Raw genomic sequence first — 115,343 nt, forward strand, 5'->3', positions numbered from 1 at the left:
CCACCACCGCCGCCGCCGCCGCCGACCATGGCGGTTCCGCCGCCGCCGTATATTCCGCCGCCGAAGATTCAGCTGCCGCCGCCGCCGAACCCGCCGATCAAGCATGTTTCGCGTACGCCGCCCAAGCATCCTTCGCCGCCGCAGACCACTACGTCGCCGGCTCCGCCTGTAACCGAACCTGCATCTAAGGCGGCACCGTCTGATTCACCGGATACGACGGCAGGTACGTCGCCGTTGAACAATGCCCGGCCGGTTTATCCGCCGGATATGGAAGAAGAGAACATTGAAGGCCGTGTGACCGTTGCGTGTGATGTGGAAACCACGGGTATGACAAGCAACTGTTCCGTTCAGTCCGTGCAGGGGGGCCAGTCTTTTGCTCAGGCCGCTCTCGATTACGTGCACAAAGCACGTTATCGCCCGGCAACAAAGAACGGCCAGCCCGTCAAGGAGCTTCACAAGGTGTATGTGATCAGGTTCAGACTGGATGACTGATCCCGGCATTTAGCCGAATTACTGGAGATAACTGCCTGGCGCCGGAAGGGTGCCGACGCCAGGCCGCATAAGATAAGGATTTTAAGGTACATGATCAGACTGTCTCGTCTTCCAGTGTCGGGTCTCGCAGTTCCGGCTCTTGCGATCATGCTGGGCACGGCGACACCGGTTCTGGCGCTGGCTCAGGATGCTTCTGCTCCTTCCGCAACAGATTCCACGACAACCCCTGCTGCACCTGCTCCGGAAGCGGCTTCTCCTGCCGCCCCGACCGACAGTGCAGCTCCTGCTGCTCCTACGCCTGATGCCTCTGCGCCTGCAGAAGGTCCTGCTGCGCCGTCAGCTGAGGCACCGGCTCCGGCCCCTGCAACAGATACGCCTGCTGCACCGCCGGCGGCTGACACCAAAGAAGAAGCCAACCCCTACGGTCTGGGTGCTCTTTGGTCCAACGGTGACATCATTGCCCGTGGTGTTCTGCTGATCATGCTGTTCATGTCCCTGGGCACCTGGTTTATCATGATCACCAAGTTTATCGAACAGGCTCGTCTGTTTGGCGCTGCCAAGGAAGCTACCAAAAACTTCTGGACCAAAAGCTCCATTCAGGAAGGTGCTGCCGCTCTGAGTGCAACGTCTCCGTTCCGCTACATTGCTGACACCGGCATTGTTGCTGCTGAACACCATGAAGGGACGATGCAGGAATCCATCGATCTGAACAGCTGGACCTCCATGTCCATCCAGCGTTCCGTGAACAACATCCAGAACAGCCTGCAGAAAGGCCTTGCCTTCCTGGGGACGGTTGGTTCCACCTCTCCGTTCATTGGTCTGTTTGGTACGGTTTGGGGTATCTATCACGCTCTGACAGCCATCGGCATTGCCGGTCAGGCTTCCATCGACAAGGTTGCTGGTCCGGTTGGTGAATCCCTGATCATGACGGCTATCGGTCTGGCTACCGCTGTTCCGGCCGTGCTGGGTTACAACCTTCTGGTGCGTCGTAACAAAGGGGCCATGGACAGCGTGCGTGACTTCGCGGCTGATCTTCAGTCCATCCTCATCGGCGGTGTGCGTCATGGCTCCGCAGTAGAACCGATTGCTGTGCGTCCTGATAACTCCCCCACGACTTCCACCGTCTCTAACCGGGTAGGCTAATCATGGGTATGTCTGTCGGAGACAGCGGGGGCGAAGACGACGTCGTATCTGCGATCAACACGACGCCCCTCGTTGATGTCATGCTGGTGTTGCTGATCATCTTTCTGATCACAATTCCGGTTGCAACCCACACGGTAAAAGTCAATTTGCCGAAGGATCTTAACCAGCCGACACAGACCAAAAACGGGAATGTCGTGCTTGCAGTGACGGATAACGGACAGGCATACTGGGACGAAACGCCACTTAAAGGACGGGCCGATCTTATGGCCCGTCTGGAAAAGATTGCCGTCATGCAGCCCCAGCCGCAGATCCAGATCCGTGGGGATATGAAGTCCCGTTACGAATCTGTGGGCAAGCTGATAGCTGCCTGTCAGGAAGCCGGTATTGCGCATATCGACTTTATTACCGAGAAGCCGAAAGACGGCTGATCACACCAGAAAATTCCGTTACCTCTTTATTGGGAGGTAACGGAGCATCTGCCCTTTTATTCTGCGTCCGTCTGGGTTCGGACCGTGTCGCGGAACCAGAGTTTGTAAGAGAGTGACAGCCCATGGGCATGAATGTCGGATCGGAAAGCACGACGGAAGACGAAGGCATTGTCGATATCAACACCACGCCGTTGATCGACGTGATGCTGGTTCTGCTGATCATGCTTATCATTACAATCCCGTTGCAGACCCAGGCCGTTTCCATCGATCTGCCGCAAGGTAACCCGCCGCCTTCAACGCAGGAAACGCCGGTGGTGACGCTTGCCGTTGATTTCGACAACACGATTACATGGAATGGCCAGCCCCTTTCCGGGGAAGATGATCTTCAGGCCCATCTGCGTGAAGCCGCAAGTGGTCCAGCTGATCAGCAGCCAGAAGTCCATCTGCAGCCAAACCGTCTGGCGGATTACAAAACGGTGGTGCATGTTATGGCTGATGCCCAGCGGCTTGGCGTAACCAAGCTTGGTATTGTCGGGCAAGAGCAGTTTGCAGAAGGACAGTAATTTAATGTCTTCCCATCTTTTACGCATCTCGCTGTTTGCCAGCGTGGCATTCGCGTTTGCCCAGCCCTTGGCTCATGCAGCCGACACACTGGGACCGGATGTAGGCAAGGCACTCATGCAGGCGCAAAGCGCGCTTGCGGCCCACAACTACCCCAAGGCCATGGCGGCGGTAGATGCGGCGGATGCTGTAAAAAGCAAGAGTGACTATGACTCCTACACCATTAACCAGATGCGGGCCGCAGTGGCCACGCAGGCTGGGAATGTGGATGCCGCAACGGCAGCGTATGACAAGCTGATTGCCTCCCCCCGTACGCCCAAGGACACCAAGCATCAGATGCTGATGTCTGAGGCCACCATGGCGTATAATGCCAAGGATTACCCGCGTGCGGTAAAGGCCATTGAACGCTACCAGAAGGAAGCTGGCCCCAACGCTACCATGGGCACGCTTCTGGCACAGTCCTATTACCTTCAGAAAGATTACCCGAACACGGTACGGGTGCTGAAGGAACAGATTGACGCGGAAGTCAAAGCCAAGAAGGCCCCGGCCGAATCCCAGTTGCAGATGCTGGCTGCCAGTGCCTCTGCCATGAAGGATTCCACCACCAGCACGCATGCTTATGTCCTGCTGGCCACGTATTACCCCAAAAAGGAATACTGGGATCTTCTGCTGCACGAACTGATCGTGAATGCAAAAATTCCGCCCACTCTTCAGCTTGATGTGTATCGCATCCGTCTGGCCGCAGGGAATGTTACCCAGTCCCGTGATTTCATGGAAATGACGGAAATTGCCATGCAGAATGGCATGCCGCAGTTGGCGCTGGACCTGATGAATGACGGTTACAAAGCCAATGTGCTGGGGCAGGGTGCAGAAGCACCGCGTCAGGCTCGCCTGAAAGCTCTGGTTGAAAAGACGGTAGCGGACAAGAAAGCCTCTATCGCTGCGGATGAAGCCGCGGCCCTCAAGGCCAAGACCGGTGATGATCTGCTGAACGTTGGATACAACTACGTCACCTTCGGGCAGGCCGATAAAGGCTTGGATCTGATGCAGCAGGCTATTACCAAAGGTGTTTCAGATGTGAATATTGCACGTCTGCACCTTGGTCTGGCTCAGATGCAGGCTGGCAAGAAAGATGCTGCTATTGCCACGTTGAAAACCGTGGAGGGTGAAACCGGTGCCCATGATATTGCGCAGCTTTGGGTGCTGAAACTTTCTCCGGCTCCGGTTGCCGCTAAAAAGTAAAAGCGCAGGTGCATAAGTTGCAGGAAAAGGTCGTCTCAGACGGCCTTTTTTTGTGTCTGCATTTTCTCGGGGTTTAGAAAAATATGGAGGTTACTGTTTTTACGGTTAGGCTGGCTCGGCAGGATGATGCGCCGAAATTACCCGCTATTGAACGGTCCGCAGCGCAGGTTTTTCGGCGTATCCCGGCCCTCGCTTTTCTGGCGGAAGATGAGCCGAGCCTGTCAGAGGCTGATCACCAAGCCCATATTGAACAAGAGCTTTGTTGGGTTGCGGTAGATAGCGCAGATACACCCTGTGGCTTTTTAAGCGCAGAACTGAATGAGCGGGACCTTCATATTGTTGAGGTGTCGGTAGAAGCGCGGGCACAGGGGGCCGGGCTTGGGCGCGCTTTGCTTCGGGAAGCGTGTGATTACGCACGGGCGCATGGCATGGCTCGCGTTACGCTCACCACATTTCGCTCCGTTCCGTGGAACGCACCATTTTATGAGAGGCTTGGGTTCAGAGAAGTGCTGCCCGAGCACGAAAGCCATCTGGCCGGAAAAATGCGGCAGGAAGAAGCCTCTGGCCTCCCTCCCGGTTCACGGTGCGCAATGGTCATGGTGCTGTAAAAATAGCCGAAAAAGGTTTCGCCGCCCGTTGTTTCGGCTGTTTCCGGGTTGTTTTGGCAGACAGGCACGAGCACTTTATCCACGGCTCCACGGCTCCACGGCTCCACGGCTCCACGGCTCCACAGGACCTGCAGAACTGACATTTTAACAGGGCTTCACGATGCCGCCTGATTTTCCGTTCCTCCCATGATCCTTGAACGGGATCACTGATGAGAGGAACGGGTTACTTCCTCTGTGTAGATACTCAGCCTGTCTGAGAGACAGGCTGGCGCGCAACAGGGACAGGGGATTTTGGAGGAAGGGTGTGTTCCTTCCATCCTCCACCTAACGCCCGGTAGATGGTAATCAGATTCTGGTAGTTGGAGACGGCAACCATGATCTGGACCTGCTGGGCCTGCAGGTAGGAACGCTGAGAGTCCAGTGTGGTGAGGTAGGAGTCCGTTCCCGCATCATAGCGCATCTTGGCCAGCCGGAAGGCATCAGCAGAGGATGTGACCAGATCATCCACCTGTTTTTTCTCATCCAGATAGGCTTCTCGGGCAGCGAGAGCATCTGCCACTTCCCTGAAGGCAGACTGCACGGTTTTCTCATAGGAGGCGATTTTCCCATCCCGCCGCGCCTTGGACGCTTTCAGGTTTCCGCTGTTCATGCCCCATGTCCAGAGCGGGATCTGAAGTTGCGGATTAAGGCCCCATGTTGTGGCGGCAGATGTGAAAAGCTGATGGAACTGAAGGCTGGAAATACCATCATTGGCGGTAAGCGTCAGGCGCGGGAAGAAGGCAGCCCGTGCCGCGCCAATATCCGCCTGCGCCGCCAGCAGATCGTGCTCTGCTCCCACAATGTCCGGCCGACGAGTCAGCAGATCAGACGGCACACCTGCGGGCAGATCGGCCAGAATGGTTTGCTGCCCCAAAGGTTGTGGAGGTGGCAGGTTGGCGGGAATAGGGGCGCCAATCAGTAGCGTGATCAGGTTTTCATCCTGCGCCACCTTGCGGCGGGAATCAGCGCGCAGCGCAGCGCTCTGCTGCACCTGTGTTTCCGCTTGCCGCACGGTCAGCAGGTTGGCTTCACCATGGTTGTATTTTTCGCGCGTCAGGTTGAGCGTTTCCTGCTGCGTGGTCAGCGTATTGTCCGCCACGGCCAGCGTTTCCTTGTCTCCCAGCCAGGTGACATAGGCTGTTGCCACCTGCGAGACGATACTGATCAACATGCCCCGCAGGTTGGCCTGTTCGGACAATGCTTTTTCAGCAGATTCCCGCGTCAGGCTGCGGATACGGCCGAACAGGTCAATCTCGTAGGAAGAAAACCCGATTCCACCCTGATAATAACGGAACGGATCACGCGCCAGACTCATGCCGGATTTTTCAGAACTTTCTGACCCCAGCCCCGGCGCAAAGCTCAGCCCTGCGGCATCGGATGGAGCCTGATACATCGGCCCGCCGGATGCGCTGATGGTAGGGAACAGGCCAGCGTGCTGAACGTCGTACTGGCCCTGTGCTTCGGCAATATTGGCGGCAGCTACACGCAGATCGCGGTTTTCACGAATGGCGATTGCAATGAGCGCCTTCAGGCGTGGGTCGGTGAAGAAATCATTCCAACCGATATCATACGCCGCCTGTTGCAGCTTGGGGTTGCCCGTATTCTGGTAAGCAGGCCAGGTGGTGGCCAGCGGGGGGGCTGGCCGTTTGTATTTGGGGATCATGGTGCACCCCGAAAGCACGCCTGTCGCCAAAGCGAGGGACAGGGCGCGGAAGCGGAGCGGACGCGGAGAGGAAGAAAATGCGGACATGCGTTTATTCGCTTCCGATAGCGTTGGAGGCGGGTGAGGGCTGTTCCTGTCGTTCGCTGATGCGTCTGACACGGAAGAGGCGCAGAACCCCGACAAAAAAGACCGGCACAAAATAGACAGCCAGCAGGGTTGCCGTGCCCATACCGCCCACCACGGCCGTGCCGATGGCAATACGGGAGGCCGAGCCAGCGCCAGAGGCAATGGCCAGCGGGAACACACCCACCACAAAGGCGATGGAGGTCATCAGAATGGGACGCAGGCGTTCCCGTGCGGCGGTCAGAACAGCTTCTTCAAGAGTATGACCCTGTTCAAAGCCAGCCTTTGCAAATTCCACAATCAGGATGGCGTTTTTCACGGCCAGCCCCACAGTGGTCAGCAGCCCGACCTGGAAGTAGACGTCGTTATCCATACCGCGCAGCAGGGTGGCGGCAATGGCCCCCAGCACGCCCAGAGGCACCACCAGAATAACCGCCAGCGGAATGGCCCAGCTTTCATACAGGGCCGCAAGGCACAGCAGAATGACCACGGCCGCCAGAGCATAGAGCGGGCCGGTGGAGGAACCGGACGCAATCTGTTCAAAAGAAAGGCCGGTCCATTCATACCCGATGCCGGTGGGCAGCTTTTTCAGGATGTCCTGAATGGCCGCAATGGAATCCCCCGAACTGTAACCGGCAGCGGGCTGGCCGAGAATTTCAAAGGCGTTCAGGCCGTTGTAGTTCTCAACCTTCTGCGGTCCCACAATCCAGTGGCCACTGATAAAGGCGTTCAGCGGGGTAAGCGTGTTCAGCGCGTTACGAATATACCATTTATTCAGGTCATCAGGCAGCATGCGGGCTTCGGGCACGCCCTGAATATAGACCTGTTTTACACGGTCATTCCGCGTGAACTGGTTGACGTAGATGGACCCCAGAGCCCCTTCAATGGTGCTGTTGATATCATCAATGGTAATGCCCAGCGCATTGGCTTTTTCACGGTCAATGTCCAGATGATACTGGGAGGCATCTTCCATGCCGTTCGGGCGCACGGCCATCAGGCGCTTGTCCTGAGCCGCCAGGCCCAACACCATGTTCCGGGCGTCCAGCAGTTTCTGGTGGCCCAGATGTCCACGGTCTTCCAGTTCAAGGTCAAAGCCGGTGGCATTGCCCAGTTCCAGCACCGCAGGCGGGTTGATGGCAAAGATCTGCGCTTTCGGGTTGAACCAGAAATGCATCATGATGCGGTTGGCAATGGCGGCAGACGTCTGCCCGGCGCCCGTGCGCAGCTTCCAGTCTTTCAGGCGGATGAAGAACGCCCCTGAGTTCTGGCCCTGCCCGGCAAAGTTGAAGCCGTTCATAGAATAGACGGATTCAACCAGATTGCCTTCAGTCTTGAGGATGTAATCCGCAATTTCATGGTTCATGGCCGCCGTCTGTTCCATGGGCGTATTGGGCGGCATGGTGACCTGACCAAAAATAAGCCCCTGATCTTCATCCGGCAGGAACCCTGATGGCAGCTTCATGAACAGGAAGACCGCCAGACCGGTGATCAGCGCAAACCCGATGAGGGAAAGTGCCATCCGGCTGATCAGGAACTGCACCCCGCGCAGATAGCCATTGGTCAGCTTATGGAAATAGCGATTGAACCATCCCGCCGGGCCTTTGGTTTTTTCATGCGTGCCGGGTTTGAGCATGGTGGCGCACAGGGCTGGCGTGAGCACCATGGCCACCAGAACAGAAAGCCACATGGCTGCAACAATGGTGACAGAGAACTGCCGGTAGATCACACCCACGGAACCGGAGAAGGCCGCCATGGGCAGGAAGACGGCGCTGAGCACCAGAACGATGCCCACCAGAGCGCCCGAGATTTCATCCATGGAGACGCGGGAGGCTTCAACCGGAGAAAGGTTTTTCTCCGTCATCACACGTTCCACGTTTTCCACCACCACAATGGCGTCATCCACCAGCAGGCCAACGGCCAGCACCATGGCCAGCATGGTCAGGGTGTTGATGGAATAGCCAAACAGTTCCAGCAGACCGAACGTACCCAGCAGCACAACAGGCACCGCAATGGTGGGAATAAGCGTGGCCCGGAAATTCTGCAGGAAGATCAGCATCACCAGGAACACAAGCCCAATGGCTTCCAGCAGCGTGATGACCACTTCTTCAATGGAAAGCGTAATAAAGGGCTGCGTATCCAGCGGGTAAACGGTTTTCAGACCCGGCGGGAAAAACTTTTCCAACTGGGTGATCTGCGCGCGCACTGCGGCTTCGGTTGAAATCTGGTTTGCGCCGGGGGCGAGCTTCAGCGCCATGCCGGAGGCCGGCATGTTGTTGTAGAAGGAGTTGGTGTTGTAGGTCTGTGGGCCCAGTTCAACCTTCGCAATATCACTGATACGCACCTGAGAGCCGTCTGGCTGAACTTTCAGGATGATCTTGCGAAACTCTTCCGGTGAGGTCAGTCGCGTCGGGCCGATAATGGTGGCATCCAGCCGGATACCCTTGCTGGCCGGAAGACCGCCCAGTTCACCAGAGGAAATCTGGATGTTCTGGTTCTGAATGGCTGCCTGAACATCCCTCACCGTCAGCCCGTAGCTGAACAGTTTGCCGGGGTCCATCCAGATGCGCATGGCGTATTCGGACCCGAACAGCGTGTGATCACCCACGCCCGTTACACGGCTGAGGGGGTCAGAAATGTTGGAGGCCACATAATCGGCAATATCCGCGCCGCTCATGCTGCCATCAGTGGAAATGAAGGCCAGAACCATCATGAAGTTCTTGACGGCTTTGGTGATGCTGAGGCCCTGAGCCGTGACTTCCGTTGGCAGTTTGGGCTGAGCAAGCTGGAGCTTGTTCTGCACCTGCACCTGCGCAATGTCCGGGTTGGTACCCTGTGCGAAGGTCAGGTCAATTTCCATCTGGCCAGAGGCGTAAGACTGCGCGGAAATATATTCCAGATGGTCCAGCCCGAACATCTGCTGAAGGATGGGGCGCACAACCGTATCGTTCACCGTATCCGCTGAGGCACCAGGGTAGGTGACGGAAATGGCGATCTGGGGTGGCGCGATGCTGGGATACTGGGCAATGGGCAGCCGGAAGATGGACAGCCCGCCAACCAGCATGATGATGAGACTGATGACCCACGCAAAAATGGGTCTATCAATGAAAAAGCGCGACAGGGACATGAGTCTTACTGGCCCTTGTTCTGGCTGGCGGCGTCTGGGGAGGACGCTGCCGGAGGCGTGGTGGCTTCTTCAGGCTTGACCTTGGCGCCCGGCTTCACTTTCTGCACGCCAACAGTCACCACACGCTCACCATCTTTCAGGCCACCGGTTACAAGCCAGTTGTCGCCAACTGCCTGACCAATCTGGATCTGTCGCAGTTCAGCGGTGTCATCGGGCTTGATGACCCATACCTGCGCATCGCCGTGGGTGTTGTGGCTTACGGCCTGCTGGGGCACCAGAAGACTGTTGGGGTCAGAACCTTCTTCCAGTTGCGCATGAACATACATGCCCGGCAGCAGCATTTTATCCGGGTTGGGCATGATGGCACGGACCACAACAGAGGCCGTGGAGGTGTCCACGTTTACTTCAGAAAGAGCCATGCGGCCCACGTGTTCGTAGGTGGAGCCATCTTCCAGCGTGAGGGTCACGGGCACTTCACCATTCGGCTGGCGCTCGATACGGCCCTGTGCCATCTCCCGCTTCAACCGCAAAAGGGTGATGGCAGGCAGGTTAACGTCCACATAAATGGGGTCCAGACGCGTGACAATGGCAGTGTTGTCTGTCTGATTGGCGGTAACAAGCGCACCAACCGTGATGAGCGTACGGCTGATCCGGCCGGAAATGGGTGCGTACATCTTGGTATAACCAAGATTGACCTCGGCACTTTCCACCTGCCCTTTGGCGCTGAGAATCTGACCCTGTGCCTGCTTTTCCGCAGCAAGAGCATCATCATATTCCTGGCTGCTGACCGCATGCGCCTTCACCAGAGAGCGGTAGCGTTCAAGTTTGGCGCGTGCTGTGACTTCAGCCGCTTCGGCTTCAGCCAACTGGCCGCGTGCCGTGTCATACGCGGCCTGATAACGGGAGGGATCAATCTGATAGAGCTGCTGGCCTGCTTTTACATCAGCCCCTTCCGTGAACAGGCGTTTCTGGATAACGCCTGTTACCTGCGGGCGCACCTGAGCAATTTCAAATGCATCCGTGCGGCCCGGCAGGCTGGTATGGATGGTCACAGCCTGTGGGTGAAGGGTTATAACACTGACCGTCTGGGGAGGGAGCTTTGGCGCGGGGGCTTTGCGGTTACAGCCTGCCAGGGCCAGCAGAGCGACAGCCGATACCAGAAAACGGCGTAAGGGAATGGAGTGCATTGTCACGCTGGCGTATCCTGCCTTTGAAAAAACCAACAAGAAAGAAGCACGCCGACACCCTTCTTTAAGCAGAAGCACAGGCGGAAGGGATGACCGCCTGTGGGGAAGATACGGGAGAGTGTCAGCGTGCGAACCGGATAATGGGAGAGAAGATGGGAAAAACAGTACTGTTTGTTACCTTTTCCCGCGTAGGCTAAAAGCCACCCCATATCTAGTCAAGAGAGCAAGTGTGTCTGGCGGTGTGCGGTAGCGGGTAAAATCCGCTTACCGCCCGATTTCTCTCAGTTTTTTTCCGGCCATGAGATTCTGTTCAATCACTTCCAGAGAAATGCCTTTGGTTTCGGGCACGAACACTTTTGTCAGAACAAGGAACAGGCCGTTCAGCAAGGCAATCAGGCCAAAGGTTTTTGCGCCGCCCAGCCACCCAAGAAGGCTGAGGAAGGATGCCCCCACAATCATGTTGGAAATCCAGTTGGTCAGGGTGGAAAGGGTAATCCCCAGGTCACGCCCTTTGATCGGCTGAATTTCAGAACACAGAACCCACATGAGCGGCCCGGCGGACATGGCGTGTGCCACGATAAAGATCATGATGAGGAAAACACACAGAATTTTTGCGCCATCGCTTTCCATGCCCACATGGTTGAGCACGGCCAGCGCTGCCATGGAGACAGTCATGATGGAAAACCCGCAATACAGAATCGGTTTGCGACCCCAGCGGTCCACCAGCCCGATGGCGGCAAGAGTGGCCAGCACGTTTACAAAGCCGATCATGGCTGTGCACCACATCTGGGCGGTGCCCACAAACCCTGCCATGGCAAAGATTTTGGGGGCGTAATACATCACCACGTTAATACCGGCGAACTGCTGCATGGCCTGAAGCATGACGCCAAGCAGAATGGAGCGCCGAAAATTGGCGTTTTCCCATAAGAGGCCAAACCCGCCCTGCCGCTGTTTGAGTTGTTCATCAATGGCGCGGATTTCGGCATGGGCTTCATGCGCAGTGGGGCGCAGGTCTTTCAGAACAGCCAGCGCTTCTTCCCGGCGGCCCTGCATCATCAGCCAGCGGGGGCTGTAGGGCAGGAACAGCACACCCACCACAAACAACACACCGGGGATGGCAATCATCCCGAACATCCAACGCCACTGGGCATGGTAGCTGAGAAGCGTATCGCTGATGAACGCCATGAAAATGCCAACGGTAATCATGAGCTGGTAGGTGGAGATCATGGCTCCACGGGTGTTCTCACTGGCAATTTCAGACAGGTAGAGAGGGGAGGTAAAGGCCGCAATGCCAATGGCCAGTCCCATCATGGCGCGCCCCCAGATCATGCTGGCCACAGACCATGCCAAAGCGCAGCCCAGCGAGCCGATAATGAAAATCACGCCCCCCATTACCAAAGCCCATTTGCGGCCCGTAATCTTGGCCAGCCATCCGGCAAGCACAGCCCCAACAGCAGCCCCAGCCATCATGGCGCTGACAATCCATTCCTGCGCAAAGGTGGAGGCATGGAAGGCGTCAGACACAAAATCCAGCGCACCGGAGATCACACCGATATCAAGCCCGGACATAAGACCGCCCGTAGCGGCAAGTATTCCTATGATAATGGTGCGGAATTGAGAGGATGTATCAGTATTTTCTGAAGGGTTACTGATCTGTGGCATGATATATGAAAAAGCCCTTTGATAATTTTGTTTTTTATTTGAAGAGGCTATGGACCGTAAAATCCGGGGGTAAACTGGAAATGGCGGTTTTCTGCTTCATTTTCGTTTTCATGCCACATCATGTAGCGGAAATATATTACTTCCTGACCCAGCGTGAGGAGAAAATGGCAAACTGGATACAAATCAGAGCGGCTGCTTAAAAAGCCGTGAGAATGCGCTGGCGGGTTTGCTGTGTCTGAAGGTTGGGCGTCAGGCTTTTCGCTCTTCACATCAGGCTTTTAACGCCGCTGTTTCAGGTCGTTTCCTCGTCTTCGCTTTCGCCAAAGCGGGAATCGCGGTGCACCCAGGTGGAAAGCAGCAGGCCAAACCCCAGCATCACGTTCAGCATGGCGGACCCACCATAAGACACTAGTGGCAGAGGCACGCCCCCAACCGGAATGGCCCCCATGACCATGGAAAGGTTTACAAGGCAGTAGAGGAAGAAGTTCATGCTGATACCCAGCGCAACCAGCCGCCCGAAACGGTTGCGGCTGCGGATGGCCATCAGCATGCCCCCCAGAATGAGCACCAGCAGCAGACCAATGACCGTAATGGCCCCCACATACCCCCATTCTTCGGCAATCATGGTGAAAATGAAGTCGGTCTGTTTTTCGGGCAGGAAGTTGAGCTGCCCTTGTGATCCATGCAGATAGCCCTGGCCCCACATACCACCTGAACCAAGCGCAATCTTGGACTGGATGATGTTGTATCCGGCACCCAGCGGGTCGCTTTCCGGGTTCAGGAAGGTGGTTATGCGGGCGCGCTGATAATCATGCAGGTGTGCGTAGGCAAATTTGGCCATGTAGGGCACGGGCAGAAGCAGCAGCACAATCAGCCACAGGCGCATTCCGGCGGCAAAGAACATGGCCGCGCCAATGCCGCCAATAATGGTGGCTGTGCCCAGATTGGGCTCTTTCAGAACCAGCACAACTGGCAACAACACCATGAAGGCAGGCGGTAACAGCCACAGGGGGTTGCCCATGCGGGCGTAACTGATGCGGTAAAACCACGAGGCCAAAGCCAGTACCAACGCCACTTTGGCGTATTCAGAAGGCTGCACCTGCAAACCGCCGATCATCAGCCAGCGCTCGGCCCCTTTGCCCACATGGCCCATATGCAACACGGCCACCAGCAGCGTGATGGAGAGCAGGTAAAGCGGCCATGATATGCGCACCAGTATTTTGGGTGGCAGCATGGCAACCGTGATCATGAGCACAAGCCCAACGGCAAAGCGGGCAGCTTGCGGGGCGGCGAAGGGGTAAGGGGTACCACCGCCTGCCGAATACAGAGTAATATAACCCACACCCGCCAGAGTGCAGATCAGCAGCACATATAGCCAACTGATGCGCCATAGCTTGGAGAGGAGCCGAAAACTCGGTTCTGCCCGCAAAAGGCGTTTGTGGAACTTCATGGCTTATTCGATATCGCCCGCATCTGCCACGCTTTCGGGCGGAGGGGTGACATGGTTGACCGGGTCACGCATCAGGGTGTCGGTCATGATGTCTCGCGCCAGAGGTGCTGCTGCATCAGCCCCGGCGTTTCCGTGCTCGATCACCACAGAAACTGCATATTGAGGGTTATCGTACGGCGCAAAGCAGATGAACAGCGCGTGCGGCCGATATTCCCAGGGCAGGTTGGCGGAATTGAAGTGACCACTTTCGCGCAGGGCGCGAGACACCCGCCGCACCTGCGCGGAACCCGTCTTGCCCGCCATGGTCACGCCGGGCAGGGAAAGCCGCGCCTTGGGGGCCGTGCCGTGCTGTTCATTCACAACAGCAAACATGCCACTGCGCAGGGCCGTGAGGTATTTCTCCGGCATGTTCAGCTCTGGCCAATGGTCTGCCGTGGCTTGCGGCCCGACTTCACTGTTCAAGGCGCGCACCAGATGGGGCTGCACACTGCGCCCCGTTGCCAGTCGGGAGGTGTAGGTGGCCAGTTGCAGCGGTGTAACCTGCACAAACCCCTGCCCGATGCCACTGACAATGGTATCCCCGCCATTCCAGTGGTGGTGGTGTGCCTGCCGCCACGTGGGGGTGGGAATAAGGCCGGTGCGGGTGTGGGGCAGTTCAATGTCCAGCGTTGTGCCAAGCCCGAACTGGTGGGCTGTATCAGCAATCCGGTCCATGCCTATGCGGCGGGCCATTTCATAGAAATAGACGTCACAGGAATATTTCAGGGCCTGATGCAGGTCTATGGACCCATGCCCCCAGCGCGACCAGCAGTGAAAGCGGGTTCCGCCAACATCCAGATGACCGGGGCAGAATATCCGGTCGGATGGAGAAAACAGGCCGGACTGCAAACCGGCCATGGCGACGGCGGGCTTGAAGGTGGAGCCGGGAGGATACACGCCCGCCACGGTCTTGTTGATCAGGGGCGTGCGTTCGTTATTGGTCCATTCAATCCACTGCGCATGGCTGACGCCGCTATCAAACAGGGAAGGATCAAAGGAGGGTGTGCTGACCATGGCCAGCACCTCGCCATTGCGGCAGTCCATCACCACGGCAGACGCCGTCTGTTCTCCAATGCGGCCCAGCACTTTCTGTTGCAGGCCGCGGTCAATGGTCAGCCCGATCTCCGTGCCGGGCGCGCCTTCTATCCGGTTGAGTTCGGACATGACGCGGCCAACTGAGTTGACCTCCATTTCTACGGACCCTGCCGTGCCACGCAGCTTTTCGTCCTGACTTTGCTCAATGCCAGAGCGCCCAACCCGCATACCGGGAAGGGCCAGCAGGGCAGAGTGAGCCACATCGCGCTCATTGGGGGGCGCGACATAACCGATGATGTGGGCCAGCAGTTCCCCTTCCGGATAAACGCGGCGGGTGCCCACATCAATCAGAACGCCGGGCAGAGAGGGCGCATTCAGCTCAATCCGCGCCATTTCATCCCAGGAGAGGAAGTCCCGCAGCATGACGGGCACAAACCGCCGCTGATGGCGCATTTCACGGGCTATGCGGGCGCGGTCCCGTTCATCCAGCGGAATAATGGTGGAGAACCGTTCTATGGTGCCTGCCACATCTGTGGTTTCTTCCGGCAGGATCAGGGCGCGCCAGTTTTCTTTGTTGTTGGCCAGCGCAATGCCATAGCGGTCCACAATACGGCCACGCGGTGGTGCCAGATACCGCTTGCTGACCCGGTTGCTGGCGGCCATGCGGGCGTAGCGGTCTCCATCCTTGACCTGAAGCTGGTAGAGTTTGTGAGCCAGAACCCCCAGCGTACCCGTTTGCACAGCCATGAACAGCAGCGCACGGCGTGTAAAAACGCCGCGTGCCGGGTCCTTCTGGTTCTTGATGGGCATCAGGCGCTGGTTTTCCCGCCTGCGACGCCTCAACCGCATGATGGTTCTCCTGCTGGCATCAGGCGTCTTCCTCATCATCAAGCATACGGAAAACCCAGGAGAACAGGGCGGAAAGAGGGGGATAAACCCCTATGCACAGGAAAGATTCAAACAAAGCGGGGGCCATGTCCAGCATATGAAGCCTGAACAGGCAGGCCAGCCCCCATTGCAGCATGCAGGCGGCCGTGGCCAGAAGGCTGAACACAGCCCACACCAGCAGAAAATGCAGCCGCATGAGACCAAAGCGCGCATAGAACGCGACTCCGTGCACCAGCAGCAGAATAAAGGCGCTGACCCCTAACGGCGCAAACCCCACCAGATCCATGAACAGGCCCAGCACAAACACCGCCAGACTCGGCATGCCGGAGGGCCGCCAGAAGGACCAGAAAAATACGGTGGCGATCACGATGGCGGGCAGCAGTTCAGCCGATCCCGGCAAGGGGATGGGGGCTGAGAAGACAATAATGGCCAGCGCAATGAACAGTGAGGGCAGCAGGTGCCGCAAGCCGCTATCAAGCCGCTGCCACAGGGTCTGCCGGGGCTGGATTTCCGGTTCCCATGAAGACATGGAAGGATCAGGCATCATGGCGTGCGCTGTCCTTAACCCTGACCCAGCAGGCTTTTGAGCGGCAGTTCCAGTGATTTTTTCTGTGGAGTCAGGGGAACGTGGCCCGGTGCTTCCGGGGGTTCAATCTGCGCACGCCCGAAGTTGAAGACCCGCAGCAGCGTGAGATGATCCAGTTGGGCAAAGGGAGCAACAACAGGCCTGCCGGGGCTGACGTAATGTACCGTGCCAATGGGCAACCCCGCAGGAAAGGCCCCGGCCTGATCGCTGGTGACAACACGTTCGCCTTCAATGGGTCGGGTGTCCTGCGCGTAATACATCAATCTCGGCATAGGTGAGTTATCACCTACCATTATAGCAGGAGCATGGCTGGCTTCCAGCATAACCGGCAGGCGGCTGGCAATATCTGTAATCAACAGGATTCGGGCGGAATGCGCCCCTGTTTCCGTTACGCGGCCCGCAAGCCCGTTGGCGGCCAGCGCCACATTGCCAACCTGCACGCCACTTTCGGTGCCCGCCACCAGCAGCACGGCACGGGCATAAATTCCTCCGCTATCCGCCACTACGCGTCCGGTCACAAAAGCGGGAGCAGGTTCGGGAATCCAATGCAGGGCGGTCTTGAGGGAGTCATTTTCCCGCGTGAGGGAGACGGCCACATCATACCACCGGCGCAGATTTTCATTTTCTGTTTTCAGGCGGGCGTTTTCTCTGGCAAGGCGTCCGGCTTCGCGCAGGTTTTCCGTCATGGTCAGCACATGCTCCTGTGTGCCGCTCATCAGGGACCACAGGGGGGCCAGCGCATCAGCCACATACATGCGTGCCCTGTCTGCCAGGGGTTTGTCCGCCTGTGCGCCAATAATCACGCCAATGGACAGCAGCAGCAGCAGCGGCAGCACCAGCTTGCCAAGAGCCTGCCGAACCTGAATGGAAACCGGAATCATGCGTGTACGGCCTCACGCAGGGGTTTCGCCCCGCCTTGTCCGTTCAGGGCGTGTGTGAACTGACCCCACATGAACCGTGATGCATCCTCTTCTGTCAGTCAGGCTGACGGGTGATCGCCATTCCTTTTCCGTGAGGATGGCGTGGTGGTCTGCGTGATGAAACCGGATACCATCAATACATGGTGGTCAGCACATTGCGCAGGCGTTTCATTTCCTCCAGCGCCCGGCCCGTGCCCAGCGCCACGCAGGAAAGAGGATCTTCCCCAACCGTGACCGGCAGGCCGGTGGAAAGACGCAGCACATCGCTCAGGCGGTAAAGCAGCGCACCGCCGCCTGTCAGCACAATGCCCTTGTCCACAATATCAGCCGCCAGTTCGGGCGGTGTGTTTTCCAGCGCGGTGGTGACAGCGTCCACAATCTGGCTGACAGGTTCAATCAGGCTTTCGGCAATCTGGGCCTGGGAAACCTGCACTTCACGCGGCACCCCATTGATCAGATCCCGGCCTTTCACATCCAGCCACGGGCCGGGGTCTTCCGGATCATCCGGCATCATGGCGGAGCCCAGCTTGATCTTGATACGTTCTGCCGAGCTTTCCCCAATCAGCAGATTATGGGCGCGGCGAATGTAGGAGATGATGGCTTCATCCATCTTGTCCCCGCCAACGCGCACGGAGCGGGCATAGACAATGCCACCCAGAGAGATCACGGCTACCTCGGTCGTGCCACCGCCAATATCCACAATCATGCTGCCAGAAGGCTCGGTTACTGGCAGACCCGCGCCAATGGCGGCGGCCATAGGTTCCTCAATCAGGAAGACCCGGCGAGCACCGGCACTTTCAGCGCTTTCCTGAATGGCGCGGCGTTCAACGGCGGTGGAGCCGGAGGGCACGCACACAATAATCTGCGGGCTGGTAAAGGCGCGGCGGTTATGAACCTTGCGAATGAAATGCTTGATCATTTCTTCCGCAACATCAAAATCTGCAATGACCCCGTCCCGCATGGGGCGGATGGCCGTAATGTTGCCGGGGGTTCGGCCAACCATCAGTTTGGCTTCCTCCCCTACCGCCAGAAGCTGTTTTTTGCCTCGTACCTCGGCAATGGCCACAACAGATGGCTCATTGAGAACAATCCCGCGTCCTTTGACATAGACAAGGGTGTTGGCAGTACCCAGGTCAATTGCCATGTCAGCAGACATGAGACCGAGCAGACGAGAAAACATCCAGGACTCCTGGCTTGAAGGCGGCGCCGAGCGATCTCTCTGAGTGTGAGCCGTTACAAATTACCCGGAAAGATCGCGTTGATATGTGGGGCAGGGATTACCCATGCGCAACCAGCCAGACAAGACCTTTGCGCGAGAAACTATGAGGAAAGAGTCTTCTGCTGGTCTGAGATGCCGTTTGAAAACTCTTTCACGTCAGGCTGATAGACCTCTTGGTCGCTGAATACGTTTGTTTCTGGTTCCGATTGACAGCACCGGATCTCAGTATCAATCGTTTCAGCTCCAAGAAAAACGGCCAGTCCATTCCAGTTGATCCCTTCTGACTGGCCTTGCAAAACTTCTCTCCGCGAAAAGCAATGCGGATAAAGCATCCCCCTCTTTTCCGTTTCCTGAATCCGGGCACGAAAAAGAGGGAAGGAAATATCAGGCCGTCAGAGCTTCGGGTTCAGCGCGGGTACGCTTGACCAGCAGCTTGTTCAGCGCATGCACATAGGCGCGCACGGCAGAAACAACGGTATCGGCATCCGCGCCCTGACCATCCACCATCTTGCCGTCTTCTTCCAGCCGTACGGTGGTGCGGGCCTGTGCGTCTGTGCCTTCCGTTACTGCACCGACGGAGAACAGGGCCAGCCGAGCTTCATGCGGGAAAGCGGTGCGCAGGGCGTTGAAGGCGGCATCCACCGGCCCGTTGCCAGAAGCCTGTGCGGCCACTGTCTTGCCATCCACATGCAGGGTCAGTTCCGCTTCAGAAGGCTTGCCGGACTGGGAGGCCAGGCTCAGCGCGCCAAAGCGGATGTGGTCGTGATCGCGCACTTCATCATCTACCAGCGCAACGATGTCTTCGTCGTACACAACCTTCTTACGGTCAGCCAGATCCTTGAAGCGGGAGAAAGCATCGTTCAGCTTGCTGTCTTCCAGATCGCCATAACCCAGCGCTTTCAGCTTGTCGCGGAACGCGGCGCGGCCGGAATGTTTGCCCATGACCAGAGAAGACCGACTCCAGCCCACGCTTTCGGGGGTCATGATTTCATAGGTGGCGGCGTTTTTCAGCACGCCATCCTGATGGATACCACTTTCATGCGCAAAGGCGTTGCGGCCGACAATGGCCTTGTTGGGCTGCACGTCAAAGCTGGTGATGGTGGCCAGCATGCGAGAGACCTTCAGCAGACCGGGCGTGTTAATGCCGGTGGTGAAGGGGTACTGGTCATGCCGGGTGCGCATGGCCATGACAATTTCTTCCAGCGCAGCGTTACCGGCACGTTCGCCAATACCGTTGATGGTGCATTCAATCTGGCGTGCTCCACCCCGGACAGAAGCCAGCGTGTTGGCGACGGCCAGCCCCAGATCATTATGGTTATGGGCGGAGAAAATTACGCGCTCAGCACCCGGCACCCGCTCCCGCAGCATGGAGAAGATGCGTTCCATGTCTTCCGGCGTGGCATAGCCTACGGTGTCTGGAATGTTGATGGTGGTGGCACCGGCCTTAATGGCGGCTTCCACGCAGCGGCACAGGAAGTCTGGCTCGGTGCGGGAGCCATCTTCGGCTGACCATTCCACATCATCCGTCAGGTTGCGGGCTGCCGTGTTACCGGTGGTGATCAGGTCCAGAACCGTTTCAGGTTCCATCCGCAGCTTGTATTTCATGTGCAGCGGAGACGTGGAAATGAAGTTATGGATACGCTTGCGTTTCGCAGGGGCCAGCGCCTCACCTGCCGCGGCAATGTCCTTGGCGCCGCCTGTGCGGGCCAGAGCACAGATTACCGGGCCGTTGGTGTTTTTTGCAATCTGGTGAACGGATTCAAAATCCCCTTTGGACGCAACGGGAAAACCCGCTTCAATCACGTCCACGCCCAGAGTGGCCAGAGCCTCGGCCATCCGCAGTTTTTCCGTCAGGTTCATGGAAAAACCTGGGGACTGCTCGCCATCGCGCAGGGTGGTATCAAAAATGATAACCCGGTCGGCGCTCATCTGGCCAAAGGAGGGATGGGTAATGGTGTGGCTGGCTGACATGGAGAATGTCCTTAAGATATCAGTCTGGTCTGGTTTCTGGCGCGGGTCAGCGCCGCTTGTGCCGCACTTATGCGGAAACTCGTTCACTCGCCCCCTAAGCGTGACGGCACGGAGCCGCCGGGATCGCTCAGGGGCTGATTAGTCGAAGGAGAAGGTCCAGACGCAGGGCCACGCCGCCCGCTCGCGCCATTTCGGCGCGCCGCAGAGACTCGGACGTGAACCAGACGGAATTCATGGCGCGCACCATACAGTTTCAGAGCCTAAAAGCAACCATTCTGTGGCGAGAAGATGGGAGAGAGCATCCGGTTTTCCCTCCGGCCTCAGCGGGTGCTGACACCCCGAAGGTTGTGCAGCACATACAGCATCACACCCAGCAGCACGGCGGCAAAGGTCTGGTGCACTGCCCCGGCCCAGACCGGCACAACCAGCAGCAGGGTGGTAACCCCCAGCGCGTACTGAATAAGCACGGCCCAGCCCAGCAGCATCAGTGCATTATGGGCCTTGGCGCCAAGGCCGCGGGTGCGTAGGCCAACCAGCAGCACGCATCCAATGGTCAGGGCTGTCAGGGTTGCCAGTAGGCGGTGGTCAAACTGAATGGCGGCCTTGTTGTCCACCCAGTTCAGCCAGAAGGGAGTCAGACGCGCATAATCCTGTGGAATAAGGTGGCCGTCCATCAGCGGGAAGGTGTTGAACACGAACCCGGCGTGGGTGCCTGCCGTAAAGCCCCCCGCTATAATGGTGATGCAGATCAGGCACAGAGCCGCCCAGACCAGCCTTTTGGTGCGGTGTGCAACCGGTGTGGCGGGAACGGTCTGCGGCTGGGGCCAGCGGATGGAAAACGCGGTCCATAGAACAGCCAGATAAAGGGCCAAAGCCGCGCTTAGATGGAGCACCAGCCGCACAGGTTCCACGGCTGTGCTGTCTGGCCGGAAGCCGGAAGCGACCATGAACCAGCCAATGGCCCCCTGTAGCGCACCGAGAATAAAGAAAAGGAACAGTCGCAGCGCCAGTTTGCGGGTAATCATGCCGCGAATGGTGAACCATACCAGCGGCACAAATAGCACCAGGCCCATCAGGCGGCCCCAGAAGCGGTGAATCCACTCAGCCCAGAAAATTTTCTGGAACCCTTCCAGCCCGAATCCTTCATGTTGAAGATGATATTGCGGAATGGTTTTATACAGCGCGAACAGCCGCTCCCATTCAGCGTGGGAGAGAGGGGGAATAATGCCGCTGACAGGCTGCCAGTCCATGATGGACAGACCAGAGCCTGTCAGGCGCGTGACACCGCCAATGGCGATCATGCCCAGCAGCATGAAGCACAGGACAAACAGCCAGTTGGAAATCAGACGACGGTGATGAGGCGCCATGTCGGCATGACGCGGAAGGGAAGAGGACATGGCGGCCTTTTGCGCGCTGTTGCATCAGATGCCAAGGATTTAGACTGTGCTTGCGGCCATGGGCAAGAAGATGGTACCGCCGCACGGATGGACCAGCCTGATCGCTCCACTTCCTCTTCGGCCTCCAGCTCTGCCGCGCGGTTTCTGCGGCCCTTGCTGATGTTGGGGCTGTTGGTGGCGGGAGCGTTGCTTCTTCGCAACATACCTGCCCTGCGGCATATGCTGGATAGCACTGCCTTACTGCAGGACGGCGTGTGGGGGCGTATGGTGTTTGTGGGCGGAGCGTCCCTGTGGTGTGCCTTTGGCCTGCCCCGGCAGGTTGCGGGCTTTGCCGCCGGGCTTGCCTACGGCGTGGGAGAAGGCACGGTGATGATAACACTTGCTTCCACCCTTGGATGTGTGGCCGGATTCCTCTGGGCGCGCTGGGGCGGTCAGGCCTGGGCGCGCGCCAGACTGGGGGCGCGGTTTGCGCGGATGGACGCCATGCTCAGCCAGCAGCCATTTTTGAGCATTCTTACCTTACGGCTGCTTCCGGTTGGGTCTGCGTTACTGCTGAACCTTCTGGGGGGTGTTTCGGGCATGAAGCTTCTGCCTTTTGTGGCCGCTACGGTGCTGGGGGGGCTGCCGCAGAACCTTGTGGCGGTGCTGTTGGGGTCTGGCATCCGGGTTGACGCTGTGTGGCAAGGTGTGCTTGGCGGGGGGCTGTTTGGCGTTTCCGCCCTGTTTGGCATGTGGTTATGGCGCAAGGCCCGTATTGCACGGCTGATGCCTGATAAGCAGGACCCTTCGGAAGGGAACGCCTGAGGGCGTTTTTCCTGTCCGGTAAGGCGTCATCCAGCGTGACGCAGCTCTGTGTTTCGTTTTTCTGCCTGTTTCTTTTGGGCTGGTTCCTTTTCTTTCTTTCCATCCTTTCTGTTTGTTTTCTGGAGCGCCGCAGATGGCTTCTGCCTCCGTCTCGCGAGAATCTGTTTCCCAATCGGCTGTCTTTCCGCAGGGGGTGCCTGGCTGGGTGCCATTGCTGCTGGGGTTTCTAACAGCCGTCGGCCCGATCTCCACAGATATCTATCTGCCCGCTTTCCCGGCGATGGAGGATACCTTCCATACCGATGCCGGCAATGTGCAGATGACATTGTCCATCTGGTTTGTGGGGCTGGCCATCGGGCAGTTGAGTGTTGGACCTTTGTCTGACCGCTACGGCCGCCGCATGCCCATGCTGATTGGCAATCTGATCTATACGGTCGCATCTGCTGTGTGTGCCTTCGCGCCGGATATCCTGACATTCTCCATCGCGCGGTTTGTGGCCTCTCTCGGTGCGTCTGCCAGTCTGGTTATCCCCACGGCGTGCGTGCGGGATATGGTGCCAGACCGGAATGCAGGCGCCAAAATGCTCTCCCGGCTGGTGATGGTGATGGGTGTGGTACCCATTCTTGCCCCCATGCTTGGGGGGCTGGTGGTTGCCGTGGCGTCCTGGCGGGTGATTTTCTGGGCGTCTGCTGCCTATGGGGCCATCTGCGTGCTGTGCGTTCTGTTCCTGCTGCCGGAAACGCTGCCGTTCCAGAAACGGGTTGCGCTCTCTCCCGTCACGCTGGTCACACGGTACCTCACGCTGTTGCGGGATCGGGGATTTACCTCCCATGCCATGGTGACGGGTTTTTCCACGTTCATGCAGTTCAGCTACCTCACGGCGGCGTCTTTCGTGTTCATCAAGATTTTCGGGTTCTCGCCGCTGCATTTTTCCATGCTGTTTGGGGTGTTCTCCGTGTTCATGATCGGCGCGTCCCAGGTGAACGGTATTCTGGTGGGGCGGATCGATTCGGCACGTCTGCTGCAAGGGGCCGTTATTGTTTCCCTGCTGGGGGGAGCCCTGCTGGTGGCGGTTGTAGCGTGGGGGAAATGGTATGCAGGCCCTGCATGGCGGCATGATCAGGTGTGGCTGATGATCGGGGCCATGCTGCTGACACTGGCCCCCACAGGCATTATTTTCCCTAACGCCATGATGGGCGCGCTGGCGGACCATCCCAGTCTTGCAGGTGCGGCTGCGGCACTGGCGGGCACTATGCAATATGTTATGGGCGCGTTGGCCGGGGCGCTGCTGGGCATGTTTCCAACCACATCCGCTCTTCCCATGGCGGGGTGCATGTTCTTTGGCACGGTCATGATGTTGTTTGTCTGTGCACTGCGGCCCAAGGCATTAGAGCCACAATCACAGGAGAGCGGGGCAGGCTGACGCACTTTTTTCGCCTTGTGGACAGGCGTTATGCGGCTTAGGCGCTTGACGGATGGCGTCAGGCTTGCACAGTCCTGATTTTCCGCAGCGGAAGAGGGAGCTTGTCGGTTCCATGGCACGGCATCCAGCAAGACGGGCCCATGTTCTGGCACTTATTGGTGCCGGCCTATTGATTGTAACGTTTGGTACAATGGGCATTGAACTGGGTAATGAAATGGCCCGCCATGGGGATCTGGACCGGCAGAGTACTGCCGCCGGCAGCTATCTGCGCAATCTCCATCACGCCACCAGTGAAGCGCGTATCTGTTATTATAGCTGGCTGGCACGCAAGCAGGAGCAGGATGCAGCCTGCTACACTCGTGCCCTCAGCCAGCTTGCTGCCGCCCGCAGCGGGTATGATGGGTTCAAGGCTGTGCAACTGCGCGAAGGCGCGGGAAGAGCCGAACCCCTGACAGCCGTGGCGCACGAACTGGACGAAGTGGCAGGCTGGAAGCCAGAGGCAGCAGCCATGCCAGCGGGCGGTGAACAGGCTCTGACGGCGCTGGACAATAATCTCTCTGTTCTCAGTCATGTCAGCACCATGGATCAGGCTGACCGCGTGGCGAATATGCTGCGTAATACAAGCTGGCAGCGCAGGCTGGGGCTGTTGGGTATTCTGACGGGTGTGCTCAGTCTGATTTCCGCAGGCTGGGTGTTGGATCGTTCCTCTCTTGCCGCCGCACGGGCGGAAGCCTCATCGCGTGATCTGGCGCTGCGGCTGCGCGCCACGCTGGATAGCCTGAGCCTTGGCGTGGCGGTATTCGGTGCCGATGGCCGCCTCTGGCACTGGAATGAACAGCTTGGCACGGTGCTGGGGCTGGAGAGGGATTTCCTGAAATTCGGTCTGCCGTACGACACATTGAGTGCGGCGCTGGTGGTCGGTGGTGTTCCGCTGCTGGAACCTTTTGAACATATTGAGGCCAGTCTTTCCCTCGGCCAGTCTGTTCCGCCCGTGATGGTGGAATGTAAGGGGATAAACGGGGCGGATCTGGAATTGTGCCGCACCCTGTTTTTTGCGCCGGATGGTGCGGCAGCCCGCCGTGGGTTTGTGCTGACAGCGGCGGATATCAGCATGCGCCTGCGTAGTGAGCGCGCCTTGGGGGAAGCCCAGAAATTGCGCGCGCTGGGGCAGCTTACGGCAGGCATCGCACATGATTTCAAAAATCTGCTGACGGTTATTCTGGGCAATCTTGAACTGGCGGCAGATCATGACCAGCCAGACCATGTGGAGCAAAGGCAGGAATATCTTTCCGCCGCAACACATGCCGGAAGACGATCAGAGGCACTGACTGGCCAGTTGCTGTCTTTCATGCGGCGGCAGAGCAGCACGCCCGATTCGCTCTCTCTGTCTGATCTCTTCTCCTTCCTCGGTGGGTTGCTGGGGCGCATCATCGGGCCGCGTATTGTGGTGGAATGCGGCAATGGGTCTGATATCTGGCCGGTCAGGGCGGACCCCGCCCAGCTTGAGAGCGCAGTGCTCAATCTGGCCATCAATGCGCGGGATGCCATGCCTACGGGAGGGCGGCTGCGGATTGTGGCCCGTAACGTGACGTTCTCTGTCAATGCCGATCTGATGAGCCTGCCCGTGGAAGACGGACGGAATCGTCGTGTTGTATCAGACCCCACACCTCTGCCTGCCGGAGACTGGGTGCGGCTGGACGTGATTGATAGTGGATGCGGCATGACGGACGAGGTGCTGCATCATCTGTTTGAGCCGTTCTTTACCACCAAGGAGGAAGGTGCTGGCACCGGGCTGGGGATGGCCATGGTTCTGGCCTTTTCCCAGCAGGTTAAAGGCCGGGTGGTTGTGGCAACAGGTGAGCGACGCGGCACGGAGGTGTCTCTGTGGTTGCCGCGTGCCGTGGCGGTTGATGAGGTGACCGGGGTGCAGCAAACGCTTCTGCCGCGTGCCACACCACCTGCGGTCAAACCACAGGTACGGCCCATTCAGGTGCTGGTGGTGGAAGATGATGCCGCGATTCGGGATATTGTTGTCACCATTCTGGGCATGGCGGGCCACCGCGTGCTGGAGGCGGCGGATGGAGAACAGGCATTCGATGTTGCCGCCTCGGCCGAAGGCAAATTGGACCTGCTGGTGACAGACCTGCAACTGCCCGGCCCACTGGATGGATTGACGCTCTCTCGCGTGCTGGCTGGCCGGTATGAGGATCTGGCCGTGGTTTATATGTCGGGCGATCTGACGCCAGACAGCCCAAGCCCCGCCGGGGCCGTGGAGGGCGCGCACCTTCTGGCCAAACCCTTCCGGCGGGACGGGCTGATGCGGGCAGTGACCTCCGCCCTGAGTGCGCGGGCCGGGGTCTGATTCGTCACGGTTCTCTCTTGCGGAAGGCGGGGGTGCGGGCTAGAGCGTGTGCCGGTTGCCATACAAGCCTTGATCAAAGGTGTGAGAGGCAGGATGAAACGGGCCGTCTGGCGGGCTGAGCAAGTAGCCCCGGCGTGCTGTACAAGCAGGAAGGAAGAGTACGGAACATGACGAAGCGCGAGGAGATTGATCTTAAGCGTTATATTCGGAATATTCCGGATTTTCCCAAACCCGGTATCCTGTTTTACGATATTTCTACCCTGATGCGGGAACCGGATGCATGGCAGATTGCCATGGGCCGTCTGGCGCGTCAGGTTGCTCCGTGGGAGCCGGATATGCTGGCTGCCGTGGAATCGCGCGGGTTTCTGACCGCCGCTCCGCTGGCGGATCGGCTTGGTTGCGGGCTTCTGATGCTGCGCAAACCGGGCAAGCTGCCGGGTGGCACCATTTCTCATACCTATGATCTGGAATATGGCAGCGATACGCTCCAGATTCAGGATGATGCCATCAAACCCGGCCAGCGCGTTGTGGTGATGGATGATCTGCTGGCAACCGGCGGCACACTGGCGGCCTCCATCACGCTGCTGCGTAAGGCTGGCGCGAATGTGGTCGGGGCTTCCCTGCTGGTGGAACTGACAGGTCTTGGCGGCCGCGACAAGCTGGATGTGCCGGTTAAAAGTCTGGTTACGTACGAAGAGTAATACTGCCTGCTTCGGTTTGTTCTTTCTGATCATACAAGCAGAAAGAACATACGAGGTTTGAGTACTGTTTTTCCTTGCCATGATGTATGTGAAACTCATGGCAGGATTACAGACCTCTGATGGCTGGCGACTGGCTGCATGAGAAGTGCGGCGTTTTCACTCAGCCAGTTTTATCAGGCTCTTGCGGCAATGGTCCGGCAGACGCTTCTGGGCGGAGGGCCGCCCCGTAAGCTGGATCATCTGCGCTGGTTGATTGCGCCTGATCTTCTCTCCTTTGGATACGCCCTGCGTACCACCATTTCCGCACTTATAGCGTTGGGCATTGCCCTGTGGTGGGAACTGGGCAGCCCCCAATGGGCGGCGCTGACAGTCTGGATGGTGGCCCAGGGCACACGGGGCAAATCCATTGCCAAGGCCCGCTGGCACATGTTCGGCATGGTGGTGGGCACCATCTGCGCCGTGGTGCTGGTGGCCTGCATGCCACAGGCGCCCCTGCTGTATATTCTGTGTCTGGCCGGTGGAATCGGCATTTTCTGTTTTATCGGAACCCTGCTGCCCGGCCCCGCCGCCATGACCAATTACCGTATTCATGGCATGCGGGCGTCCGGTTTTACCTACGCCATTATCGCGCTGGATGGGGTTCTGGCACCGGACCATATTTTTGAAATTGCCATGGCGCGCGCCACGTACATCACGCTTGGCATTGTGGTGGAAACCACCATCTCCTCCCTGTTCCAGTATCAGTTGGGCACGCGCGCCCGTAATCGGCTGGCGACCAATTTTGTGCAGGCCATGGGGGGTGCTACGCGTGCCCTGGTGAACATGCTGCGAGGGGACCATAACGCCATTACCCGGTCCCCGGATGTGCTGACCACCATTCTGACCCTGAGCGATCAGGTGGAGTTTGCCGAAATTGAAATGGGCAAACACGAGCATGAAGGGGACCACGCCCGCGCTGCACTGGCGGCCATTACGGTGCTGATGTCTCGCGGCATGGAGCTTTCCGCTCTGCTGGCCGTGCCGGATAGTCAGGGCGTGCATTACCAACAGACAGCCGAGCAGGTCAGCCTCTTTCTGCAAGGGCTCCCCGGCAGGCTGGGGGACGATCAGCCCATAAAACCGGTGCTGGATGAACTGACCCTGCTGGATGCCACCTGCAGGGAACTGGCGGCCACCAGTCTGCAAGAAGAAATGGTGGCCGCCACGCATCCCCCGGTTGATCTGCCGCAGGAACGCCGCCTCTCGCGGGAAGGGCAGCTTTTACACAAGCTGGATGAACTGCTGGACGAACTGCGTCTCTCGCTGGAGCAGTTTGAAATGAGCCGCCACCCGCAGCCGCATGATCATTTCCGCTACGGTATGCGGACGTATCGTGACTGGCGTGTGGCGTTCACCAACAGCCTGCGGGCCTCGGTCACCATTTTCTGCTCGGGCCTGATCTGGATGACAACGGCCTGGCCGGATGGTCTGACCTTTATGATGTTTGTCTCCATTGTGTGCGCCCTGTTCTCCACGCTGGAGCAACCAGCCTTGGCCACGCAGGCGTTTCTGCACGGCACTGTGTGCGTGATTGGCATGTGCGGGCTGCTGGACCTTTGGGTCATGGCCCAACCCACCACATACGAGATGCTGGCCATGTGTCTGGCTATTCCCATGTTGGTGGGCGGGTTGGCGTTTGCCTATGCGCCACTGGTACTGGCGGCTGTGGCGTACAATCTGTTTCTGCCCATTCTGGTTGGTCCACTCAATCAGGGCCGCATGGACGAGGTCATGTATTTCAACACGGCTCTGCCGCTGTTGCTGGCCATGATGTTTGCCATGTGGATGTATCGTGTCTTCCTGCCGTTTGATCCCGATGGTCTGCGGTGGGATATGCGGCTGGATATTCTACGCTGGCTGCGCAGGCTTGCCGCATGGCGGTATCCGCCTTTGCCGTCAGAGGTTGTGGGGCGCGGCGTGGATAATTTTGTGCGCCTGTCATCCATGACGGGCGGCAAACGTTCCTACGTTCTGGAAAGCTACCTCAGCGGTGTGCTGTCCAGCATGACCATCGGGCTGAATGTGCTGCGCCTGCGCAGCATTCTGGCGCGTGGTGTGCTTCCCCCCGGCCCGCAGCGGGCGACGCAGGCCATGATGAACCGCATGCAGCGTTTTACAGGCCGTTATGGTGGCCAGTATGGCCGCACCTCTCGCGCTACCCATCTGGCGGTGCTCTATCTGGTGCAGCGTGAACAGGTGGAAACCAATCTGTCAGTGCGGGTGGAAATGCTACGGGCACTCGCCAGCCTGCGCGTGATTGAAACGGAACTGGCCCAGAACCGGGCATTCTTCGATGCCTCCTCCCCTTATCTGGACCCTGCCTTTCCGGAAAAAACAGTGCCTGCTTCTGCCTGATGCTCTGGCGCAATGGGCCTGGGCTTCACACATATGTGTCGCCCCCATGTGGGCTTGCCCCCTACAGGTCTTGGTGTAGAGGGGGTAGGGTCCGGCCTTTCAGCCTGCGGCTGTTTTCCTTATGGAAGCTGGCAGGGCTGGCTCTGAATGATTTGTTCCCGTAAAGACGTGCTTCGGCCTTCATCCCTACGGTTGGAAAAGACCATATGATCAGGTTCCCTGACTCCACGCTTTGGCAAGAACGGGCGGATGCCCTGTATGACCGCGTGCGCCACGTGGTTCCGGCAATGGAATGGCCTGCGTTTGCAGATGATATTGCGGCCATTCTGGAACTCAAGCAGAAGCATAACGCCGTTATTCTGGCCCATAATTACCAGACCCCGGAAATCTTCCACTGTGTGGCGGATATCACGGGCGATTCCCTCGCTCTGGCGCGTAAGGCGCAGGAGGTTGAGGCGGATATCATGGTCATGGCCGGTGTGGCGTTCATGGCGGAAACCTCCAAACTGCTGAACCCGTCCAAGACCGTTCTTCTTCCCTCGGCAGAGGCAGGATGTTCACTGGCGGAATCCATCACGGCGGCAGATGTGCGCCTGATGCGGCAGCGCTACCCCGGCGTGCCGGTTGTGACCTATGTGAACACGTCCGCTGCCGTGAAGGCGGAGAGTGATATCTGCTGCACGTCCGGCAACGCCCGACAGGTGATTGAAAGCCTGGGCGTGGACGAAGTGATCATGATTCCGGACGAGTTTCTGGCCCAGAATGTGGCGAACGAAACCGGCGTGAAGGTAATCACCTGGAAAGGCCATTGTGAGGTGCATGAGCGCTTCACACCCCAGGAAATTCGGGACTGGCGCAAAGCCTATCCGGATCTGGTGGTGCTGGCCCACCCGGAATGTCCGCCAGAAGTGGTGGCGGAGGCTGATTTTGCGGGTTCCACGGCGGGTATGTCAGACTTTGTGGCGTCCGGCAAAGCCGCGCGCGTGCTGCTGGTGACCGAGTGCTCCATGAGCGACAACCTAGCCGCTCTGCATCCGGACGTGGAACTGATCCGCCCCTGTAATCTCTGCCCGCACATGAAGCGTATCACGCTTGGCTCCATTCGTAAGGCGCTTGAAAATATGGAAGTAAAGGTGGAAGTGGAGGCTGATGTGGCCGACCGCGCCCGACTGGCGATTGAACGGATGCTGGCGGTATAAGAGACCTTTTTTACACGATGGATGACTGCCGTATGCTGCCTTCTCTGCCCGATATCATGCTTGAACCGCTGGTGCGGGCGGGCCTTCTGGAAGATCTGGGGCGCGGGGGTGATCTGACCACCAATGCTGTAATCGGCCCGGAGGACAGGCTGCGCGTGGTGATGCGCAGCCGGGAAGACGGTGTGCTGGCCGGGCTGGATCTGGCGCGGCTTTCCTTTCATCTCATTGATCCTTCCCTGAGCTTCCAGCGCCTGAAGAAGGAAGGGGAAGCCTTGGCCGCCGGAGATGTTGTGGCGGTGGTGGAAGGCAGCGCCCGCGCCATCCTGACAGGCGAGCGCGTGGGGCTGAATTTTCTGTCGCATCTGAGCGGGATTGCTACAGCGACGGCCGCCATTGTGCGCAGTATGGCTGGCACCAAAGCGCGTCTATGCTGCACGCGTAAAACGATGCCCGGCCTGCGGGCCATTCAGAAATATGCTGTGCGGGCCGGCGGTGGTGTCAGCCACCGTATGGGGCTGGATGATGCCATTCTGATCAAGGACAACCACATTGCACTGGTGGGCAGTGTGCAGGAGGCAGTAGCCCGGGCACGTGCGGCGGCAGGCCATATGGTGAAAATTGAGGTTGAGGTGGATACGCCAGAGCAGTTGCGTGCCCTGCTGGCGGGCGAGAAGGTGGATGCCGTTCTGCTGGATAATATGTCTCTGGCCGATCTGTGCACCTGTGTTGACATGATAGATGGCCGTCTGCTGGTGGAAGCGTCTGGCGGGATCACGCCCCAGACAGCACCCGCCATTGCCCAGACAGGGGTGGATCTGCTGTCTGTCGGGTGGTTGACTCACTCCGTCAAAGCCCTTGATTTCGGTCTGGATTTTGAAAAAATTCTTTAAGAGTCTCAGCGCCCCTTCTATTGCAGAAGAGTAAGCCCCTCTCTCCAGTAGTCACGCAGCGCCTCACCGGGATGTGATGAGGGCACTCTGTAGCGCCTGACGCAATCCTGTTGTTTCCTGCGTTCACAAGACACCATGAAAAACACGGCGTTCGGCTGACCTGGGTTGGTCAGAGAAGAAAAACAAGAAATGCCGGAAAAGGAGTGTTCCTGATGTGTGCTCAACCCACTTCATCTGTTTCGGCAAAGCCCGATTCATCATGGTCTGCGGCGCAGATCCGGGCTTTTCTGAGAGAGATGTTTGATGCGGCTGTCGCGAGCGCCAGTCCGTCTCGGGTATTGGCGCAGGCTCTGCCGGAAAAGCCAAAGGGGCGGTGCGTTGTGGTCGGGGCGGGCAAGGCTTCTGCCGCCATGGCAGCCGCGCTGGAAGAGGCATGGCCGGATGTTCCGCTGGGCGGCGTAGTGGTCACGCGTGATGAACATGCTGTGCCCACGCAGCATATTACCATTCTGGAAGCCTCTCATCCGGTGCCGGATGAGCGAAGTGAAGCGGCTGCCCGCGCCATCCTGAAAGCAGTGGAAGGGCTGAGCGCGGATGATCTGGTGATCGCCCTGATTTCAGGCGGAGGCTCTTCCCTGCTTGCTTTGCCAGCCGAAGGACTAAGTCTGGATGAAAAAAAGAAGATCGGGAAAGATCTGCTTCATTCAGGTGCGACCATTACCGAAATGAACACGGTGCGCCGCCACCTTTCCGGCATTAAGGGGGGCCGCTTGGCACAGGCGGCTTTTCCTGCACGGGTGGCGACTTTTGTGATCAGCGATGTGCCGGGTGATGATCCTGCCGTTATTGCCAGCGGCCCCACGGTGCCAGACAACACAACAGCGCTGGATGCCTTGCGGATTGTGCGCAAATACGATCTGGGCTTGCCGGAAGCAGCACTTGCACATCTCAAACATGAGGCCGACCGCACACACGGGCACACGCCTGATGTGGCGGAAGGCAACAGCGTGACGATGATCGCAACACCTTTTCTGGCGCTTCAGGCTGCGGCGGAGCGTGCCCGTCAGGCAGGCGTCACCCCGCTTGTTCTGGGCGATGCGCTGGAAGGGGAAAGCAGTGCGGCCGGTGTGGTGTTGGCAGGCATTGCGCGCTCCGTCAAAATGCATGGTGTGCCTGTGGCGGCTCCTGCTGTTCTGTTGAGCGGGGGAGAGATGACGGTCACCATCAGAAAAGGCGAAAAACCGGGCCGTGGCGGGCGCAATACGGAGTTTCTGCTGGCCTGCGCTCAGGCACTGGATGGCGAGCAGGGCATATGGGCTCTGGCAGGGGATAGTGACGGCATTGATGGCACAGAAGATGCCGCAGGTGCCATTGTGACACCTGATACGCTCTCACGCGGGAAAAAACGAGATCTTGATGCGCAGGATTTCCTTAAAAACCATGACAGCTACAGCTATTTCAAGGAAATAGGAGATCTCGTCATAACCGGGCCAACGCTGACAAACGTGAATGACATTCGTATTCTGCTGGTGCTGCCAACGGAATAAAACACGGCTTTATCGGCCCAGTATCTTATCAACGCGGCACCGGAGGGCAGGGATAACCCGATCCTGAAACTCCGGTGTTGCGCGTTCCCATGCCCCCGTGCGCCATGAGGGATGAGGAAGCGGAAAATAGTCAGGCAGATAATTCTCAAAATTCAGCGTGCGCTCGTAAACCTTTCCTTTTCCCAGTGTATAGTTTTGTGAATAGGAGCCTACCAGAAGGGTCATCTGGATATTGGGCAGGAAGGAAAGAATGCGTTCTCGCCAGAGCGCCGCACATTCAGGCGGAGGCGGTCGGTCTCCTCCTTTGGGCAGAACGCCCGGATAGCATAATCCCATAGGGACAATGGCAATCTGGTCTTTATCGTAAAAAAGATCGCGGTCCATGTTCAGCCAGGATCGCAACCGCTCGCCTGAGGCATCATTGAACGGAATGCCCGTTTCATGCACGCGGGTGCCGGGGGCTTGTCCGGCAATCAGCAAACGGGCTTTTGGGGAAAAATTGATAACAGGTCTGGGCGCAAAGGGGAGTTTGCCAGCACAGGCCGTACAACTCCGCACGGTTTTGAGAAAACCCATGAGGTCTTCATCATTGATGGCAGACGAGGAACCGGGGGGCGTAGAAAAGAGGGTTTTCATGGTGTGAGCAATCCACTCACGTAGCGCGGAACAACCTTGGTGGCCGGACCGTACAAGACTTCATCAAACTGGCCAGATGCGGCTGATGGCGCCAGATTCAGTTCAACGGTATGGGCGTGCGCGCCAGCCGCCTGCACAAAACCTGCGGCGGGCCATACCGTTGCAGACGTGCCGATGGCGATAAAAAGGGTGCAGCGGGCAAGCGCTTTTTCAATACGTTCCATGTGGTAAGGCATCTCGCCAAACCAGACCACATCTGGCCGTAAGGCTGCTGCGCCACAATGGGGGCAAGGCGTGGTTGGGAAACAGTCTGTTATCCACTGAAAACTCTGGTGGCACGCTGTACAGCGCACCCGTTCCAGCTCACCATGCATATGCACAAGGCTGCGACTGCCTGCGCGCTCATGCAAAGGGTCAATATTTTGCGTGATCAGCAGGAAGCGGTCATCTGCCTCATGCTGCATTTGGTCCCGTAACGCGGTTTCCAACATCGCCAGAGCCTTATGGGCTGCGTTGGGTTCAACAGTCTGCACCTCCTTGCGTCGATGATTGTAAAAATCGTCCACAAGGGCTGGGTTTCTGGAAAATCCTTCAGGCGTGCAGACATCTTCAATGCTGTGTGACGCCCATAATCCGCCTTCATCCCGAAAGGTGGCAAGGCCGGATTCCTGACTGATGCCTGCGCCAGTCAGAATAACAATCCGTTCAGAAAGTAGGGAGGAGGGGAATGGAGCAGCCATATTTCAGCATATGTGATGCCGTGCGGCTTTGCACAAGGAGCGAAAAGTATGTGCTTGCTCGTGGTGTCAGAAGGAAGTGTGAAGCAGCTTTGTGGCGTGCTGAGGGGTAAGCATAAAAAAACACCGCGCTGGTTGCCCAACGCGGTGTTTTTAGCAGGTCCTCGCTCTTTTAAAGGAGCGAGGAAGAAAAAGTCGCTCTTACTGAGCTTCGTCTTCACCCGTGTGGGTCTGCGGAGCAAAGGTCCAGCCTGCGCCGTAAGGCTGCGGATGGAAGACACCCCATGTAGCCGTGTCATTTCCACCGAAGCCCCATGAGTAGGTGGAGATCGGTGCATGATCAACGCGCAGCTTCTGAATGTCTGCTGCCGTAACATTGGCCGGAGCCTTGTTACCCCAGGAGGTGCGGATGAAGTTGACCACGTCCGCAATCTGCTGGTCAGACAGAACATTCTTGTAGCCAGGCATGGCCACGGCAGAAGGTGCCCAGTTTGTGGGCGGCAGAACCGCACCGGCCACAATGATGTGAGCAACGGATGTCGGGTTTTCAGACACCACAACCGGGTTGCCAGCCAGCGGCGGGAACATACGGGCTACACCACCACCATCGTTACGGTGACAGATGGCGCACTGTTCAACATATTCCTTGGCACCCGGCATGCCGGAGGTGTTGTTGGAATCCAGAGCCTGAGCGGTGGAGGCATCATATTTGTAATCACCACGGGCCGGCGGTACCGGCGGCAGGGCTTTCAGATATTTTGCCATGGCGCGCAGATCACTGTCCGTAAAGTACTGCGTGCTCCAGCCCACCACGTCGGCCATGCCACCAAACACGGCAGAATGGTCAATACGACCAGATTTCAGGAACTGGTAGATATCATCCTCAGACCAGCGGCCCAGACCCAGAACGGGATCATTGCGCAGGCTTGGGGCGATCCAGTTATCAATCGGGGCACCACCGCTCAGGAAGTCGGCACCGCCGGACGCATCAAGCGCTTTTTCCTGCATGCCAAAGCCGCGCGGGGTATGGCAGGCGCCGCAGTGACCGGGGCCTGTCACCAGATATTCGCCGCGAGCGATATCCGCATCCGTGCCCGGAGCCGGTGTGAAGTCCTTGGGTGCCGGTGCAAACACGGACCGCCAGATGGACAGCGGCCAGCGCATGGACAGCGGCCAGGAAATGCCAGCCGGTTTGTTGGGCTGGGCCACCGGCTTCACGCCGTGCATGAAGTAGGCATACAGCGCCTTCATGTCATCCTGCGTCATGCGGGCGAAGGACGGATACGGCATGGCCGGATACAGCGTGCTGCCGTCCTTGCGCACGCCATGGCGTACGGCTTCGTCAAATTCCTTGAACGTGTAGGTCCCGATCCCGTGGGTGGGGTCAGGGGTGATGTTGGTGGAGTAGATGGTGCCAATGGGGGTCTGGATGGACAGACCGCCAGCATACACCTGACCGTGCAGCGCCGTATGACAGGCTACACAGTCCCCCAGGCGCGCAACATACGCGCCTTTTTTCACCAGTTCATCGTCAGCGCTTTGTGCGTGCGCCAGAGAAGTGCCTGCCAGAAGCCCGACAGCGACCGCTCCCAGAGCGGCTTTTAGTCCTTTGATCATCGTTTTTACCACTGTGTCGCTTGTGTGCCGAATGACGTCATGACTGTGCCGGACCATTACGGCGTAATGCCGAGAGTCGGGTTTTCGGGAATGCCCTTGTCATTCTTGCGAGCATCCACTTCACGCTGATAGGTGTCGTTCGCACGCTTGATGATGAACTGACGAATATCTTCAATTTCATCAGGCTTCATGCTGGTGTCGAACCGATCCATCCCGTAAGCCGTCAGGGCACCGCGACCCACTACGTTGTAGAACGCATCCTGGTGGCGGATGGAACCAGACCAGCGTAGATCCGGCAGCACACCGGCACCTTCTGCGTTATCGCCATGGCAGGCGGCGCAATAGGTCTGGAACTGGAAGTAACCGTTATCGGTCACCTTGGTGTCATACTGCGCAGGCGGTTTGACGGGCAGGAAGCCTTTGTCATTCTGCGGAGGCAGTTCAGCTTTTCCATCCAGGGAGAAAGCAACAACGCGGGAGTGGTTGACTGTCCAGCCAGACGTACGGGCCAGACCGCCGAGGAAGAACGGATAGATACCGCCCCAGCCCACTTCTACAGCCACATACTGCTTGCCCTGCGCCTTGTAGGTGATGGGCGGAGCAATAATGCCGCTCTGTGCATCAAAGTGGAACAGGTCTGCGCCGTTGGTGGCGTCATAAGCGTGGAATTCGCCGTTTGCCAGACCCTGGAACAGCAGATCACCACCGGTAGCAAGGATACCGCCGTTCCACGGACCTTTGTGGTCAACAACCCAGGCAGCTTCCTGCTTCTTGGGGTCCCAGGCTACAATCCAGCCTTTCAGATCCTTCATGAATGCGGTGCGGGCTTCCGGGGTATCCGGCAGACCAGCCTTGTTCATGTCCAGACCGAGGTTCCAGGAATCAGGATGTGCCTTGAAGCCGCCAACCTGGTTTTTATACAGGAAGGGAACCTGCTGGGCCGGGATGTAAACCAGGCCAGTCTTGGGGCTGTAAGCCATGGCAGCAAAGTTATGGCCACCAAGGTCACCCGGAATGCCATACCATTCTTTGCCGTTGAGCGTGTACAGCGCATCCGGGTTATAGATCGGACGGCCCGTCTTGGGGTCCAGACCCTGTGCCCAGTTAACGTAAACGTAATTCTTGCCGGACAGGAATTCACCCGTCTTGGCGTCCAGAATGTAGAAGAAGCCGTTCTTGGGCGCATGCACGATCACGTGGCGGTTTTCACCGTTGATCGGCATATCAAGCGTCATGATCTGCTGGACAGAGGTGTAATCCCACTGGTCCATCGGCGTTTCCTGGAAGTGCCAGACATATTCGCCGGTTTCAGGCTTGACCGCCACAATGCTGCCCAGGAACAGGTTATCACCAATTCCATCCGTGCGGTATTTGTAGTTCCACGGAGAACCGTTGCCAACAGCCAAGTAAACCAGATCGGCCACCGGATCATACACGATGGAGTCCCAAACCGTGCCGCCGCCGCCCTGCTTCGTCCAGGCACCCGTGGGGCTCCAGGTCTTGTAGGCTTTGTTCATCAGCACGTTGTCTGATGCAGCGTGGTCAGCTTCGTTCTTGTTGTTGGGAACGGTATAGAAGCGCCATTTCAGCTTGCCGGTTTCTGCATCAAAGGCAGACACAAAGCCACGGGCACCGAATTCAGAGCCACCATTGCCGATCAGCACCAGGCCTTTGGCAACGCGCACGGCACCGTCAACGGTGTAAGAGCGCTGCTGCCCGAGGGAGGCTTCCTTGGGAATGGTGTTGACTTCCCAGACCTTCTTGCCGGTCTTGGCGTCCAGAGCGACCAGGCGACCATCGAACGTGCCGAAGAACACCTTGCCGTTCCAGTAGCCTGCACCACGGTTAACCGTGTCACAGCAGCCTTTGTCAGCAATGTTGCCGGGAACGCGCGGATCATACTGCCACAGCAGCTTGCCGGTGGCTGCGTCCAGCGCCTTCATTTTGGACCAGTTGGTGGTGGCGTACATGACCCCATCCACAACCAGAGGAGTACCTTCCTGGCCGCGGTTGGTATCAAGATCAAAATACCAGGCCAGTTTCAGGTTACCCACGTTGGACTTGTTGATTTCGTCCAGCGGGCTGTAGCGCTGCTCGGTATAGGTCCGACCATAGCTCAGCCAGTTTTCAGGATGATCATCCGCGTGGATGATCGCTTCCCCGGTGTTGCCCAGGCTGTCAGCATGGGCGGGGAGAGCTGCCAGAGGCAGCGGTGCGGCGCAGATCGTTCCGGCCGCGAGAATTCCTAGCAGCGAACGTCTCTTGGCGGAGGCGGGGCGGGTCATGCGTTAGTGTCCTCGACTGGTATTAAGGTGAGGAAAAAAGACAATTAAAAGCCGGAAGACCGGTTTCCTACACTCAGCCAATGAGGCTCCGCCCTGTCAATCACGTCAGAGGAATAGCTGATACCAGCCCGTGCAATAATTTGCTGGCGTTACAGAGGGGTAGAGGCGGTACATCTTCTCACGGAAGAAGGTAATCATCGTGATCCGCACAATGTTATAACAAACATTATACAAATGATCCTGGTGGCGCGAAGAGATAATTTGTCTCTGGCATAAACAGTGTTGTTTCTCTGTTTTTCCATGAGCGGAAAAGGGTAATTTCCGAAATGGAAGATGTGGCGAAAACTGTCTGATGATGGAGTTGTATCCACGCGCTGACATCCTTTGGTGGGACGGCAGTTATTGTGGCCAGCGGGATGCTGAGAGGGGCGCAAATGCGCGCATTCTTCACGCCCGCCCGCTTTGCTGCCGAGAGGGATTTCACGGAAAGGTGATCAAGTGCTGCTGAACGAATTTTGAGTTCAAGCGTGATTCGGTCTCGCCTCGTAAAGACATCGAAGCCGTCAGGTACGAAGGAGGCGGGTTCCTTCATGCGTAACCCATGCAGGGCGTGGTCCAGTTCTTCCAGCGTGAAGGGGTGTGTCACGTCTCCCAGGCTGCACAGGGGAAGAAAAAGGAAAGAGGCCGGTTCCCACGTCTTGTCCTGAAAGTGGTTTTGCAGAGCCAGTAGGCCGTCACGCAAATCATCGGGAAGAGTGATGCCAATTGTCAGATACATCGAAAAACCTTGAGGTCTGCCTGATAACGCAGGCGGAAAGGGAAGGTCGGGCGACAGACCCTGGGGCATCCGTTCTGATGGATGCAGCCTGACACCATAAGATAAGGGCCTGACCCTTGACGCAGTGGCAGGGCAGCCACAAGTATAAAGCAAAGCCGGCTTGTCCGGACAAGGAGAGGAAAACAATGTCGTTCGGTCACGACTTTCGTTCACCTGCCGCAGCATCTGGGTGGAATGCTCAGGCTGGCGCACTGGATGCAGGCCTGCGGGCTTATATGCTGCGGGTCTATAACTGGATGGCATCCGGGCTGCTGCTGACGGCAATCGTCGCTTATGCAGTTGCCTTTACGGGCCTGCGTGGGCTGTTTTTCCAGTTAACCCCAACCCCCGGCGGTATGGCGCTGCACCCCACTCTGCTGGGTGGCGCGGCAATGATCGCTCCGTTGGGCTTTGTGCTTGTGATGTCTTTTGGTGTGAACCGTCTGTCACGCCAGGGTGCGCAGGGACTGTTCTGGGCATTCTGCGCCACCATGGGGGCCAGTCTTTCCAGCATCTTCCTGGTTTACACGGGCGTTTCCGTTGTGCGCGTGTTTCTGGTGACAGCCTGCATGTTTGGCGCAACATCCCTGTGGGGCTACACCACCAAGGCAAATCTGGCCAAATTCGGCTCTTTCCTGATGATGGGGCTGTTTGGACTGATTATCGCTGGTCTGGTGAATATCTTCCTTAAAAGCCCGGCAGTGTACTTTGTGTACAGTATTGTTGGCGTATTCATCTTCACCGCGTTCAGTGCGTTTGATGCGCAGCGTATCCGGGTTACCTATCCGCAGTATGCTGCTTACGAAGGGCCGGATGAAGCTGCCAAGCGCAGTGTCTATGATGCCCTGAGCCTTTACCTGAACTTCATTAACCTGTTTCAGTTTCTGTTGCAGTTCATGGGTGTCAGAAACACCAACGACTAAGAAGTCGCGCCTCTCTCCTCTTCATCCCAGAAGAGAGGAGTCTGTGTCTTCCAGAAGAGCCCGGCCTAATAAGGCCGGGCTTTTTTGCTGAGTCAGCTATGCGATGAACGAAAAGGACCATAATAGTCCGAAATAAGTTCAAAATAAGACTTATACTAAGCACGATGAAGTGAGTAACGCGTGCGTGATAATTCAGAAGCGCAATTAGATCATTGAAAAACATAAATAAATTTAGAGCCTGCAAAAATATTGAAACAATTTGAAATAAATTGTGATATCTTGTGACTCTTTAAAATCAGCGAAATAACACGGTGAGGAAACATTCCTTGGGCAATGGCCTCAGTGTGATGAAGGGCTGATGGAACTTTTCAGACATTGAGAATCTGGCCTTTAGGAATAAAGTAGCGCTCAGGGCGTTTCTGCTGCCTGTGGGAGTTCTGCGCTGCCCGGCATGAAGGCTGTTTCAACCGGTTGGTGAAACTGCCTGCATGTCGGCCTTGTGGTGTGTGAGTTCTGCGGGGCCGGAACGTAGTTTCTTGCTGTTGTCCGGCTTCTATGGCAGCAGGAGCAGAGAGTCTTTGTGAGGCTAAGTTGATGTCAGAACCAAGAGGCGTGCGATGAAAAACAAGTTACTGGCGAGAATGGCGCGATTAGGCGGCCTATCGTCAGCGTTGCTGCTTGCCGGGTGTGAATTGGATGTTCTAGACCCGAAAGGCCCGGTTGGTGAGGGTGTGAAATCACTCATCCTTACCTCAACAGTCGCGATGCTGATTGTGGTGGTCCCGACCATCATTCTGTCTCTGGTCTTCGCCTGGCAGTATCGCCAGTCCAACACCAGCGCAGAATATCTTCCCAAATGGTGTCACTCCAACAAGATCGAACTGGTTATCTGGGGCGTTCCCACGCTGATCATTATCTTTCTTGCCGTGATCACCTACCAGACCTGTCATTCCCTTGATCCGTACAAGCCGCTGGAAGCTGAAGCGACCACCAAGCCGCTGCACGTTGAGGTTGTGGCTCTGGACTGGAAATGGCTGTTCATCTACCCCGAACAGGGTATTGCCACCGTTAACCAGCTGGCCATTCCGGTTAACACGCCCATCGATTTCGTGATTACCTCTGATTCCGTGATGAACTCTTTCTTCATCCCGCGTCTTGGTTCCATGATTTACGCCATGGCGGGCATGCAGACCCAGCTTCACCTGCTGGCCAGCGAACCGGGTGATTACCTGGGTGAATCCGCCAACTACAGTGGCCGTGGTTTTTCTGACATGAAATTCCGTACGCTGGCTGTAAGCGGTGATGAATTCAACGCATGGGTTGATAAAGTTAAATCTTCGTCCGAGCAGCTTGATAGCCAGACCTATCCGAAGCTGGCTGCGCCGAGCGAAGCTAATCCTGTCGAATATTTCGCGCACGTTGAACCCGGAATGTTCAACACGATCGTAGCCAAGTACAATAACGGCATGGTCATGGACAAAAACACCGGACAGATGATCCAGGTGCAGTCCGCGATGTCCGACATGAATATGAAGGAATAGGATCTATGCTAGGGAGACTATCGTTATCGGCCATCCCGTTGGATGTTCCGATCCTTGTCGGCACGTTCTTGGGCGTTGCCATTGTCGGTCTCGCGGTTCTGGGGCTGATCACCTATTACGGGAAGTGGGGCTATCTCTGGAAAGAGTGGTTTACTTCTGTTGATCACAAGCGTCTGGCGGTGATGTACATCATCCTGGCGCTCGTTGCTCTGTTCCGCGGTTTTGCGGACGCTATCATGATGCGTACCCAGCTGGCCTTGGCCTATGCTGGTAACCCAGGCTACCTGCCGCCACACCATTACGATCAGATCTTCTCCGCTCACGGAACGATCATGATCTTCTTCCTGGCGATGGCGTTCATGACCGGTCTGTTCAACTTCGTTGTGCCGCTTCAGATCGGCGCTCGCGACGTTGCCTTCCCGTTCCTGAACAACCTGAGCTTCTGGATGACGGCCATTGCGTTTATTCTGGTGAACGTTTCCCTGTTCATCGGTGAATTCTCGCAGTGTGGCTGGCTGGCCTACCCGCCGCTGTCTGAAACTCAGTTCAGCCCTGGCGTCGGTGTAGACTATTATATCTGGGCCATTCAGCTTTCGGGTGTTGGCACCCTGCTGACAGGTGTGAACTTCTTCGTGACGATCGTGAAGATGCGCGCTCCTGGCATGACCTGGATGAAAATGCCGGTTTTCACCTGGACCGCTTTCTGTGCTTCCATCCTGATCATGGTCTCCTTCCCTGTGCTGACGGTTGCCGTTGCGCTGCTGGGTCTGGACCGTTACTTCGGCATGCACTTCTTCACCAATGATGGTGGTGGTAATCAGATGATGTACCTCAACCTGATCTGGGCATGGGGTCATCCGGAAGTTTATATTCTTGTTATTCCCGCCTTCGGCGTGTTCTCTGAAGTTGTTCCTGCGTTCTCCCAGAAGCCGCTGTTCGGCTATGGCACCATGGTCTACGCAACCTGCGCGATCATGATCCTGTCCTTCCTGGTGTGGGTGCATCACTTCTTCACAATGGGCGCTGGTCCGGACGTGAACGCCTTCTTCGGCATTGCAACCATGGTGATTTCCATCCCCACGGGTGTGAAGCTGTTTAACTGGATGTTCACCATGTATAAGGGCCGCATCCAGTTCCATGCCTGCATGTACTGGGCCGTTGGCTTCATGGTGACCTTCACCATCGGTGGTATGACCGGTGTGATGATGGCCATTCCGGGTGCTGACTTCGTTCTGCATAACTCCCTGTTCCTGATTGCTCACTTCCATAACGTGATTATTGGTGGTGTGTATTTCGGTTACATCTGTGGCATGAACTTCTGGTTCCCGAAGGTTATGGGCTTCAAGCTGAACGAAAGCTGGGGCATCCGTGCTTTCTGGTTCTGGTTCGTTGGCTTCTACTTCGCGTTCGTTCCGCTGTATGTTGTTGGTTTCCAGGGCATGACCCGTCGTCTGAACCACTACGACAACCCGGCCTGGCACCCTTGGCTGCTGGTTGCTGAAGTGGGTGCGGTGCTGATCCTGTTCGGTATCGTCTGTCAGCTGACGCAGCTTTATGTTTCCATCCGTGACCGCAACCTGCCGCAGAACCGTGACGTAACGGGTGATCCGTGGAACGCACGTTCTCTCGAATGGTCCACGTCTTCTCCGCCGCCGGTGTACAACTTTGCTCTGGTTCCCCACGTGCATGAGCTCGACGCTTTCATGCATGACAAGGAAAACGGCATTGATACCCGTCGTGCAGGTGGCCCTTATGAAGCAATCCATATGCCGAAAAACACGGCAGCTGGTTTCCTCGTGGGTGCTTTCAGCCTGGTCCTTGGTTTTGCCGCTGTCTGGTACATCTGGTGGCTGGCTGCTATTGGTCTGATTGGTGTGATCGGGACGGTTATTGCCCGTAGTGCCAACAAGGATATCGATTTCTATATCCCTGCTGAAGAAGTTGCCCGGATCGAGAACGAGCATTCCCGTAAACTGATGGCACAGGCAGCTGAGTAATGGCGCACGATACAACTGTTCCGACCTCGGGCCACGACGAACATCACCACGAATCTCCGGTGGTGTTCGGGTTCTGGGTCTACCTGATGACGGACTGCATTATCTTCGGCTCTCTGTTTGCCGCGTTTGCAGTCCTGCGTAACCAGTTCAATGGCGGTCCTAGCGGCCATGAACTTTTCGAACTGAGCGGACTTGGGCTGGAAACAGCCCTTCTGCTGGTCTCTTCCATCACTTATGGATTTGGCATGATTGCCGCCCATAAGAATGAGATCAGCAAAGTCATCATGTGGCTGGGTGTGACCTTCCTGCTGGGCCTTGGCTTTGTCGGGCTGGAAGTGAACGAATTCGCTCACATGATTCATGAAGGTGCAGGGCCGGATCGCAGTGCGTTCCTGTCTGCCTTCTTCACGCTGGTGTCGACCCACGGTCTGCACGTGACCTGTGGTCTGATCTGGATTGTTACCCTGATCGTTCAGCTCATGGGTACAACCGAGATCCCGGAACGCATGATGAACAAGCTCACCTGCCTGAGCCTGTTCTGGCACTTTCTGGATATCGTCTGGATCTGCGTCTTCACCTATGTCTATCTGGCGAGCATGATCTGATGAGCGATCTTCACACAACCTCCTCTGGTGAGAGCCACGGTAGCGTATCGTCTTACATTATCGGGTTTGTTCTTGCCGTTATCCTGACGGTTCTGGCTTTTGCAGTTGTTGCAACGCATAGCCTGTCCCCGTCTGGTACCGTGCTGGCAATTTCTGCTCTGGCTCTGGTTCAGGTGCTGGTTCACCTGCACTACTTCCTCCACATGGGTGGTGGGTCCGAGCAGCGCTGGAACAACATCTGCTTTGTGTTCACGGTTGGATTTGTTGCCATCTTCATCATTGGCACCCTGTTCATCATGAACAACACAGCTCTGCACATGATGTCCCGCTAATACGGGATAGTATCAGCCGGTATCCGGCAGATGCGCATGTGAAAAGGCCGCAGGATTTTTCCTGCGGCCTTTTTTGTGTTTTGCAGAAAAGGGGTGATGCCGGTGCGATCAGGGCGTGATGCGGTGATCTCCCCATAGTTTACGCATGCGAGGCGCGGCGTAGCTGTGGAGCGGGGAAAGGCATGTTGTGGAAGGCTGTTAAGCCTAATCATCCCGATCCGGTAACCAGGGAGGTCTCCATACAGTTAGGCAAACAATATGGCTCTGGTTTCCGTTAAAGGGGGGCACCACTCTGCAGGAAGCCTGTTCAAAAGGCTGGAGTTGTGGGGTGCCAAGGGGCGGCCTCAAAAGAGGGCTAAAAATGCAACTTTGCCCTCAGGATACAGCTGCTTCGGGCCTCAAAGACAAAGCGTGAAAGCATAGAAAGAAGCACTAAATCGACCTGAACGAACTTTGAATCAGTCTCCTGGCGCCTTCTGACTCACTGGGCGATCTATGGTTGCTGCGGCTTTTCGTGTTCCATGGGTTTAGAGGGCTGATGCCTGTTTGTGATGAGCAACCGGGAAACGGGCATAAAAAAACGGCGTGGGCTGCGGGAAAGCAGCGCACCACGCCGTTGTAAAACACAGGGCAATAAAAAGCCTGTGGATCAGTCTTTCTGCGGCTCCGGAGAAAGGAGTTCGGCCTTGCCGGGCTTGTCTTTCCATTCTTCCGCATCCGCCGGGGGTGTGCCCTTACGCGTGATGTTCGGCCATTGGGTTGCGTATTTTGCGTTGAGTTCCGCCCATGCTGTCGCACGATCATCGCTATCGGGGAAAATTGCTTCGGCGGGGCATTCAGGCTCGCACACGCCGCAGTCAATGCATTCGTCTGGGTTGATTACCAGAAAGTTTTCACCGGCGTAGAAGCAGTCAACAGGGCAGACTTCCACACAGTCCATGAATTTGCAGCGGATGCAGTTTTCAGTGACCACGTAGGTCATTGCCATCTCCGAAATTATCTGGGGGCCGGATCAAGTCGGGCCAAAGTAAGATGGCACGCACCATACCGGCCCATACCACCAACGATGGCGCATGATATGAGGGGCTTTTTCCCCTATGGCAACCCGCTTGCGTGCGGTATCGCCATTTCCACCAAAGCGGACCTGAGTTTAACGACGTTTTTGCAACACTGCCAGTGCTGCAAAGGGACCAGAAGGCGGCGGCAGGGTGATGGAAGGCTTTTTTTTGTGGCGTGATCGCGCCCGACTGGAAACCGCCGGGCGCACAGGCTGAAGCATAACCGGGATTGGGGGGCCAAATTGCGCCTTTTCCAGCGGTAAAGCGGGCTTGAAACGGATGCCCAGCCCTTTCAGCACCGCTGGCAGATCAGCGGCGGACGCACCAAGCCGTGACGCGATACCCGCCGGTAAGGGATAAGGCGTGCTCCGCGCCAGAGTGCCAAGGCTTTTTCTGATATCTTCCGCAATATCGAGTCGTACCCACAGAGGGCCAGCATCGACCCAGCCGATACGCGACAAGAGGAGCCGTTCCTGCCCTGAGCAAGCAGGCATCTGTTCTGTTTTGAAAGACACAGCCCCAGCCCGTGGGAGAATAAGGGGAGGGCGGTCCTCCCTGAGGGTCAGTAGCAGGTTGCGCAGGCGCATGGCGGCAGGACGCACCAGGGCTGCGCAGAACAGGGCCGTAGGGCCTGTGGTGATGCCTGCTTTGCGGAGAACCGCCACATTCTGGGGGGAAAGGTAGTCTGCGGGTGGTAGGGGCATCAGACCACCCTGTTCCAGCAGGCCGTGCAATACGCCGCGTAGCACCGGCTTGTGGGCAACGGCCTCAGCAGCCCGAAAGAGGGGGGCAAGGGTGTGTTCAATGGTCTGCCGGACAAACGCGCTCAGCCGAAGGCGGATACGCTCCCTGTGTGCGGCATCCAGAAATTCAGCAGAGGCGACATGCACGCCAGGCCGCAGAAGCTCCTCGCTTTTGACAAGGCGGCCAATGGGGTCTTCCTCCCAGAACAGGGTGCCCGTTTCCAGATCCAGCCTCAGGCTGCTGTCTGGGGCTTGCAGAAACTGAGAGACACGGCGCGGGATCTCACTTCGGGCCGCCCGGCGGGCCGCGCGTAACAGAAGGGGCTGGTCAGAACGGGTGGCTTCCTGATCAGGAATAAAGGCAAAGCCCCGCATATGGCCGACTGCGTGCCCTTCCACACTGACCTCGCCAGTGCGCGTAATGGCGGAAAGCAGGGGCTTGCTGTCTGCTTCTTCCAGCCTGCGGGCCAGGCTGGTGGCGCGTTTATCCACAAAGCGGGCAGCCAGTCTTTCATGCAGAATGTCGGAAAGCGTGTCTTCTATGGTGCGGGTCCGCATACGCCATAGGTCCGGGTCTTCAACCCAATCCGCCCGGTTGGCCACGTAGGCCCAGATCCGAATCCCCATAAGGCGGTGCATCAAGGACTCGATATCCCCTTCCGTGCGCTCAAGGTTCAGCAGTCGTGGCTCCAGCCAGGAGGACGGCAATCTGCCTTGCTGCGCCAGTGTGACAAAAATCTGGGCGCATTGGCGGATATGGCTGTCTTCTCCCAGTTTGCGGAAATCTGGAATCTGGCACACTTCCCATAACAAGCGGGTGCGGTCCGCCCCTTTGCTCAGGCTCTGGATGGTTGGGTCACGCATCAGCGCGTTCAGCACCAGAAGGTCAGAGGCTGGTTCGGCTCCCCACAGGCCGGGGGCCGGAACCCTTTGGCACAGGCTGGCATGCAGCGCGGTGGGGGAGGTGTAGTCCAGCGCGCTGTTGCGCCAGTATAAATGGTGCAGGGGCTCAAACTGGTGAGTTTCTACCGCTTCCACCACATTTTCTGGCAATGGCGGGCAATCGCCAGTGGTGCCAAAGGTTCCATCCTGGGTGCCACGTCCGGCGCGGCCTGCAATCTGCGCAATTTCTGCTGCGGCCAGCATGCGCCTGCGGGAGCCATCAAATTTTGAAAGCCCCGCAAAGGCTACATGATGGATATCCATGTTCAGGCCCATGCCTATGGCATCGGTCGCGACCAGATAATCTACTTCCCGGTTCTGATAGAGCGCCACCTGCGCGTTGCGGGTGCGGGGGGAAAGCTGGCCCATCACCACCGCGCATCCGCCCCGGCGGCGACGAATCAGTTCGGCAATGGCGTAAACATCCCCGGCGGAAAACGCCACAATGGCGGTGCGGGGCGGCAGACGGCTGAGCCGCGTGAAGCCGGTATGCACCAGGTTGGACAAACGGGGGCGTGTTTCAATCTCTATGCCGCGAATAAGGGTGCGCAGCACAGGGGCTATGGTTTCCGCGCCCAAAAACAGCGTTTCCGCTTCTCCTCGGGCATTCAGCAGACGATCCGTGAAAACATGGCCGCGTTCCGGGTCAGCACAGAGCTGGATTTCATCAACCGCCACAAAATCCACACGCCGGTCCATGGGCATGGCTTCAACCGTGCAGGAGAACCAGCGTGCTCCCGGTGGAATAATTTTTTCTTCCCCGGTGATGAGCGCCACGGAGCGCACGCCTTTCAGCTTGACCATGCGCTCGTAATTTTCTCGCGCCAGAAGGCGGAGCGGAAACCCCATAACGCCAGAGGTGTGCGCCAGCATGCGTTCCAGCGCCAGATGGGTTTTGCCGGTATTGGTCGGCCCCAGTATGGCCCGCACGGGGGCATCCTCGGTAGTGGCGGATAAGTGCGCACGGGCAGCCGGACGGCGGCGGGGGATATCCATCATGCCGCCATGGTCCGTCGGTATGCACGGAAAAGCAACCCGTTCCTGTGTGGGAGCCATTGCATCGGGCCAATGGCAGGCGCAGTTTTGAAACAGGAGGAATGCCCATGTCTGTTCGAGAAGCTGATTGTCTCACTGTTTTGCGGCGTCGCCAGAAGGATGGGCCCACGGTGCACGGTGTGCGCGCTGCGGATGATGCGACGCTGGAAAGCACGCTGAAAACCCTGCTGGGGGCAGAAGCTGCCACCTTTGCGTTGGCCTGCGGTTTTACCGCCCGGCCCGGCCAGTTGGTATTGGTGCCCGATAGCCAGGGTCATCCCGTGGGGCTGTTTGGCGTGCCTGAAAAAGGCCGTAGGGACCCGTATGTGTTTGGTGCGCTGGCACGAAACCTGCCCGAAGGAGACTGGCAGGTACGAGTGCCAGACGGAGTTTTGCGCGCGGATGTGCTGCTGGGGTTCTGCCTTGGGGCATATCAGTTTTCTCTCAAGGGAGAGGCTCCATCCGGCAAGAGTGTTCGGCTGGTTGTGACAGAGGCTGAGCGGAAAGGGCTGGCAGTTGAGATGGCGCGGTCCATCTGGCTTGCGCGTGATCTGATCAATACCCCCGCCAATCTGCTGGGGCCGTCTGATCTGGCACATGCGGCGCGTGAGGCCCTGAGTTCGTTTGGCGCAGATGTGGAGATTATCAAGGGCAAGACGCTGGACAAAGCCTATCCCCTGCTGGCGCATGTGGGCAATGGCTCGGAACGCGGCCCGCGCGTGGCGGCGGCACGCTGGCGCGGCAGCAAGGCAGGCAAGAACGCGCCGCTTCTGTCTCTGGTTGGGAAGGGCGTGTGTTTTGATTCCGGCGGCTACGATATCAAACCGTCCTCCGGCATGTTGCGCATGAAAAAGGATATGGGGGGCGCGGCATCCGTTCTGGCGCTGGCCCGCCTGATCATGACGCAGGATCTGCCCGTCCGTTTGGAAGTGCGGCTGGGATGTGTGGAAAACAGTGTTTCCGGCCATGCCATGCGTCCTCTGGATGTGGTGAAAAGCCGGGCTGGCCTGACAGTCGAAATTGGCAACACCGATGCTGAAGGACGGCTGGTGCTGTGTGATCTGCTGACCGAAGCCGGAGAAGCCAGCCCGGATCTTCTGCTGGATATGGCCACCCTGACCGGCGCGGCCCGTGTGGCGCTGGGGCCGGATCTGCCCGCGCTGTTCTGTAATGATGACAGCCTGGCAGAGATGCTTCTTGAAGTAAGTGAGCGTGAAGCAGACCCGCTATGGCGGTTACCACTATGGCAGGGCTACGCCGGATGGTTGCGGAGTCCTGTTGCGGACCTCAACAATATTTCCTCTAAACCTATGGCGGGCTCAATAACGGCCGGACTGTTTCTTGAACGTTTTGTAAAAGCAGGCCAGCGGTGGGCGCATATCGACACGTATGCCTGGAATGACAGCAGCCGTGCCGGACGGCCTGAAGGCGGGGATTCTCCTGGGGTTCGGGCTCTTTTTGCCGCCATCAAACTTGTTTTTGACACAAAAGCCGGAGCGGGATCGTAAAGAAATAAAATCGTAATGGAACTATTTTGTCATTACATGATTTAAATATCTAGACCGGTTCCTATATAAGCCTCACGAGAAGACACCGGGTAACAAACGTTGAGTCCGATGCCGCGCCGCGAGGCTGACCATCGGTGTGATAAAAAGGATAAGAGTCTGATGGCACAGAATGCCGCAAAAGCAGAAGAACTGGTCAAAACGTTGCGGGACACCATTGTCTCTTTGGTGCGGAGTGACGGGCCGGACCTCTCTGCGCGCCAGCTTGCCGTTTTCCTGACCTGCTATCTGGATGAAAGCGGCCACACCGTGCGCGGTCTGGCTTCCAGCCTGAACGTATCCAAGCCCGCCATCACGCGTGCGCTTGACCGTCTGGGTGAACTGGATCTGGCACGCCGCAAGGTGGACCCGCTGGACCGTCGTTCCGTGCTGGTGCAGCGCACACCCAAAGGGGCTGCCTACCTGAAGGAAATCCGCTCCATCATGGGTGAAGCCGCCACGGAAGAAGCCCGCAAGGGCCGCAGTGAAGAGAAAAAGGAACAGCCTGCCCGCCGCACATTGCGTCGTGTTGCCGCAGCCTGAGTGACGTAAAAACTCTTTCCGTCCCGCCTGCGCCGCCAAGGACCAGCGGGGCGGAAAGAGAAACTTTTTCCCGCATAGAGCGTTCTTCTTAAAGACTTTCGAGAGCAGGACTGACCCCGTGAGGCAGTTCTTTGCCCCCGCAAAGACTCAAGAAAAAAAGGAATGTTTCCATGCGGTTTGCTTCTGTTGCCGCTGTAGCGGCACTGACTATTGCTTCAGCTTCTTTTGCTCCCGCAGCGCATGCGGCGGATGCAATGGGCACCCCCACCGGCAAAATCACGCTTTCCGCCAAATCAGCCGATGTCGGCCTGGGCTATACGTGGGGTGATGGCACTCTCTCCTTTGGCGGCAAAACCTATAGATTTTCCGTAACAGGCGGCACGATTGCCGCTGTTGGATACTCGAAGATCGAGGGCACGGGCACGGTTTATAACCTGCATCGCGTGCAGGATTTTGCCGGAACCTATGGCGCAGCACATGGTGAAGCCACGCTGGGTACTGGTCTGGGCGGGGCGGTGCTTGAGAACAAGAACGGCGTGCGCATCAAGATCGAGACCATTTCCAAAGGTGCTCGTCTTGCCAGTTCTGCGCAGGGTCTCACATTTGAGTTGAAGAAATAACGAACGGCCTAAGTTTATCAGAGCGCGCTGCCCTACCACGGCCCTACCGGGTGGCGGCGTGTTCTGAAAACAGCCAGGGCAACCCAGCCAATCTGGGGGGCCAGTAGCAGCGGTAGCGCAAGGCACGCACCGTTGAACGTGGGAAGGGCGGCGACCAGTAACGCCACAATGCCTCCCCAGCACACAAACACCCATTCACATACGGCAATCAGCACGGGGTTCATGCCGCTGCGGTGCAGCACCTGATAGATATGCCCTCTGTGCGCTTGTACCAGAGAGTGCCCGGCCAGTTTACGGCGCACCAACGTAAACAGCACATCAAAAATCAGGGGAAACAGCAGGGCCGGGCCTAACAGCCAGCCCGATGGTTTGATGGAATGCTGGGTCATATACAGCGCCGCTGTTCCGGCCAGAAGACCACAGCCCTGGCTTCCTACGTCGCCCAGAAAAATGCGCGCCTTGGGGAAGTTGAACGGCAGAAAGCCGCACAGGCATCCTGCCAGCAGGAGTGCGGGCCAGATCAGATCCGGCACACCAAAAAAGACACCGGTGGCCGCCACAATCAGGTTGCCGACAATCAGGCAGCCGGAAATCAGACCATTCAGGCCATCCATGAAATTGACGGCGTTGGTTATGAAAATCAGCCACAGCACGGCCAGAAAGGCGCCGGGCAGTGGGGTGGGCCACCCCAGAATGGTGCCCCCTGCCACCACCATGATGGCTGCGGCGCTCTGGGCACAGAATTTGATGGAGGGCCGCCACTGATACATGTCATCCAGCCAGGAGACACAGGCCAGCAGAAGAGTCGCCAGTGCGGTGAGAATAACATCAGCCCGCAGCACGCTCCGGCCTGTTATGTCCTGCACCAGCGGAAAAAAAAGAAAAAAAGAGGCCATAACCCCCACGCCACCCCCTTTTGGGGTGGGGCGCTGGTGTGCGCTGCGGTGGCCAGGATGGTCAAGAATGGCCAGATTGATCATGACTCGCACAAGCCCGGCTGCAAAAAAAGCCGCGCAAATCAGGCAGAAAACCGCCAGAACAGGGTCAGAAAGAAACATGGGCATCATATCGTGGGGTTGTGCTGCTTCTAGGATGGCAGGTGCTACGCTATAGGTGCAAGGTGATGGCACCGCAACGCTCTGAGTCTTTTCATCGCAGCCCCCGGCTGCGTCCGCTCAATAGAATCCTCGTCAATATCCTGCTGGACGGGATACTGGCGGCTGTTGCCGCGCCTATTGCCCGGTGGCTTGCCGCCCCGCAGGATGGCCTTCTGCACCCGCTATGGTTTCTGGCCGGGGGCGCCATTACGCTGGTTGTCAGTGGGTTGCCCTTCCGTATGCCCCAGCAATACTGGCGGTTTTCCGGCGTTTCAGATCTTCTGGGTATTGCCGGTGCTTCCGTTGCCAGTGCGCTGCTGTTTTCTGCTGGTCTGGTGCTTATGGGGTACCACCTGCCCAGTATCACGTTTCCCATCATTTATGCGCTTGTTCTGCTGATCATGCTGGGCGGGTTGCGGATTGGCTATCGGCTGGCGCATCGCATGGCCGTACGCAAGGCAGACCAGCGGCGGGTGGTTCTGGTGGGGGTCGATACGGTAGCAGACCTCTATCTGCGGGCTATTGAACGTAACCCTCAGGCCGGTATCCGGGTGGTGGGGTTGGTGGCCCTGGGCACCCATCAGGCAGGGCGCCGCATGCATAACGTGCCCATACTGGGGCATGTGGATCATATTGGCACCATTCTGGACAGACTAGCCCGCACGCAGACCCTTCCGGAGTCTCTGGTGGTGACGGAGCCGTCTTTTCGGGGCAAGGGCCTGACACAGGTGCTGGATGTCGCTGCCGCGCATGGCATTGCCGTGCTCCGCACCCCGGCTCTCACTGCGCTGACGCCGGCAGATCGGGTAGAACTGCGCCCAGTGCCGTTGGAAGATCTGCTTAATCGTCCCCAGGTGCCGCTGGATCGTGCCGGAATGGAACGGCTGATCGGGCAGCGCACTGTGCTTGTTACCGGCGCTGGGGGCAGCATCGGTTCAGAACTGGTGCGTCAGATTGCCATGCTGAAGCCGGACAAGCTGATTTTGCTGGATCACGGTGAATTTGAGCTGTGGCAGATTGATATGGAACTGGCGGACAGCGCGCCAAATGTTTCACGTGAAGCGATCGTTGCCGATGTGCGCGATGAAGCGCGGATAGAAGAGGTCATGGGCCGCTTTCGGCCTGATCTGGTGTTTCATGCCGCCGCCCTGAAGCATGTACCGATTGTGGAAGCCAACCCGGCCGAGGGGCTGCTGACCAATGTGCACGGTACCCGCGTTGTGGCAGATGCCGCGGCCCGGCACGGCGCGCGCGCCATGATTGTGATTTCAACCGACAAAGCGGTTAACCCTTCCAGCCTGATGGGGGCTGCCAAACGGGCGGCTGAAATGTACTGTCAGGCGCTGGATATCAGGGCGCGGACATCCGGCAACCCGGACGCCATGCGGTGCATCACCGTGCGGTTTGGCAATGTGCTGGGCTCAACTGGGTCCGTGGTGCCTCTGTTCCGGCGGCAGCTTGAACGCGGAGGGCCGCTGACAGTCACACACCCCGAAATGCGCCGCTATTTCATGACTGTCTCGGAAGCCGTGGGGTTGGTGTTGCAGGCCAGTGTGCGTGGCACCTGTGGGGGCGAAGGGTCCGGCACGGATGCGCTGTTGCGGGATGGCGGCATTTTTGTGCTGGATATGGGCGAACCCGTGAAAATTGTTGACCTCGCCCGACAGATGATCCGCCTTGCGGGGCTGCGGCCTGATGAGGATGTCAGCATTCGCTTTACCGGTCTGCGGCCGGGGGAAAAGCTGTATGAAGAACTCTTCCACGGGCGCGAAGCCCCGGTGCCGACAGACAATCCCGGCCTGCTGATGGCCACCCCGCGTGTGGTGGATATGGCTGACGTAACGGAAGCTGTGGACCAGATTACCCGCTATGCCCGTGCCGCAGATGTGAAGGCTGCCCTGCGCATTCTGGCGTTGCTGGTGCCGGAATTCAATCATAACCCCAAAGGAGAAGTGCGATCTTCCACGCCAGAAGGTGTGGAGAATGGCGCGCCTTTGCCTTCCCCCCATACGGACGGTACAGAACAGGTGGCATGATGAACGAAAAGACAGAACGCTCGATCGCTTTCCTTGATCTGGCGGCGCAGCAGAAGCGCCTTGGCCCAGCCCTGCGTGAGCGGGTGGATGCCGTGTTTGCCCATTGCCGCTTTGTGATGGGGCCGGAAGTCACGGAGCTTGAGCAGCGCCTGGCTGACTGGTGCGGTGCCAAGGACTGTGTTGGCGTCTCCTCTGGCACGGATGCGTTGCAGATTGTCATGATGGCGGAAAATATCGGCCGGGGTGATGCAGTGTTCCTGCCCGCGTTCACCTATACCGCAACGGCTGAAGTGCCTTTGGTGCTCGGGGCTACGCCGGTTTTTGTGGATGTGGACCCCAACACGTTCCAGATTGATCCCGATCATCTGCGCGCCCGCATCCGCGCGGTGCGGGAAGCCGGAAAGCTGACCCCCCGCGCCATTGTCGGGGTGGATCTGTTCGGTCAGCCTGCGCCGTGGGAGCAACTGCGCCAGATCGCGCAGGAGGAAGACCTGTTTCTGCTGGCCGATTGTGCGCAGGCATTTGGGGCCGATCTGAACGGCAAACCTCTGGGGCGGGAAGCGACAGCGACCACACTTTCTTTTTTCCCGTCCAAACCTCTGGGGGGCTACGGTGATGGCGGGGCCATCCTGACGGATGACCCGGAACGCGCGGACCTTTACCGTTCCCTGCGGACGCATGGCGAGGGCAAAACCCGTTATGAAGTACTGCGCACGGGCATGAACGGGCGGCTGGATACCATTCAGGCCGCCGTGCTGTTGGCCAAGTTGGATGGCTTCAAGCAGGAACTGGCCCGCCGGGACGAGATTGCCCGCGCCTATGATGCCGGACTGGCAGATGTGGTGCAGGTGCCTGCGCGGGTGCCCAACAGCGCGAGCGCCTGGGCCATCTATGCCATTCTGCTCAAAGATCCGGCGGAGCGTGAGCCCCTGCAGGCCCGCTTGAAGGAGCGTGGTGTTCCATCCGCCATTTATTACCCGTTGCCGCTGCACAAACAGCCCGCGTATCGGGATCATCATGATGGAAGCAGCCTGCCGGTATCAGAAGATCTGGCCACCCGGATTCTGGCATTGCCCATTCATCCGGAACTGACGGATGAAGAGGTTTCCCGTATTATCGCAGCGGTGCGCGGGTAAGGAGAAGAGGCGAATGAGGAAAGAAACGGCGTTTGTTATCGGGTTTCTGGTGCTGACTATTGGCACGGCGTCGTTGATCTGGATGTTCGCGCTGCCCAATTTCAAGCCGATCGTGATGCCGCAGGTGGCCAGCGGCAATATTGAGGTTGGTCCCATGCGGCACAAGCGGGAGTTGTCAGCAGAGGAAGCCAAGACCGTCAACGCCTGGTTGCAGGACCATAAAGGCGGCTGGGGGCCTCTCAGCCGCACGCCGCCTTCATCTGGTGATTCCCGTGTGATGCTGAAGGATGAAAACGGCAAGGAAGCGCTGGCCATGACACTCTGGACCGGGATCAGTGCTGCAGACTGGAATGACACCGTGTTTCTTGAAACACCGGATGGTTCCAAAGTGTATATGGAAACCTTCTCGGACAAGGATTTCGCGCCTTTGCGTGCGCTGGTTGACCGGTTCCAATTTAAACGCTCAGCTTTTCCGTAAAAGGTTGGACTGAGAAACGAACGAGGGAGTGCTGAAGAAGGCGCTTCTTGTTTGCAAAAGAGGCCATCGGGTTTTGCCCGGATGGCCTTTTTTATTGCCCTTTTGGTGGGCCTTACGTGAGGGAAAAATCGTCTTTATCTGGCAGATTACATTACATTAAAGATATAACATCGTGGTTTGCAAATGATTCGCAATTCCGTTAAGGCCCTGCTGAGCATATAGCCGCAAGAGATAAAAAACGGGGCCGGGCATGTACCGCAGCAGAGTGACGCACATCATTTTTCTTTCGCTTCTCATGACCGGAGAAGCCATGGCGGCTGATGTGGTGGAAAAACAGGATCCGTCTCACCAGGCAAGCGGGACTGCTGCCAGACCGGCAAAGGCCAATCCTAAAAAACACACTGAAGACCCTGAAAAAGTGGAAGTTCATGGTCGCAGACTTTCCACAATAGCGTCATCCGCCACCAAGTCAGACACGCCGTTAGTGGAAACCGCTCAGTCCGTTACCGTTGTGACCCGGAACGAGATGGACGTACGCGGCGTGCTCAATCTGAATCAGGCCGTGCGGTATGCTGCTGGCATTACGTCTGATCTGCGCGGTGGGGGTGTGGGCACGCGTTATGATCAGTTTGCTCTGCGCGGGTTCACCGTGCCAACCTTTCTTGATGGCCTGAAACTACAGGACAGTGCTACCGGCTATGCTGTTGCCCAGACTGATACATCCCGTCTGGACCGGGTGGAAATTCTGAAAGGTCCGGCATCTGCCCTGTATGGTCAGTCCAGCCCTGGCGGGTTGGTTGCGCTTTCAAGCAAGCTCCCTACAGAGCAGCGTTTTTATGGGGGCGTGACAACAACAGGCGGGAGTTTTGATCTCTACCGTGTGGATGCCGATGTTGGTGGTTATGCCACGGATAACGGGTTTGTCCGGTACCGGCTGTACGGAACCGTCAATGGCCAGCATAGCCAGCTTGCCCGCACCGGCAGCCGTCGCTTTTCCATCAGTCCATCCTTCACGTTTGGCGGGGATGGCCCCACAACACTCACGCTGCTGGGCAACTATCAGTATGACCCTGAAAACGGTACTTATGGCGGCGCTCCGCTTGTCGGCTCGCTCAAACGGGCATCTTTCGGGTATCTGCCGCGTGATTTCTATGACGGCGATGTGCCTTTTGAAAAATTCAATCGGCGGCAGGGCAGCATTACCTACATCCTGAATCATCGTTTCAATAAAGACTGGAGTTTCTCCACGCGAGGCCGTTACGATGATATCAAGACCATATATCGCAGCGTATATAATAGCGGCTATTATAATGAGGACGGCACACTGCCGCGTTCGGCATTTGGTACGAACGAGCACACACACAATCTGGCGTTTGACAGCCAGTTCAAAGGCCATGTGCAGACTGGTCCATTGAGCCACACAATGATGTTTGGCTTTGATTACATGCAGCAGAGTGCCGCAGAGCAGGGCTTCTACGGGAAAGCGCCTGACATGGATGTGCTGCATCCTGATTACCACATGACGATTCCGGCAATGTCGCCATACGTGAATTATCAGACGGATTCACACCAGATTGGCGTGTATGGTCAGGATGAAATCCGCTGGCGTGGACTGGTGCTGACTGGCAGCCTGCGGAATGACTGGTATCGTTCCCATCAGGTAGAACACATCTACAATACAGATACCCGTCAAAACCCAAGCCAGATTACATGGCGCGCTTCTGGCCTGTATCACTTTAACTTCGGCCTTTCGCCCTATATCAGCTATTCCACGTCTTTCCAGCCACAGTCAGGAAGTGTGTCAAGCGATGGCGGGCACACATTCCGTCAGGCAGATCCTTCCATGGGCAAACAGCTTGAAGGCGGATTGAAGTATCAGATTCCGGGTACATCTGTTCTGTTAACAGCCGCTGGTTTCCACATTGAGCAGACAAACGTTCTGGTGGGCGTTGGCAATCTTGGTTACAGCGTGGAAAGCGGAAAAGTTCACTCTGATGGCTTTGAGTTTGAAGCCCACGCTGAACCCTATAAAAACCTCATGATCACGGCGGCTGTCAGCGTTCAGAAAGTGCGTGATGATTCCACAGGAAAACCGTTGATCCAGTCCGGAAAAGGTAATGCCTCCCTGTTTGCATTTTATACGCTGCCCTCCGGCCCCCTCAAAGGCTTCGGGTTTGGTGGCGGAATGCGGTATTCTGCAAAAGCCTATGGTGGTGAAGCCAGTTACGGGAGCGTATGGGTGCCGCAATATGCCGTTTTTGATGGTTCTTTGAAGTATGACCTTTCCAACCTCTCGCCGTCCTTGCGGGGATGGACTGCGGCGGCAAGTGTTCGCAACCTCTTTAACAAGAACTATATCGGTAACTGCCTGAGCTATGCCTCCTATGGTCAGGAATGGTGTTACTATGGGGAACGCCGGAACGCGCAGGGAAGCATTGGCTTCAGTTGGTAAATTCGTTTGTTATCAGAAGATTTTTTCAGTCTTCTGATAACACGAGCATAACCTTGGCTGGAACATCTGATTCTAGCCCACGCCCGGAACCGCATGATGGGGGGCGTGCACTGTTCTGTAAAAAGACCGTTCCGTTGGCAGGGCATAAAGCCCTTTTCTAACGTGTGTGGCGGAAACGCACGGAAGCGCGGGTTATTTCCGCACATGTGCTGGCACCCAGCATGGCCATGTCGCGGTCTATCTCCGCTATCAGAAGTCCAATGGCGTGTGTCACTCCGTTTTCTTCCGCTATGGCAGCAGCGTAGTTGAATGGACGTCCGACAAAAACAAAAGCCGCGCCAAGCGCCAGTGCTTTGAGAATATGGCTTCCACGCCGGAAGCCACTATCAATCATGACCGGCAGCGTTGTAGCCGCCACAATTTCAGGCAGAATGCGCAAAGGGGCAATCGCGCCATCCAACTGACGCCCCCCATGGTTGGAGACAATAATACCATCCACACCATTGTCCGCAGCTAGGCGGGCGTCCTGGGGGTGGAGAATCCCCTTGATGATCAACGGACCTTTCCAGCGCTGGCGGATATGCCGGATATGATCCCAGTTGAAATGATCACGCGCCGTAAAGTCTCGCAGCACGTTTGCGGAAAGAATGGGTGCGCCGCGTTCTGCAAACGAATTTTCAAAATGCGGCATGCCGTGCCGTAACAGAGTACGGCCAAAAGTGGTTGCAAGCCATCGCGGGTGGGTCAGTCCATCCATGGCCAGCCGCAGGGACGGGCGGAGCGGTGTAGAAAATCCTGTGCGGATGTTATTTTCCCTGTTGGCGCTTATGGGAATATCAACAGTAACAACAAGTTCCTGAAATCCGGCCCTGTGTGTCCGGTCAAGCAGAGCGTCAATCCGTGTTATCTCTCCCGGCAGATAGGCCTGAAACCACGTGCCGGGCGCTGCGGCGCTCACGTCTTCCATGGGAATGAGGGAGGAACCACTCAGCACCATCGGAATACCGGCCTTTCTGGCCGCAACCGCCTGCACAATATCGCCCCGATATGCAGAAAGCGCGGATAGCCCCATGGGAGCAATGCCAAACGGGGCGGCATAGGTGCGGCCAAAAAGGGTGGTTTCTTGTGTTCTGCGGGAAACATCCTTCAGAACCTGCGGGACCAGATCAAGGTCAGAAAACGCAGCCTCATTTGCGGTCAGGGAAAGATTGTCCTCTGCGGCTCCGCAAACATATCCAAAAACAGGGCGGGGCAGCTTTCTGCGTGCCGCGGCCTCAAAATCTTTCAGGGCGAGAAAGGAGGAGAGTTTCATGGCTTCCCTTCGGGAACAAGACCTGCGGAAAGCAGCAGCTTATCACTCTTCCTTTTTCAATCCATTGACGAGAGCGTGTAACGCCGTGATCAGAGGCGGGCTCTGCGTCTGATAATCAGCAAACACGCTACTGTTCATCCGCTCCATACGTCAGCCCCTGCCAAGGGAATGTCTGCGACGCGTTTCAGCACTCCCCGTTTTGTTGGGACCCTGATTTTTCGCGGCGGCCCGCGCTCCGTGCGGTCAAGCCGCGTGGGCGACCTTGCCACTCATCAGGGCCAAGCCTTCTGCAACGGAAACAAACTCGCCGCCTGTATCCACGCGCTCCGTGCCAAAGCGGCGAATGAAGAGGTTCCGCACGGCAGGAACAAAGGATGTGCCACCCGTTAGAAACACGCGGTCAACATCCGCAGCGGTAAGCCCCGCATGTGTCAAAGCTTGATCGACCGCGCTGTCAAACTGGGCGAGGTCTGGCGCAATCCAGCTTTCAAATTCCGCACGGGTGATGGTCTGTTCTACCTTGAAGGACCGGTGTTGAAACCGCAGGACTGTGCTGTCTGCTGAGGAAAGCGCGTTTTTGGCGGCCCCCACGGCACGGTAGAGAGCCTGCCCCTGCTGGTCCTGCACAAGATCAATCAGGGCCCGCAATTTTTGCGGTTCCGAGACTGTGCGGGCCACGTCCTCCATGGCGCGGAGGGTCTGGGGCGTACGCATCAGCGCCAGACGGTGCCACCGGCCAAGGCTTGCATACCATTCTATAGGAACAGGCAAAGGTTCTCCGCCCATCACACGGTATGTGCAGTCCCGCCCAAGCAGTGGGGCGATAACCGTGTTCAGAATACGGTAGTCAAACTGATCTCCGGCAATACCAACGCCGGAATGGCCCAGCGGCTCGGCATGGCCGGGGCGGGCAGGGTCAAAACGCAGCACCGAGAAGTCACTGGTGCCGCCGCCAAAGTCACCAACCAGAATGGTGGTCGGGTTCTCCAGCCGTTGGGCAAAACGCCAGCCCGCGGCTTCTGGCTCCCACGCCAGTTCAACCGAGGGGAAGCCGGCTGCGGTAAAACTGTCGCGCAGGCGTTGAGCACCCAGTGCGTCATCCGGAAAATCTCCGGCAAACTCTACGGGGCGGCCCACCGTTACATCCACGCTGGCAGGGTCAATGGCCACGGCCTGCATCAGGTTGGACAGGAAGCGCGCAATCAGCATTTCCAGCGTCAGGCGGCGGCTGAACACTTGCGTCTCGCGGAAGGATTTCTGCGCCAGATAGGACTTCATGGACATGATCATGCGGGATTCCGCCGGATCTTCCAGATAGGCGTCAATCGCCGCCGCCCCTATGGCTTCCTGCTGAATGATGCGGGACCCGACTTCATCCTGCCAGAAACACAGCAGGGTGCGGCAGGTGTCAGACTCTGCATGTTCCGGAAAGCGAAAACGCAGGGTTTCAGTCTTTCCGTCAGGATGTGCCAGCACCACCACGCTGTTGGTGGTGCCAAAATCAATGCCCAGTTTCAGCCTGTTGGTGGAGGCACTGGCTGGGCGGGCATCGTAAGGTGCATCCGGGATCGTGTTGCCCGGATGAGGAGGGGCGGAAGGGGAGGTCATGGTGTGGTGTGCGGCGTGTTTCAGGCTGAGGGGCGGTCGGTCATATCAAATTTCAGGGGGGCACCTATGGCTTTGTCGGCTAGTGTGCCTTCCCACATCACCTGGTTACCCCGAATGATGGTGCCCACGGGGCGGCCCATCAGGGTTTCTCCCGTAAAAGGAGACCAGCCACATTTTGAGGCCAGCCAGCTTTGTTCGATTGTCCAGCGGGCCTTGAGGTCCACAATCGAGAAATCAGCATCATACCCTACGGCAATGCGGCCTTTGCGCACCAACCCGAACAGCCGCTGTGGCCCGGCAGAGGTAAGGTCCACCAGACGGCGCAGGGTGAGCCGATTGTTGGCCACATGGTTCAGCATCAGCGGCAACAGGGTCTGCACCCCCGGCATGCCGGAGGGAGAGGCCGGATAGGGTTTGCCTTTGGCCTCCAGCGAGTGGGGGGCGTGGTCAGAGCCGATCACATCTGGCATCCCTTGGCTCATCCAGTGCCAAAGGCCATCCCGGTGTGCGCCGGAGCGGATGGGCGGGTTCATCTGCGCCAGCGTGCCAAGGCGGGCATAGGCGTCTTCCCCGGCCAGTGTCAGATGTTGGGGGGTGAGTTCACTGCTGGCAATGTCCCGATGCTGGGAAATCAGCGCCAGTTCCTGCGGTGTTGTAATGTGCAGGATATGCACGCGCCGCCCGGTCTTGCGGGCCAGCCGCAGGGCACGGGTGGTGGCGCGCAAGGCGGTTTCATCATCCCGCCAGACAGGGTGAGAGGAAGGGTCTCCTTCCACACGTTCGTCTATGCGTTCTTTCAGGCGGGCTTCATCTTCCGCATGAATGGCCACGCGGCGCAGGCCGGAGCGCAGCACCCGTTCCAGCATATCATCCTCGGACACCAGCAGATTGCCGGTGGAGGACCCCATGAACACCTTGATCCCTGCCGTGCCGGGCAGTTTTTCAAGTTCTCCGCACTGGTCAGCGTTATCGACTGTCGCGCCGACGTAAAAGGCGTGATCACACCACATGCGGTTTCTGGCGCGGGCCAGCTTGTCCGCTACGGCTTCCGGCGTGGAGGTGGTGGGCTTGGTGTTGGGCATTTCAAATACGCCCGTCACACCCCCCAGCACAGCGGCGCGGCTGCCGGATTCCAGATCTTCGTTTTCCGTGGCGCCGGGTTCCCGAAAATGCACCTGTGTGTCGATCACGCCCGGCAGAATGGTCAGGCCCGTGCAGTCCAGTTCCCGTGCGGCTTTGCCTTGGCCACCAATGGCGGCAATCAGCCCATCGCGCACATAAACATCTGTCACCACGGTTGCGTCTGGCAGCACAACGGAGCCGCCTTTCAGAACCAGATCAAATGAACCGTGCGCCGTTGCGGCGGCGCTGCCGGGCGTGCTGCTGGAGAGGGGCATGAAGCTTTAATCCTGTATGCTGGACCTGAAAAAGCGGGGGAATTCGTCAAACCGGAGGCGTGACGGGCTCCGGGCTTCCGTTTTTTCTGGCGGTCGGAGCCCGGAGCGTCAACGCAAAATACGGCCGATGATGTGTGCTGCCACAAAATACCGTGCTGGTGGAGATCAGCGGGTAGCCGGGGTTTCCCGCGTGCGGGTGCGCATGGTCACCAGTTCTTCGGCAGAGGTAGGGTGGATGCCAACAGTGCGGTCAAAATCCACCTTCCGCAGTTCGGCGGTCACAGCCACGGCTACGCCCTGCATCATCTCGGCGGCATCATCGCCCAGAATGTGTGCGCCCACTACTTTCTGACTATCCTGATCCACCACCAGCTTCATGACTGTCTTGCGGTCCTTGCGGCCGCTGAGCGTGTGGCGCATGGGCGTAAAGCGGGTGAAATAGATATCCACGGTGCCATGTTGCGCGGCTTCAGCCTCGCTCAGCCCCACGGATGCCAGCGGTGGTGAAAAGAACACCGCCTTGGGCGTGGTGCGCAAGGACCAGGAACGGGGGCGCTCCTTGCCGAACAGCCGGTCGGCCAGATTGTGGCCTTCCGCAATGGCAACCGGGGTCAGGTTCAGGTGGTCTGTCACATCGCCAATGGCGTAAATGCCGGGTTGGCTGGTCTCACGCTTGCTGTCGACCTTGATGCGTCCGTTCTCCGCCGTTTTCACGCCCGTTGTTTCCAGCCCCAGCGAATCGATCTTGGGGCGACGGCCGGTAGCAAGAAACACGCAGTCTGTTTCAATGGTGCGGCCGTTATTCAGCGTGACAGTATAGGTGCTGCCATTTTTGCTGATCTGGGTAGGGCTGGCCGGAGCATGCTGGGTAATACCGCGAACATGAATGGCCTCCTTCATGGCGGCGCGCATGTCTTCATCAAAGCCGCGCAGGGGCAGTTCATGGCGGTAAACCAGATCTACCTTTGAGCCCAGCCCCGCAAAAATACCCGCAAATTCGATCCCGATATAGCCGCTGCCCACAATTACCACCCGATCAGGGCGGGCGGGCAGATGGAAGGCTTCATCAGACGTAATGGCGTGTTCGGCCCCCGGAATATCCGGCTTCATGGGCGTGGAGCCCGTAGCGATGACAATGTGTTTGGCTGTAACCGTGCGTGGCGCTTCAGTCGGGGCGAGCGGTGAGGGCTCAATGCGCACGGTATGGGCGTTTTCAAAACGGGCATGGCCGGTCAGCAGCGTGATACCTGCCTTTTCCAGCATGGACACGTAAATGCCGTTCAGGCGCGTAATTTCCTGATCTTTGGCGGCAATCAGTTTTGCCCAGTCATGCGTGCCGCGGGTGCTGTTCCAGCCAAAGGCATGGCTGTCTTCCACCATGTCCCCATATTCGCTGGCTTGAACCATCAGCTTTTTGGGCACGCAGCCCAGATTGACGCAGGTACCGCCCCAGTGGCGGCTTTCTACCACCGCCACACGGGCGCCATGCCCAGCCGCGATTCGGGCACAGCGTACGCCGCCGGAGCCTGCGCCTATGACTAGAAGATCAAACTCATGCGTCATTGGCGCAGGCTCCTTGTGCCGGGAATGGAAAACGGGATTGCAGAGACCCCTTAGCGTCCTGCGAAGGCTTTTTCCACCACGTAGGAGCCAGGGTTGGACATATTGCCTTCATCAAACCCGCGGGCCTGCAGCAGGGCTTCCGTATCAGCCAGCATTTCCGGAGAACCGCAGATCATCACGCGGTCATGCTCGGGGTCCAGTTCCGGAATGTTCAGATCACTGAAGATCTTGCCGGTTTCAATCAGCTTGGTGATGCGGTCGGTCACGGCAAATTCTTCACGCGTCACGGCCGGGTAATACAGCAGCTTGCCAGAGATATCCTCGCCCAGGAATTCGTGTTCCGGCAGTTCATGGCGAATGTGGTTGGCATAGGCCAACTCGCCGGAAATACGCACCGTGTGGCTGAGGATGACGTGATCATAGCGTTCATAGCAGGCCGGATCCTTGATCAGGCTCATGAACGGTGCCAGCCCCGTGCCGGTGGACAGGAAATACAGGTTCCGGCCCGGACGCAGGTTATCCAGAATCAGGGTGCCGGTCGGCTTGCGGCCAATCAGAACCGTATCGCCTACCTTCACATGGCGCAGGCGGGAGGTCAGCGGACCATCCGGCACGGCAATGGAGAGGAACTCCAGTTCATCTTCATAGTTAGGAGAAGCCAGGGAATAGGCGCGCAGCAGCGGTTTTTCGTTCAGTTCAATGCCGATCATGGCGAACTGGCCGTTTTCAAACCGCAGGCCGGGGTCACGGGTGGTCGTGAAGCTGAACAGACGGTCTGTCCAGTGATGGACTGTCAGCACCTTGGCGGGATACAGGTGCCCGTATTCCTTGGTGGGCGGCGCAAGATGCCACATACCGTCCTGTCCATCCACGGGCAGAAGGCCGGTGGGCACTTCCGAGGCGGACATTTTGGGCAGGATATCGGAAAAGGTTCCGGTCAGCTTTTCTGGCATGGTTTCAGACATGGGCCGCTTTATACTCCGCTTGCAGCAGATCGAGAGAATGCCCCTCATTGCCCCGTTGGTTCTGGTCTCACTCCTGAACGGCACAAAGGCGTATTTTCGGGGCGTGTTTTCTAGTCGTGGCGGCGTTTCTAAGGGCACAGAAGGCCAGATGCCAGCGTAAATTCATCATCCACCTTGTTCTTTTACGACACGCTGAGAGCCTATTTTCTTTTGAAACAAAGAGTTAGCATGCAAACAATGCACTGAGACCATACGTGAGATGCCATGGGCGAGACTCCGGGTTTCGCCTGCATCATGACAAGGTGGGGCGTGAATCTTTCATTGTGCGCCTCGGGCGGGGTGTTTGGGCCGCCGCCGGATGTGACGCCACCATGAAATACGGCAGTCTTTGCCCTGTGGGGCATTGTTCCGGTGCGCAGGACGGGGCATGAGTAGAGGCATGACGTCAGAACCTTTTGCCTCCCCCGCGCGTGAGGCGTTTGTCCATGTTGCAGCCCGAACCGGGCTGGACGTTGAGCCCAAGGAAGAGCAGGAGGTTCTGCGCCGTGTTGCGCGCGCACTTGAACCCGGTGCACGGGATATTCCGGATGAGACATTCCGCACCATTCTGTGCACGGTGCGGCGCAAGAAGCGTATTTCCCGGCTGGTGGACCTTACCCGCCGCAGCGGGCGCATCTGGGTCACGCGGGACGAGATCGAACAGGCTGTTGCCACCATAACCGAGCCCGAAGCCGGAGATACGGAGCTGGAGCGCGCTCTGGCTCCGGTAGCGGAAGAACGGCTGCGGTCCTACGCCAAAACACCCAAGGCTGTGTTTGAGGCCGTGCAGGCAGACCTGCTGGATACGGGGCGCGTGCTCTCTCCCGGTCAGACAGACCTTCTGCTTATGGCCATTGCCGTGGCCTTCGGCCTGCCGGAGGGCGATCCTTTTCTGGATACAGCCCGGCAGGAGGAAGCCCAGCGCCAGAAAGTGGCGCATACCATTGAACGCACGGCGCAGGAAAAACGACAAAAGGAAGAGCAACGCCTTCAGGCGTGGGAAGAAAGCCTTGTTCCCTTCAAGGACGTTCCGCGGATTCTGCGCTGCTCGCACAAGGAAGCACTTCGCTGGATTGCCGAGAACCGGCTGCCCGTGGCCCGAAAGGTGCGCGAATCGGGCGGGCGGGAACGGTGGGAGTTTGATCCGGCTGAACTTGTGGCCCTGCGGGACAAACTGGTTGAATGGCGTATTGGCACCGGCACGCCTGCACCCGGCAGCCCCCGTGTGCAGGCCGATATGGGGCGCAAGGTGGCCAACTCGGTCATTGCACGGGTGGCGGCCCTTGATCGGTATGCCGCGCATTTTCGCACGGCCCGCGCGCTCAACCGTCGCATTACGTTGGTCACCGGCCCAACCAACAGCGGCAAATCCTACACCGCGTTGAATGCGCTGGCGCAGGCTGAAAGTGGTCTGGCGCTCGCCCCCCTCCGGTTGCTGGCGCATGAGTTCCGGGAGGCATTGGCCTCACGCGGCGTAGAAGCCTCTCTCGCCACCGGTGAGGAACGCATTATCGTGCCGGACAGCCGTCATCTGGCGGCCACGGTGGAAATGTGCCCGTTCTACAATCCCGTTGATGTTGCTGTGATTGATGAAGCCCAGATGCTGTTTGATACAGATCGGGGTGCTGCATGGACGGCTGCCATCATGGGGGCTCCGGCCCGTCATCTGTATGTGCTGGGCGCGCCAGACTGTATTCCCATGGTGCGGCGCATTGCCGAACTGTGTGGAGACCCGCTGGATGAAATCTCGCTGGAACGGAAAAGTCCGCTCCGGGCAGCGGCTCAGCCTGTCAAACTGACCGATCTTACAACAGGTGACGCGCTGATTGCGTTTTCTCGCCGGGAAGTGCTGGATCTGCGGGCCGCCCTGATGCAGCACGGGCGGCGTGTGGCAGTGGTGTATGGGGCACTCAGCCCGGAAGTGCGCCGTGCAGAGGCCCAGCGGTTCAATTCTGGCGCGGCCGATATCCTGATAGCTACAGATGCCATTGGCATGGGGCTGAATCTGTCCATCAAGCGGGTGGTGTTTGCCGCCCTGAAAAAATTTGATGGCAAGCAGACGCGTGATCTTACGGTGCAGGAAGTCAAGCAGATTGGCGGGCGTGCGGGCCGGTATGGCAAGCATGAAGTTGGCACTGTGGCGGTCTTGGCTGGTGCGGGCAGCCCGTCCTTTATTCGCCGCCAACTGGAAGCGGATGCGGAACTGCCAGAAGATTTACGTCCCTTTGTGCAGCCGGACGCCGATATTGTGCGGGCGGTTGCGACCGAAATCGGGTCAGAAAGCCTGTATGGCGTGTTGTCCCGTATTCATAGGGCCGTTCTGCGCAAGGATGATCCCAATTACCGGCTGGCGGATATGGAACAGGCCTTTGCTATCGCTTCGGCGCTGGAAGGGGTCGACGGGCTGGATCTGACAACCCGCTGGTCTTACGCCATGTGCCCGGTGGATGATCGGGACAACGGGATTCGTCGTCTGGTGGGCTGGGCAGCCGACCATGCAGCGGGCCGGCGTGTGCTGCCACCGGGCACGGGCCGCCTTCCACCGAGTGAACGGGCCAGCCGCGAAGAACTGGAACGTGCGGAAAAACGGCATAAGCGGCTGGTGGCATGGCGTTGGCTGGCGCTGCGCTTTCCGGAGTTTTATCCGGACCGGGAAGAAGCCGAAGACACGACTCGTAAACTGAATGACTGGATTGAAAGCGTGCTCCGCCAGCAGAGCCGCACCCGCACCACGGCGGGCTCTCGCCGTGGGCACGGATAACAGGGCTTTTTCTGACCGGGCCTGTTAAGCTGCTTCCGGGTGTGGGCTTTACCAGCCCAGCCCGGTCAGCCGTTCAGACACATCCCACAGCCGTTCCGCTGTGCTGGCTTTCAGGGCTTCAGGTGGCACATGGGCCGGGCCGGGTAGCCCCCGGCGCTCTGCGCGTCCCTGAGGGCCGTAATAGTCTCCATCCCGGGCGGCAGGGGAGAGCGCGGCGTAAAGCAGGGGTTCAGCCCCTCGCGCAGCGGACTGGCCCATTATCCGCAATACGACTCCGCCCAATGTTTCTTCTACCTTGCCAATGGGGCCCGGCAGGGCGGAGGCAGGACCATTGGCAACAATGGAAGTGGAAGACCATCCCGGATGTGCTGCGCGGGAGTGGAGCTTCCATCCAGCGTCTCCTGCACGTCGGGCCAGCTCACGCGCAAAAAGCAGATTAGCCAGTTTGCTCTGCTGATAGGCTCCAAACGGGCTGTAGCGGTGGCGGAACTGGAGATCATCAAAATGGATGGAGCCTTTGCAGGCTGCCAGACTGGCCACAGTCACCACAACACCACCGCCTGCCGCCGCTTCCAGCAAGGGGCGCAGATGATAGGTCAACGCAAAATGGCCAAGATGATTGGTGCCGAACTGGAGTTCAAACCCGTCCTGGGTTTCCTTCCGGCGGGCAGGCGCCATGACACCAGCATTATTGATAAGAAAATCCAGCCGGTTGGTATGATGCGCAACAACTGCCGCGCAGGCGGCAACAGACTCAAGGGACGTAAGATCCAGCGTCAGCAGGTCTACTTCTGCGGTGGGGCAACGGGTCTTCAGGTTTTCCACCGCCACAAGCCCGCGTGCATTGTTGCGCACCGGCAGCAGCAGGCGTGCCCCCCGCATGGCCAGCCCGCAAGCCGTTTCAAACCCCAGCCCGCTGTTGGCGCCCGTTACCAGTGCAACTTTTCCCTGCAAGCTGGGCTGCTTGGCCGTTACGGCCCACTCGTGTCGTCCAATCATGAAGGGATAATCCGTAACCGTTCGTCATTTTCCGCAGCTTTCAAGGCTTCCTCCGTCAGGCGTTTCTCGTTGCGTTTCAGGAAAAGGAATGACGCGGTAATAATGATGATGGCGCAAACGCCGAACCCGATGCCCACCGGGCCAGACAGCTTGAGCACCTCATTCCCCAGCATATAGGTGCAAAAGGCGTATCCTCCTGCCCAGCATATGCCACCTAACGCATTGTGCCATAAAAACGTGTGCCACGGCATATGGTTCGCCCCGGCCAGCAGCGCCACAAACATGCGCAGAACCGCAATAAACCGGCCAAAAAACACCACTGATCCGCCATGCTTCAAAAACACATAGCGGCCCAGCAACAAACGCTCAGGTGTCAGCCCGATCTTGGGGCCGTATTTCTGCAACAGTTTCAGCCCCAGCGCACGGCCCAGCAGATACCCGAAATTGTCACCCATGATGGCACCTGTCACGGCGGCGATAATAACGCCCGTAATGTGCAGCTTGTGGGTTGTGGCGCAGAATAAAGCAGCGGTGATGATCAGGCTTTCCGCTGGCAGGGGCAGGCCCATGCTTTCCAGCATCACCACCACGCCAACCACGGCATAACCGTATTGGGAGAACAGGCCATCCAGATGCTGGAGCGAAAAGTAGGATTCAAGAGTGTGTAGCAGGACGGGTTATCCATTTCTGGCAGATCGGGTGTCACAGGCAGGAACAGTGTTGGGTGCGGGGTGTCAAGTCTGTCTGCGGGCGGAGGGTGAGCAATCATGCTGGGCTGCACCGCTGGAGATATGAGGGAAAAACCCTATCATGGTGAAAAGAGCATCTGCATGCGCCGGGTTGCGTTGGGCGCGTGCGTTATTGTTTTCTGGTCAAGGAGCCCCTGATGCCTGATGCGCCTATCTCTGCCGAAGTCTCCAGCGTTGCCAAAAAGGAGAGCAGCAAGCAGCCATTGCCTTGTGGCACCTGGCCCTCCCGTGTCACGGTAGATCTGGTGGCAGGGAAAACACGCACACTTTCTGAAGTCAGTGTTGATGGGACCGTGGTGTACTGGCTGGAGCGGCGGCCCTCGGAAAAGGGGCGCACGGTTCTCATGCGGTGGTGTGAGGCTTCCGGAAGTCAGGAGGTTCTGCCGCCCGAGTGTGATGTCGCAACACGGGTGCATGAATATGGGGGCGGGGCATATGCTGTCCGGAACGGGCAGGTTGTCTTCTCTGACAAGCGAACAGGTGGCTTATGGGGGCAGCTTGCCGAAGATGCCACTCCTGTCTGTCTGGCACCGGGGGAGGTGCTACGTTATGCGGACCTCCGATTTGATCAGGCAGGCCATACGGTGCTGGCCGTGCGGGAAGATCATCGCACACAAGGGGAGCCAAAGGCGGCTCTTGTTGCTGTTCCCGTTGGTTCCGATCCTGTGGGGGAAGCGGCCGTGCTTTATACGGGGCCAGACTTTCTTTCTTCTCCGGCACTTTCTCCTGATGGGACGTTTCTGGCGTGGATCGAGTGGGATCACCCCAATATGCCGTGGGATGCCACGCGCCTCTGTCTTGCCCGTGTTATGCGCGATGCGCAGGGACAGATTCGGGCGCTTGAGGATCGGCGTGCTTTAGCCGGAGAAACACAGGCCGAATCGATTCTCGAACCACGCTGGACAGACGATGGACGGTTGCTGGTCATTTCTGATCGGTCAGGCAGTTGGACCGTCTGGCGGGTAGAGTTGCCCGCTCAGTCACTGCACAATTCGGCGCAACAGGCGGATGCACCCCTTTCTGGATTGACGCCGCTCCCTATGCCGGAGGGCGAAATCGGTCAGCCGGCATGGGTGTTCGGCCAGCGCAGCTATCAGCCTCTGCCGCAGGGGAGCATTCTGGTTCTGGCTGTGCGGGAAGGGGTGACACACTGTTTGTGCGTGAGCCGCGAGGGCACAGTGACACCCTTTGCTGCGCATCCTGAACAATGTCCTGTGCCTTTGGCCAACGGCCACTTTGCATGGCTTGAAGCACCATCAGACGCCTTGCCAACGGTCGTTGTGGGCACGGTGCAGAACGGCGTGCAGCAGGTTCTTCAGCATTCTGCGGCTCTAACCCTTTCTTCGGATGATATTTCCCGGCCCGAGACAATTCGTTTCCCGGTTGAGGAAGGAGGCGAACCACTGGGTCACGCCTTTTTCTATCCGCCAGCCAACAGTGCTGCCCGTGTACCAGAAGGGGAGCGTCCCCCCATGATTGTGCTGGTGCATGGTGGTCCTACCGCCCGAGCGCAGGAGGGACTGTCTTTCAAGGTGCAGTGGTGGACATCCCGTGGCTTTGCTGTGCTGGATGTGAACTACGGTGGCTCCACAGGGTTCGGCAGGCAGTGGCGCGAGCGTCTGAAAGGGGCTTGGGGCGTGGTGGATGTGGCGGACTGCATTGCCGCCTGCCAGCATATGGTCAAAACCGGACGGATTGATCCGGCCCGAATCGCTATTCGGGGTTCCAGTGCTGGTGGCATGACGGTGCTGGTGGCGCTGGCATCCTCGTCTCTCTTTGCCGCCGGGGTCAGCCTGTATGGCGTGACAGACCTGCGGGCACTGGCGCAGGAGACCCATAAATTTGAAGCACGCTATCTGGATGGACTGATAGGACCGTGGCCAGAGGCCGAATCGGTCTATCTGGCGCGCTCTCCTCTTTCCGTGGCGGCGCGCATCCAGGCCCCCGTTCTGCTGTTGCAGGGTGCGGAAGATCAGGTGGTTCCCCCTGCTCAGGCATACGCCATGGCCGATGCCCTGAAGGCGGCAGGCACACCCTGCATTTTGCACGAATTCCCCGGTGAGGGTCACGGCTTTCGGCAGGAAAGCACCATTCGTAAGGCGTGGGAGGAAGAGCTGGCGTTTTATGGCCAGGTGTTTGGTTTTCAGCCTCAGGGCTAAGCGGCGGGGTGACCTGTCTTAAATGTGATCACCGGCTGTCTATTCATCTGGAGCCGGAGGGCGGGTTACCCCGTTGAAGCAAGAAAAAGGCCGGTTCCCCCTTCAGGGAATCGGCCTTTCTTGTGTCTCAGGCAATGGAGGTGTGACGCCTGAAAGCCCTTAGAATTCCGCGTAACGCGGAGAATAGGTCAGGCTTTCAATCCATGCCCGGATATCTGTTGGGCGGTCCACCGTGGCGGCCCCTTTTTCAAAAATGAACTCCGCAATGCGGGCTGCGGAGGTGATGGACACTTCCAGAATATCACTCTGCGGTGGGAACAACCGTCCACGTTCCTGAGAAATGGGGCTGACCTGATCCGCCAGAGCGCGGGCAGCTTCAATGACCATTTCGTTGGTAATCACGTCCGGACAGGTTGCGTAGACTGCCAGCGCCAGCGCGGGGAAAATATAAAAATTGTTGGCCTGGCCGGGGTAGAACGTCTTGTCGTTCAGCGTGACTTCCGGGAACTGGATGCCAGCCGCAAAAAGCGCACGCCCGTTGGACCATGTATAAGCCTGCTCGGCCGTGCATTCCGCGTTAGTGCCCGGCAGGGAAAGGGCAAAGATCACGGGGCGTTCATTCAGGGCAGACATGGCTTCCACCACGTCCTGCGTAAATGCGCCGCCTGCGGTTGAAACCCCAACCAGAACCGTTGGCTTCACGGTTTTCACCATCGCCAGCAGATCTTTCGATGCAGGCATGGTTTTGGCGTAGCGCGCCTGCTGCGGGGAAAGATCCGTGCGGGATGTTTCCAGCAATCCGTTCACATCCATCAGCGTAATGCGGGAAATGGCATCTTCTTCCGAGACACCTTCCAGTTTCATGGCGGAGACGAGCATATCTGCCGTGCCCAGCCCTGAAGAGCCAGCACCAAGGAACAGGACACGTTGGTCAGCCAGCGATTCGCCCTTGATCTTGAGGGCCGTGATCAGCCCGGCCAGCGTAACGGCTGCCGTGCCCTGAATGTCATCATTATAGCAGCGAATCCGATCCTGATATTTTTCCAGATACCGGATGGCGTCCGTGCCTTTCCAGTCTTCAAAATGGATCACGCAGCGCGGGAACACGGCGCGCACCGCCTGAATGAATTCTTCCACAAATTCATCCAGAACCTCTTCAGACGGCGGCTCACGCCGCAGGCCCAGATAAAGCGGATCAGCGCGAAGCGCCGTGTTGGTCGTGCCAATATCAAGCTGAATGGGCAGCAGCACATCAGGCGGCACGGCACCGCAGGCGGTGTACAGATGCAGCTTGCCAATGGGGATACCCATGCCGTTTACGCCGATATCGCCCAACCCCAGAATCCGGCCGCCGGTGGTCACGCAGATGGCGCGCACATCCGTGACCGGCCAGTTACGCAGCACCTCTTCAATCCGGCCCTTCATTTCCAGGCTGATATACATGCCACGTGGGCGCCGATAGATGTGGCTGAACTGCTTGCACACTGTTGCCAGCGTGGGGGCGTACACAATCGGCACAAACTTGGCCGGGTTGGACATCAACACGCGGAAGAACAGGGTTTCGTTCTGGTCACGCAGGCCGCTCAGATAAATATAGCGTTCCAGATCATTGGGCTTGGCATCCAGATGCCGCTGCACCCGCTCCACCTGCCTGTCCAGACTTTCCACATGCGTTGGCAGGAGACCTTCCAGACCATAAAGGCGGCGTTCTTCCGTTGTAAACGCCGTGCCTTTGTTAAGGCGTGCGTCATTGAGGAGGGACATTCCCCGGGCAGGAGGCGGTGTGGTGCTGGGCATGGAAGACCTTTGAAAAATGGAACACAAGGCCCGCTTTATAGCGCTCAAAAGCGCGTGACGGGCAGCGGCTTTGTCTCAGGGAACGTATCAAATATCTGAAAGCTGCCGGTTGAGTTTTTCAAGATAGAGCTATGCTTTTACAGGAACAGTAAAATCGGTTTTCAAAACGGGCACCGGCAGCAAAGTCTTGGCGGCACAGATGGCCTGCTGGCAGAAAGGGAGGACCGAAAACAAAAAAAGTGGCCACAAGGGCCACTTTTTCAGGAAATCCAGAAACTGGAACAATACCAAATCAGAGCTTTTCAACCTGATTATATTCCAGATCAACCGGCGTAGACCGCCCGAAGATGGAGACGCTGACTTTCAGGCGACCCTTTTCTTCGTCAATTTCTTCAATCACGCCATTGAAGGAGGTGAACGGACCATCCGCCACGCGAATCTGTTCACCAACTTCGAACGTAACAGCCGAACGCGGATGCTGAATGCCTTCCTGCGTCTGCTTGATAATCCGTTCAGCTTCTGCTGCGGAAATGGGGGTCGGCCGGTTTCTGGTGCCCAGAAACCCCGTAACCTTGGGCGTATCCTTGACCAGATGCCAGGATTCGTCCGTCATTTCCATTTTCACCAGCACATAGCCGGGGAAAAACTTGCGTTCAGCGTTAACTTTCTGGCCGCGGCGCACTTCAATGACTTCTTCTGAAGGAACCAGAATCTCGTCAATGTGGTCTGCCAGACCCTTCTGCTCAGCCTGTTCGCGAATATGCTGCGCAATTTTCTTTTCGAAGCCCGAATAGACGTGGACCACGTACCAACGTTTGGCCATGTCGTTTCCTCAGCCTCCCAGTCCGAACAATTGACGCACGCCAAGACCAATCAACTGGTCAACGACGAAAAAGAACACCGATGCCATGCCTGCCATGGCAAGAACGGCACCTGTTGTAATGAGAGTGGCGCGGCGTGTGGGCCATGTAACCCGTTCGGCCTCGGCACGCACATCACGCAGAAACTTACCGGGACTGACCGACACGAACCATCCTCTCTCCGCTGACTGGCCCGACGCAATGCGGGCAGACAGTGCAGCCTGAAAAACTCTTCAATTCTGTCAGGAAACGCCGCATGCGCAGCAAACTTTTCCAGCCAGCATAAACTGGCAGGGGTGGAGGGTCTCGAACCCACAACCTCCGGTTTTGGAGACCGGCGCTCTAGCCAATTGAGCTACACCCCTGCAATGCGACTGCCGTCACTACAGGCCGAGCATAACGGAAACCCGTCAGCCTGACCAGCCGTGCGCGGCCCTTGCAGGAGGCGGAACAAAATATGTTGTGAGGATAAAGTCAAGAGGCAGAAGACGATAACCTGCAAGATGGTGCAGATCAGGCACAAAAAACCGCATAAACGGGGGCTTGCAGGACAGGCGGATTTTAGCGTAAAAGCATCGCCACGGAGTGCGGGCATAGCATAGTGGTAATGCAGTAGCCTTCCAAGCTACCGAGGAGGGTTCGATTCCCTCTGTCCGCTCCAAGCTTTCCCCTACATGTTATAAAAACTGTCATTTCAGCCCTCTTAAAAGCGGCATGAGAATGGAACAGTTTTCTTGTGTCTCGCCAGTGGGCGATATGGGGCAGAAATTTTTTTCAAAAATATGAAATTCTAACGTCACGCTGTTTTTGTGCTCCTTCCGGTGTGCCGTTTCGTGGATTCGGGGCGCGTCGTTTATTTTCTAGAAAGAGTGGACCGGCTCTGACGCCAGGTGTGTGCGGTATTACGGATGGGGTCTCCGTGCCTCAAAACGTGCGCCATATTTCTTCATCGCTCAGTCCGCTTTTTTCTCGGGCTTTGCGATGAGAGGATTCGTTTTTCCTCCCTTGGGAGCCAGAAAACGGCCCCGATCTTAAAATTAGAGTTAAGCTGCCAGTTGCGTGGTGTGTTTCAGCATGCTAGAGGCCGCGCCGACGCATGCTTGTGGTTCCTGACGGACCAGAGGCGGAGTCATGACGTGGAATGCCGGCGCGCACAGAAGGAAAGAGCCTAAAAAGTGGTGGCCTCGGGCGTAACGACAGCACAACCGGTTGCTTTTGCTGCCAACGGTCTTGAAGGCCGTTATGCAACTGCGCTTTATGAACTCGCAGCAGATCAGCAGCAGCTTGACGCAGTGCTTGATGAAGGGGCGGCTCTTGCCCGCCTGATTGATGAAAGCGCGCCGCTGCGCACTGTTCTGGCTGACACACGGCTGGATATCCTCGTATCGCGCAAAGCTGTTCTGGCAGCTCTTGAAGCGCAGGGATTCAGCCAGATCATCAGAAATTTTGTTGGCGTTGTGGCTGATAACCGCCGCCTGCCTGTGCTGCGGCGCATTCTGGCCTCGCTGGATGCGCTGGCGGCGTCGCGCCGTGGTGAAGTGGTGGCCGAGGTGGTAAGCGCCCAGCCCCTTTCCACACCGCAGCGCGCCCAGCTTCAGGTTCGCCTGGCAGAGGCTGGTTATTCCCGCGTTACAATCCGTGAGCGTGTCGACGCTTCCCTCCTCGGCGGTCTCGTCGTGCGTGTGGGAGCTAAACTTTATGACGCCAGTCTTCAGACCCGCCTGTTTCGTTTGCATTACGCCATGAAGGGAGCCGCGTGATGGAAATCCGTCCCGCAGAGATTTCGGATATCCTCAAGCAGCAGATTGCTTCGTTCGACAAGGAATCCGATGTTGTCGAAACCGGCACTGTCCTGTCCGTAGGGGATGGTATTGCCCGTGTGTTCGGCCTGCAGAATGTCATGGCGGGTGAGCTCGTTGAGTTCCCGTCCGCTGGCCAGAAAGGCATGGCGCTGAACCTCGAAAGCGATAACGTTGGTATCGTGATTTTCGGGGATGACACCAACATCCGTGAAGGCGACACCGTCAGCCGTTCCGGTGTGGTGGTCGAAGTGCCCACCGGCAAAGGCCTGCTGGGCCGCGTTGTGGACGGTCTGGGTAACCCGATCGACGGCAAGGGTCCGCTGTCCAACGTTGAAATGCGTCGCGCTGAAGTCAAGGCTCCCGGCATCATGCCGCGTCAGTCTGTTAGCGAACCGATGCAGACCGGCATTAAGGCCATTGACGCACTGGTGCCCGTTGGCCGTGGCCAGCGTGAACTGGTGATTGGTGACCGTCAGACTGGTAAAACAACCATTCTGACTGACACCATTCTGGCGCAGAAGACCGTCAATGACGAAGGCGACGACAAGAAGTCCCTTTACTGCATTTACGTGGCGGTTGGTCAGAAGCGTTCCACAGTGGCGCAGCTTGTGCGTCTGCTGGAAGAAAAGGGTGCGCTGCAGTACTCCATCGTTGTGGCTGCTACGGCGTCTGATCCGGCTCCGCTCCAGTATCTGGCGCCGTATTCTGCCTGCGCCATGGGCGAATATTTCCGTGACAACGGCATGCATGCCCTGATCTGCTACGATGATCTGTCCAAGCAGGCTGTGGCTTACCGTCAGATGTCCCTGCTGCTGCGTCGTCCGCCGGGCCGTGAAGCATATCCCGGTGACGTGTTCTACCTGCACTCCCGTCTGCTGGAACGCGCTGCGAAGATGTCCGACGCCCACGGCGGCGGTTCTCTTACCGCTCTGCCGGTGATTGAAACCCAGGCTGGTGACGTTTCCGCTTACATCCCGACCAACGTGATTTCCATCACCGATGGTCAGATCTTCCTGGAAACCGATCTGTTCTACCGTGGTATCCGCCCGGCCGTAAACGTTGGTGGCTCTGTGTCCCGCGTTGGTTCCGCCGCGCAGATCAAGGCCATGAAGCAGGTTGCAGGCAAGATCAAACTGGAACTGGCCCAGTATCGTGAAATGGCAGCGTTCTCTCAGTTCGCGTCAGATCTTGATCCGGCTACCCAGAAGCAGTTGGCACGTGGTGCCCGTCTGGTGGAACTGCTGAAGCAGCCGCAGTCTTCTCCCCTTACGGTGGAAGAGCAGGTTGTGGTGCTGTATGCCGGAACCCGTGGCTTTATTGATGGTATCGCCGTTGATAAGGTTGTGGCGTGGGAACGCGCTCTGCTGGGTGACCTGCAGAATGCTGGCAAGGATATTCTTGAGGCCATTGGCAAGGATCGCCAGCTGACCAAGGATACCGAAGCGCGTCTGACGGAATATCTGACCACCTTCAACCGTAATTTCGGCTGAGGGAGCAGGAGCATTCATGGCTTCCCTCAAGGAACTCCGCGCCCGGATCGGAAGTATCAAGTCGACACGGAAGATCACCAGCGCGATGAAAATGGTCGCGGCCGCAAAACTGCGCCGCGCTCAGGCTAGTGCTGAAGCTGCCCGTCCGTACGCAGCGGCCATGCGCCGTATGCTGGCCGAACTGGCAGGCGCTGCGAAGGGGGAAGAAGGCGGTCCGCGTCTTCTGGCCGGGACAGGGCGTGATCAGATCCATCTGCTTATTCCGATCACCAGTGATCGCGGGCTGTGCGGTGGCTTCAACGCCAACGTGCACCGCCTGACACAGCAGACCATCCGTCGGCTCCAGTCCGAAGGCAAAACTGTCAAGCTGCTGCCTGTTGGCCGTCGCGCTCTGAACTATTTCTCGCGTGAATACAGTGATCTCATCATTGATAAGGTCAGTGGCGTCAGCGGGAAGGACGTGCCGTTCTCAGCCGCAACCGATCTTGGGAACAAGATTAATGCGCTGCTGGAAGCAGGCGAGATTGATGTCTGCACGCTTGTTTATAACAAGTTCCGCAATGCCATGACGCAGGTTCCAGCCTGCCAGCAGCTTGTGCCGCTGGTGATGGACGATGCCGCAACCGCAGCAACTGCTCCGGAAGCTGCAGGTGACGTGGCCCAGTACGAATTTGAACCGGATGAAGCAACGCTTCTGGCAATGCTGCTTCCGAAAAATCTGCAGGTTCAGATCTACGCATCGCTGCTGGAAACAGCGGCAGGCGAGAACGGAGCCCGTATGACGGCCATGGACAACGCCACGCGGAATGCAGGCCGGTCCATTGACAGTCTGAGCAAAGTCTATAACCGGACCCGCCAGACAAACATTACTAACGAACTGATCGAAATCATCTCGGGCGCACAGGCTGTCTGAGCCCGCTCGTTTGCCCCGCAGGAGCTGACCCATGTCGGATACCACAACCCAGACCCAGGCCCCTGCGGCCACGAAGACCAATGCTGTTGGCCGCATTACCGAGATCAAAGGGCCGGTTGTTGATGTGCAGTTCGAAGGTGAACTGCCGAAAATCCTCAACGCCCTTCACGTAAAGCTGGGTGATCAGACACTGGTGCTTGAAGTGGCCCAGGAAATTGGCGAGCACGAAGTGCGCTGCATTGCCATGGACACCACCGATGGCTTGGTGCGTGGTGCCGAAGTGCTGGACACCGGCTCTCAGATCTCCGTGCCGGTTGGCCCGGAAACGCTTGGTCGTATCCTGAACGTCACCGGTGACCCGATTGATGAAAAGGGCCCGATCAAAACGGCTCGGCGCGCCCCCATCCATCGTGATGCCCCGTCTTTTGAAGAACAGGCTGCTGCCTCTGAAATCCTGATGACCGGGATCAAGGTGGTTGATCTGCTCTGCCCGTATCTGAAGGGTGGTAAGGTTGGTCTGTTCGGCGGTGCCGGTGTAGGCAAAACCGTTATCATTCAGGAACTGATCAACAATATCGCCAAGGCGCACGGTGGTGTGTCCGTGTTTGCTGGTGTTGGTGAACGTACCCGTGAAGGGAACGACCTGTATTACGAAATGCAGGATGCTGGCGTTATCAAGCTGGGCGAAGACAACGCAACCGATGGCTCCAAAGTGGCGCTGGTGTTCGGTCAGATGAACGAACCGCCGGGTGCACGTGCTCGCGTGGCGCTGACGGGTCTGACGCTGGCTGAATATTTCCGTGACGAAGAAAACCAGGACGTTCTTTTCTTCGTGGATAACATCTTCCGCTTTACGCAGGCTGGCTCTGAAGTGTCCGCTCTGCTGGGCCGTATTCCGTCTGCAGTGGGGTATCAGCCCACGCTGGCCACGGAAATGGGTGCGCTGCAGGAACGTATTACGTCCACCAAAAAGGGCTCCATTACGTCCGTTCAGGCCGTGTATGTCCCTGCCGATGACTTGACCGATCCGGCTCCCGCAGCAACCTTTGCCCACTTGGATGCTACAACGGTGCTGAACCGTTCCATCGCTGAAATGGGCATCTACCCGGCTGTTGATCCGCTGGATTCCACGTCTCGTTCTCTGGACCCCGCCATTGTGGGTGAAGAGCACTACAACGTGGCGCGTGAAGTGCAGCGTATCCTGCAGACCTACAAGTCCTTGCAGGATATCATCGCCATTCTTGGTATGGATGAACTGTCTGAAGACGATAAGCTGATCGTGGCGCGTGCTCGCCGCATCCAGCGCTTCCTGTCTCAGCCGTTCCACGTGGCTGAAGTGTTCACAGGCGCACCGGGCAAGCTGGTTTCTGTGGCTGACACGGTTCGTTCCTTCAAAGCCATCTGTGCCGGTGAATATGATGACCTGCCGGAAGCTGCTTTCTACATGGTTGGCACCATTGAAGAAGCCGTTGCCAAGGCAGAAAAACTGAGAGAATCGGCCTGATAGCCGAATTCGGGAAGGAGCACATCCATGCCGATCCAGGTCGAGATTATCAGCCCTGAAAAGGTTCTGGTGTCGCGTGAAGTAGATATGGTTGTAATGCCGGGTGCGGAAGGTGATATTGCCGCCATGCCCGATCATGCCCCCATGATGCTTCTGCTCCGTGGTGGTGTTGTGTCACTGTATGAAAATGATACGGTGACAGACCGCTTTTTTGTAGGCGGTGGCTTTGCTGACATGACAGCAACCCGCTGCACCATTCTGGCAGACAAAGCTGAGCCGGTAAGCGCAATTTCTATTGATAACGCAACAGCCCAGTTGGAAGCTCTGACGGAAGCATGGGACAAAGCGGACAAGAGTGATATGTCCCGGCTGGACGTGCTTCAGGATAAAATCCTGGCGGTCCGTGCTGAAATTGAAGCAGGCTCTTCCCACTCGGCCTGATATGTTGGTCAATAGGGTCTGTTGAAGTCCAAACAAAAAGCCACCTGTTATCAGGTGGCTTTTTTTATGCGCAGACTTTTCTACCAGAGAGCAAAATGAGGGAGCTGTTCCCGCTGCTCCGCCCAGCCTCACAAAAAGATCTTCCGCGATATCCTTTTGGGAGCCTCTTTTAGAAGGGGTGGACAGAGGCTCAAAAGCAGGCAGGCCTGCTGGGCTTGCACCTGAAGGTGTTAGCATATCTCTGAGATACTACCGATATCGAGCACACAAATGTGCCTTTCAGCGATAAAACTTCTCCACTGCCTTCCTTCTTTCAGGTCCTTCCTCTGCGGATATTTCAGATTGTCTTCTATGGGCAGATTTAGCCGCGGCCGCGATATGTGGGAACATCCTGCGAGGGAATCCAGACATCTGCCGGGGGTGCGCCTGTCTGCCAGAAGACATCAATGGGAATGCCGCCACGGGGGTACCAATAGGCCCCAATGCGCAGCCAGACAGGCGAAAGCAGATCAACCAGTGTTGTCGCAATCTGCACAGAGCAGGCTTCGTGAAACGCGCCGTGGTTTCGGAAGCTGGTCAGGAACAGCTTGAGGGATTTGCTCTCCACAATCCACTGATCTGGCACATAATCAATGACCAGATGCGCAAAATCAGGCTGGCCAGTTACGGGGCAGAGGGACGTGAATTCCGGTGCGGTAAAGCGCACCAGGTAGCGTTTGTCAGGGTAAGGGGCTGGCACACGTTCCAGCACAGCCTCTTCCGGGCTGGTGGGGGCAGGGGTGTGGCGGCCCAACTGGGTGAGGGCGGCGCTGCCGTCGTCTGGGCGGGTCATGATAAACTCTTCCTTGTGTCTCAGATAGCTCTGGATGTCGAAGCTGTAAGCCGTTTCGTCAAGCTTTTCAGGCATGGCAGCCGTGGGTCTGCTTCTTTTTCTTCTCAGGTTGTGTATGAAGGTCTTATGGCCAAATCTTCAGCTCCTTCCTTCCCACAGCCCCGTCTTGTTTCCACAACACAGGATCTGGCAGACTCACTCATCCGTTTACGGGAAGAGCGGTTTCTGACCATTGATACCGAGTTCATGCGGGAACGCACATATTGGCCGGAATTATGTCTGGTTCAGATTGGCGGCGCCAATGATGTTGTCCTGATTGATACGTTGGCGGAAGGGCTTGATCTCGCACCGCTGGCTGATCTGCTGGCAGATGAAAGTGTGCTGAAGGTTTTCCACGCTGCACGACAGGATCTGGAGATTTTCCTGTATCTATTTGATGCCTTGCCAACGCCTGTGTTTGATACACAGGTGGCTGCCATGGTGGCAGGTTATGGAGATCAGGTGGGGTATGATAGCCTTGTAGGCTCCCTGACAGGCCACGCCATTGATAAAAGTCACCGGTTTACGGACTGGTCCGTCAGGCCTCTAACGCCCGCGCAACTGACCTACGCAGCTGGTGATGTCACCTGGCTGCGGCTTGTTTACGAGCGGCTGGTGAAAAAGCTGGAGCAGGAAAAGCGGCTGGAATGGGTTTCTGCCGAAATGGCGGAACTGGCTGACCCAGCGACATTTCGCGCTGACCCTGAAAAACAGTGGGAACGGCTGCGTGCCCGTACTGGTAACCGGCGGATGCTTGGTATTCTCCGGGCCGTGGCGGCGCTTCGTGAGCGGGAAGCCCAACGCGTAAACGTACCACGTCAGCGTTTGCTGAAAGATGAAAGCCTGCTGGAAATTGCGGCAACAGCACCTGCTACGGTGGACGCTTTGGCGCGTGTCAGGGGTATCTCACGTGGGTTGGCTGAAGGCCGAACCGGTCAGGGACTATTGGACGCCGTAAAGGCAGCGCAGGCATTGCCTGATTCAGAACTGCCCCGCCTGCCAAAAGGCCGAAGTAAGGATGCGCCGCGTCCGTCTGCTGCTCTTATGGCCTTGCTGAAAGTGCTGTTGACTACCTGCTGTGAAGATCATGATGTTGCGCCTAAACTCGTGGCATCCATGGATGATCTTGAAGCGCTGGCCCTTGATCCGTCCGTGCCCAACCCTTTGCTGTCAGGCTGGCGGAAACGCGTGTTTGGTGATGCTGCTCTGGCCCTGCGCAATGGAGATATTGCTCTGGCCGTGAAAAAGGGAAAAGTGGACCTTATTCCGTGCGAGTCTTCAGCGAAGTAATAAAGAGCGGCCTTAAACGGCCTCTCCGTGCTGTCAGGCTAGCTTGGTGAAGACCCAACATTGGTTTTGCAGTTGGCGTCCGTGTGCAGGCTGGCCAGCTTACGTGCCACACGACAAATGGTGCGTAAGCAGTCGGAGTAGCGAGCCTTTTTGTCACTGAATGTATTGGATTTTCGTCTCTCAGGGCAACGCAGCGCGCTGTGAGGCCCCATGCTTGTCAGCGTCTGAAATTTTTCAGTAGCCGTCACCTGTCGATACGTTGAACAGGCTCTCCGATTTTTTCAGAAAGTCTCTTGGGGTGCTGGTTCTGGTGACGTGAAACCGTTCTCTGTTCTCAGAGACTGTCCACAAAATCAGTCTCTGAGAACCAAAGGGAAAGGATTTTAGAATCCCATTTCCTGCCAGATGTTGGAGAGCGGGCGCGCGCCAACGTGTGAAATGATTTCAGACGCGGCAACGGATGCCAGTCGGCCACATTCGGGCAGTGTCCGCCCAGATGTCAGCCCGGCCAGAAAGCCTGCTGCATAGGCATCACCAGCGCCAGTTGTATCGACCACCTGGGTGGGGACAGGATCAACTTTGGTGCGCTGGCCGTCATGAATGATCACGCTGCCAAGGCCGGAGCGGGTCAGGGCGGCGAAGGTTGTGTCCTGCTCGGTGTGGCGGGCGGCTGTATCAAAATCTTCCGTTTCATACAGCGCGCAGATTTCATCTTCGTTGGCGAAGAGAATATCAATGTGCCCGCGCACCAGATCCAGAAAAGCTTGACGGTGGCGGCCAACGCAGAACGGATCGGAAAGAGTTAGCGCAACCTGACGGCCATTCTGGTGGGCGAGGGTTGCGGCGCGGCGGAAGGCTTCCTGCGCATGGGGCGGATCAAACAGATACCCTTCAAGATACACAATGCTGGAGGCTGCAATGGTTTCCTGAATCACGTCATCGGGTGTGAAGTAAGTGCAGGCGCCAAGGTAGGTTGCCATGGTGCGCTGGCCATCAGGCGTTACCATCACAATGCAGCGTGCCGTCGGCAGGTTTTCGTAAGTGTGGCCATCCAGAGGGGCGGAAGGAAATGTAATGCCGTTTTCACGCAGATCCTGCGCAAACGTATCTCCCGCCTGGTCCCGTGCCACTTTACCCAGATAGGCAACGCGTGCGCCAAACTGGGCGGCGACCACACAGGTATTGGCAGCCGAGCCTCCGCCCATAACACGTTCCGTTTTTAGTGTGGCTGTCAGGGCATTTGCACGGTCCACGTCAATCAGCGTCATGCTGCCCGGTGTCAGACCTTGCTGTTGCAGAAAGGAAGGTTCAACATTGGCAAGGATGTCCGTAATGGCATTGCCAATGCCCAGAATGTCGTATTTCGTTTCAGAAACGGTCATGAGCGTGTGTGTTTTCCTGAAAAAAATGAATGAGTCGGCTTTTTCGGTAGCCCGCTGCCATAAAAAGGGCAACAGGAAGCCTTAAGGGATGCTTGCCGCTCGGCCTGTCGGCTGTATAACAATTTGGAATGCCAGCTAGACGGATCGATGCGGGCAGTTACACGATCAGTAAAACCGCTGTCATAAAATGGCAGCCAGCATGGCGGGGGTGTTCTTGTTCAGAAGACGCAAACCTGAAGAAACCAAACCAGCAGCACCCGGCGCGGGTCAGAATGCCAGTTCGTCTGACAAGGCACGTCCGACCAGTGCGTTTGGTACCATTTTTCCTCCCACTTCTCCAGCCGGCTCACCCACACCTGCTTCCGGCAGCGGTGCGGCTCCGGCTTCCCGTCCTGATACAGCAAAGGAGACCCCTATGGGTCGTGCGCCACTTCCTCCCGGTTCCCCGCTTTCCCCCGGTTCTTCCGTGCCTCCCATTCCGGGTGCTGCCGCCCGCGGTCTGCCGCAGCAGGTACAGCCTAAAAAAGACGTGCCCGAACAGAGAACCCTTGTGGTTGGTCGCGGCATCAGCGTTCAGGGCACTGTGCAGGATGCTGAACGTCTGGTTGTTGAAGGCACCGTTGAATCCAGCATGATCACCGCCAAGGAACTGAGCGTCATGCCCGGTGGCCTGTTCCGCGGTGGTGTGGAAGTGGAAAACGCAGAGATCGCCGGTACGGTTGATGGCTCTCTGACAGCCCGTGGCAGCCTGACGCTGCGCGCAACCGGCCGCCTTCTGGGCAAAGCCGCCTGCCGCCGCCTGAAAGTGGAAGATGGTGGTCAGATTACCGGTCAGCTTGAAATGCTGAGCGATGATGCGGCATCCAAGCCTTCTGTCTCCGCGCCAGAAAAGAGCGCCAGCGCAGAAAGCTGAGTGGTCTGAAAAGACCAAGCCCTCATCTACCGGAGCAGTCAGCCGGTAGATGAGGGGGCGCTACCCGTTGATCAGGCTGGGCGCGCCAGAGAGCAGACATGCTCCCGAAAGATCAGGCGACGTTATCGCGCCGGTCGCGTAGTTTGACATACGCAATCTGTGCGTGTTCCGCACAGTAAGGTTTGCCCGGCAGCGGCACTGCTCCACAAAAATGAAAACCCGGTGTTCCCGGATCGCCAATCGGCCAGCAGCAGGACGGACCACGCCGTTTCTGGGGCTCAGGGTCGGAAATACGCTGTGGAACCGGCTTGGGTTTTGCCGGAGCACGCGGAGCCGCAGGTTTTTCAACTTTGACCGGTTTCGGCTGAACAGCCGCCGGAGCCGGCGTGACTGGTGCAGGTGTTGGCGTAGGGGCTGCGGGCTCCGGTTTGGCGGCAATCGGTGCAGCTTCCGGGGTTGCGTCCACAGCATCTGTTTTTGCAGCAGGTTCTGCTGCGGGAGCAGATGTTGCCACGGACGGTTTGGCAGCCTCGGCTTCCGGCTTCTTGACACCACGCCGAATGGGAGACGGGCGCGGGGGCAGCCCCAGCCGGTGTGCTTTGCCCACCACCGCGTTTTTAGTGATGGAGAGCCGACGGCCTATTTCTGCCGTTGAAAGACCTTCCGCCCAGAGCTCTTTGAGCCGGGAGATTGTTTCCTCGGTCCACTCCATTCACAGGCACCTTTTTTACATTGTCATCGTACAAGGAAGCAGCCTGCTTCCAATTCGGCGCATATTAGGGCGAGCGCAGGGGTATCTCAAGGACAAAGCCGTATAATCTTGCGCTTACCTGCGGAAATGCGTTTGAAAAAGAAGGTCTTCTCTCTTTTGCCGCATCTCTATTGATGGGCGGCCACAACCCTGCAGGCTGCCAGATCCCATGCCGCGCAGCCTACAGATTTGAAAAAGACCGGCTTGTTGGCGGGGGGCGGGTTGCCAAAGGCCGTTGCAAGAGGGGTCACATCCTGCCAGTTGACGCCTGCCTGAATAAGGTCTCCGGCTTCCGTTGGCGCGCCAATGGGGTCATCCACATAGAGCAGGCTGTTTTGAACAATGTTCGGCCCCACCTCAATCATCTCCGGTCTATAGGCCCCTACGCCTATTATCAGACATTTCGGGTCAGCAGGCGCATCATACAGGATGGTGGTGCTGGAGGTCAGGGTCAGAACCAGGTCAAACGGTCCATGGTGCGCGTCTTCCGGTATAAGCGGGAAGGACTGCGTGCTGTGCTGTCGGCAGAAGGCTTCCGTCCGCTTGGGCGAGCGGCCGCGCACGGCTACGGTGGCGTGCGGGTAGAGTGCTGCCAGAGCGTCCGCATGGGCAATGGCCTGAGCACCCGTGCCAATCATCAACACATGTCTGACAGGCCCGCGGGCCAGAAGCCTGATACCCAGCATGCTGATGGCGGATGTGCGGCGCATGGTAACCGTCGGGCCATCCAGAGAAAACAGGAAGGTTCCTGTTCTGGCGTCTGCGCAGGTGACAACACCCTGAATGGTCGGGCGGTCCGTGCCAGCGTTCTCCGGGCAGATGGTCAGTATTTTGGTGACCAGAAGATCCCTGCTGGCGGTCGGCATGCTCATCAGCAGCCCCGTGCCATCTGGTGCAGGCACGCTTAGCCGTTCCGGGCAGCGGATCAGCCCTTCAGCATAGTCCTGAACCGTCTGGGCAAGAGTGTCCACCAAAGCGGGATAAGGGAGGAGAGCACGTGTTTGCGGAGCGGAATATTGCTTCATGCAGGGAACTTTCGGTCAGGAACGCCAGAAGAGTGTACACTTGGTGGCGGAGAGGAAGGATCACTTCTGTTGCGCGTCCGATATGTCTTGCTGTGGTGTTGTCAGCATTTGTAACCCATGGGGTAATGGTTCTGCCAGTATCTGAAGCTAGTGGTAACGGCAGCGCGACATGACGGTCCGGACCGGGTCTGGTAGGGATTAGTGTCTGGTAATGATGGGCACCAAAGGGAGCACGCAGCATGGATGTAAGAGCGGCGGTCGCGTTTGAGGCAGGCAAGCCTCTGGAGATTGAAACGGTTCAACTGGAAGGCCCGCATGCGGGTGAGGTGCTGGTTGAAATCAAGGCCACTGGCCTGTGCCACACGGATAAATACACCCTCTCCGGCGCGGACCCTGAAGGTCTGTTTCCTGCCATTCTGGGGCATGAAGGCGCTGGCATTGTGCGCGAAGTTGGGGCCGGTGTGCGGCATCTCAAACCGGGCGATCATGTTATCCCGCTCTACACTCCCGAATGTCGGGAATGTAAGTCCTGCCTGTCCCGCAAGACGAACCTGTGCACGGCCATCCGGTCCACGCAGGGTAAGGGGCTGATGCCGGATGGTACTTCCCGTTTTTCCTTCAAGGGTCAGCCTATCCATCATTACATGGGCTGCTCCACGTTTGCGAACTATACTGTTCTGCCTGAAATTGCGCTGGCCAAAATCCGGCCTGATGCCCCGTTTGACAAGGTCTGCTACATTGGCTGTGGCGTTACCACGGGTATTGGTGCTGTGCTGTTTACCGCCAAGGTGGAAACAGGCTCAACAGTGGTGGTGTTCGGCCTTGGGGGCATCGGGCTGAATGTGATTCAGGGTGCCAAAATGGTGGGTGCGGACCGCATTGTGGGGGTGGATATCAACCCTGAGCGTGAAGCCATTGCCCGCAAGTTCGGCATGACCGACTTCGTAAACCCGAACGATCTTGGACCGAACGGCGACATTGTCGGTCACTTGATTGAACTGACGGATGGCGGTGCGGACTATACGTTTGAATGTGTGGGTAACCCTACCTTGATGCGTCAGGCACTGGAATGTGCGCACCGTGGCTGGGGTGTTTCCACCATTATCGGGGTGGCTGGTGCCGGGCAGGAAATCAGCACGCGGCCGTTCCAGCTTGTTACCGGTCGGCGGTGGATCGGCTCGGCTTTTGGCGGTGCGCGTGGCCGCACGGATGTGCCGAAAATTGTTGATTGGTATATGGAGCACAAGATCAATATTGATGATCTGATTACCCACAAACTGCCATTGGAACAGATTAACGAGGGGTTCGATATGATGGCAAAAGGCGAAAGCATTCGCACCGTTGTGGAATATTGAACCTTATAGGAAAGAAAAAGAATTTTCCGGGAGAGGACAGCCACCAGATGCGGTGTCTGTCCTTTTTTTATTGTCACCCCCCCCATTTTCTTAAATCAGAGATCGTCAGAAGAGCGAAGCCTCAGTTGGGGCAATGTGTGTCTGAAAATGGAGTGTGCCATACCTCTTCCGCGTCACAAGCTGCTCAAACGTTGAGGTGAGGCACGTTCTGAAAACAAAAAATGTGAAAAATGGGTTTTTCAGGGCTTTGGCAGAATCTCCAGCACTAGCTCTTTCGGACGGCATAAGCGTGCCCCAAGGGGAGTGACAACAATAGGCCGATTGATCAGTTCCGGGTGGGCGGCCATGGCGTCCAGAATGGCTTCATCGGAAATGTCTTCCTTGGCCAGACCAAGTTCTTCATACAAAGCGCCTTTCTGGCGGAGCAGCCCGCGCGGGGTCAGGCCTGTCTGCTTGACCAGTTCTTCCAGCTTTTCCCGGCTGGGGGGCGTTTTCAGATAAAGCACAATCTCCGGGGTGATCCCGGCATCCTGTATCATGCCCAGCACAGTGCGGGAGGTGCCACAGGCGGGGTTGTGGTAGATGGTTACTGTCATGTCGATACATCCTGTTCTGACAAGGTAAGTTTGAAAAAAGGAAAGCTTTTACAACGGCAGGGGGCGGTTATCGGCAATGGCTTCCATGGCCATGTAGGATGTCACGGTATCAATATCTATTTTTTCAATAATCTTGCGGTAAATGGCATCAAAGGCATTCATGTCTCGGGCAACAATTTTCAGCATGTAATCATATTCCCCGGCAATACGGTAAAAATCGATAATATTAGGAATAGATAGAACAATTTTCTTGAAATCATCCAGCCAGCTTTGTGCGTGATGCCGTGTTTTGATCAGCACAAAAACGGTTAGCCCTAGTTCTGTCGCGGCCCGATTGATACGCGCTGTCTCGCCTTGCAGAACATTGGTGGCCCGCAGATGCTGTAACCGCCGCCAGCAGGCGTTTTGAGACATACCGGCCCGTTCCGCCAGATCCCGTTGGGAGAGCGAGGCATCCTGCTGGAGCAGCCGCAACAGGGTGCGATCAAGATGATCTAGTTTCTGGTCCATAAGCGATCATATGATCTGATTTTCAGCGCATCAAGCATGAAAAAGAGGAATTTTCCTGAGGTCCGCCATTCTATTCTGGGGCTGCACCGTTCCCCAGAAAAAGGCAGAGAAAGCACCATGATGTCTGGCCCAGAGTTTCTTTTCTCCCGTTTTGCCGAAAATTTAGGTGGGACAGATGTCGTCACCCGCTTGCGGGAGGATGTGATCGGTGATGGTCTGCCTATTTCCGGCCCATTTGGGGTGAGGCCACTGGTTTATGCGGATTACGTGGCTTCTGGCCGGGCGCTTGGAATTATTGAAAAAACCATCGCTACAGACGTTCTGCCCTATTACGCCAACAGCCATACGGAGGCTTCTTTCTGCGGGCAGGTCATGAACCGTCTGCGTCTGGCCGCCCGCCAGACAATCGCCCGCCTGTGCGGTGCCGAGCATGGGTACGCGACCATTTTTGCGGGTAATGGCGCAACAGCCGGGCTCAACCGTCTTGTGCATTTGCTGGGGGTAAACCGCGCAGTACAGGCAGGTGAAAGGCCGTTGGTTGTGCTCGGCCCGTATGAACACCATTCCAATATTCTGCCATGGCGAGAAAGTGGTGCGGAACTGGTGGAACTTCAGGAGGTGCCGAATGGCGGCCCAGATTTGCAGCAGCTTGAAGATTGTCTGGCAAAAGCGGGGCCTCACCGTCTGAAAATAGGCGCATTTTCAGCCGCATCAAACGTAACAGGTATCATAACAGACGTTGATGCTGTCACGGAAATCTTGAAACGCCACGGTGCTCGGTCTGTATGGGATTATGCCGGAGGCGGCCCTTATATGCCAATAGACATGAAGGCCGGTACACGGTGGGAGAAAGACGCCGTAGTGGTTTCGGCCCATAAATTTCTTGGTGGTCCCGGCGCATCAGGCGTGTTGATTGTGCGGGAGGCTGCTGTGGATGCAACAAATCCGTCACTACCTGGTGGGGGCACGGTCAGATTTGTCTCGCCGTGGGGGCACGACTATTCGGACAGCATTGTCGCACGGGAGGAAGCAGGCACACCCGATACGGTCGGAGATATTCGGGCAGCACTCTGCTTTCTGGTGAAAGACGCAATTGGTGATGCCTATATGGCCAGCCGCAATGCAGCCTTATATCAGCGTGCCTGTGAAAGCTGGCAGGCGAACCCGCATCTGCAACTCCTGGGCAATCCGGACGCCAGCAAGCATCTGCCCATTTTCTCATTCCGGGTAAAAGATGATGCTGGCAGGGTTGTGCATCATCAACTGTTCACACGCATGTTGTCTGATCTGTATGGCATCCAGGCACGTGGGGGATGTGCTTGCGCGGGACCATACGCGCATAGAGTGCTCGGGATTGGACAGGAACAGTCCCGCGCGTTGCAACAGGCTATTCAGGCCGGGCAGGAACTTGAAAAACCCGGCTGGGTGCGCCTGAACTTCAGCGTGCTGATGGATGATGCCAAAGTGGCGTATATTATCAACGCCGTAAATGAACTTTGCATACAGGGTGATACGGTGGCAGCCAGTTATCGCAGTGATCCCGCAACAGCCCGCTTCCGGTATCAGGCAGCGGTTGCGGCTGAATAGGCTGGTGGTGGCAGCCATGCGTCATTGGTATTGAACTCCATGCGCCTTATGTTGTTGTGATAGCAGACACGCCTCACTCCATCCGTTGTGTCGTGTAATGGATGGCGTGATGGTACCTGTAAAGATCACAAGATTTAGGGGGAGAAGCTGGCATGCAGTTTGATCTGTCAGGCCTTAAGGCCATTGTTACCGGGTCTACCGCAGGGATTGGTTTTGCCACAGCGCGCGGTTTGGCTGTTGCCGGGGCGCAGGTTGTTATCAATGGGCGTAAGCAGGATGCGTGTGAAAAAGCAGCAGAAGCGCTTCGCAAAGTAGCACCCAAGGCGAAAATAGAAGCGTTTGTAGGGGATTTGAGCACGTCTGAAGGGTGTGATGCGCTGGTCTCTGCTCATCCCGCATGTGATATTCTTGTCAATAATGTGGGTATTTTCGGCCCGAAGGATTTCTTTGAAACCCCGGATGATATCTGGGAGCAGTATTTTCATATCAATGTCATGTCCGGGGTGCGGCTGTCTCGCGCTTATCTGAAGGGTATGGAAAACAAGAAATGGGGACGTGTAATTTTCATTTCCTCTGAATCCGCACAGAATATTCCCCAAGACATGATTCATTACGGGTTTTCCAAAACAGCGCAGCTTGCTGTCTCTCGTGGGCTTGCAAAGCGCATGGCTGGCACGGGGGTTACGGTCAATTCCGTTCTGCCCGGTCCTACCATGTCAGAAGGTGTGAAAACCATGCTGGAGCAGGAAGCGGAAAAGACCGGAAAATCTGTTGATGAGATCAGCCATGGTTTTGTCATGCAGAACCGGCCTTCTTCTCTCATCCAACGTTTTGCGACGGTTGAGGAAGTGGCGAATATGGTCCTGTATGTGGCATCGCGGGAATCGTCCGCTACCAGTGGCGCAGCCCTGCGGGTTGAAGGCGGAATTCTGGAAACAATCTTCTAATTTTTCCGGATAAAAATTTTCAGAATATTCCTGAAAATTGAAGCCTGTTTTCTGTTGCCTAGATCAATGAAAACAGAATTCATAAAAATCTGTGCAACAGATGCCGCTGTTGATCGTTGGAAATACCGAACCGCTATGAAACGGACCACCCGGCACACACGCCGGGGTCTGCCTGGAGCTCATTTCAGAGGCTCTGTTGGGCAGAATGTCCGTCCCACCTTATCAGGGAGGAACGATATGACCGCCTCAACAACGGAACAGCTGAACTCTGTCATGACCAAAGCTGCGGATACCCTTACTGCGGCCACAACGGATACCTCAGGCCTGTTTTCGGCGCTCGTGCAGTATCTGGACCATAATGGAAACAGTGGGGAGCACGAACTGCGCCAGAATGCGCAGATCCACGGACTGCATGATCAGGTAAAGCAGTGGGAACAGGAACGTCGCCCGGCAGCCACAACGGAAGACGTGGTGACAAAACTTCTGCCAGCGCATGCGATTGAAACACTGGCAAAACAGAGTGGCTTGTCAGAGAAAGCCACCATCAAGGCGCTGACAGGTGTGCTGCCCGCTGCATGCCACAAAGATCACGCAGACGGAAAAAGCGCATAAATCCGCCAAACGCCTGATCCCGACGGGAGAGGAGGGTCTTCCCCTCCTGTCTCTCACATCAAAACGGAGTTTTGATGGCAAGCACCTCTACCGGGTGTTTTCCCTCGGGCTCCGTTTTTTTGTGATGATGGGGAGGCCGCTAAAGGCGAGCAAGAGTTGTTAGGCCAAAGGCACCATGCGCAAGGATGATGAACAAAAGGTGACGAACGCACGGAATAACGGCACAACCTCCTGAGGGGCTGTTTGAAAAATCGGCAGATGACGGTTGGAGGCGAGAAGGCCAGCAGATCCGCATGACAGATTTTTCAAACAGCCTCCTATGCAATGATGACGCATGAGGATGATGTGCAATGTGGTGGCCCGGATTAAAGCAATGGTGCAATCGGTTTAAAACTGCGGATGGTGTGCGCGGCTGGGTGAGGGATGGCTTTGCCGGGCTTTCGCTGGCCTCCATGAATATTCCTCAGGTGTTGGGGTATGCGCGTATCGCGGGCATGCCTGCGGTTACCGGGCTTTATACCGTTTTGCTGCCACTGGTGGCTTTTGCTGTGTTCGGATCATCGCGGCATCTGGTGGTGGCGGCAGATTCCGCCACAGCAGCTATTTTTTCCAGTGCGCTGTCTGAAATGGCACAGCCGGGGTCCGCCCATTACAGTGCTCTTGTCAGCATGGTTGCCTTGCTGTGTGCCGGGTTTCTTCTGGTGGCGCGGTTGTTCCGGTTGGGGTTTCTGGCAGATTTTCTGTCCCGCACGGTTCTGGTGGGTTTTATGGCGGGGGTCGGTGTTCAGGTTGGTATTGTCATGCTTTTTGACATGCTCGGCCTGACTGCGCACACCCACCATCCCCTCTATCAGATCGGGGAACTTCTGCGTGGCCTTCCCCACGCTGTGCCACAGGCTCTCCTGTTTTCAGGTGTGGTGAGCCTCGGCCTTTTTCTCGCCAACCGCTTTGTGCCACACCTGCCATGGGCTCTGCTGGTTGTGGGGGGCAGCATCTGTGCAAGCTGGTTCTATCACCTTCAGGCGTATGGGTTTGAGGTGGTCGGGCCTGTGTCTGGCGGCCTGCCAGCCTTGAGTCTGCCCTGGGTCGGGTGGGATGACGTGCTGGCCCTGCTGCCGGTGGCAACATCCTGCGTGTTTGTAATGATCGCGCAAAGTGCTGCAACATCCCGTGCCATTGCAGATCAGTTCAATGAAACAGTTGATGAAAATGCTGACATTCTTGGCCTGAGTGCCGCTAATGCAGCGGCTGCTGTAAGTGGAGCTTTTGCCGTAAATGGTAGCCCCACACAAACGGCCATGGCGGTCAGGGCAGGGGCACGGAGCCAGAGGGCGCAACTTGTGTTTGCCGCCGTAACGGTATGCGTTTTACTGTTTCTGACCAAACCGCTGCAATTTTTGCCGCGCTGTGTGCTGGGGGCGATTGTTTTCAATATTGCCATGGGCATGATCCAACTGCGCACGTTGGGGCACATCCGGCGGGAAAGCCCCGGCGAGTTCGGTCTGGCCGTGATTACGGGGTTGACGGTTGTGGGGTTGGGCGTGGAGCAGGGCATCTTTATTGCCATCGCTCTCTCGCTTTTTCGGCATGTTCGTCATAGCTATCTGCCACATACCATGCTTCTGAAAGAAGATCCGCAAACAGGCGCTATGGAAGCCCAGCCTGTAAAAAGCGGTGTGCAGCCGGAAAATGGTGTTGTGATCTATCGTTTCTGCGCGGACCTATTCTATGCAAATTGTAATCGGTTTGTCGAAGATCTGCGGGTTTTGGCAGAAACATCTCATCCATCTGTGCGGTGCATTGTGATTGACGCAAGCGCCATAACAGATGTGGATTATTCAGCCGCAGTGGCCGTGCGCAACATTCTGACCATACTGCAACATGACCATATACGCGTGATATTCGGGCGGGTCAGTCCGTATCTCAGGGCAGATATGGACAGGCATGTGATTTCAGATGTTCTGGGAAAAGAGAATATCTTTTCACAACTGCATACAGCTTTGGCAGAGGCCCGCCTTCATGCCGCTGGCTAGGACAGGGGCATGAAGGCGGCAGCTTGTGAGGCTTGTTGTGTTAGAACAAATGTATCTTATGGGAAAAACTTGCGTCCGAAAAGATACGCAATGCAATAAAGTGCAAGATATACAAAAGGAATAAAAAGAATTACCCCTTCAAGATCACCCATCATGATTATACCTCCTTCTCAGAAGAAGAATCCATTTGCGCATCCAGCAGAATGGCGCCTGCGCCGGAGATGAGGATGATCATCACGGTGCCAATTACCCAGGAGAAATACCACGGGCCCTGATCTCCTACAAAAACAGCAAACAGAAGAGAGATAACAAGAACAATGGCCAGACCAGCCATGCGGAGAAGAGACATGGTGGGCTCCTTCAGTAGCTATGGGAATCATGGATGATATCCGCCGTGCGTACCTTGCCGCGCATGACGTAATAGCACCAGGATGTGTAACACAGGATAATCGGCACAAAGATCAGTGCCACTACCAACATGCAGGTCAGGCCATATGCACTGGCGGTGCTGTTCCATATGCTCAGGCTTTGGTCCGGGGCGGTGGTGGATGGCATCAGAAACGGGAACATGGCGGCGGCAACTGTGCCAATAGTCCCAATCCAGCAGCCCAGACCGCTCCACCATGCCAGAATGGCCTTCTGTGCGCGAACAGCCAGCACACTTAGTGTCATGCTGGCAAAACCCAGAACAGGAAGCAACCACAGGAACGGGTGGGCCGCGTAGTTATGCAGCCAGCCACCTGCCAGTTGCGCAACATGTTGTCCATGCAATGGGTTTGCTGGCATGGCCGGATCAACCGGGGCTGTTAGAACAAAACCTTTCATGCGGCTGATAAACAATCCCCCTATGGCAAACAGTACTATTGCTAGAAGCCCCCCGCGCTGGGCGTAGGTACGGGCACGGCTGTAAATCGGGTTTTCAGACCGCATCATCAGCATCACTCCCCCCTGATAGACGCTGAGGGAGACAGACATCAGTCCACACAGAATGACAAACGGATTCAGCAGATAGGAAAGAAATGAACTATCCTGATAGTACTGGCCATTCCAGCCAAAATGGTAGCCTACACCTTCAAGAATATTCCCAAAGGCTGCACCGTAAATGAACATGGGTAGAAAACCTGAGATCAGGAAAACCCAGTCCCAACTGGCGCGCCAGAGCGTGCTATCTGCTTTTGAGCGGTATTCAAAAGCGACAGGCCGCAGAATCATGCTGAATAGCAGCAGGATCATGACCACATAGAACACGGAAAAAGATGTGGCATACAGGGTGGGGAACGCAGCAAAAATCGCGCCGCCGCCAAGAATGAACCACACCTGGTTTCCGTCCCAGTGCGGGCCGATAATGTTCAGTGCCGTGCGGCGTTCACCATCATTGCGGCCCACAAAGCGCAGCAGGGTGCCTACGCCCATGTCCATTCCCACCATCAACCCCAGGCCGATGAACAGAATGCACAGGAGTGCTGCCCATATCAGTTTGAGAAGTGCGTAAAGTTCCATAACGGATTTTCTCTCTCATTACCCTTTAATGGGCTGCTGCCGGAGTGGACGCAGCACCCCCAAGGTGCAGATGATCGGGCGCGGTTTGTGGGGTATCATGCGCTTCCGGCCCAAGGCGTGCGAACTTGAACATCAGGTAAAGTTCCGCCGCGATAAAAATGCTGTAGAGCACGGCAAATCCGGCCAGCGAGAACAGCATGTAAGATACGCTGTGCGTAGAGGCAGACAGGAACGTGGGTAGCCTGTTGAACACCGTCCATGGCTGCCGGCCTGCTTCTGCGGTAATCCACCCGAACTCAGTCGCCAGAATGGGCAGAGGGATGGACCACAGGCAGAGGCGCAGCAGCAGCCTGTTACGTTCAAGTCTGTTCTTGAGGCTGACATAGGAGGAAATGGCAAACAGCGCGAAGAAGTACAGCGCCAGAAACACCATCAGGCGGAAAGCCCAGAATGTAACAAAAACATTCGGCAAGATATCCGGTTTTGTTGCCTCAATAACCTGCGGTAGAGCTTCGGCTGAAAGCGTGGTGACATCCTGGCCCGGTGCGTGACGTGTGGCCAGAAAACCAAAGCCCATATCAGCTTCATGCGCCTGGAAAACATCCAGATCAGCCTGCTGGTGGGTTTCGCCATACCGCCGCAGGGCGGAAACGGCTTCTATGCCCGATTGAATGCGGGGGCCAGCAGCATCTTCCAGTTCATGCAGACCGGTGATGGGGGTATTGAAATCATGCGTAATCAGTGGAGTAAGAACAAACGGAACACCGATTTCAAAGTGGTTTTCCTGTTTTGCATCATCAGGAAGCGCTGCCAGAATCCACGGTTCATACGGCGGTTTGCTGGTGTGCCACAGGCCTTCGATCGCGGCGATCTTGGTGGGCTGCTTTTCATAATCCATGCGGCCCAGAACATCGCCCAGCGTAATGACCGCCACAGTGGAAATAATACCGAACAGTGCCGCCATACGGAAGGAACGCGCAGCAAACTGTTTGTGCTGGCCACGCAAAATGTAGAACGCGCTTATACCCATGACAAACAGCGCGGCGGATACGTATCCGGCAACGGATGTATGCACAAATTTGGACTGGGCATCCGGGTTGAAGACGACATGCACAAAACTGTCAAACTGCATGCGCATGGTGTCGGGGTCAAAATGTGCACCTTCCGGCACGTTCATGCTGGCATTGGCAATCAGGATCCACAGTGCGGAAAGGTTGGAGCCCAGTGCCACCAGATAGGTTACAGCCAGATGGGCCTGTTTGCTTAGCCGGTCCCAGCCAAAAAACATCAGGCCTACAAAGGTTGATTCCATAAAGAAGGCCATAAGCCCTTCAATGGCCAGAGGCGTGCCGAACATATCTCCAAAAAAGCGGGAATACATGGACCAGTTGGTGCCAAATTCAAATTCCATGGTGATACCGGTGGCAACACCAATGGCAAAATTGATGCCAAACAGTTTGCCCCAGAACTGGGCCATTTCTTTATAAATCTTGCGGCCAGTGACAACGTACACTGTTTCCATGGCGGCAAGCATGAAGGTCAGCCCCAGTGTGAGGGGGACAAACATGAAGTGGTAGAGTGCAGTCAGCGCAAACTGAAAGCGCGAAAGGTCAACAACAGTGGGGTTGATGAGGTCCATTTTAAAAGCCCTTGGTTCAAGAAAAATAACGAAGTTTCAGAACTAGGTCATGCTCTTGCCTCCTCTGCGGAGTGAAAGGCTCCGTTTTCTATCCGGATGGCTCTATCCATGAATGGCAGGACGGTACGGCGGTGTGTGATGCACAGCAGTGTGGCATCCGGCCGCGCCTTCAGCAGGCTTGTCATGAGCGCAGTCTCTGTTTCGGCATCCAGGCCTTCTGTTGGTTCATCCAGAATGAGCCATGGCGTTTTGCGTAACAAAGATTGAGCAATGGTCAGACGTTTTGCCTGCCCGCCAGAAAGTTTAAACCCATCGTTCCCTATTAGCGTATCCAGCCCCTGCGGGGTCTGGGCCACAAACGCATGCAGTTGTACAACGCGCAGCGCATCTTGCAGGTCAGCTTCAGTTGCGTGAGGGGCGGCGAGCAGCAGATTGTCCCGCAGGCTGCCATTGAACAGGTGAAAATTCTGCGCCGCCACGCTTATGTTCTGCGCCAGTGTTTCAGCCTGAAAGGAAGATAGATCCATTCCAGAAAAGGAGATTTTTCCTTCCTGATAAGGATAAAACCGAAAAAGAAGGGAAATCAGGCTGCTTTTTCCACTTCCTGATGGACCAATCAGCGCGACCCGCTCCCCCTGCCGAATGGACAGGCTGGCTTTATGCAATATCCATTGGTGTGTTTCCGGATAGCGGAAGGAGACGTTGGCCAGTTTCAGATTGTAGGGTGGTTGTGCCTGAGCGGGTATGGCCGGGGTTGGAACGAGAGGGGAAACCGCGCACGCAGCATGGAGCCGGGTAGCTGCCAGACGGATGCGCCCCCACGTCTGCCGTGCGGCAGGTAATGGAGCCAAAACATCAAACGCCGCCAGACTACCCAGAACCAGCATGGGAACTTCCGGTAAGGAAAGTGCATGATTTTGAAAGGCTTCAACAGCCGAGATCAGAACAGCGAGTGTTGTCCCTGTTGCGCAAAGTGTGATGATGCCTCTGGCCGCGCCTTCAAGCGCAGCCAGTTTGCGTTGTGCCGCCATAAGGGCGCGTTGCTGGCGAAGAATATGCTCTTGCTGCCGTTCTGCTGCGCCCAGCGTAAGATAGTCACCCAATGATTGCAGTGTTTCTGCCAGATCGGCCTGCTGCACGCCTTGTTCCGTTGCGACACGGGCCAGAAGAGCATCAGACAAACGGCCTGTCACAAACGGAACGGCCACACCACACATAAGGCACGCAGCGATTAACCATACGGCTGCGGTTTTTAAGAAAATGGCTGTTATACCAATAGCAACGGCACAGCAGACACCCGCCCGAACAAAAGGCAGAAGCGTGTCCGTGTAATACTGACCCACCTGATCTGTGTCTGTCACAAAGCGAGAAAGTAAATCGCCCCCGCGTTTGTCATTCACGCCAGCAGGGGCCAAGGGAGCCAGTTTGCCATAGGTCCATGCCCGTAATGCACCAATCAATTGCAGGGCCGTGTCATGTGTTACCAGCCGTTCAGCATAGCGAGACAGAATCCTCAGGGTTGCGAAAAAACGCACACCTGCTGCAGGAAGCATCATGTTGAAGGCCTGCTGTGCGGCCATGCCTGCGGCTCCGGCAAAGGCGGCTCCCGCCAGAAGCCAGCCAGAGAGAAACAACAAACCAAAGTTGGCGAGTGCCGCCACGCAGGCCAGAAATAGGCCAAGCACCAGCCGCCAGCGCATAGCTCCGGTAATGGGAAGGGGGCTATAGAACTGTCTCATGCTGCGGCATCCTTCGGGAACACGATGTTCTCAACACGGGCATTTTCAATGTGCAGAATCTGGTCTGCATGCCGGACAAGTGCTGGGTCATGGGTTGCCGCAATGACAATCCGGTTTGCCGCACACTGGCGAATGGTCTGCGTAATACGGTGTGCGCTGCCGGGGTCCAGATTGGCGGTGGGCTCATCCAGGCAGAGCACGTCTGGGGCGCGCAGCAGAACACGGGCCAGAGCAAGCCGTTTGATCTGCCCACCTGACAGAAGGGTACCACGTTCGCCCACCATGGTTTCAAAACCATTTGGCAGAGACTCAATAAAACCCAGCGCATCTGCCTGTCTGGCTGCTGCGCGCAGACTGTGCATGTCTGCATCAGGATTGGCCAGGCGTAGATTGTCCGCCACCGTGCCGAAAATCATCAGCGGGCGTTGTGGCAGCCACCCTGCACACCCTTGGGGCAGGGCAAGAGGGTGTCTGTGCCTGTCTAATGCCGTTATGTGACCGGCCTGCACGGGCAGAAAACCCAGCAGCACACGCAGTAGGGTGGTTTTTCCGGCACCACTTTCGCCAGTCAGGACGGTCAGTTGGTTGCGTGAAAATTTGCAGCACACATCATCCAAAGCTGTGGCTGTGGCTGTGGCTGTGGCGTAGGCGGCAGAAACGTGCTGGCATTCCAATGCCGTGATCGCGCTGTGCGTGCCTGAAGCATTTTGAGGTTGCTGGGAGTTCGCCTCCAACTCCGGAATTGCAAAGATCTCTGCAATGCGGGCAGCGGCGGCGGTCGCGTTCTGTCGGGCGTGGTAGCTGGCGGAAAAAGCCCGCAACGGCATGAAGTATTCTGGCGCCAGCAGCAGAACCAGAAAGGCAGACCGAAAATCAGCCGTACCATTCAGCAGGCGCGCTCCGAATACCACAGCGACCAGTGCAATGGACAGGCTTGCGAAAAATTCCAGTGCTGCTGACGTAAGAAACGCGACTTTCATGACAGAAAAAGTGGCACGGCGATGTGCTTCTGCCATTTCACGCATGCGGGTGATACTGGCCTGTGTCTGACCGAACAGGCGCAAGGTGCCAAGGCCCCGCAAGGAATCCAGAAAGCTGGAACCCATTATCAGCAACTGTACCCATTGCCGGTTCATGATGGCCTGCGCACTGTAACCGATCAGAGCCATGAAAACGGGAATCAGAGGGCCTGTGCAGGCCAGAATGGCGAAGCTCCAGCCATCCAGATGAAACACCATGGCTAGAATAAGCCCCGGCAGGACAACCATCATGGCTGCGCGTGGAATATACTGCGCAAAATAAGGCTCCAGCGCTGCCGTGCCTTCAGTCATGGTGGTGACGATCTGGCCCGCAGGGAGTGTGGCACACCCTACGGGGCCCGCGCGGAACAGATGCCGGAGCATATCCCGTTGTACAGAAGCGCTGATGCGCAAACCGGCTTCTGTGCCTGCCATATCCGCCAACCATTGCAGCAGCAGGCTGCCCGCACACAGCGCACCAACCTGCACCAAGGCGGGATATGTGCTGGCAAGGGGGTGCCCCTTGAAGGTCAGATCATCAACGGCGTGGGCCAATGTGGCCAATTGCAGCACAAACAGCACGCAGGAGGCGCCACCCAAAATGACGGCAGCCACCAGCCAGCGTGTGGCACGGCGTGCCAGACCTGCGGTTTGCCAGTCTGTTTGCTGTTGTGTGCGCATTTGGAAAACCTGGTTGCAACAGAAAGTGCTGCGAAAAGCGCTTAACACTTAATGAATTAAATTAACAATAATAAAAATATTCATAAAACTATTAAGTGTCAAGCAGATGCCCAAGAGGCAGCCATGCTGTTCTGGAGGGGAAAAGCCATGACTAAAATGAGGTTTTTTAGAAAATCTCTTTGGTATCTAAGGTTGCGCCAATCAGGCAGCACAAAAAAAGCGGCCTTATGGCCGCTTTATCAGTTAATGATTTTTTTAAAGTGAAGGTGCTGGAGCTTTAAAGAGCGCGCAGACTTTGCCAGATCATGTAAATGGCCACGCAGAAAATAACGCCAGCAAAAAAGGTCGTCAGGCTGCCGGTGGAGCGGGCCATGGAGCGCGCGGTGCGGGTACCTGCCACACTGCCAATGGCGCCCCCTACAATAAACAGTGCCGCCAGATTCCAGTCTATATAACCAGACATCATGTAGCTGGCGGCTGTGCTCAGGCCAAATGCGGCTACTGCAACAAGGGATGTTCCAACAGCGTTGAGAATGGGCATGCCGGTTGAGGCTATCAGGCCGGGTACAATCAGAAAGCCGCCACCAATGCCAAAAAAGCCGGATAATACACCCGTGCCCAGACCAAAACCGGCAACTTTTGCGGCATTATCACGGTTGCAGCTTGCGCCGGGGCATCCCAGATTGCGGCGACCGCGCAGCATAAGAATGCCAACACCAATCATGAGTATGGCAAAGCATAGTAAAAGGCGCTTGCCATCCACGGCTTTGCCTGCGGCGGCCCCTACAAATGCGCCTATAATTCCGCAGGAGGCAAAAATAGCGGCGCATCGCCATTTTACAGTGTGGGCGCGGGCGTGCTGGGCCAGCCCCACCAGTGCGTTGATGGCAACGGCCAGTGCGCTTGTGCCAATGGCCACATGCGGGTTGGAAACACCGACCAGATAAACCATGAGTGGCACAGCCAGAATGGAGCCACCGCCGCCAATCAGGCCCAGTGTAAACCCCACAAGCATGCCAGAGAAAATTTCCAGTCCGGTATGGAGAAGGGGATCTGACATGGTGAGTATTTCTGGCCTGAAAAACTGGAAAAAGCAGAGAAAAATTTAGAGTCTATTTCAAAAGCCTGGAAGGTGAAGGCGACCAGAACTTTCCTGGCTACCCTATTCACAGGGGAATAGGTGCCTGACCGACCTCGGGGCTTTTGACGTGGCCTCTTACATCTTGTTGATGGGGATCTTGATGTAGCTCACGCCGTTCTCTTCGGGTTCTGGCATATGGCCGCCCCGTATGTTCACCTGAACGGACGGCATGATGAGGTTGGGAAGCGAGAGTTTTGCGTCGCGCGTGGTACGCATTTTCACAAAATCGTCTTCCGTTACGCCGTCATGCACATGCACGTTATGAGCCCGTTCCGCGCCTACGGTTGTTTCCCACGCAAATGTATCACGTCCCGGTGCCTTGTAGTCGTGGCACAGGAAGAGGCGCGTCTGCTCCGGGAGTTTGAGTAGGCGATGAATGGAGCGGAACAGCATGCGTGCATCGCCACCGGGGAAGTCCGCACGGGCGGTGCCATAATCCGGCATGAACAGCGTATCCCCGATAAAAGCGGCATCCCCAATGATGAAGGCCATGTCCGCGGGTGTGTGGCCTGGCACATGCAGGGCTATGGCATCCAGTGTGCCCACCTTGAACCGGTCACCATCATGAAACAGTCGTTCAAACTGGGAACCATCGCGGGCAAATTCGCTTCCAGCATTGAAGATCTTACCAAAGACATTCTGCACTGTGACAATATCAGCCCCAATGCCCAGCTTGCCGCCCACCTGTTCCTGTAGCCATGGGGCGGCAGAGAGGTGATCTGCATGGGCATGAGTTTCAAGTTGCCATTCCACATGCAGCCCCTCGGTGCGGACATACTCCACAATCTTTTTGGCGGAGGCATAGGACGTGCGGCCGGAGGCCGCTTCATAATCCAGCACGCTATCAATGATGGCCGCGGCTTTTGTGTCCGGGTCATGCACAACGTGGCTGGCGGTGAAGGTGGCTTCATCAAAAAAAGTTCTGATAACCGGTTTGGGGCCAGCACCACGCTCGGTCATCAGGATCTGGTCTGTTGCGGCGGCGAGGGGTGCGTCCGTCATCGGTAGCCTCCGTGATTGTTTATCATTTTATATAAACATGTATATTCATTTTCATTAAATGCGAAACCATCTTGCGTCAAGCAGAACAATCCGCTTAGAAACAGATCATGAGCGACCAGACCTTGGAATCCTGCCCGCTGTACCATTCGCGGGCCATTCTTCAGATTGGTGATGCGGTGCCAGATTTTGTGGCGCGCACCACGCAGGGCGAATTGACCTTCAGTTCCTTGCGGGGGCACTGGGTCATGCTGTTTGCGCACCCGGCTGATTTCACGCCGGTCTGCACCAGCGAATTTATCGCCCTTGCGCGGGCCGCGCCACAGTTTCAGGCTCTGAACTGTGCGCTTGTCGGCCTCTCCGTTGATAGTCTGCCGTCTCATCTGGCGTGGGTTGAGGCCATACGGGAGCGGTTTGGCGTTAGTATCCCGTTCCCCATTGTGGAAGATCCTTCCATGTCCATCGCCCGCGCGTATGGCATGCTCGACACAACGGCCCAGAGCAGTGTGACGGTGCGTGCCGTTTACGTGATTGATCCGGAAGGCATTGTGCAGGCCGTAACCTGGTATCCCCCAACCGTTGGCCGTTCCGTAAAGGAATTACTGCGGTTGCTGAAGGCGCTTCAGCAGGTAGCGCAAGAGGATGTGCTGACCCCGGAAGGCTGGCAGCCGGGCGAACCTGTCATGTATCCGGCAGCACAGACTCAGGATGCCGTGGCCGAGGCAGGGCCTGCGTGGTTTATGCCGGTCAAGCCGGAGAAAAAGGGATGAGCCCGCTCTCCCTTGATGAAGCAAAATTGCTGGTCGAGCGCCTGAAGCTGTTTGCTCAACCGCAGCGTTTGCTTATTCTGGATGCCTTGCTGACAGGCCCTCTGGCGGTGAGTGAACTGGAAAGCCAGACCGGAATCGGTCAGCCTACGCTTAGTCAGCAATTGGGCACATTGCGTCGGGCGGATATTATTGTGCCGCGTCGGGAATCCCGTACCATTTATTACAGTCTGGCCAGTGAGGATGAAGTGCTGAGAGCACGCGCCCTGATTGGTCTGTTGCGGGGAGATCAATCAACGCTGCCGCTGCTGCAAAGTATTGCGGCAGGAAAAGAGAGCGCCCCCAAAAAAAGAGGGCTTACCGAAGGCGGAGCACGGTTTGCATTTATCCGCCCGCCCTCATCTGCCGGGAACTAAACTCTAAGCCTGTCATCGGTGGTCATGTGGCAGGCGCAGGAAAGTCCACGCCATCCGTCAAGGTGACGTCGACACGGAGGGGGCCACAGAAACCTTTATTCGCTTGAGGTGTTTGATCTGCAACTCTTTTGTAAGGAGATGCAGAATGCGTCGGTTACTGGTTGTGATTCTTGCTTTGTCTGCAGTTGGTCTTTCCGCAACGGCGTGCAAGCCGCATAAACGGACATTTGGGGAAAAAGTGCAGGATACGTTTGATCCCCCCAAAGGTCCGGCTGAAAAAGCTGGCCGCACGCTGGATCGAGCCACAGACAGCAAATAGCTGAATGACCCAAGGCGGAGCATCGTCGGGCGTGGCCAAGCTTTGCGGCCCGCGCCCGCCTTTTATTGATGCACGACCACGCAGGTGATTAATAAAAGCGTGCGTAAGTCGTGCATTCAAGTAATCATTACTAAAGAAGTTCTGGGAACAGAAGTTCTTTAGAAGTCAGGTCTATCCTCCTGATAGTTATCTTTAAGCGCAAAGAGAGTGTTGCTGAAATACATTGCGATGAAGCGCTCATCAAACTCTTGAGGAATTTTCAGGTTTTTTTGACAGGTCGACCCATTTGCACTGTCAGAACCATGAAAGCAGCGCATGAATTCTACTGTAAAGGCTGACGCTGCCTGGATTAAAGCAATCTCAATTTCTGGGCTGATTTTTTGCGTCATGATGCATATCCCAAAAGTATATTGAGCAATCAGAACTTTTAAAGAAATAGGGTGACCTATCTTTTTTCAAGTTACAATAGACCTAACGGTAATGTTAAAATTCGAAATGTAAATAAGTTTGATTGTTTCATGCTTGCATCGGGTAATTTGGGCACGGAAGGCGGGAGGAAGAAAGGGTATGCCTGAAAAGGATAAAGCTCTTAAAAAGGAGCAGAAATCCGATCCCTCGGATAATGCCCCGAAACCCTTAGGTCTGGATGGGCACTGACTGAACAGGATGCAATGCCTGTTCTAGGCTTATCAGTCGATTTTATGGGATTTGAAGCAGCAGGAAACTGCCTGATTATGTGCTCTGGTGTCCGCGGCGGGATTCGAACCCACGGCCCCAGGATTCTTCCCACTTCGGTTTTCACCGCCATCTGCCGGGCAGATGCCGTTGGCAGATGTTCGTGGTCTGGACTGTCCCTTTGCCTTAGGCCACCGAAGTGGCCCGTAGGCACCGCCCGTCCAGTCTCTACACCTTCCGGCCCTGCGTGGCAGGGCTGGCTTGGCTCGGGATCGGCACGGTCCGAGTGGACCAGAGCGTTCCCCGACTTTGAGCGGATACACCATGATGTTTCCTGTCATGGCGCCCAATTGCATTAGGAATCCTGTGCTCTATCCTACTGAGCTACGCGGACACACTCTTTCATCTATACTGAAAGCCGGAACGGGGGCAAGAGGCGGCGGTGCCGGATACTGCCCTGCGGTTCAACGGCGTGCGGCGCGTGCGGCTTTGGCGGCCAGCGTAGCCACATAGCGTTTACATAAAAGCTGGTCGGGCGCGCCGGTCTGTTTGCAGGCCAGTTCCAGCGCCTGTGTGTCTTCCAGGGCCTGTGTCAGGGCCGCCAGAGGCCAAAGATCAAGAGACCGACCGAATCCATTCGTCCGTTTGAAAAACACTGGCGGCCTGAGGGCTTTCATGGCGTCTGACCGACTTTCCCCCTCGGCCATGGCTGCGCGCACCCGCCGCAGGCGGTTCAGGTGGCTTAGAAACGCACGGGCTATGGTAATGGGGCTGGTACCCTCCGCCAGAGCCCGTTCAATGGCCAGATCAGCATCCGCGCGGCGACCTTCCGTGGCGGCAAAGGCGGCGTCCTCAATGGAAACGCTGCCCGCATCTCCAATGCAGGCACAGGCGTCATCCAGCGTGAGTGTGCCGGTGTCGCCCGCATACAGGGCCAGTTTTTCCACTTCGCTGCGGGCGGCCCCCCGGTCTGCACCCAGCCGGCCCATCAGCCAGTGCAGGGCGTCCGGTTCAATGCGCACCGTGTGGGCTGCCAGCATCTGGGTAATGGTGGCTTCCAGCGTGCGGCCTTCCTCCGGGTAGCAGCCAACGCTGGCGCAGTCCGGCCGTTTTTCCAGCAAGGCACGCAGTTTGGAGCGCGAGGGCAGGCTGGGCGATTCCAGAATAACCAATGTATCGGTGGGCTGTTCCAGCACGTGACTCACAGCTTTCAGCAGTGAGTCAGAGGCATCACGCACCCGCACCACGCGGCGGCCACCCATCAGGGAAAGGGCGGTGGCTTCTTCTTCAAGTCGGTCATGGGTTTCCTTGTCCAGCACGGAAACCCGAAACGGATCATCGGTAGAGCCTGCAATCTTGCGTGTGGCATCCTGCGCGCGCTCACGGATCAGCCCGGTATCTTCTCCGTGCAACAGGATAACACGCCATGCGCCAGGGTTCTGGGTAACGCGGGGCAGGGAACGGGCATCAATCTTCATGGTCCGGCTTTCCTGCCGCGCCAGAAATTACAAAGAACCCGCGTTGGGGGCGTTGCGGCCTGTTGCCATATCGGGAATGGCGTCAGCCCCTTCCTGTTCCATGGGGGCCTGTTTTTCAGACTCCGGAATGGCGTTGGGGGTTGGGTAATAGGCCGCAGGGCCCTGATCGCGCTGGCGGGATGGCGCAGTATGGGTCCGGAACCATGTGGCAACCTGCTGGGTTACCTGCTCGGCCAGAGTCTGTGCCACGCGCCCGATTGCTGTTTCACTGTTCAGGGTCTGGGCAAAATATTGTTCGTACGTGCTGGTGTATCCATCCATTGTGGAGGCATCACCCTGCGCCAGCAGTTTGGGGTATTGTTCAACAGTCAGAAGCTGCCAGTGGGCATGGGCGTTCATGCGCACCCGGCCGGATGTGTTGTCCGAGTGGATATCAATGGATTCCTGCCCGAAGGAGGGCTGCACAATCAGCGTATAGCCATCCGGGTCTTCGGGGCCGTCGCCCGCCATGTTTTGCTGCAATGCCAGCCGTAACTGCTGGCCGGAGCGTTCAGGAATATTGGCAACATAAACCCGCTTCAGTTCCACTTCCGGCGTGGTCTCACCCTTCTGCTCGCCATACAGGGGTTGGAATCCGCAGCCGCTGAGGGCCGCGGGCAACACCAGCAGGGGGAGAGCCGTCAGGGGAAGAGCGAGCGCCTTCCGGAGGGAGCGGGTTTTTTGCATCAGCCTGCCGTTACAAAGTTTACAATGCGGTTGGGCACATGCACGCGTTTGACAATACGCTTGCCTTCAAGCAGCCGGGCCACATTGGGTTCGGCTTCTGCACGGGCCACCACGGCATCCTTGTCTTCATCCGGAGCCGCTTCAATGGTGCCGCGCAGCTTGCCCATGATCTGCACTGCAATGGTCACCTGCGTTGCAGCCAGCAGACTGGGGTCTGCTTCCGGCCACGGCTGTTCCACCACCATGGATGTGCCGGGCTCAAGCTGGGCGTACATTTCCTCGGCCAGATGCGGCATCATGGGGGCGCACAGCAGGCAAAGGGTGCGGGCCGCTTCACGTCGGGCAAACGCCATGCCGGGCAGGTCTGCCGTTTTTTCGGCTTCGGCCAGAGCGGATGTCAGTTCATGAATACGCGCCACCGCCACGTTGATGGTAAAGCCTTCCAGCGCTTCGGTTACCGCCGCAATGGTGCGGTGGTTGGCACGGCGGAGCGCATCGGCCTGCGGGGCGATCTCGGCCGGGCAGCTTTCCTGCGCGGGCACTGTCTGGGCAACTGTGCGGACAATGCGGAACAGGCGTTGTGCAAAACGGGCAGCGCCGGAAACCCCGGCTTCCGTCCATTCCATATCGCGTTCGGGCGGGCTGTCAGACAGAACGAACCAGCGGGCGGTGTCAGCCCCAAAGCGCTCGATAATGGCCACCGGGGCCACCGTGTTGCGTTTGGATTTGGACATTTTTTCCACACGGCCAACGGTTACGGGTTCTTCCGTTCCGCGTTTGACCGCGCCATCGCCCTTGCGCTCCACTTCTTCCGGATACAGCCAGTTGCCAGCGGAATCCTTGTAGCTTTCATGGCTGACCATGCCCTGCGTAAACAGCCCGGCAAAGGGTTCGCTTACGTCCAGATGGCCAGTTTTCTTCATCGCACGGGTGAAGAAGCGGGCATAGAGCAGATGCAGAATGGCGTGTTCAATGCCGCCAATATACTGGTCAACCGCCAGCCAGCCATCCGCCGCGGCGCGCACGGTAGGGGTATCAGCATGGGGTGCCGTAAATCGGGCAAAATACCACGAGCTATCAACAAACGTATCAAACGTGTCTGTTTCACGGGTGGCGGGCTTGCCGCATTTGGGGCAGGCCACATGCTTCCATGTGGGGTGGTGATCCAGCGGGTTGCCCGGTTTGTCGAAGGTAACATCTTCCGGCAGCTTAACCGGAAGCTGGTCATCGGGAACCGGCACAGCCCCGCAGCTTTCGCAGTGGATGACCGGAATGGGGCAGCCCCAGTACCGCTGGCGCGAAACGCCCCAGTCACGCAGGCGCCAGTTGACTATGCCATTGCCCACGCCCATGTCTTCCAGCCGCGCAATGGCTTCACGCCGGGCTTCTTCCGTTGAAAGGCCGTCCAGAAAGCCGGAGTTGATCATGGTGCCATCACCGGTGAAGGCCGTTTTGGTGATGGCAAAGTCCGCCTGATCCTTGCCCGGTGGCAGAACAACAGGCGTTACCGGCAGGTTGTATTTATGCGCGAAATCAAGGTCGCGCTGGTCCCCGGACGGGCAGCCGAACAGAGCGCCCGTGCCGTAATCCATCAGCACAAAATTGGCGATCCAGACCGGGAAGCTCTGGTCAAGGAACGGGTGATTGACGCGCAGACCCGTATCAAACCCACGCTTTTCTGCCGTTTCCACGGCTTCCACGGATGTGCCAAGACGACGACATTCGGCAATGAACGCGGCAGCTTCAGGGTTCTGCTTGCCTGCCCATTCCGCCAGCGGATGATCTGGGGCAATGGCCAGAAAGGACATGCCAAACAGCGTATCCGGACGGGTGGTGAACACTTCAACAGCGTTCAGGTTGGTGTCCAGCCCATGCGGCGGTGCGTGTAGGGAGAAACGGACGCGAGCCCCTTCCGAGCGGCCAATCCAGCGCTCCTGCATGGTGCGCACACGGTCCGGCCAGCGATCCAGCGTTTTCAGGCCATCCAGCAGGTCTTCCGCAAAATCGGTGATCTTGAGGAACCACTGTGAAAGCTGCTTTTTCTCGATAGGGGCGCCGGAACGCCAGCCCCGGCCATCTACCACCTGCTCGTTGGCCAGAACGGTCTGGTCCACCGGATCCCAGTTCACCCAGCTTTCCCGCCGCTCCACCAGTCCGGCCTGCAAAAAGTCCAGAAACAGTTTCTGCTGCTTGCCGTAATAATCAGGCAGGCAGGTGGCAATTTCACGGTCCCAGTTCAGGGAGAAGCCAAGCCGCTGCAACGTGGTGCGCATGGCGGCAATATTGTTCAGCGTCCATTCCTGCGGGTGCACACCGCGTTCACGCGCTGCGTTTTCTGCTGGCAGGCCAAAGGCGTCCCAGCCCATGGGGTGCAGCACCGCGTAGCCCCGTGCCCGTTTGTAGCGGGCAATCACGTCACCCAGCGCGTAGTTGCGCACGTGGCCCATGTGCAGCTGGCCAGATGGGTAGGGGAACATCTCCAGCACGTAATATTTCGGGCGGTCTGCCGGGGGCACATCCGGCACCGTGAAGATGCTCGCTTCATCCCATGCTTTCTGCCAGCGCGGTTCAACAGACTGGAAATCGTAGGAAACGGCGGCAGGAGCCGGTGCGGCAGGCGTGTTGGCGGGCTGTGTCATGGAACTCGTGCGGGTCACTGGGGAGAGAAGGAAACGGCAGGAAAAGCCGGGACGTCAGTCGTCCCGGTTGCCGTTGTCCGCGCGCAGCTTGCGGGCGCGGGAGAGAATACGGGCGGCAATGTCAGATGCAGTGTTGGCGGCAGGCGGAGAATCTACCCATTCATCGCCTTCCTTTACCTGCCGGAACACGGACAGGCGTAGCGCGTCGGAACGCAGGCGGCGGTCAAGAATGAACGCGGTAATCTTGAAGCGTTCATTATGCGCGGCGGGTGGTGTGTACCAGTCCGTCAGGATAATGCCGCCTTCAGCATCTGCCGTGGCAACGGGCATGAAGGAAATGGTATCCAGCGTGGCGCGCCACAGATAGGCGTTTACGCCGCCTTTCAGCTTGTCCTCTCCGCCAGATGCACCGCGGTCTTCAGCCAGCAGATGGTTGCGCGGGGCTGTCAGATCCGTGGAGGAGCGTGGACCACTGGAGCAGGCAGGCAGAAGCACCACCCCCAGCAGGGCTGCAACGGAAAGGCAGGAAACGCCCGGTATGCGGCGTGCGGAAGAACCGGGAGTGGGACGGCAGGGCATGAGACGACGTGGCATAATGTCGATACGGCTCCTTCGGCGCGCGGGCGTCGATGTTCCCAGTCCTGTCTGCTTGCGGCAGATCAGGTCCGGTTCATGGTCAATCAGGTCTATTGTGCCTTCATATCCTGTCGGGGCAATCCCGCCAAGCGTCTGCGTGCAATGGCGGCATGGTGTGTGGGAGTCTTTCCGACCTTAGGACAGCCGCAGCGATGGGCACGGTATCTCTCTCTCCTGCACCAAGGTGCCGCCCGTTGCTTCAGTGTGGAGGCGGTTGGAGCACTCAGTCCTGTCGGGTCGGCAGGGCTTTTTGCGCCGGAATGCGCGGGATTTCCTGCTCAATGGCTCTGGGTGAGGCTGTCAAATGCTTCATGATAGCCTCAAAAACGGCTCATAGTCCTCAACGTGGACGCTTCAAATTGCGTTTTATTGGGTGATCACCAGCACGCAGGACATCCCCTGCTGGCGCAGGCTGGTGCAGATATTGTCTGTCTGATCGGCGGGCAGGCCTGCAAGCCGGGTGCGCCATATGGGACGCCCCGAGCCGCCTGCGTTGACAGGTTCAATCCGGCTGACGGCATTTGCCAGCGCGGTGGAGGATTGTCTGGCCAGTGCCGCAGCGCGCTGTGCCCGTTCCTGCGTGGAGAATGCGCCAATCTGGATGATGGCGTTCCCCGTGCTGTAGGCGGCGTTCTGCCCCCATGCAGCCCGCACTGCTGCCGGGGAAGTTGGTGCGGCTGCATAAGAAACGGGACCAGCCGTTGCAGGCGTGGTTTGGGCTACCGTGGTGCTGGAGACAGGAATACCGTCATCTGCGCCAGCCCCAGACTCTGCTGAGGCACCCATCGGGGCCGGGGGCGCAAGATCATCCTGCTGCAAGGGCGGTGCCGTTCCCACACTCTGCTGGCTGAGGGGCGCAGAAGCCGGAGCGGTAACTGCCGTGACGGTAACGGGCGGCGTAGGGGCCGGGGCGTAAGCAATCTGGGTAGGTTGCAACATGGCGGGGATGGGGTCGTTCAGATGCGGCTTGATGGCGGCCATGTAGGTTTTCGCATAACCGGGCAGCGCCGTGCCACGGGAGCGATGATTCTCCGCGCATTGGGGGCCACAATTATAGGCGGCCAGAAAATCCGGTGACCCGAAACGATCATACAGTTCACGAATATAGCCACTGCCCGCCATGATATTGTCATGCGGATTATAGGGATCGGAGCCAAGATGATACCGGTGGGCCAGTTCCATATAGGTGCCCGGTTTAAGCTGCATCAGGCCCACTGCCCCATGCACAGACCGCACCAGATGCCCCCGGATATACTGGTGCCCTCCGGATTCCTGCTGCATGACCGCACGGATCCAGGATTGGGGAATGGAAAAGCGGGTGGAGGCTTCCTGAATATATGGTCCCCACTGGTCAACCGCAGGCCCCGGCGCGCGGTAGGACGTGGGGCGTGATGATGGCCCTGCACAAGCAGAAAGAACCGCCAGACCGCCAAGAAACAGGGTAGAAAGCGCCCGTTTGGGGGAAATGTCTGCTTTCTGAATGCCGTATGCCCTGTTCATGCCCGCATGGTGCCTTTGTTGCTCTGTGGATGCAATCCATAACGGAGGGCCAGAAAAGAGAGGCCGCTATACGGAATACGGGCGATCCTGTTTCTTACCGTAGTGTCGTTCTGCGTGTTTTTCCGGGCATGGCAGTCGTGATGTCCTGCATCAGGTCCGGGTTGGTGCGTCTGATCTGCCCGGCGCGCAAAATGCTGGCGGCGTTGTTGTCCGGGCTGGTGGCCCATTGTTCCAGAAAATGCAGGTCAGACAGGCTGGTGCGGCCATGTCGGCGCAGGGCGCGGCGGGCGGCGGCAGTCAGAAAGGCGGGTTTAGGTGTCATGGTTTTCTTCAGAAGTTTGCGACTTTCGCAGGCGTAGATTTTCTGGCCGACGTAACGCGCCATGAATGTGTCAATTTCAAGAGGGGATCAGGACAGATCTGTGAAAGATATACGCCGTCGCGCGGATGTTATCGCTTCTGCTTTTCCCGCAGAATCTGTGCGCCCAACGCCTCCAGAGCCTCCTTTAACGGGCTCTCCTGCATGTCGGGCACGCTGCATTTGGGGGCAGGACGGAGGGAGGGCGCCCGTCTGGCTGCGGCAGGGCGCATGCCAGCCTTGGGGTCCTGCACAAAGCGCAGGCGTGCCACCAGTGCCTGCCCGCACCAGGTATTGATACGGGCAATCAGCGCATCGCTCAGATGTTGCAGTTCCATGGCAACCGGGCCAGCGCATGCAATGGTCAGGGTGCCTGCCGCCAGCTTGCTGGGGGTTGTCACGGCAGTATGAGCCGGGCCGACAATATCGCTCCAGTCCGTAAAAAGCTGCACGCTGGCCGGGTTGCGGCGGCGAAAGGCCGGAGCAGTCACGGCAGGCAGAAGGGCAGCCAGACTCCGCGCCGTCATGGCGCGGCGCGGTGGCTCGGCTGATTGCTCAACGGACGGCTTCCCCTCTCTCTGGGGTGCCGTGCCGGTTTTCGCACTGCTTCTGGCCGAAGGCGCAGAGCGGGTGGTTGCCTGTGTTTTCTTCGCTCCCGTCTTGCCGGAGAGACTCTCCTTCGTCATAACGTCCTCCGTGAAAACCCCGCCCGCCCGTTCCCTGCTTGACTGGTATGATCGTCATCGCCGTGTGCTGCCGTGGCGTTCTGGCTCTGGCCAGACGGCAGATCCTTACGCGGTCTGGTTGAGCGAGATCATGCTTCAGCAGACCACCGTCAAGGCGGTTGGGCCATATTATCATCGTTTTCTGGAAAAATTTCCAACCGTGCAGGCTTTGGCCGCGGCGGACCGGGATGATGTCCTCTCCGCGTGGGCGGGCCTAGGTTATTATTCCCGCGCCCGAAACCTGCATGCCTGTGCGCAGAAGGTGGTGGAGCTTGGCGGCTTTCCCAACACGGTGGAAGGCTTGCTTACCCTGCCGGGAATAGGGGCCTATACCGCCGCCGCTGTGGCCGCCATTGCCTTCGGCGTGCCCGTGGTGCCGGTGGATGGCAATGTGGAGCGCATTACCTCGCGCCTGTTTGCCATAGAAGAGCCTCTTCCGGCATCGCGCAAAAAGCTTGCGGCTCTCGCTTCTGGCCTGAACGCGGATAAAGAAGCGCGGAAACGTCCGTCCGATTTTGCGCAGGCGCTGTTTGATCTGGGCGCGTCCCTGTGTTCGCCGCGCTCTCCGGCTTGCGGGCTGTGCCCGTGGGTTGCGGTTTGCGCGGCGCACAAGGCGGGCATAGCTGCAACCTTGCCGCGCCGCGCCCCCAAGGCGGTCAAGCCGGTGCGATACGGTGCGCATTTTCTGGTGATTGATGCGGCCGGGCAGGTGCTTTTACGCAAGCGGCCAGAAAAAGGGCTACTTGCCGCCATGACAGAACTGCCCGGCACCCCATGGCGCACCGAGCCGTGGAGCACGGAGGAAGCCCTGATCCACGCCCCTGTGCAGACCGAATGGCAGGACTGCGGCATGGTCAAGCATGTGTTTACGCACTTCACGCTGCAGGTCACGGTCTATGCTGCACGTATAAGCCGTTTTTCCAATCAGGCCGTGCAGGAGGGGTTTCTGGCTCCCGCAACCGGGGTGGATGCGCTCTCGTTGCCCTCCCTTATGCTCAAGTGCATAAAACGGGGCTTGAAAACTCTGGCCACGTAAATCCGTTGGCATGGCAGGCTGGCAAAAGGCTGTTTGTTTTAAAAGACGTTCGGCCAAGGGCTGTTCGGGTTCAGGAAAGAGATCATGGTTTTTCACCATATTCCCCCACGTAAACGCCCAGATGGCACAGCCGCGTTTGAAGGCCGCCCCGGTATTCTGCTCCTGAATCTCGGCACGCCTGATGATACCGGATACCGCTCCGTGCGGCGCTACCTGTCCGAATTTCTGTCTGACCGTCGGGTGATAGAAGGCTCTCCTGTGCTCTGGCAGCCCATTTTGCAGGGTGTTGTCCTGACGGTACGCCCCGGTAAAAGCGGCAAGGCGTATGAGCGTATCTGGGACAAAACCCGTAATGAAAGCCCCCTGCGCGGCTATACCCGAGCACAGGCGGAAAGTCTGGCCCAGCGCTTTATTCAGGATGACGTGCCCGTGGCGTGGGGCATGCGCTATGGCAAGCCATCCGTTGCGGCGGGTGTGCGGGAACTGCTGGAACATGGGTGTGACCGCATTCTGGCTATGCCGCTCTATCCGCAATACAGCGCCACCACGACTGCTACGGCGAATGATCAGCTTTTTCGTGCGCTGATGCGTCTGCGGAATCAACCTGCTGTGCGCACGTTGCCTCCGTTTCCTGATCACCCGGCCTATATCAAGGCACTGGCTGATTCCGTGCGGGACGGGCTGGCACCCCTTGCCACGCCGCCGCAGATGGTGGTGGCGTCCTTTCATGGCTTGCCGCAGGAATATGTGGACAAGGGAGATTCCTATCTGGCGGACTGCATCCGCACGGTAGAAGCCCTCCGTGCTGCCTTGGGGATGACTGCGGAAACACTGCCGCTTACGTTCCA

At 57.4% G+C, this 115,343-nt stretch carries 96 protein-coding genes and 2 tRNA genes (1 of these 98 running past the window's edge); 46 read left to right on the top strand and 52 right to left on the bottom strand.

The window, feature by feature from the left end; genetic code table 11:
• The 6 genes from AD948_RS16430 to AD948_RS16455 form a co-directional block, all read left to right on the top strand.
• The coding region (locus tag AD948_RS16430; RefSeq protein WP_061472739.1) for an energy transducer TonB at positions 1-492 on the top strand (492 nt) is incomplete at its 5' end.
• Between the two features lie 90 nt (positions 493-582).
• Entirely contained in the window at positions 583-1,635 is a 1,053-nt protein-coding gene (locus tag AD948_RS16435) for a MotA/TolQ/ExbB proton channel family protein (protein ID WP_081473658.1), read from the top strand.
• A 2-nt stretch (positions 1,636-1,637) separates the two neighbouring features.
• Positions 1,638-2,063, top strand: coding sequence for an ExbD/TolR family protein (locus AD948_RS16440; RefSeq protein WP_039905872.1), 426 nt, complete (start codon positions 1,638-1,640; stop codon positions 2,061-2,063).
• Between the two features lie 122 nt (positions 2,064-2,185).
• Positions 2,186-2,626, top strand: a complete 441-nt coding sequence (locus AD948_RS16445) for an ExbD/TolR family protein (protein ID WP_006560220.1) — start codon at positions 2,186-2,188, stop codon at positions 2,624-2,626.
• A 4-nt stretch (positions 2,627-2,630) separates the two neighbouring features.
• Complete coding sequence (locus AD948_RS16450; RefSeq protein WP_006560221.1) at positions 2,631-3,866, top strand: tetratricopeptide repeat protein; 1,236 nt, start codon at positions 2,631-2,633, stop codon at positions 3,864-3,866.
• A gap of 83 nt (positions 3,867-3,949) precedes the next feature.
• Positions 3,950-4,474: a GNAT family N-acetyltransferase gene (locus tag AD948_RS16455; RefSeq protein WP_061472740.1), complete on the top strand. Its 525-nt coding sequence runs from the start codon at positions 3,950-3,952 to the stop codon at positions 4,472-4,474.
• Between the two features lie 244 nt (positions 4,475-4,718).
• Here AD948_RS16455 and AD948_RS16460 read toward each other — a convergent pair whose 3' ends face one another.
• The 11 genes from AD948_RS16460 to AD948_RS16520 form a co-directional block, all read right to left on the bottom strand.
• Complete coding sequence (locus AD948_RS16460) at positions 4,719-6,263, bottom strand: efflux transporter outer membrane subunit (protein ID WP_045543623.1); 1,545 nt, start codon at positions 6,261-6,263, stop codon at positions 4,719-4,721.
• A gap of 4 nt (positions 6,264-6,267) precedes the next feature.
• On the bottom strand, positions 6,268-9,423 hold the full coding sequence (locus AD948_RS16465) for an efflux RND transporter permease subunit (RefSeq protein ID WP_058987651.1): 3,156 nt from the start codon (positions 9,421-9,423) through the stop codon (positions 6,268-6,270).
• A gap of 5 nt (positions 9,424-9,428) precedes the next feature.
• Positions 9,429-10,610, bottom strand: a complete 1,182-nt coding sequence (locus AD948_RS16470) for an efflux RND transporter periplasmic adaptor subunit (RefSeq protein ID WP_058989201.1) — start codon at positions 10,608-10,610, stop codon at positions 9,429-9,431.
• Positions 10,611-10,874: 264 nt separating this feature from the next.
• Entirely contained in the window at positions 10,875-12,272 is a 1,398-nt protein-coding gene (locus tag AD948_RS16475) for a sugar porter family MFS transporter (protein WP_058987649.1), read from the bottom strand.
• Between the two features lie 292 nt (positions 12,273-12,564).
• Positions 12,565-13,722, bottom strand: coding sequence for a rod shape-determining protein RodA (gene rodA / locus AD948_RS16485; RefSeq protein ID WP_006558697.1), 1,158 nt, complete (start codon positions 13,720-13,722; stop codon positions 12,565-12,567).
• Between the two features lie 3 nt (positions 13,723-13,725).
• Complete coding sequence (gene mrdA, locus AD948_RS16490) at positions 13,726-15,645, bottom strand: penicillin-binding protein 2 (RefSeq protein WP_006558698.1); 1,920 nt, start codon at positions 15,643-15,645, stop codon at positions 13,726-13,728.
• A gap of 19 nt (positions 15,646-15,664) precedes the next feature.
• Positions 15,665-16,231, bottom strand: a complete 567-nt coding sequence (locus tag AD948_RS16495) for a rod shape-determining protein MreD (protein ID WP_006558699.1) — start codon at positions 16,229-16,231, stop codon at positions 15,665-15,667.
• A 14-nt stretch (positions 16,232-16,245) separates the two neighbouring features.
• Positions 16,246-17,151, bottom strand: a complete 906-nt coding sequence (gene mreC / locus AD948_RS16500) for a rod shape-determining protein MreC (RefSeq protein WP_006558700.1) — start codon at positions 17,149-17,151, stop codon at positions 16,246-16,248.
• Between the two features lie 172 nt (positions 17,152-17,323).
• Positions 17,324-18,370: a rod shape-determining protein gene (locus AD948_RS16505; protein ID WP_006558701.1), complete on the bottom strand. Its 1,047-nt coding sequence runs from the start codon at positions 18,368-18,370 to the stop codon at positions 17,324-17,326.
• Positions 18,371-18,793: 423 nt separating this feature from the next.
• Positions 18,794-20,380: a 2-isopropylmalate synthase gene (locus AD948_RS16515; protein WP_039904420.1), complete on the bottom strand. Its 1,587-nt coding sequence runs from the start codon at positions 20,378-20,380 to the stop codon at positions 18,794-18,796.
• A gap of 320 nt (positions 20,381-20,700) precedes the next feature.
• Positions 20,701-21,747 carry a COX15/CtaA family protein gene (locus AD948_RS16520; protein WP_156479086.1) on the bottom strand — a complete coding sequence of 349 codons (1,047 nt, stop codon included), beginning with the start codon at positions 21,745-21,747 and terminating at the stop codon, positions 20,701-20,703.
• A 39-nt stretch (positions 21,748-21,786) separates the two neighbouring features.
• On the opposite strand from AD948_RS16520, the gene AD948_RS16525 reads away from it, so the two are divergent.
• From AD948_RS16525 to AD948_RS16560, 8 genes are all read left to right on the top strand, one after another.
• Positions 21,787-22,581, top strand: a complete 795-nt coding sequence (locus AD948_RS16525) for a TVP38/TMEM64 family protein (protein ID WP_231551738.1) — start codon at positions 21,787-21,789, stop codon at positions 22,579-22,581.
• Between the two features lie 133 nt (positions 22,582-22,714).
• Positions 22,715-24,004: a multidrug effflux MFS transporter gene (locus tag AD948_RS16530; RefSeq protein ID WP_006558707.1), complete on the top strand. Its 1,290-nt coding sequence runs from the start codon at positions 22,715-22,717 to the stop codon at positions 24,002-24,004.
• A 112-nt stretch (positions 24,005-24,116) separates the two neighbouring features.
• Positions 24,117-26,366 (top strand): ATP-binding protein, encoded by a 2,250-nt coding sequence (locus AD948_RS16535; protein ID WP_006558708.1) that lies wholly within the window; start codon positions 24,117-24,119, stop codon positions 26,364-26,366.
• Between the two features lie 167 nt (positions 26,367-26,533).
• Positions 26,534-27,067, top strand: coding sequence for an adenine phosphoribosyltransferase (locus AD948_RS16540; RefSeq protein ID WP_035380661.1), 534 nt, complete (start codon positions 26,534-26,536; stop codon positions 27,065-27,067).
• A gap of 138 nt (positions 27,068-27,205) precedes the next feature.
• Positions 27,206-29,461: an FUSC family protein gene (locus tag AD948_RS16545; RefSeq protein ID WP_061472743.1), complete on the top strand. Its 2,256-nt coding sequence runs from the start codon at positions 27,206-27,208 to the stop codon at positions 29,459-29,461.
• A gap of 206 nt (positions 29,462-29,667) precedes the next feature.
• The gene (nadA, locus tag AD948_RS16550) at positions 29,668-30,660 is read left to right on the top strand and encodes a quinolinate synthase NadA (RefSeq protein WP_006558712.1); all 993 of its coding nucleotides are present in this window, start codon (positions 29,668-29,670) and stop codon (positions 30,658-30,660) included.
• Positions 30,661-30,692: 32 nt separating this feature from the next.
• Positions 30,693-31,550: a carboxylating nicotinate-nucleotide diphosphorylase gene (gene nadC / locus AD948_RS16555; protein ID WP_061473037.1), complete on the top strand. Its 858-nt coding sequence runs from the start codon at positions 30,693-30,695 to the stop codon at positions 31,548-31,550.
• Between the two features lie 296 nt (positions 31,551-31,846).
• Positions 31,847-33,097, top strand: coding sequence for a glycerate kinase type-2 family protein (locus tag AD948_RS16560; protein WP_156479087.1), 1,251 nt, complete (start codon positions 31,847-31,849; stop codon positions 33,095-33,097).
• A 9-nt stretch (positions 33,098-33,106) separates the two neighbouring features.
• On the opposite strand, the gene AD948_RS16565 is transcribed toward AD948_RS16560, so the two are convergent.
• The 5 genes from AD948_RS16565 to AD948_RS16585 form a co-directional block, all read right to left on the bottom strand.
• Positions 33,107-33,673, bottom strand: a complete 567-nt coding sequence (locus AD948_RS16565) for a uracil-DNA glycosylase family protein (RefSeq protein WP_227004933.1) — start codon at positions 33,671-33,673, stop codon at positions 33,107-33,109.
• Positions 33,674-33,729: 56 nt separating this feature from the next.
• Positions 33,730-34,473, bottom strand: a complete 744-nt coding sequence (locus AD948_RS16570; protein ID WP_061472745.1) for an NAD-dependent deacylase — start codon at positions 34,471-34,473, stop codon at positions 33,730-33,732.
• A gap of 198 nt (positions 34,474-34,671) precedes the next feature.
• The gene (locus AD948_RS16575; protein ID WP_006559610.1) at positions 34,672-36,087 is read right to left on the bottom strand and encodes a c-type cytochrome; all 1,416 of its coding nucleotides are present in this window, start codon (positions 36,085-36,087) and stop codon (positions 34,672-34,674) included.
• A 56-nt stretch (positions 36,088-36,143) separates the two neighbouring features.
• A complete protein-coding gene (locus tag AD948_RS16580) occupies positions 36,144-38,372 on the bottom strand; it encodes a PQQ-dependent dehydrogenase, methanol/ethanol family (RefSeq protein ID WP_006559609.1) in 2,229 nt (742 codons plus the stop codon).
• 226 nt (positions 38,373-38,598) lie between these two features.
• Positions 38,599-39,150 carry a 2'-5' RNA ligase family protein gene (locus tag AD948_RS16585; protein WP_061472746.1) on the bottom strand — a complete coding sequence of 184 codons (552 nt, stop codon included), beginning with the start codon at positions 39,148-39,150 and terminating at the stop codon, positions 38,599-38,601.
• 185 nt (positions 39,151-39,335) lie between these two features.
• On the opposite strand from AD948_RS16585, the gene AD948_RS16590 reads away from it, so the two are divergent.
• From AD948_RS16590 to cyoD, 5 genes are all read left to right on the top strand, one after another.
• Positions 39,336-40,112, top strand: coding sequence for a Bax inhibitor-1/YccA family protein (locus AD948_RS16590; RefSeq protein WP_006559607.1), 777 nt, complete (start codon positions 39,336-39,338; stop codon positions 40,110-40,112).
• Positions 40,113-40,729: 617 nt separating this feature from the next.
• Positions 40,730-41,653, top strand: a complete 924-nt coding sequence (cyoA, locus tag AD948_RS16595; RefSeq protein ID WP_006559606.1) for a ubiquinol oxidase subunit II — start codon at positions 40,730-40,732, stop codon at positions 41,651-41,653.
• 5 nt (positions 41,654-41,658) lie between these two features.
• On the top strand, positions 41,659-43,650 hold the full coding sequence (gene cyoB, locus AD948_RS16600; protein ID WP_035380648.1) for a cytochrome o ubiquinol oxidase subunit I: 1,992 nt from the start codon (positions 41,659-41,661) through the stop codon (positions 43,648-43,650).
• Positions 43,650-44,255, top strand: coding sequence for a cytochrome o ubiquinol oxidase subunit III (gene cyoC, locus AD948_RS16605; protein ID WP_035380646.1), 606 nt, complete (start codon positions 43,650-43,652; stop codon positions 44,253-44,255). Before cyoB ends, cyoC begins: the two co-directional genes overlap by 1 nt.
• Complete coding sequence (gene cyoD, locus AD948_RS16610; protein ID WP_006557382.1) at positions 44,255-44,587, top strand: cytochrome o ubiquinol oxidase subunit IV; 333 nt, start codon at positions 44,255-44,257, stop codon at positions 44,585-44,587. The genes cyoC and cyoD overlap by 1 nt, the downstream gene beginning before the upstream one ends.
• A 649-nt stretch (positions 44,588-45,236) precedes the next feature.
• On the opposite strand, the gene fdxA is transcribed toward cyoD, so the two are convergent.
• Both fdxA and AD948_RS16625 read right to left on the bottom strand, forming a co-directional pair.
• On the bottom strand, positions 45,237-45,569 hold the full coding sequence (gene fdxA, locus AD948_RS16620) for a ferredoxin FdxA (protein WP_039903344.1): 333 nt from the start codon (positions 45,567-45,569) through the stop codon (positions 45,237-45,239).
• Positions 45,570-45,737: 168 nt separating this feature from the next.
• Positions 45,738-48,326, bottom strand: coding sequence for a helicase-related protein (locus AD948_RS16625; protein ID WP_061473041.1), 2,589 nt, complete (start codon positions 48,324-48,326; stop codon positions 45,738-45,740).
• A gap of 107 nt (positions 48,327-48,433) precedes the next feature.
• On the opposite strand from AD948_RS16625, the gene AD948_RS16630 reads away from it, so the two are divergent.
• From AD948_RS16630 to AD948_RS16640, 3 genes are all read left to right on the top strand, one after another.
• Entirely contained in the window at positions 48,434-49,873 is a 1,440-nt protein-coding gene (locus AD948_RS16630; protein ID WP_061472748.1) for a leucyl aminopeptidase family protein, read from the top strand.
• Positions 49,874-50,032: 159 nt separating this feature from the next.
• Positions 50,033-50,452 (top strand): MarR family transcriptional regulator, encoded by a 420-nt coding sequence (locus tag AD948_RS16635; protein ID WP_006557388.1) that lies wholly within the window; start codon positions 50,033-50,035, stop codon positions 50,450-50,452.
• 170 nt (positions 50,453-50,622) lie between these two features.
• Positions 50,623-51,072, top strand: a complete 450-nt coding sequence (locus AD948_RS16640) for a hypothetical protein (protein WP_006557389.1) — start codon at positions 50,623-50,625, stop codon at positions 51,070-51,072.
• Positions 51,073-51,104: 32 nt separating this feature from the next.
• Here AD948_RS16640 and AD948_RS16645 read toward each other — a convergent pair whose 3' ends face one another.
• The gene (locus AD948_RS16645; RefSeq protein WP_061472749.1) at positions 51,105-52,202 is read right to left on the bottom strand and encodes an MraY family glycosyltransferase; all 1,098 of its coding nucleotides are present in this window, start codon (positions 52,200-52,202) and stop codon (positions 51,105-51,107) included.
• Between AD948_RS16645 and AD948_RS16650 the strand changes: the two genes are divergently transcribed.
• The 4 genes from AD948_RS16650 to AD948_RS16665 all read left to right on the top strand — a co-directional run bounded on the left by AD948_RS16650 (position 52,196) and on the right by AD948_RS16665 (position 58,271).
• Positions 52,196-54,205: a polysaccharide biosynthesis protein gene (locus AD948_RS16650; RefSeq protein ID WP_061472750.1), complete on the top strand. Its 2,010-nt coding sequence runs from the start codon at positions 52,196-52,198 to the stop codon at positions 54,203-54,205. The genes AD948_RS16645 and AD948_RS16650 overlap by 7 nt on opposite strands.
• Positions 54,202-55,341, top strand: coding sequence for a DegT/DnrJ/EryC1/StrS family aminotransferase (locus AD948_RS16655; RefSeq protein WP_408736076.1), 1,140 nt, complete (start codon positions 54,202-54,204; stop codon positions 55,339-55,341). The genes AD948_RS16650 and AD948_RS16655 overlap by 4 nt, the downstream gene beginning before the upstream one ends.
• Positions 55,342-55,354: 13 nt before the next feature.
• The gene (locus AD948_RS16660; RefSeq protein ID WP_061472751.1) at positions 55,355-55,819 is read left to right on the top strand and encodes a hypothetical protein; all 465 of its coding nucleotides are present in this window, start codon (positions 55,355-55,357) and stop codon (positions 55,817-55,819) included.
• A 310-nt stretch (positions 55,820-56,129) separates the two neighbouring features.
• On the top strand, positions 56,130-58,271 hold the full coding sequence (locus AD948_RS16665) for a TonB-dependent siderophore receptor (RefSeq protein WP_408736077.1): 2,142 nt from the start codon (positions 56,130-56,132) through the stop codon (positions 58,269-58,271).
• Positions 58,272-58,428: 157 nt separating this feature from the next.
• Here AD948_RS16665 and AD948_RS16670 read toward each other — a convergent pair whose 3' ends face one another.
• The 5 genes from AD948_RS16670 to AD948_RS16690 all read right to left on the bottom strand — a co-directional run bounded on the left by AD948_RS16670 (position 58,429) and on the right by AD948_RS16690 (position 65,059).
• Positions 58,429-59,583 carry an alpha-hydroxy acid oxidase gene (locus AD948_RS16670; RefSeq protein ID WP_061472753.1) on the bottom strand — a complete coding sequence of 385 codons (1,155 nt, stop codon included), beginning with the start codon at positions 59,581-59,583 and terminating at the stop codon, positions 58,429-58,431.
• Between the two features lie 243 nt (positions 59,584-59,826).
• Positions 59,827-61,191, bottom strand: coding sequence for an Hsp70 family protein (locus tag AD948_RS16675; RefSeq protein WP_248846076.1), 1,365 nt, complete (start codon positions 61,189-61,191; stop codon positions 59,827-59,829).
• A 20-nt stretch (positions 61,192-61,211) separates the two neighbouring features.
• Positions 61,212-62,588 carry a dihydroorotase gene (locus AD948_RS16680; RefSeq protein WP_061472754.1) on the bottom strand — a complete coding sequence of 459 codons (1,377 nt, stop codon included), beginning with the start codon at positions 62,586-62,588 and terminating at the stop codon, positions 61,212-61,214.
• 165 nt (positions 62,589-62,753) lie between these two features.
• A complete protein-coding gene (gene gorA / locus AD948_RS16685; RefSeq protein ID WP_061472755.1) occupies positions 62,754-64,151 on the bottom strand; it encodes a glutathione-disulfide reductase in 1,398 nt (465 codons plus the stop codon).
• 50 nt (positions 64,152-64,201) lie between these two features.
• The gene (locus tag AD948_RS16690; RefSeq protein WP_373317145.1) at positions 64,202-65,059 is read right to left on the bottom strand and encodes a ferredoxin--NADP reductase; all 858 of its coding nucleotides are present in this window, start codon (positions 65,057-65,059) and stop codon (positions 64,202-64,204) included.
• A 496-nt stretch (positions 65,060-65,555) separates the two neighbouring features.
• Here AD948_RS16690 and AD948_RS16695 point away from each other — a divergent pair, with 496 nt between their 5' ends.
• Positions 65,556-67,916, top strand: a complete 2,361-nt coding sequence (locus tag AD948_RS16695; protein WP_061472756.1) for a helicase-related protein — start codon at positions 65,556-65,558, stop codon at positions 67,914-67,916.
• 48 nt (positions 67,917-67,964) lie between these two features.
• Here AD948_RS16695 and AD948_RS16700 read toward each other — a convergent pair whose 3' ends face one another.
• The 3 genes from AD948_RS16700 to AD948_RS18260 are packed head-to-tail and all read right to left on the bottom strand — an operon-like array spanning position 67,965 to position 69,684.
• The gene (locus AD948_RS16700) at positions 67,965-68,915 is read right to left on the bottom strand and encodes an SDR family oxidoreductase (RefSeq protein WP_006557405.1); all 951 of its coding nucleotides are present in this window, start codon (positions 68,913-68,915) and stop codon (positions 67,965-67,967) included.
• Positions 68,912-69,496 (bottom strand): DedA family protein, encoded by a 585-nt coding sequence (locus AD948_RS16705; RefSeq protein WP_081473509.1) that lies wholly within the window; start codon positions 69,494-69,496, stop codon positions 68,912-68,914. The genes AD948_RS16700 and AD948_RS16705 overlap by 4 nt, the downstream gene beginning before the upstream one ends.
• Positions 69,496-69,684 (bottom strand): hypothetical protein, encoded by a 189-nt coding sequence (locus AD948_RS18260; protein ID WP_140385776.1) that lies wholly within the window; start codon positions 69,682-69,684, stop codon positions 69,496-69,498. The genes AD948_RS16705 and AD948_RS18260 overlap by 1 nt, the downstream gene beginning before the upstream one ends.
• A gap of 117 nt (positions 69,685-69,801) precedes the next feature.
• Between AD948_RS18260 and AD948_RS16710 the strand changes: the two genes are divergently transcribed.
• Positions 69,802-71,823: a S9 family peptidase gene (locus tag AD948_RS16710; RefSeq protein WP_248846077.1), complete on the top strand. Its 2,022-nt coding sequence runs from the start codon at positions 69,802-69,804 to the stop codon at positions 71,821-71,823.
• Positions 71,824-71,982: 159 nt separating this feature from the next.
• Here the strand turns inward: AD948_RS16710 and AD948_RS16715 are convergent, their stop codons facing one another.
• The 4 genes from AD948_RS16715 to AD948_RS16730 all read right to left on the bottom strand — a co-directional run bounded on the left by AD948_RS16715 (position 71,983) and on the right by AD948_RS16730 (position 74,845).
• Positions 71,983-73,620 (bottom strand): NAD-dependent malic enzyme, encoded by a 1,638-nt coding sequence (locus AD948_RS16715; protein WP_061472757.1) that lies wholly within the window; start codon positions 73,618-73,620, stop codon positions 71,983-71,985.
• A 292-nt stretch (positions 73,621-73,912) separates the two neighbouring features.
• Positions 73,913-74,443 (bottom strand): transcription termination/antitermination protein NusG, encoded by a 531-nt coding sequence (nusG, locus tag AD948_RS16720; protein ID WP_006557411.1) that lies wholly within the window; start codon positions 74,441-74,443, stop codon positions 73,913-73,915.
• A gap of 9 nt (positions 74,444-74,452) precedes the next feature.
• The gene (gene secE, locus AD948_RS16725; protein WP_006557412.1) at positions 74,453-74,647 is read right to left on the bottom strand and encodes a preprotein translocase subunit SecE; all 195 of its coding nucleotides are present in this window, start codon (positions 74,645-74,647) and stop codon (positions 74,453-74,455) included.
• A gap of 121 nt (positions 74,648-74,768) precedes the next feature.
• Positions 74,769-74,845, bottom strand: a tRNA-Trp gene (locus tag AD948_RS16730).
• Between the two features lie 222 nt (positions 74,846-75,067).
• Here AD948_RS16730 and AD948_RS16735 point away from each other — a divergent pair.
• The 6 genes from AD948_RS16735 (at position 75,068) to atpC (ending at position 80,630) form a co-directional block, all read left to right on the top strand.
• Positions 75,068-75,141, top strand: a tRNA-Gly gene (locus AD948_RS16735).
• Between the two features lie 514 nt (positions 75,142-75,655).
• Positions 75,656-76,240 (top strand): ATP synthase F1 subunit delta, encoded by a 585-nt coding sequence (gene atpH / locus AD948_RS16740; protein ID WP_006557415.1) that lies wholly within the window; start codon positions 75,656-75,658, stop codon positions 76,238-76,240.
• The gene (gene atpA / locus AD948_RS16745; protein ID WP_045541270.1) at positions 76,240-77,772 is read left to right on the top strand and encodes a F0F1 ATP synthase subunit alpha; all 1,533 of its coding nucleotides are present in this window, start codon (positions 76,240-76,242) and stop codon (positions 77,770-77,772) included. The genes atpH and atpA overlap by 1 nt, the downstream gene beginning before the upstream one ends.
• A gap of 16 nt (positions 77,773-77,788) precedes the next feature.
• The gene (locus AD948_RS16750; RefSeq protein ID WP_035380622.1) at positions 77,789-78,685 is read left to right on the top strand and encodes a F0F1 ATP synthase subunit gamma; all 897 of its coding nucleotides are present in this window, start codon (positions 77,789-77,791) and stop codon (positions 78,683-78,685) included.
• Between the two features lie 31 nt (positions 78,686-78,716).
• Positions 78,717-80,189, top strand: coding sequence for a F0F1 ATP synthase subunit beta (gene atpD, locus AD948_RS16755; protein ID WP_006557418.1), 1,473 nt, complete (start codon positions 78,717-78,719; stop codon positions 80,187-80,189).
• A gap of 27 nt (positions 80,190-80,216) precedes the next feature.
• Positions 80,217-80,630 carry an ATP synthase F1 subunit epsilon gene (atpC, locus tag AD948_RS16760; RefSeq protein ID WP_006557419.1) on the top strand — a complete coding sequence of 138 codons (414 nt, stop codon included), beginning with the start codon at positions 80,217-80,219 and terminating at the stop codon, positions 80,628-80,630.
• Positions 80,631-80,991: 361 nt separating this feature from the next.
• On the opposite strand, the gene queF is transcribed toward atpC, so the two are convergent.
• Positions 80,992-81,462 (bottom strand): preQ(1) synthase, encoded by a 471-nt coding sequence (gene queF / locus AD948_RS16765; protein WP_006557420.1) that lies wholly within the window; start codon positions 81,460-81,462, stop codon positions 80,992-80,994.
• A 126-nt stretch (positions 81,463-81,588) separates the two neighbouring features.
• Here queF and rnd point away from each other — a divergent pair, with 126 nt between their 5' ends.
• Positions 81,589-82,791 carry a ribonuclease D gene (rnd, locus tag AD948_RS16770; RefSeq protein ID WP_045541280.1) on the top strand — a complete coding sequence of 401 codons (1,203 nt, stop codon included), beginning with the start codon at positions 81,589-81,591 and terminating at the stop codon, positions 82,789-82,791.
• Positions 82,792-83,174: 383 nt separating this feature from the next.
• Here the strand turns inward: rnd and AD948_RS16775 are convergent, their stop codons facing one another.
• Complete coding sequence (locus AD948_RS16775; RefSeq protein WP_039903343.1) at positions 83,175-84,173, bottom strand: adenosine kinase; 999 nt, start codon at positions 84,171-84,173, stop codon at positions 83,175-83,177.
• Between the two features lie 199 nt (positions 84,174-84,372).
• Here AD948_RS16775 and AD948_RS16780 point away from each other — a divergent pair, with 199 nt between their 5' ends.
• The gene (locus AD948_RS16780) at positions 84,373-85,086 is read left to right on the top strand and encodes a bactofilin family protein (protein ID WP_227004943.1); all 714 of its coding nucleotides are present in this window, start codon (positions 84,373-84,375) and stop codon (positions 85,084-85,086) included.
• 112 nt (positions 85,087-85,198) lie between these two features.
• Here AD948_RS16780 and AD948_RS16785 read toward each other — a convergent pair whose 3' ends face one another.
• On the bottom strand, positions 85,199-85,798 hold the full coding sequence (locus tag AD948_RS16785) for a GcrA family cell cycle regulator (protein ID WP_061472758.1): 600 nt from the start codon (positions 85,796-85,798) through the stop codon (positions 85,199-85,201).
• Positions 85,799-85,965: 167 nt separating this feature from the next.
• The gene (locus tag AD948_RS16790) at positions 85,966-86,862 is read right to left on the bottom strand and encodes a delta(1)-pyrroline-2-carboxylate reductase family protein (protein ID WP_061472759.1); all 897 of its coding nucleotides are present in this window, start codon (positions 86,860-86,862) and stop codon (positions 85,966-85,968) included.
• A gap of 239 nt (positions 86,863-87,101) precedes the next feature.
• On the opposite strand from AD948_RS16790, the gene AD948_RS16795 reads away from it, so the two are divergent.
• Positions 87,102-88,217 (top strand): S-(hydroxymethyl)glutathione dehydrogenase/class III alcohol dehydrogenase, encoded by a 1,116-nt coding sequence (locus AD948_RS16795; protein ID WP_061472760.1) that lies wholly within the window; start codon positions 87,102-87,104, stop codon positions 88,215-88,217.
• A 239-nt stretch (positions 88,218-88,456) separates the two neighbouring features.
• Here AD948_RS16795 and arsC read toward each other — a convergent pair whose 3' ends face one another.
• Entirely contained in the window at positions 88,457-88,813 is a 357-nt protein-coding gene (gene arsC / locus AD948_RS16800; protein WP_061472761.1) for an arsenate reductase (glutaredoxin), read from the bottom strand.
• A gap of 48 nt (positions 88,814-88,861) precedes the next feature.
• A complete protein-coding gene (locus AD948_RS16805) occupies positions 88,862-89,323 on the bottom strand; it encodes an Lrp/AsnC family transcriptional regulator (RefSeq protein ID WP_006557429.1) in 462 nt (153 codons plus the stop codon).
• 117 nt (positions 89,324-89,440) lie between these two features.
• Here AD948_RS16805 and AD948_RS16810 point away from each other — a divergent pair, with 117 nt between their 5' ends.
• The 4 genes from AD948_RS16810 to AD948_RS16825 all read left to right on the top strand — a co-directional run bounded on the left by AD948_RS16810 (position 89,441) and on the right by AD948_RS16825 (position 94,502).
• Entirely contained in the window at positions 89,441-90,910 is a 1,470-nt protein-coding gene (locus AD948_RS16810; protein WP_248846078.1) for an aminotransferase class V-fold PLP-dependent enzyme, read from the top strand.
• Between the two features lie 152 nt (positions 90,911-91,062).
• Positions 91,063-91,857, top strand: a complete 795-nt coding sequence (locus AD948_RS16815; protein ID WP_061472762.1) for an SDR family NAD(P)-dependent oxidoreductase — start codon at positions 91,063-91,065, stop codon at positions 91,855-91,857.
• A gap of 237 nt (positions 91,858-92,094) precedes the next feature.
• Entirely contained in the window at positions 92,095-92,469 is a 375-nt protein-coding gene (locus tag AD948_RS16820) for a YidB family protein (protein WP_061472763.1), read from the top strand.
• A gap of 350 nt (positions 92,470-92,819) precedes the next feature.
• On the top strand, positions 92,820-94,502 hold the full coding sequence (locus tag AD948_RS16825; RefSeq protein ID WP_061472764.1) for a SulP family inorganic anion transporter: 1,683 nt from the start codon (positions 92,820-92,822) through the stop codon (positions 94,500-94,502).
• A 157-nt stretch (positions 94,503-94,659) separates the two neighbouring features.
• On the opposite strand, the gene AD948_RS16830 is transcribed toward AD948_RS16825, so the two are convergent.
• The 7 genes from AD948_RS16830 to AD948_RS16860 form a co-directional block, all read right to left on the bottom strand.
• A complete protein-coding gene (locus AD948_RS16830; RefSeq protein ID WP_061472765.1) occupies positions 94,660-94,851 on the bottom strand; it encodes a hypothetical protein in 192 nt (63 codons plus the stop codon).
• Positions 94,852-94,862: 11 nt separating this feature from the next.
• Complete coding sequence (gene cydB / locus AD948_RS16835; protein ID WP_061472766.1) at positions 94,863-96,002, bottom strand: cytochrome d ubiquinol oxidase subunit II; 1,140 nt, start codon at positions 96,000-96,002, stop codon at positions 94,863-94,865.
• Between the two features lie 25 nt (positions 96,003-96,027).
• Positions 96,028-97,641: a cytochrome ubiquinol oxidase subunit I gene (locus AD948_RS16840; protein ID WP_061472767.1), complete on the bottom strand. Its 1,614-nt coding sequence runs from the start codon at positions 97,639-97,641 to the stop codon at positions 96,028-96,030.
• A 47-nt stretch (positions 97,642-97,688) separates the two neighbouring features.
• Positions 97,689-99,380 (bottom strand): thiol reductant ABC exporter subunit CydC, encoded by a 1,692-nt coding sequence (gene cydC / locus AD948_RS16845; protein WP_061472768.1) that lies wholly within the window; start codon positions 99,378-99,380, stop codon positions 97,689-97,691.
• Positions 99,377-101,080 carry a thiol reductant ABC exporter subunit CydD gene (cydD, locus tag AD948_RS16850; RefSeq protein ID WP_061472769.1) on the bottom strand — a complete coding sequence of 568 codons (1,704 nt, stop codon included), beginning with the start codon at positions 101,078-101,080 and terminating at the stop codon, positions 99,377-99,379. Before cydD ends, cydC begins: the two co-directional genes overlap by 4 nt.
• 277 nt (positions 101,081-101,357) lie before the next feature.
• Positions 101,358-102,140 (bottom strand): sulfite exporter TauE/SafE family protein, encoded by a 783-nt coding sequence (locus AD948_RS16855; RefSeq protein WP_061472770.1) that lies wholly within the window; start codon positions 102,138-102,140, stop codon positions 101,358-101,360.
• Positions 102,141-102,296: 156 nt separating this feature from the next.
• Positions 102,297-103,223, bottom strand: a complete 927-nt coding sequence (locus AD948_RS16860) for an MBL fold metallo-hydrolase (RefSeq protein ID WP_061472771.1) — start codon at positions 103,221-103,223, stop codon at positions 102,297-102,299.
• Positions 103,224-103,330: 107 nt separating this feature from the next.
• Here AD948_RS16860 and AD948_RS16865 point away from each other — a divergent pair, with 107 nt between their 5' ends.
• The 3 genes from AD948_RS16865 (at position 103,331) to AD948_RS18435 (ending at position 104,722) form a co-directional block, all read left to right on the top strand.
• Positions 103,331-103,990 (top strand): peroxiredoxin, encoded by a 660-nt coding sequence (locus tag AD948_RS16865; protein ID WP_058987592.1) that lies wholly within the window; start codon positions 103,331-103,333, stop codon positions 103,988-103,990.
• A complete protein-coding gene (locus AD948_RS16870) occupies positions 103,987-104,403 on the top strand; it encodes an ArsR/SmtB family transcription factor (RefSeq protein WP_006558048.1) in 417 nt (138 codons plus the stop codon). Before AD948_RS16865 ends, AD948_RS16870 begins: the two co-directional genes overlap by 4 nt.
• Before the next feature lie 145 nt (positions 104,404-104,548).
• Positions 104,549-104,722 carry a hypothetical protein gene (locus AD948_RS18435; protein ID WP_162829219.1) on the top strand — a complete coding sequence of 58 codons (174 nt, stop codon included), beginning with the start codon at positions 104,549-104,551 and terminating at the stop codon, positions 104,720-104,722.
• Between the two features lie 158 nt (positions 104,723-104,880).
• Here the strand turns inward: AD948_RS18435 and AD948_RS16875 are convergent, their stop codons facing one another.
• The 8 genes from AD948_RS16875 to AD948_RS16910 all read right to left on the bottom strand — a co-directional run bounded on the left by AD948_RS16875 (position 104,881) and on the right by AD948_RS16910 (position 113,420).
• Positions 104,881-105,111 (bottom strand): hypothetical protein, encoded by a 231-nt coding sequence (locus tag AD948_RS16875; RefSeq protein WP_058987589.1) that lies wholly within the window; start codon positions 105,109-105,111, stop codon positions 104,881-104,883.
• A 750-nt stretch (positions 105,112-105,861) separates the two neighbouring features.
• The gene (gene holA / locus AD948_RS16880) at positions 105,862-106,875 is read right to left on the bottom strand and encodes a DNA polymerase III subunit delta (protein ID WP_061472772.1); all 1,014 of its coding nucleotides are present in this window, start codon (positions 106,873-106,875) and stop codon (positions 105,862-105,864) included.
• 27 nt (positions 106,876-106,902) lie between these two features.
• The gene (locus AD948_RS16885; protein ID WP_061472774.1) at positions 106,903-107,601 is read right to left on the bottom strand and encodes an LPS assembly lipoprotein LptE; all 699 of its coding nucleotides are present in this window, start codon (positions 107,599-107,601) and stop codon (positions 106,903-106,905) included.
• Positions 107,601-110,240 carry a leucine--tRNA ligase gene (gene leuS / locus AD948_RS16890; protein WP_061472776.1) on the bottom strand — a complete coding sequence of 880 codons (2,640 nt, stop codon included), beginning with the start codon at positions 110,238-110,240 and terminating at the stop codon, positions 107,601-107,603. Before leuS ends, AD948_RS16885 begins: the two co-directional genes overlap by 1 nt.
• 54 nt (positions 110,241-110,294) lie before the next feature.
• Complete coding sequence (locus tag AD948_RS16895; RefSeq protein ID WP_035380590.1) at positions 110,295-110,834, bottom strand: DUF3576 domain-containing protein; 540 nt, start codon at positions 110,832-110,834, stop codon at positions 110,295-110,297.
• Between the two features lie 408 nt (positions 110,835-111,242).
• Complete coding sequence (locus AD948_RS16900; RefSeq protein WP_061472778.1) at positions 111,243-112,376, bottom strand: lytic transglycosylase domain-containing protein; 1,134 nt, start codon at positions 112,374-112,376, stop codon at positions 111,243-111,245.
• A 94-nt stretch (positions 112,377-112,470) separates the two neighbouring features.
• A complete protein-coding gene (locus AD948_RS16905; protein ID WP_006558057.1) occupies positions 112,471-112,761 on the bottom strand; it encodes a hypothetical protein in 291 nt (96 codons plus the stop codon).
• 65 nt (positions 112,762-112,826) lie between these two features.
• Positions 112,827-113,420 carry a DciA family protein gene (locus AD948_RS16910; protein ID WP_082782497.1) on the bottom strand — a complete coding sequence of 198 codons (594 nt, stop codon included), beginning with the start codon at positions 113,418-113,420 and terminating at the stop codon, positions 112,827-112,829.
• A gap of 10 nt (positions 113,421-113,430) precedes the next feature.
• Here AD948_RS16910 and mutY point away from each other — a divergent pair, with 10 nt between their 5' ends.
• Entirely contained in the window at positions 113,431-114,495 is a 1,065-nt protein-coding gene (mutY, locus tag AD948_RS16915; RefSeq protein ID WP_061473049.1) for an A/G-specific adenine glycosylase, read from the top strand.
• An 84-nt stretch (positions 114,496-114,579) separates the two neighbouring features.
• A protein-coding gene (hemH, locus tag AD948_RS16920) for a ferrochelatase (protein ID WP_061472782.1) crosses the window boundary here: on the top strand, positions 114,580-115,343 show its 5' portion. It continues 274 nt past the right edge of the window; the window shows 764 of its 1,038 coding nt (coding positions 1-764); the start codon lies at positions 114,580-114,582; its stop codon lies off the right edge, out of view.

The organism is Acetobacter senegalensis, assembly GCF_001580995.1.
GTDB classification, from domain to species: domain Bacteria; phylum Pseudomonadota; class Alphaproteobacteria; order Acetobacterales; family Acetobacteraceae; genus Acetobacter; species Acetobacter senegalensis.

Bases quoted from the DNA above. Each gene is read 5' to 3' on its own strand.
- holA (WP_061472772.1), bottom strand. From the start codon at position 106,875: ATGAAGATTGATGCCCGTTCCCTGCCCCGCGTTACCCAGAACCCTGGC.
- AD948_RS16865 (WP_058987592.1), top strand. From the start codon at position 103,331: ATGAGCGACCAGACCTTGGAATCCTGCCCGCTGTACCATTCGCGGGCC.
- AD948_RS16445 (WP_006560220.1), top strand. From the start codon at position 2,186: ATGGGCATGAATGTCGGATCGGAAAGCACGACGGAAGACGAAGGCATT.
- AD948_RS16580 (WP_006559609.1), bottom strand. From the start codon at position 38,372: ATGACCCGCCCCGCCTCCGCCAAGAGACGTTCGCTGCTAGGAATTCTC.
- AD948_RS16455 (WP_061472740.1), top strand. From the start codon at position 3,950: ATGGAGGTTACTGTTTTTACGGTTAGGCTGGCTCGGCAGGATGATGCG.
- AD948_RS16515 (WP_039904420.1), bottom strand. From the start codon at position 20,380: ATGTCAGCCAGCCACACCATTACCCATCCCTCCTTTGGCCAGATGAGC.
- AD948_RS16565 (WP_227004933.1), bottom strand. From the start codon at position 33,673: ATGGGTTTTCTCAAAACCGTGCGGAGTTGTACGGCCTGTGCTGGCAAA.
- AD948_RS16855 (WP_061472770.1), bottom strand. From the start codon at position 102,140: ATGTCAGATCCCCTTCTCCATACCGGACTGGAAATTTTCTCTGGCATG.
- AD948_RS18435 (WP_162829219.1), top strand. From the start codon at position 104,549: ATGCGTCGGTTACTGGTTGTGATTCTTGCTTTGTCTGCAGTTGGTCTT.
- AD948_RS16665 (WP_408736077.1), top strand. From the start codon at position 56,130: ATGGCGGCTGATGTGGTGGAAAAACAGGATCCGTCTCACCAGGCAAGC.
- AD948_RS16670 (WP_061472753.1), bottom strand. From the start codon at position 59,583: ATGAAACTCTCCTCCTTTCTCGCCCTGAAAGATTTTGAGGCCGCGGCA.
- cydB (WP_061472766.1), bottom strand. From the start codon at position 96,002: ATGGAACTTTACGCACTTCTCAAACTGATATGGGCAGCACTCCTGTGC.
- AD948_RS16655 (WP_408736076.1), top strand. From the start codon at position 54,202: ATGATGAACGAAAAGACAGAACGCTCGATCGCTTTCCTTGATCTGGCG.
- AD948_RS16590 (WP_006559607.1), top strand. From the start codon at position 39,336: ATGTCGTTCGGTCACGACTTTCGTTCACCTGCCGCAGCATCTGGGTGG.
- AD948_RS16870 (WP_006558048.1), top strand. From the start codon at position 103,987: ATGAGCCCGCTCTCCCTTGATGAAGCAAAATTGCTGGTCGAGCGCCTG.
- AD948_RS16585 (WP_061472746.1), bottom strand. From the start codon at position 39,150: ATGTATCTGACAATTGGCATCACTCTTCCCGATGATTTGCGTGACGGC.
- gorA (WP_061472755.1), bottom strand. From the start codon at position 64,151: ATGACGCATGAGTTTGATCTTCTAGTCATAGGCGCAGGCTCCGGCGGC.
- AD948_RS16570 (WP_061472745.1), bottom strand. From the start codon at position 34,473: ATGGCTGCTCCATTCCCCTCCTCCCTACTTTCTGAACGGATTGTTATT.
- atpD (WP_006557418.1), top strand. From the start codon at position 78,717: ATGTCGGATACCACAACCCAGACCCAGGCCCCTGCGGCCACGAAGACC.
- AD948_RS16535 (WP_006558708.1), top strand. From the start codon at position 24,117: ATGGCACGGCATCCAGCAAGACGGGCCCATGTTCTGGCACTTATTGGT.
- AD948_RS16680 (WP_061472754.1), bottom strand. From the start codon at position 62,588: ATGCCCCTCTCCAGCAGCACGCCCGGCAGCGCCGCCGCAACGGCGCAC.
- AD948_RS16475 (WP_058987649.1), bottom strand. From the start codon at position 12,272: ATGCCACAGATCAGTAACCCTTCAGAAAATACTGATACATCCTCTCAA.
- fdxA (WP_039903344.1), bottom strand. From the start codon at position 45,569: ATGACCTACGTGGTCACTGAAAACTGCATCCGCTGCAAATTCATGGAC.
- cyoD (WP_006557382.1), top strand. From the start codon at position 44,255: ATGAGCGATCTTCACACAACCTCCTCTGGTGAGAGCCACGGTAGCGTA.
- cyoA (WP_006559606.1), top strand. From the start codon at position 40,730: ATGAAAAACAAGTTACTGGCGAGAATGGCGCGATTAGGCGGCCTATCG.
- AD948_RS16560 (WP_156479087.1), top strand. From the start codon at position 31,847: ATGTTTGATGCGGCTGTCGCGAGCGCCAGTCCGTCTCGGGTATTGGCG.
- atpC (WP_006557419.1), top strand. From the start codon at position 80,217: ATGCCGATCCAGGTCGAGATTATCAGCCCTGAAAAGGTTCTGGTGTCG.
- cydD (WP_061472769.1), bottom strand. From the start codon at position 101,080: ATGCGCACACAACAGCAAACAGACTGGCAAACCGCAGGTCTGGCACGC.
- AD948_RS16780 (WP_227004943.1), top strand. From the start codon at position 84,373: ATGGCGGGGGTGTTCTTGTTCAGAAGACGCAAACCTGAAGAAACCAAA.
- mrdA (WP_006558698.1), bottom strand. From the start codon at position 15,645: ATGCGGTTGAGGCGTCGCAGGCGGGAAAACCAGCGCCTGATGCCCATC.
- AD948_RS16795 (WP_061472760.1), top strand. From the start codon at position 87,102: ATGGATGTAAGAGCGGCGGTCGCGTTTGAGGCAGGCAAGCCTCTGGAG.
- nusG (WP_006557411.1), bottom strand. From the start codon at position 74,443: ATGGCCAAACGTTGGTACGTGGTCCACGTCTATTCGGGCTTCGAAAAG.
- AD948_RS16650 (WP_061472750.1), top strand. From the start codon at position 52,196: ATGGCACCGCAACGCTCTGAGTCTTTTCATCGCAGCCCCCGGCTGCGT.
- AD948_RS16715 (WP_061472757.1), bottom strand. From the start codon at position 73,620: ATGCCCAGCACCACACCGCCTCCTGCCCGGGGAATGTCCCTCCTCAAT.
- AD948_RS16505 (WP_006558701.1), bottom strand. From the start codon at position 18,370: ATGTTTTCTCGTCTGCTCGGTCTCATGTCTGCTGACATGGCAATTGAC.
- AD948_RS16830 (WP_061472765.1), bottom strand. From the start codon at position 94,851: ATGTCTCTTCTCCGCATGGCTGGTCTGGCCATTGTTCTTGTTATCTCT.
- AD948_RS16895 (WP_035380590.1), bottom strand. From the start codon at position 110,834: ATGCCACGTCGTCTCATGCCCTGCCGTCCCACTCCCGGTTCTTCCGCA.
- AD948_RS16470 (WP_058989201.1), bottom strand. From the start codon at position 10,610: ATGCACTCCATTCCCTTACGCCGTTTTCTGGTATCGGCTGTCGCTCTG.
- AD948_RS16575 (WP_006559610.1), bottom strand. From the start codon at position 36,087: ATGATCAAAGGACTAAAAGCCGCTCTGGGAGCGGTCGCTGTCGGGCTT.
- cyoB (WP_035380648.1), top strand. From the start codon at position 41,659: ATGCTAGGGAGACTATCGTTATCGGCCATCCCGTTGGATGTTCCGATC.
- AD948_RS16700 (WP_006557405.1), bottom strand. From the start codon at position 68,915: ATGATTGGACGACACGAGTGGGCCGTAACGGCCAAGCAGCCCAGCTTG.
- AD948_RS16530 (WP_006558707.1), top strand. From the start codon at position 22,715: ATGGCTTCTGCCTCCGTCTCGCGAGAATCTGTTTCCCAATCGGCTGTC.
- cyoC (WP_035380646.1), top strand. From the start codon at position 43,650: ATGGCGCACGATACAACTGTTCCGACCTCGGGCCACGACGAACATCAC.
- atpA (WP_045541270.1), top strand. From the start codon at position 76,240: ATGGAAATCCGTCCCGCAGAGATTTCGGATATCCTCAAGCAGCAGATT.
- AD948_RS16785 (WP_061472758.1), bottom strand. From the start codon at position 85,798: ATGGAGTGGACCGAGGAAACAATCTCCCGGCTCAAAGAGCTCTGGGCG.
- nadA (WP_006558712.1), top strand. From the start codon at position 29,668: ATGATCAGGTTCCCTGACTCCACGCTTTGGCAAGAACGGGCGGATGCC.
- AD948_RS16660 (WP_061472751.1), top strand. From the start codon at position 55,355: ATGAGGAAAGAAACGGCGTTTGTTATCGGGTTTCTGGTGCTGACTATT.
- AD948_RS16465 (WP_058987651.1), bottom strand. From the start codon at position 9,423: ATGTCCCTGTCGCGCTTTTTCATTGATAGACCCATTTTTGCGTGGGTC.
- cydC (WP_061472768.1), bottom strand. From the start codon at position 99,380: ATGAGACAGTTCTATAGCCCCCTTCCCATTACCGGAGCTATGCGCTGG.
- leuS (WP_061472776.1), bottom strand. From the start codon at position 110,240: ATGACACAGCCCGCCAACACGCCTGCCGCACCGGCTCCTGCCGCCGTT.
- AD948_RS16625 (WP_061473041.1), bottom strand. From the start codon at position 48,326: ATGGATATCCCCCGCCGCCGTCCGGCTGCCCGTGCGCACTTATCCGCC.
- AD948_RS16545 (WP_061472743.1), top strand. From the start codon at position 27,206: ATGAGAAGTGCGGCGTTTTCACTCAGCCAGTTTTATCAGGCTCTTGCG.
- AD948_RS16805 (WP_006557429.1), bottom strand. From the start codon at position 89,323: ATGGACCAGAAACTAGATCATCTTGATCGCACCCTGTTGCGGCTGCTC.
- AD948_RS16450 (WP_006560221.1), top strand. From the start codon at position 2,631: ATGTCTTCCCATCTTTTACGCATCTCGCTGTTTGCCAGCGTGGCATTC.
- AD948_RS16860 (WP_061472771.1), bottom strand. From the start codon at position 103,223: ATGACGGACGCACCCCTCGCCGCCGCAACAGACCAGATCCTGATGACC.
- AD948_RS16875 (WP_058987589.1), bottom strand. From the start codon at position 105,111: ATGACGCAAAAAATCAGCCCAGAAATTGAGATTGCTTTAATCCAGGCA.
- AD948_RS16840 (WP_061472767.1), bottom strand. From the start codon at position 97,641: ATGGACCTCATCAACCCCACTGTTGTTGACCTTTCGCGCTTTCAGTTT.
- AD948_RS16825 (WP_061472764.1), top strand. From the start codon at position 92,820: ATGTGGTGGCCCGGATTAAAGCAATGGTGCAATCGGTTTAAAACTGCG.
- AD948_RS16790 (WP_061472759.1), bottom strand. From the start codon at position 86,862: ATGAAGCAATATTCCGCTCCGCAAACACGTGCTCTCCTCCCTTATCCC.
- AD948_RS16690 (WP_373317145.1), bottom strand. From the start codon at position 65,059: ATGTCCGCCTCGGAAGTGCCCACCGGCCTTCTGCCCGTGGATGGACAG.
- AD948_RS16440 (WP_039905872.1), top strand. From the start codon at position 1,638: ATGGGTATGTCTGTCGGAGACAGCGGGGGCGAAGACGACGTCGTATCT.
- mreC (WP_006558700.1), bottom strand. From the start codon at position 17,151: ATGATTCCGGTTTCCATTCAGGTTCGGCAGGCTCTTGGCAAGCTGGTG.
- AD948_RS16635 (WP_006557388.1), top strand. From the start codon at position 50,033: ATGGCACAGAATGCCGCAAAAGCAGAAGAACTGGTCAAAACGTTGCGG.
- AD948_RS16905 (WP_006558057.1), bottom strand. From the start codon at position 112,761: ATGGCGCGTTACGTCGGCCAGAAAATCTACGCCTGCGAAAGTCGCAAA.
- AD948_RS16675 (WP_248846076.1), bottom strand. From the start codon at position 61,191: ATGACCTCCCCTTCCGCCCCTCCTCATCCGGGCAACACGATCCCGGAT.
- AD948_RS16495 (WP_006558699.1), bottom strand. From the start codon at position 16,231: ATGATGCCTGATCCTTCCATGTCTTCATGGGAACCGGAAATCCAGCCC.
- arsC (WP_061472761.1), bottom strand. From the start codon at position 88,813: ATGACAGTAACCATCTACCACAACCCCGCCTGTGGCACCTCCCGCACT.
- AD948_RS16435 (WP_081473658.1), top strand. From the start codon at position 583: ATGATCAGACTGTCTCGTCTTCCAGTGTCGGGTCTCGCAGTTCCGGCT.
- AD948_RS16775 (WP_039903343.1), bottom strand. From the start codon at position 84,173: ATGACCGTTTCTGAAACGAAATACGACATTCTGGGCATTGGCAATGCC.
- AD948_RS16810 (WP_248846078.1), top strand. From the start codon at position 89,441: ATGATGTCTGGCCCAGAGTTTCTTTTCTCCCGTTTTGCCGAAAATTTA.
- AD948_RS16630 (WP_061472748.1), top strand. From the start codon at position 48,434: ATGTCTGTTCGAGAAGCTGATTGTCTCACTGTTTTGCGGCGTCGCCAG.
- AD948_RS16900 (WP_061472778.1), bottom strand. From the start codon at position 112,376: ATGAACAGGGCATACGGCATTCAGAAAGCAGACATTTCCCCCAAACGG.
- rodA (WP_006558697.1), bottom strand. From the start codon at position 13,722: ATGAAGTTCCACAAACGCCTTTTGCGGGCAGAACCGAGTTTTCGGCTC.
- AD948_RS18260 (WP_140385776.1), bottom strand. From the start codon at position 69,684: ATGATTGCTCACCCTCCGCCCGCAGACAGACTTGACACCCCGCACCCA.
- AD948_RS16885 (WP_061472774.1), bottom strand. From the start codon at position 107,601: ATGCAAAAAACCCGCTCCCTCCGGAAGGCGCTCGCTCTTCCCCTGACG.
- AD948_RS16460 (WP_045543623.1), bottom strand. From the start codon at position 6,263: ATGTCCGCATTTTCTTCCTCTCCGCGTCCGCTCCGCTTCCGCGCCCTG.
- rnd (WP_045541280.1), top strand. From the start codon at position 81,589: ATGGCCAAATCTTCAGCTCCTTCCTTCCCACAGCCCCGTCTTGTTTCC.
- queF (WP_006557420.1), bottom strand. From the start codon at position 81,462: ATGACCCGCCCAGACGACGGCAGCGCCGCCCTCACCCAGTTGGGCCGC.
- nadC (WP_061473037.1), top strand. From the start codon at position 30,693: ATGCTGCCTTCTCTGCCCGATATCATGCTTGAACCGCTGGTGCGGGCG.
- AD948_RS16540 (WP_035380661.1), top strand. From the start codon at position 26,534: ATGACGAAGCGCGAGGAGATTGATCTTAAGCGTTATATTCGGAATATT.
- AD948_RS16520 (WP_156479086.1), bottom strand. From the start codon at position 21,747: ATGGCGCCTCATCACCGTCGTCTGATTTCCAACTGGCTGTTTGTCCTG.
- AD948_RS16910 (WP_082782497.1), bottom strand. From the start codon at position 113,420: ATGACGAAGGAGAGTCTCTCCGGCAAGACGGGAGCGAAGAAAACACAG.
- AD948_RS16750 (WP_035380622.1), top strand. From the start codon at position 77,789: ATGGCTTCCCTCAAGGAACTCCGCGCCCGGATCGGAAGTATCAAGTCG.
- AD948_RS16815 (WP_061472762.1), top strand. From the start codon at position 91,063: ATGCAGTTTGATCTGTCAGGCCTTAAGGCCATTGTTACCGGGTCTACC.
- AD948_RS16820 (WP_061472763.1), top strand. From the start codon at position 92,095: ATGACCGCCTCAACAACGGAACAGCTGAACTCTGTCATGACCAAAGCT.
- AD948_RS16695 (WP_061472756.1), top strand. From the start codon at position 65,556: ATGACGTCAGAACCTTTTGCCTCCCCCGCGCGTGAGGCGTTTGTCCAT.
- AD948_RS16705 (WP_081473509.1), bottom strand. From the start codon at position 69,496: ATGCTGGAAAGCATGGGCCTGCCCCTGCCAGCGGAAAGCCTGATCATC.
- AD948_RS16710 (WP_248846077.1), top strand. From the start codon at position 69,802: ATGCCTGATGCGCCTATCTCTGCCGAAGTCTCCAGCGTTGCCAAAAAG.
- AD948_RS16640 (WP_006557389.1), top strand. From the start codon at position 50,623: ATGCGGTTTGCTTCTGTTGCCGCTGTAGCGGCACTGACTATTGCTTCA.